109 protein-coding genes and 1 pseudogene (2 of these 110 running past the window's edge) are annotated in these 114,636 nt (G+C 57.6%); 62 read left to right on the top strand and 48 right to left on the bottom strand.

Annotated features, from left to right (window positions below; all coding sequences use genetic code 11):
• From E5180_RS12755 to E5180_RS12740, 4 genes are all read right to left on the bottom strand, one after another.
• On the bottom strand, positions 1–309 hold the 5' portion of the coding sequence (locus tag E5180_RS12755) for an aminotransferase class I/II-fold pyridoxal phosphate-dependent enzyme (RefSeq protein ID WP_138924709.1). 2,430 nt of this gene lie to the left of the window's left edge; only the first 309 of its 2,739 coding nucleotides appear in the window; its start codon is at positions 307–309; its stop codon lies off the left edge, out of view.
• A gap of 83 nt (positions 310–392) precedes the next feature.
• Positions 393–1,487, bottom strand: coding sequence for a carbon-nitrogen hydrolase family protein (locus E5180_RS12750; protein WP_138924708.1), 1,095 nt, complete (start codon positions 1,485–1,487; stop codon positions 393–395).
• Positions 1,488–1,654: 167 nt separating this feature from the next.
• Positions 1,655–4,423: a TRAP transporter permease gene (locus E5180_RS12745; RefSeq protein ID WP_138924707.1), complete on the bottom strand. Its 2,769-nt coding sequence runs from the start codon at positions 4,421–4,423 to the stop codon at positions 1,655–1,657.
• A gap of 123 nt (positions 4,424–4,546) precedes the next feature.
• Positions 4,547–5,506, bottom strand: a complete 960-nt coding sequence (locus E5180_RS12740; RefSeq protein WP_138924706.1) for a TAXI family TRAP transporter solute-binding subunit — start codon at positions 5,504–5,506, stop codon at positions 4,547–4,549.
• 450 nt (positions 5,507–5,956) lie between these two features.
• Between E5180_RS12740 and E5180_RS12735 the strand changes: the two genes are divergently transcribed.
• Positions 5,957–7,573 carry an FMN-binding glutamate synthase family protein gene (locus E5180_RS12735; RefSeq protein WP_138924705.1) on the top strand — a complete coding sequence of 539 codons (1,617 nt, stop codon included), beginning with the start codon at positions 5,957–5,959 and terminating at the stop codon, positions 7,571–7,573.
• A 70-nt stretch (positions 7,574–7,643) separates the two neighbouring features.
• On the opposite strand, the gene gabT is transcribed toward E5180_RS12735, so the two are convergent.
• Positions 7,644–8,963 carry a 4-aminobutyrate--2-oxoglutarate transaminase gene (gene gabT, locus E5180_RS12730; protein WP_441351451.1) on the bottom strand — a complete coding sequence of 440 codons (1,320 nt, stop codon included), beginning with the start codon at positions 8,961–8,963 and terminating at the stop codon, positions 7,644–7,646.
• 253 nt (positions 8,964–9,216) lie between these two features.
• On the opposite strand from gabT, the gene E5180_RS12725 reads away from it, so the two are divergent.
• On the top strand, positions 9,217–9,768 hold the full coding sequence (locus E5180_RS12725) for a cupin domain-containing protein (RefSeq protein ID WP_138924703.1): 552 nt from the start codon (positions 9,217–9,219) through the stop codon (positions 9,766–9,768).
• A 488-nt stretch (positions 9,769–10,256) separates the two neighbouring features.
• Here E5180_RS12725 and E5180_RS12720 read toward each other — a convergent pair whose 3' ends face one another.
• The 3 genes from E5180_RS12720 to E5180_RS12710 are packed head-to-tail and all read right to left on the bottom strand — an operon-like array spanning position 10,257 to position 12,690.
• Entirely contained in the window at positions 10,257–11,927 is a 1,671-nt protein-coding gene (locus E5180_RS12720) for a sensor histidine kinase (protein WP_254700479.1), read from the bottom strand.
• Between the two features lie 53 nt (positions 11,928–11,980).
• Complete coding sequence (locus tag E5180_RS12715) at positions 11,981–12,538, bottom strand: RNA polymerase sigma factor (RefSeq protein ID WP_093732132.1); 558 nt, start codon at positions 12,536–12,538, stop codon at positions 11,981–11,983.
• Entirely contained in the window at positions 12,535–12,690 is a 156-nt protein-coding gene (locus E5180_RS12710; protein WP_093732133.1) for a NepR family anti-sigma factor, read from the bottom strand. The genes E5180_RS12715 and E5180_RS12710 overlap by 4 nt, the downstream gene beginning before the upstream one ends.
• Before the next feature lie 108 nt (positions 12,691–12,798).
• Between E5180_RS12710 and E5180_RS12705 the strand changes: the two genes are divergently transcribed.
• From E5180_RS12705 to E5180_RS12695, 3 genes are all read left to right on the top strand, one after another.
• Positions 12,799–13,608 carry a response regulator gene (locus E5180_RS12705; protein WP_138924701.1) on the top strand — a complete coding sequence of 270 codons (810 nt, stop codon included), beginning with the start codon at positions 12,799–12,801 and terminating at the stop codon, positions 13,606–13,608.
• Positions 13,609–13,752: 144 nt separating this feature from the next.
• Positions 13,753–14,055 (top strand): DUF883 family protein, encoded by a 303-nt coding sequence (locus E5180_RS12700; protein WP_254700478.1) that lies wholly within the window; start codon positions 13,753–13,755, stop codon positions 14,053–14,055.
• A gap of 11 nt (positions 14,056–14,066) precedes the next feature.
• Entirely contained in the window at positions 14,067–14,432 is a 366-nt protein-coding gene (locus E5180_RS12695; RefSeq protein WP_254700477.1) for a hypothetical protein, read from the top strand.
• Here E5180_RS12695 and E5180_RS12690 read toward each other — a convergent pair.
• Entirely contained in the window at positions 14,395–14,751 is a 357-nt protein-coding gene (locus E5180_RS12690; RefSeq protein ID WP_138924698.1) for a hypothetical protein, read from the bottom strand. The genes E5180_RS12695 and E5180_RS12690 overlap by 38 nt on opposite strands.
• Before the next feature lie 83 nt (positions 14,752–14,834).
• Here E5180_RS12690 and E5180_RS12685 point away from each other — a divergent pair, with 83 nt between their 5' ends.
• Positions 14,835–15,563, top strand: a complete 729-nt coding sequence (locus E5180_RS12685; RefSeq protein ID WP_138924697.1) for a Crp/Fnr family transcriptional regulator — start codon at positions 14,835–14,837, stop codon at positions 15,561–15,563.
• Positions 15,564–15,566: 3 nt separating this feature from the next.
• Here E5180_RS12685 and E5180_RS12680 read toward each other — a convergent pair whose 3' ends face one another.
• Together E5180_RS12680 and E5180_RS12675 are read right to left on the bottom strand one after the other, a co-directional pair.
• On the bottom strand, positions 15,567–16,493 hold the full coding sequence (locus E5180_RS12680) for a YihY/virulence factor BrkB family protein (protein ID WP_254700476.1): 927 nt from the start codon (positions 16,491–16,493) through the stop codon (positions 15,567–15,569).
• Between the two features lie 54 nt (positions 16,494–16,547).
• Positions 16,548–17,399 (bottom strand): formate/nitrite transporter family protein, encoded by an 852-nt coding sequence (locus E5180_RS12675; protein WP_138924696.1) that lies wholly within the window; start codon positions 17,397–17,399, stop codon positions 16,548–16,550.
• A gap of 120 nt (positions 17,400–17,519) precedes the next feature.
• On the opposite strand from E5180_RS12675, the gene E5180_RS12670 reads away from it, so the two are divergent.
• Together E5180_RS12670 and E5180_RS12665 are read left to right on the top strand one after the other, a co-directional pair.
• Complete coding sequence (locus tag E5180_RS12670) at positions 17,520–18,770, top strand: aminotransferase class V-fold PLP-dependent enzyme (RefSeq protein WP_138924695.1); 1,251 nt, start codon at positions 17,520–17,522, stop codon at positions 18,768–18,770.
• Between the two features lie 100 nt (positions 18,771–18,870).
• Complete coding sequence (locus E5180_RS12665; RefSeq protein WP_138924694.1) at positions 18,871–20,151, top strand: acetylornithine deacetylase/succinyl-diaminopimelate desuccinylase family protein; 1,281 nt, start codon at positions 18,871–18,873, stop codon at positions 20,149–20,151.
• A gap of 15 nt (positions 20,152–20,166) precedes the next feature.
• Here E5180_RS12665 and E5180_RS12660 read toward each other — a convergent pair whose 3' ends face one another.
• The gene (locus E5180_RS12660; protein ID WP_138924693.1) at positions 20,167–21,438 is read right to left on the bottom strand and encodes an Hsp70 family protein; all 1,272 of its coding nucleotides are present in this window, start codon (positions 21,436–21,438) and stop codon (positions 20,167–20,169) included.
• 143 nt (positions 21,439–21,581) lie between these two features.
• On the opposite strand from E5180_RS12660, the gene E5180_RS12655 reads away from it, so the two are divergent.
• On the top strand, positions 21,582–23,060 hold the full coding sequence (locus E5180_RS12655) for an ABC transporter substrate-binding protein (protein WP_138924692.1): 1,479 nt from the start codon (positions 21,582–21,584) through the stop codon (positions 23,058–23,060).
• 75 nt (positions 23,061–23,135) lie between these two features.
• Here E5180_RS12655 and E5180_RS12650 read toward each other — a convergent pair whose 3' ends face one another.
• Complete coding sequence (locus tag E5180_RS12650; RefSeq protein ID WP_254700475.1) at positions 23,136–24,998, bottom strand: type I secretion system permease/ATPase; 1,863 nt, start codon at positions 24,996–24,998, stop codon at positions 23,136–23,138.
• Between the two features lie 30 nt (positions 24,999–25,028).
• Complete coding sequence (locus tag E5180_RS12645) at positions 25,029–26,231, bottom strand: O-antigen ligase family protein (protein WP_254700474.1); 1,203 nt, start codon at positions 26,229–26,231, stop codon at positions 25,029–25,031.
• Between the two features lie 338 nt (positions 26,232–26,569).
• Here E5180_RS12645 and E5180_RS12640 point away from each other — a divergent pair, with 338 nt between their 5' ends.
• Positions 26,570–28,588, top strand: a complete 2,019-nt coding sequence (locus E5180_RS12640; RefSeq protein WP_254700473.1) for a hypothetical protein — start codon at positions 26,570–26,572, stop codon at positions 28,586–28,588.
• Here the strand turns inward: E5180_RS12640 and E5180_RS12635 are convergent.
• From E5180_RS12635 to E5180_RS12615, 5 genes are all read right to left on the bottom strand, one after another.
• Positions 28,475–29,506, bottom strand: a complete 1,032-nt coding sequence (locus E5180_RS12635) for an acyltransferase family protein (protein WP_368074012.1) — start codon at positions 29,504–29,506, stop codon at positions 28,475–28,477. The two genes, E5180_RS12640 and E5180_RS12635, sit on opposite strands and share 114 nt — an antisense overlap.
• Before the next feature lie 156 nt (positions 29,507–29,662).
• Positions 29,663–31,120 carry an oligosaccharide flippase family protein gene (locus E5180_RS12630; protein WP_138924689.1) on the bottom strand — a complete coding sequence of 486 codons (1,458 nt, stop codon included), beginning with the start codon at positions 31,118–31,120 and terminating at the stop codon, positions 29,663–29,665.
• A 28-nt stretch (positions 31,121–31,148) separates the two neighbouring features.
• Positions 31,149–32,069, bottom strand: a complete 921-nt coding sequence (locus E5180_RS12625; RefSeq protein ID WP_138924688.1) for a glycosyltransferase family 2 protein — start codon at positions 32,067–32,069, stop codon at positions 31,149–31,151.
• 51 nt (positions 32,070–32,120) lie between these two features.
• Positions 32,121–33,434, bottom strand: coding sequence for an HlyD family type I secretion periplasmic adaptor subunit (locus tag E5180_RS12620; protein ID WP_138924687.1), 1,314 nt, complete (start codon positions 33,432–33,434; stop codon positions 32,121–32,123).
• Between the two features lie 622 nt (positions 33,435–34,056).
• The gene (locus tag E5180_RS12615) at positions 34,057–34,500 is read right to left on the bottom strand and encodes a hypothetical protein (protein WP_138924686.1); all 444 of its coding nucleotides are present in this window, start codon (positions 34,498–34,500) and stop codon (positions 34,057–34,059) included.
• 172 nt (positions 34,501–34,672) lie between these two features.
• On the opposite strand from E5180_RS12615, the gene E5180_RS12610 reads away from it, so the two are divergent.
• The 4 genes from E5180_RS12610 to E5180_RS12595 all read left to right on the top strand — a co-directional run bounded on the left by E5180_RS12610 (position 34,673) and on the right by E5180_RS12595 (position 39,079).
• A complete protein-coding gene (locus tag E5180_RS12610; protein ID WP_138924685.1) occupies positions 34,673–35,620 on the top strand; it encodes an ABC transporter permease in 948 nt (315 codons plus the stop codon).
• Positions 35,617–36,432, top strand: a complete 816-nt coding sequence (locus tag E5180_RS12605; RefSeq protein WP_138924684.1) for an ABC transporter permease — start codon at positions 35,617–35,619, stop codon at positions 36,430–36,432. The genes E5180_RS12610 and E5180_RS12605 overlap by 4 nt, the downstream gene beginning before the upstream one ends.
• Positions 36,429–38,015, top strand: a complete 1,587-nt coding sequence (locus E5180_RS12600) for an ABC transporter ATP-binding protein (RefSeq protein WP_138924683.1) — start codon at positions 36,429–36,431, stop codon at positions 38,013–38,015. Before E5180_RS12605 ends, E5180_RS12600 begins: the two co-directional genes overlap by 4 nt.
• Positions 38,016–38,083: 68 nt before the next feature.
• On the top strand, positions 38,084–39,079 hold the full coding sequence (locus tag E5180_RS12595; RefSeq protein WP_138924682.1) for a P1 family peptidase: 996 nt from the start codon (positions 38,084–38,086) through the stop codon (positions 39,077–39,079).
• A gap of 63 nt (positions 39,080–39,142) precedes the next feature.
• On the opposite strand, the gene E5180_RS12590 is transcribed toward E5180_RS12595, so the two are convergent.
• From E5180_RS12590 to E5180_RS12575, 4 genes are all read right to left on the bottom strand, one after another.
• Positions 39,143–39,625, bottom strand: coding sequence for a c-type cytochrome (locus E5180_RS12590; protein ID WP_138924681.1), 483 nt, complete (start codon positions 39,623–39,625; stop codon positions 39,143–39,145).
• A gap of 92 nt (positions 39,626–39,717) precedes the next feature.
• Positions 39,718–40,422 carry a fumarylacetoacetate hydrolase family protein gene (locus tag E5180_RS12585; protein ID WP_138924680.1) on the bottom strand — a complete coding sequence of 235 codons (705 nt, stop codon included), beginning with the start codon at positions 40,420–40,422 and terminating at the stop codon, positions 39,718–39,720.
• 161 nt (positions 40,423–40,583) lie between these two features.
• Positions 40,584–42,095, bottom strand: a complete 1,512-nt coding sequence (locus tag E5180_RS12580) for a heme biosynthesis protein HemY (protein WP_138924679.1) — start codon at positions 42,093–42,095, stop codon at positions 40,584–40,586.
• Between the two features lie 12 nt (positions 42,096–42,107).
• The gene (locus E5180_RS12575; RefSeq protein WP_138924678.1) at positions 42,108–43,007 is read right to left on the bottom strand and encodes a COG4223 family protein; all 900 of its coding nucleotides are present in this window, start codon (positions 43,005–43,007) and stop codon (positions 42,108–42,110) included.
• Here E5180_RS12575 and E5180_RS12570 point away from each other — a divergent pair.
• The gene (locus E5180_RS12570) at positions 43,006–43,746 is read left to right on the top strand and encodes a hypothetical protein (RefSeq protein WP_138924677.1); all 741 of its coding nucleotides are present in this window, start codon (positions 43,006–43,008) and stop codon (positions 43,744–43,746) included. The genes E5180_RS12575 and E5180_RS12570 overlap by 2 nt on opposite strands.
• Here the strand turns inward: E5180_RS12570 and E5180_RS12565 are convergent.
• Positions 43,738–44,442: a uroporphyrinogen-III synthase gene (locus E5180_RS12565; protein ID WP_254700472.1), complete on the bottom strand. Its 705-nt coding sequence runs from the start codon at positions 44,440–44,442 to the stop codon at positions 43,738–43,740. The two genes, E5180_RS12570 and E5180_RS12565, sit on opposite strands and share 9 nt — an antisense overlap.
• Before the next feature lie 68 nt (positions 44,443–44,510).
• Between E5180_RS12565 and tsaD the strand changes: the two genes are divergently transcribed.
• The 4 genes from tsaD to E5180_RS12545 are packed head-to-tail and all read left to right on the top strand — an operon-like array spanning position 44,511 to position 47,251.
• Positions 44,511–45,608, top strand: coding sequence for a tRNA (adenosine(37)-N6)-threonylcarbamoyltransferase complex transferase subunit TsaD (gene tsaD / locus E5180_RS12560; RefSeq protein WP_138925214.1), 1,098 nt, complete (start codon positions 44,511–44,513; stop codon positions 45,606–45,608).
• Entirely contained in the window at positions 45,605–46,558 is a 954-nt protein-coding gene (locus tag E5180_RS12555) for an NAD(P)H-dependent glycerol-3-phosphate dehydrogenase (protein WP_138924675.1), read from the top strand. Before tsaD ends, E5180_RS12555 begins: the two co-directional genes overlap by 4 nt.
• Before the next feature lies 1 nt (position 46,559).
• Positions 46,560–46,832 (top strand): YciI family protein, encoded by a 273-nt coding sequence (locus tag E5180_RS12550; RefSeq protein ID WP_138924674.1) that lies wholly within the window; start codon positions 46,560–46,562, stop codon positions 46,830–46,832.
• Positions 46,832–47,251, top strand: coding sequence for an EVE domain-containing protein (locus E5180_RS12545; protein ID WP_138924673.1), 420 nt, complete (start codon positions 46,832–46,834; stop codon positions 47,249–47,251). Before E5180_RS12550 ends, E5180_RS12545 begins: the two co-directional genes overlap by 1 nt.
• A gap of 74 nt (positions 47,252–47,325) precedes the next feature.
• Here the strand turns inward: E5180_RS12545 and E5180_RS12540 are convergent, their stop codons facing one another.
• Positions 47,326–47,667: a DUF2853 family protein gene (locus E5180_RS12540; protein WP_138924672.1), complete on the bottom strand. Its 342-nt coding sequence runs from the start codon at positions 47,665–47,667 to the stop codon at positions 47,326–47,328.
• A gap of 249 nt (positions 47,668–47,916) precedes the next feature.
• On the opposite strand from E5180_RS12540, the gene E5180_RS12535 reads away from it, so the two are divergent.
• Entirely contained in the window at positions 47,917–48,594 is a 678-nt protein-coding gene (locus E5180_RS12535; protein ID WP_138924671.1) for a DUF1045 domain-containing protein, read from the top strand.
• Between the two features lie 63 nt (positions 48,595–48,657).
• On the opposite strand, the gene ahcY is transcribed toward E5180_RS12535, so the two are convergent.
• Both ahcY and E5180_RS12525 read right to left on the bottom strand, forming a co-directional pair.
• The gene (ahcY, locus tag E5180_RS12530) at positions 48,658–50,046 is read right to left on the bottom strand and encodes an adenosylhomocysteinase (protein ID WP_138924670.1); all 1,389 of its coding nucleotides are present in this window, start codon (positions 50,044–50,046) and stop codon (positions 48,658–48,660) included.
• 108 nt (positions 50,047–50,154) lie between these two features.
• Positions 50,155–50,457 carry an S-adenosyl-L-homocysteine hydrolase gene (locus tag E5180_RS12525; protein ID WP_138924669.1) on the bottom strand — a complete coding sequence of 101 codons (303 nt, stop codon included), beginning with the start codon at positions 50,455–50,457 and terminating at the stop codon, positions 50,155–50,157.
• Positions 50,458–50,528: 71 nt separating this feature from the next.
• On the opposite strand from E5180_RS12525, the gene E5180_RS12520 reads away from it, so the two are divergent.
• Positions 50,529–51,122 (top strand): HD domain-containing protein, encoded by a 594-nt coding sequence (locus E5180_RS12520; RefSeq protein ID WP_138924668.1) that lies wholly within the window; start codon positions 50,529–50,531, stop codon positions 51,120–51,122.
• Positions 51,122–51,607, top strand: coding sequence for a GNAT family N-acetyltransferase (locus E5180_RS12515; protein ID WP_138924667.1), 486 nt, complete (start codon positions 51,122–51,124; stop codon positions 51,605–51,607). Before E5180_RS12520 ends, E5180_RS12515 begins: the two co-directional genes overlap by 1 nt.
• Positions 51,608–51,611: 4 nt before the next feature.
• Here the strand turns inward: E5180_RS12515 and E5180_RS12510 are convergent, their stop codons facing one another.
• Both E5180_RS12510 and E5180_RS12505 read right to left on the bottom strand, forming a co-directional pair.
• Complete coding sequence (locus E5180_RS12510; protein ID WP_138924666.1) at positions 51,612–52,166, bottom strand: ActR/PrrA/RegA family redox response regulator transcription factor; 555 nt, start codon at positions 52,164–52,166, stop codon at positions 51,612–51,614.
• Between the two features lie 75 nt (positions 52,167–52,241).
• The gene (locus tag E5180_RS12505; protein WP_138924665.1) at positions 52,242–52,868 is read right to left on the bottom strand and encodes an SCO family protein; all 627 of its coding nucleotides are present in this window, start codon (positions 52,866–52,868) and stop codon (positions 52,242–52,244) included.
• Between the two features lie 93 nt (positions 52,869–52,961).
• Here E5180_RS12505 and regB point away from each other — a divergent pair, with 93 nt between their 5' ends.
• The 8 genes from regB to trxA all read left to right on the top strand — a co-directional run bounded on the left by regB (position 52,962) and on the right by trxA (position 64,875).
• Complete coding sequence (gene regB / locus E5180_RS12500; protein WP_138924664.1) at positions 52,962–54,362, top strand: sensor histidine kinase RegB; 1,401 nt, start codon at positions 52,962–52,964, stop codon at positions 54,360–54,362.
• Positions 54,363–54,484: 122 nt separating this feature from the next.
• The gene (locus E5180_RS12495; protein WP_138924663.1) at positions 54,485–55,996 is read left to right on the top strand and encodes a PAS-domain containing protein; all 1,512 of its coding nucleotides are present in this window, start codon (positions 54,485–54,487) and stop codon (positions 55,994–55,996) included.
• A gap of 50 nt (positions 55,997–56,046) precedes the next feature.
• A complete protein-coding gene (gene tsaE / locus E5180_RS12490; RefSeq protein WP_138924662.1) occupies positions 56,047–56,517 on the top strand; it encodes a tRNA (adenosine(37)-N6)-threonylcarbamoyltransferase complex ATPase subunit type 1 TsaE in 471 nt (156 codons plus the stop codon).
• Positions 56,505–57,518, top strand: a complete 1,014-nt coding sequence (locus tag E5180_RS12485) for an aminoglycoside phosphotransferase family protein (protein ID WP_138924661.1) — start codon at positions 56,505–56,507, stop codon at positions 57,516–57,518. Before tsaE ends, E5180_RS12485 begins: the two co-directional genes overlap by 13 nt.
• On the top strand, positions 57,494–58,186 hold the full coding sequence (locus E5180_RS12480) for a nucleotidyltransferase family protein (RefSeq protein WP_138924658.1): 693 nt from the start codon (positions 57,494–57,496) through the stop codon (positions 58,184–58,186). Before E5180_RS12485 ends, E5180_RS12480 begins: the two co-directional genes overlap by 25 nt.
• A complete protein-coding gene (addB, locus tag E5180_RS12475; protein ID WP_138924657.1) occupies positions 58,179–61,142 on the top strand; it encodes a double-strand break repair protein AddB in 2,964 nt (987 codons plus the stop codon). Before E5180_RS12480 ends, addB begins: the two co-directional genes overlap by 8 nt.
• A complete protein-coding gene (gene addA, locus E5180_RS12470) occupies positions 61,139–64,516 on the top strand; it encodes a double-strand break repair helicase AddA (protein WP_138924656.1) in 3,378 nt (1,125 codons plus the stop codon). Before addB ends, addA begins: the two co-directional genes overlap by 4 nt.
• A gap of 38 nt (positions 64,517–64,554) precedes the next feature.
• Positions 64,555–64,875, top strand: coding sequence for a thioredoxin (trxA, locus tag E5180_RS12465; protein WP_093732802.1), 321 nt, complete (start codon positions 64,555–64,557; stop codon positions 64,873–64,875).
• Between the two features lie 36 nt (positions 64,876–64,911).
• Here trxA and E5180_RS12460 read toward each other — a convergent pair whose 3' ends face one another.
• Entirely contained in the window at positions 64,912–65,838 is a 927-nt protein-coding gene (locus E5180_RS12460) for a phosphotransferase (protein WP_254700471.1), read from the bottom strand.
• A gap of 113 nt (positions 65,839–65,951) precedes the next feature.
• Here E5180_RS12460 and hslV point away from each other — a divergent pair, with 113 nt between their 5' ends.
• From hslV to E5180_RS12445, 3 genes are read left to right on the top strand one after another with little or no spacing between them, the layout of a single operon-like run.
• Entirely contained in the window at positions 65,952–66,509 is a 558-nt protein-coding gene (gene hslV / locus E5180_RS12455; RefSeq protein ID WP_138924654.1) for an ATP-dependent protease subunit HslV, read from the top strand.
• Positions 66,506–67,813 (top strand): ATP-dependent protease ATPase subunit HslU, encoded by a 1,308-nt coding sequence (gene hslU / locus E5180_RS12450; protein ID WP_138924653.1) that lies wholly within the window; start codon positions 66,506–66,508, stop codon positions 67,811–67,813. The genes hslV and hslU overlap by 4 nt, the downstream gene beginning before the upstream one ends.
• Positions 67,814–67,851: 38 nt before the next feature.
• The gene (locus E5180_RS12445) at positions 67,852–69,072 is read left to right on the top strand and encodes an MFS transporter (protein ID WP_138924652.1); all 1,221 of its coding nucleotides are present in this window, start codon (positions 67,852–67,854) and stop codon (positions 69,070–69,072) included.
• A 6-nt stretch (positions 69,073–69,078) separates the two neighbouring features.
• Here the strand turns inward: E5180_RS12445 and E5180_RS12440 are convergent, their stop codons facing one another.
• Genes E5180_RS12440 through E5180_RS12430 form a run of 3 tightly spaced genes read right to left on the bottom strand, consistent with a single transcriptional unit; the run spans position 69,079 to position 71,368 of the window.
• On the bottom strand, positions 69,079–69,678 hold the full coding sequence (locus tag E5180_RS12440; protein WP_138924651.1) for a Smr/MutS family protein: 600 nt from the start codon (positions 69,676–69,678) through the stop codon (positions 69,079–69,081).
• A complete protein-coding gene (gene mltA, locus E5180_RS12435) occupies positions 69,675–70,670 on the bottom strand; it encodes a murein transglycosylase A (RefSeq protein WP_138924650.1) in 996 nt (331 codons plus the stop codon). Before mltA ends, E5180_RS12440 begins: the two co-directional genes overlap by 4 nt.
• A 38-nt stretch (positions 70,671–70,708) precedes the next feature.
• Positions 70,709–71,368: a Tim44/TimA family putative adaptor protein gene (locus E5180_RS12430; protein ID WP_138924649.1), complete on the bottom strand. Its 660-nt coding sequence runs from the start codon at positions 71,366–71,368 to the stop codon at positions 70,709–70,711.
• 102 nt (positions 71,369–71,470) lie between these two features.
• Here E5180_RS12430 and E5180_RS12425 point away from each other — a divergent pair, with 102 nt between their 5' ends.
• On the top strand, positions 71,471–71,965 hold the full coding sequence (locus E5180_RS12425) for an FxsA family protein (RefSeq protein ID WP_138924647.1): 495 nt from the start codon (positions 71,471–71,473) through the stop codon (positions 71,963–71,965).
• Positions 71,966–72,026: 61 nt separating this feature from the next.
• Complete coding sequence (gene secB / locus E5180_RS12420) at positions 72,027–72,518, top strand: protein-export chaperone SecB (RefSeq protein WP_138924646.1); 492 nt, start codon at positions 72,027–72,029, stop codon at positions 72,516–72,518.
• Here the strand turns inward: secB and dnaQ are convergent.
• From dnaQ to E5180_RS12400, 4 genes are read right to left on the bottom strand one after another with little or no spacing between them, the layout of a single operon-like run.
• Entirely contained in the window at positions 72,515–73,201 is a 687-nt protein-coding gene (gene dnaQ, locus E5180_RS12415) for a DNA polymerase III subunit epsilon (protein WP_138924645.1), read from the bottom strand. The genes secB and dnaQ overlap by 4 nt on opposite strands.
• Positions 73,194–73,784, bottom strand: coding sequence for a dephospho-CoA kinase (gene coaE, locus E5180_RS12410; RefSeq protein WP_138924644.1), 591 nt, complete (start codon positions 73,782–73,784; stop codon positions 73,194–73,196). Before coaE ends, dnaQ begins: the two co-directional genes overlap by 8 nt.
• A complete protein-coding gene (locus E5180_RS12405; RefSeq protein WP_138924642.1) occupies positions 73,784–74,617 on the bottom strand; it encodes a shikimate dehydrogenase in 834 nt (277 codons plus the stop codon). The genes coaE and E5180_RS12405 overlap by 1 nt, the downstream gene beginning before the upstream one ends.
• Positions 74,614–75,213: a Maf family protein gene (locus tag E5180_RS12400; protein ID WP_138924641.1), complete on the bottom strand. Its 600-nt coding sequence runs from the start codon at positions 75,211–75,213 to the stop codon at positions 74,614–74,616. Before E5180_RS12400 ends, E5180_RS12405 begins: the two co-directional genes overlap by 4 nt.
• 404 nt (positions 75,214–75,617) lie before the next feature.
• On the opposite strand from E5180_RS12400, the gene E5180_RS12395 reads away from it, so the two are divergent.
• From E5180_RS12395 to E5180_RS12365, 7 genes are all read left to right on the top strand, one after another.
• A complete protein-coding gene (locus tag E5180_RS12395; protein WP_138924640.1) occupies positions 75,618–76,067 on the top strand; it encodes a CopD family protein in 450 nt (149 codons plus the stop codon).
• A gap of 123 nt (positions 76,068–76,190) precedes the next feature.
• The gene (rho, locus tag E5180_RS12390; protein ID WP_138924639.1) at positions 76,191–77,462 is read left to right on the top strand and encodes a transcription termination factor Rho; all 1,272 of its coding nucleotides are present in this window, start codon (positions 76,191–76,193) and stop codon (positions 77,460–77,462) included.
• A gap of 30 nt (positions 77,463–77,492) precedes the next feature.
• On the top strand, positions 77,493–78,779 hold the full coding sequence (gene mnmE / locus E5180_RS12385; protein ID WP_138924638.1) for a tRNA uridine-5-carboxymethylaminomethyl(34) synthesis GTPase MnmE: 1,287 nt from the start codon (positions 77,493–77,495) through the stop codon (positions 78,777–78,779).
• A 15-nt stretch (positions 78,780–78,794) separates the two neighbouring features.
• Positions 78,795–80,657 carry a tRNA uridine-5-carboxymethylaminomethyl(34) synthesis enzyme MnmG gene (gene mnmG / locus E5180_RS12380; RefSeq protein WP_138924637.1) on the top strand — a complete coding sequence of 621 codons (1,863 nt, stop codon included), beginning with the start codon at positions 78,795–78,797 and terminating at the stop codon, positions 80,655–80,657.
• Positions 80,657–81,262: a 16S rRNA (guanine(527)-N(7))-methyltransferase RsmG gene (rsmG, locus tag E5180_RS12375; RefSeq protein ID WP_138924635.1), complete on the top strand. Its 606-nt coding sequence runs from the start codon at positions 80,657–80,659 to the stop codon at positions 81,260–81,262. Before mnmG ends, rsmG begins: the two co-directional genes overlap by 1 nt.
• Positions 81,255–82,055: a ParA family protein gene (locus E5180_RS12370; RefSeq protein ID WP_138924633.1), complete on the top strand. Its 801-nt coding sequence runs from the start codon at positions 81,255–81,257 to the stop codon at positions 82,053–82,055. Before rsmG ends, E5180_RS12370 begins: the two co-directional genes overlap by 8 nt.
• A 15-nt stretch (positions 82,056–82,070) precedes the next feature.
• Positions 82,071–82,958, top strand: a complete 888-nt coding sequence (locus E5180_RS12365; RefSeq protein ID WP_138924632.1) for a ParB/RepB/Spo0J family partition protein — start codon at positions 82,071–82,073, stop codon at positions 82,956–82,958.
• On the opposite strand, the gene hemW is transcribed toward E5180_RS12365, so the two are convergent.
• Genes hemW through rph form a run of 3 tightly spaced genes read right to left on the bottom strand, consistent with a single transcriptional unit; the run spans position 82,955 to position 85,426 of the window.
• A complete protein-coding gene (gene hemW, locus E5180_RS12360) occupies positions 82,955–84,112 on the bottom strand; it encodes a radical SAM family heme chaperone HemW (RefSeq protein WP_138924631.1) in 1,158 nt (385 codons plus the stop codon). The two genes, E5180_RS12365 and hemW, sit on opposite strands and share 4 nt — an antisense overlap.
• Positions 84,105–84,716 carry an RdgB/HAM1 family non-canonical purine NTP pyrophosphatase gene (gene rdgB / locus E5180_RS12355; protein ID WP_138924630.1) on the bottom strand — a complete coding sequence of 204 codons (612 nt, stop codon included), beginning with the start codon at positions 84,714–84,716 and terminating at the stop codon, positions 84,105–84,107. The genes hemW and rdgB overlap by 8 nt, the downstream gene beginning before the upstream one ends.
• Complete coding sequence (gene rph / locus E5180_RS12350) at positions 84,713–85,426, bottom strand: ribonuclease PH (RefSeq protein WP_138924629.1); 714 nt, start codon at positions 85,424–85,426, stop codon at positions 84,713–84,715. Before rph ends, rdgB begins: the two co-directional genes overlap by 4 nt.
• A 130-nt stretch (positions 85,427–85,556) precedes the next feature.
• Between rph and hrcA the strand changes: the two genes are divergently transcribed.
• The gene (gene hrcA, locus E5180_RS12345; RefSeq protein WP_138924627.1) at positions 85,557–86,591 is read left to right on the top strand and encodes a heat-inducible transcriptional repressor HrcA; all 1,035 of its coding nucleotides are present in this window, start codon (positions 85,557–85,559) and stop codon (positions 86,589–86,591) included.
• A 9-nt stretch (positions 86,592–86,600) separates the two neighbouring features.
• Complete coding sequence (locus tag E5180_RS12340; protein ID WP_138924625.1) at positions 86,601–87,164, top strand: nucleotide exchange factor GrpE; 564 nt, start codon at positions 86,601–86,603, stop codon at positions 87,162–87,164.
• A gap of 62 nt (positions 87,165–87,226) precedes the next feature.
• On the opposite strand, the gene mutS is transcribed toward E5180_RS12340, so the two are convergent.
• Positions 87,227–89,848, bottom strand: a complete 2,622-nt coding sequence (gene mutS / locus E5180_RS12335) for a DNA mismatch repair protein MutS (RefSeq protein WP_138925213.1) — start codon at positions 89,846–89,848, stop codon at positions 87,227–87,229.
• Between the two features lie 202 nt (positions 89,849–90,050).
• Here mutS and E5180_RS12330 point away from each other — a divergent pair, with 202 nt between their 5' ends.
• Positions 90,051–92,309: an NADP-dependent malic enzyme gene (locus tag E5180_RS12330; protein ID WP_138924624.1), complete on the top strand. Its 2,259-nt coding sequence runs from the start codon at positions 90,051–90,053 to the stop codon at positions 92,307–92,309.
• Positions 92,306–93,184, top strand: a complete 879-nt coding sequence (locus E5180_RS12325) for a ribokinase (protein ID WP_138924623.1) — start codon at positions 92,306–92,308, stop codon at positions 93,182–93,184. Before E5180_RS12330 ends, E5180_RS12325 begins: the two co-directional genes overlap by 4 nt.
• Positions 93,185–93,211: 27 nt before the next feature.
• Here E5180_RS12325 and msrA read toward each other — a convergent pair whose 3' ends face one another.
• Positions 93,212–93,877 (bottom strand): peptide-methionine (S)-S-oxide reductase MsrA, encoded by a 666-nt coding sequence (gene msrA / locus E5180_RS12320; protein ID WP_138924622.1) that lies wholly within the window; start codon positions 93,875–93,877, stop codon positions 93,212–93,214.
• A gap of 151 nt (positions 93,878–94,028) precedes the next feature.
• Here msrA and E5180_RS12315 point away from each other — a divergent pair, with 151 nt between their 5' ends.
• From E5180_RS12315 to E5180_RS12305, 3 genes are all read left to right on the top strand, one after another.
• Complete coding sequence (locus E5180_RS12315; RefSeq protein WP_138924621.1) at positions 94,029–94,937, top strand: D-amino acid aminotransferase; 909 nt, start codon at positions 94,029–94,031, stop codon at positions 94,935–94,937.
• The gene (locus tag E5180_RS12310) at positions 94,937–95,629 is read left to right on the top strand and encodes an HAD family hydrolase (protein ID WP_138924620.1); all 693 of its coding nucleotides are present in this window, start codon (positions 94,937–94,939) and stop codon (positions 95,627–95,629) included. The genes E5180_RS12315 and E5180_RS12310 overlap by 1 nt, the downstream gene beginning before the upstream one ends.
• A 90-nt stretch (positions 95,630–95,719) precedes the next feature.
• Positions 95,720–96,133, top strand: coding sequence for a DUF7282 domain-containing protein (locus tag E5180_RS12305; protein WP_093732771.1), 414 nt, complete (start codon positions 95,720–95,722; stop codon positions 96,131–96,133).
• Positions 96,134–96,193: 60 nt separating this feature from the next.
• Here the strand turns inward: E5180_RS12305 and E5180_RS12300 are convergent, their stop codons facing one another.
• Positions 96,194–97,414, bottom strand: coding sequence for an argininosuccinate synthase (locus E5180_RS12300; RefSeq protein WP_138924619.1), 1,221 nt, complete (start codon positions 97,412–97,414; stop codon positions 96,194–96,196).
• A 125-nt stretch (positions 97,415–97,539) separates the two neighbouring features.
• Here E5180_RS12300 and ilvA point away from each other — a divergent pair, with 125 nt between their 5' ends.
• Positions 97,540–98,772 (top strand): threonine ammonia-lyase IlvA, encoded by a 1,233-nt coding sequence (ilvA, locus tag E5180_RS12295; protein WP_138925212.1) that lies wholly within the window; start codon positions 97,540–97,542, stop codon positions 98,770–98,772.
• Here the strand turns inward: ilvA and E5180_RS12290 are convergent.
• Positions 98,735–99,100, bottom strand: coding sequence for an Hpt domain-containing protein (locus E5180_RS12290; protein ID WP_138924618.1), 366 nt, complete (start codon positions 99,098–99,100; stop codon positions 98,735–98,737). The two genes, ilvA and E5180_RS12290, sit on opposite strands and share 38 nt — an antisense overlap.
• Before the next feature lie 276 nt (positions 99,101–99,376).
• Here E5180_RS12290 and E5180_RS12285 point away from each other — a divergent pair.
• Positions 99,377–100,621: pseudogene (locus tag E5180_RS12285) on the top strand (SpoIIE family protein phosphatase); the annotation flags it as partial.
• Positions 100,622–100,635: 14 nt separating this feature from the next.
• On the opposite strand, the gene E5180_RS12280 reads toward E5180_RS12285, so the two are convergent.
• Complete coding sequence (locus tag E5180_RS12280; RefSeq protein ID WP_138924617.1) at positions 100,636–101,082, bottom strand: NUDIX domain-containing protein; 447 nt, start codon at positions 101,080–101,082, stop codon at positions 100,636–100,638.
• A gap of 78 nt (positions 101,083–101,160) precedes the next feature.
• Here E5180_RS12280 and hslO point away from each other — a divergent pair, with 78 nt between their 5' ends.
• The 8 genes from hslO (at position 101,161) to E5180_RS12240 (ending at position 110,295) form a co-directional block, all read left to right on the top strand.
• Positions 101,161–102,147 (top strand): Hsp33 family molecular chaperone HslO, encoded by a 987-nt coding sequence (hslO, locus tag E5180_RS12275; RefSeq protein WP_138924616.1) that lies wholly within the window; start codon positions 101,161–101,163, stop codon positions 102,145–102,147.
• A complete protein-coding gene (locus E5180_RS12270; protein WP_138924615.1) occupies positions 102,137–102,733 on the top strand; it encodes a CoA pyrophosphatase in 597 nt (198 codons plus the stop codon). Before hslO ends, E5180_RS12270 begins: the two co-directional genes overlap by 11 nt.
• Positions 102,712–103,896: a CCA tRNA nucleotidyltransferase gene (locus E5180_RS12265; protein ID WP_138924614.1), complete on the top strand. Its 1,185-nt coding sequence runs from the start codon at positions 102,712–102,714 to the stop codon at positions 103,894–103,896. Before E5180_RS12270 ends, E5180_RS12265 begins: the two co-directional genes overlap by 22 nt.
• A 69-nt stretch (positions 103,897–103,965) precedes the next feature.
• The gene (locus E5180_RS12260) at positions 103,966–105,807 is read left to right on the top strand and encodes an ABC transporter ATP-binding protein (RefSeq protein WP_138924613.1); all 1,842 of its coding nucleotides are present in this window, start codon (positions 103,966–103,968) and stop codon (positions 105,805–105,807) included.
• Positions 105,807–107,633 carry an ABC transporter ATP-binding protein gene (locus E5180_RS12255; RefSeq protein ID WP_138924612.1) on the top strand — a complete coding sequence of 609 codons (1,827 nt, stop codon included), beginning with the start codon at positions 105,807–105,809 and terminating at the stop codon, positions 107,631–107,633. The genes E5180_RS12260 and E5180_RS12255 overlap by 1 nt, the downstream gene beginning before the upstream one ends.
• A 38-nt stretch (positions 107,634–107,671) precedes the next feature.
• Positions 107,672–108,910, top strand: coding sequence for a class I SAM-dependent RNA methyltransferase (locus tag E5180_RS12250; RefSeq protein ID WP_138924611.1), 1,239 nt, complete (start codon positions 107,672–107,674; stop codon positions 108,908–108,910).
• A 27-nt stretch (positions 108,911–108,937) separates the two neighbouring features.
• Entirely contained in the window at positions 108,938–109,711 is a 774-nt protein-coding gene (locus E5180_RS12245) for an ion transporter (RefSeq protein WP_138924610.1), read from the top strand.
• Positions 109,712–109,797: 86 nt separating this feature from the next.
• Complete coding sequence (locus E5180_RS12240) at positions 109,798–110,295, top strand: L,D-transpeptidase family protein (protein WP_093732759.1); 498 nt, start codon at positions 109,798–109,800, stop codon at positions 110,293–110,295.
• A 32-nt stretch (positions 110,296–110,327) separates the two neighbouring features.
• Here the strand turns inward: E5180_RS12240 and E5180_RS12235 are convergent, their stop codons facing one another.
• A complete protein-coding gene (locus E5180_RS12235) occupies positions 110,328–110,837 on the bottom strand; it encodes a CAP domain-containing protein (RefSeq protein WP_138924609.1) in 510 nt (169 codons plus the stop codon).
• Positions 110,838–111,008: 171 nt separating this feature from the next.
• Here E5180_RS12235 and E5180_RS12230 point away from each other — a divergent pair, with 171 nt between their 5' ends.
• Together E5180_RS12230 and E5180_RS12225 are read left to right on the top strand one after the other, a co-directional pair.
• The gene (locus tag E5180_RS12230; protein WP_093732757.1) at positions 111,009–111,614 is read left to right on the top strand and encodes a L,D-transpeptidase; all 606 of its coding nucleotides are present in this window, start codon (positions 111,009–111,011) and stop codon (positions 111,612–111,614) included.
• A gap of 140 nt (positions 111,615–111,754) precedes the next feature.
• Positions 111,755–111,937, top strand: a complete 183-nt coding sequence (locus E5180_RS12225) for a hypothetical protein (protein ID WP_138924608.1) — start codon at positions 111,755–111,757, stop codon at positions 111,935–111,937.
• A 155-nt stretch (positions 111,938–112,092) separates the two neighbouring features.
• On the opposite strand, the gene hemH is transcribed toward E5180_RS12225, so the two are convergent.
• Entirely contained in the window at positions 112,093–113,139 is a 1,047-nt protein-coding gene (gene hemH, locus E5180_RS12220) for a ferrochelatase (RefSeq protein WP_138924607.1), read from the bottom strand.
• 52 nt (positions 113,140–113,191) lie between these two features.
• Entirely contained in the window at positions 113,192–114,010 is an 819-nt protein-coding gene (locus E5180_RS12215) for an SAM-dependent methyltransferase (protein WP_138924606.1), read from the bottom strand.
• Between the two features lie 17 nt (positions 114,011–114,027).
• Here E5180_RS12215 and E5180_RS12210 point away from each other — a divergent pair, with 17 nt between their 5' ends.
• Positions 114,028–114,636, top strand: the 5' portion of a protein-coding gene (locus E5180_RS12210) for a ComF family protein (protein WP_138924605.1). 120 nt of this gene lie beyond the right edge of the window; 609 of the gene's 729 nt are visible here — the first part of the coding sequence; it begins with the start codon at positions 114,028–114,030; the stop codon falls past the right edge of the window.

The raw sequence follows: 114,636 nt of genomic DNA, 5'->3' as shown, positions 1-114,636 counted from the left end.
CGGGATGGTGCGACGGCGATAGGCCCCCGTTGTCAGCGCCCGCGTGATGCGGTTCACGGCAAAGGACATATCGCCAACGCTGTTGTTGTTCAGCATCCGCTGCAGGTGTTCGAACGCTGCCATGCCCGGAAAGGCCCAATAGGGTTCGATCAGCGACAGTGATTCAAACAGCGTTGCGCATTTGGCGCGCAGGGTGTCGGTTTCTTTCGCTGTGGTGGCGCGGGTGAGCCCGCTTGCTGCTTCACGCAGCGCGCTCCATCGGTCGGACCGCAACTGAATTGCCGACGAATAGTCGTTCATAGAATGCATCAATCGTACTCCGCTTTGGGCGGTCGACTGCTGCATCCCGATGTCCGGCACTTTTGAAAAGCACCGGACCTGAGTGCCGCAGCCTAGCCGCTAGATGTCGGCCCGCTGCCCGGTAGATCACCGAGCTTTGCGGGTGGGTTTGGTGTCGCTGCAGCCGGAGCTACAGGCGGTGCGATAGTGGCAGTCCCCGCCGTAGGATTTGGCAGCGGTTCGGGGGCAAAGCCCGGTTGAACCGCAGGTATTGTTGTTTCATGCCCCTTGAACGCAGGCGCATCGGGCACGCGCTGTGCGGGCACATCAACGTGCAGACCGGCGCGGGTCCCCTGATGCGGCACCTCAAGCGGGCCAAGTGTGTTCAGATAGGCGTCCGTCCCGCTGGAGCGGTCATAGATCGAGAAATCGGTAGACCGGTCGCGGAAGGATTTAAGCACCTGCCCCAGACCTTTCATGCCGGTTTCGCGCTGACGGCGCACCATCGACAGGTCGACTTCGATCGGGAACATGTCTTCTTGACCGGCGGACTGGTGCAGCACCATCGACGTGGGATCAACGACCAGCGATTTACCGACGCCACCCGCGCCCAAACCGTTGACGGCAAAGACATAACACTGGAACTGCGCCGCGGTCGCACGGGCAATCGCCAGCTCTGCATCGCGGTCGGTGGTGCCGGTCAGAACCGGTGTCAGCAACACTTCGACGCCTTGGCTGGTCAGCTGGCGCGTGGTTTCGGGGAACCACATGTCATAGCAGATCGACAGCCCGAAACGCCCGACCTCTGGCACGTCAAAGACGCAGAATTCAGTGCCCGCCGCGATGCCGGATTCATAAGGCCGGAACGGGAACATTTTGGCGTAACGGCGGATGATCTCGCCCTCGGGGTTGATCACCACGGCGGTGTTGTACACGCGCCCGTCCTCGGGATTTTTGAGGAACATGGAGCCGGGGATCAGCCAGACACGGTGCTTGCGTGCAGCAGCCTGAAACACCTCAAGCGTTTCATTTTCGGGGGGCAATGCAAACTGGTCAAGCGGGCCAAAAGGCGCCAGCTCGGAAAACAGGACCATCTGGGTCCATGGAAAACGCGCCATCAGGATGTCCAGTCGCTGGATCATGCCATCAACGTTGGACTCCAGCGCGTTGACGTACATCTGTACGCCTGCAATCGCAAAAGGTGTCATAACTTGTCACTCCGTCCAAATGGGCGGAAGGGGCCGGAAATACTCCGCCCATACGCCCAAGGTGACGAGTCCATACCCCCATTGTTGGGAATATTAAACACGTGACGTGATGGTGACCCCACCGGCATTTGCATGGCCTCTATGCGTAACCTGCACAAACTAATTTTCTACACCACCGCTTCTTTGCGCGCCGCACGCGCTGTGCGACCCCGTTGCAGCACGACCACGAGGGCCAGCAGTAACAGCGCGGGGATGAACATCCAATATTTACTTGGGGTTGGGACGGGTTTCAGAACACGCAGCACCTCTTGATCCCAATCGAGACCGGCAGCTTGCGCGGCTGAACCATAGAGCACATCGTCGATGAACATCTTATCGTCCTCGACACGGGTGATCACGCCCGCTGCCTCCAGCCGTTCCTCGCCGGTGGTGCCTTCGCTGATTGGCAACAAGGCGACAAAGTCGATCGGATCGCCCAAATCATTGATACCGGCCACCCGTAGACGCAGGTCTTCGCCCAATGGGGTATCGGCGGCGGCCTGAACGATCGCGGCTGGTGCCTCTTCGGTATAGGGCGGAAAGACCATATCCATCCAGAAACCGGGCCGGAACAGGGTGAAGGCAATCAGCAGCAGGGCAATCGTCTCGTAGAAACGGTTGCGGGCCATAAACCACCCTTGGGTCGCTGCCGCGAACAGCAGCATCGCAATGGTCGCGACAATGAAGACAAAGATGCCCTGCACCACCGTCACATCGATCAACAGAAGTTCGGTGTTGAAGATGAACAGGAATGGCAGCGCCGCAGTCCGCAAGCTGTAAAAGAACGCAACGACACCTGTCTTGATCGGGTCCCCACCGGACACGGCGGCGGCGGCAAAGCTGGCAAGACCCACGGGCGGTGTCACGTCAGCCATGATGCCGAAGTAGAACACAAAGAGATGCACCGCGATCAGCGGCACGATCAAGCCGTTCTGCTGGCCAAGCGTCACGATAACGGGCGCAAGCAGGGCCGATACAACGATATAGTTCGCCGTTGTCGGCAACCCCATCCCAAGGATCAGCGACAGGATCGCGGTCAGGAACAGGATCGCAAGGATATTACCGCCCGAAAGCACCTCGACCACATCTGCCAGCGCAGAGCCAACGCCGGTCTGGCTCACGACACCTACGATCACGCCGGCGGTCGCCGTAGCGATACCGATGCCGATCATATTGCGCGCACCCACGACCAACCCATCGATCAAATCACGGATACCCGCGACCACATCATTGGCGAACTGGCTTTCACCACGGAACAACGCCATCAGCGGACGCTGTGTCACGAGGATAAAGACCATATAGGTCGTGGCCCAGAATGCCGACAGTCCCGGCGACAGGCGATCCACCATCAGCGCCCAAACCAGCACGACGATGGGCAGGATAAAGTGCAAACCCGACCGCACCGTGGGCCCCGGTAAGGGCAGACGCGTGACGGGTTCATTCGGATCATCCAGCACCAGCGGCTCTTCTTTCGAACCGATATACAGCAGACCGGCATAGACCGCCGTTAGCAGCGCAAAGATGATATAGCCCGCAGTGTCGGGGAAGGCCGGGCGCAGCCAACCCATGCCATAATAGACACCAAAGCTCAGCGCGCAGATACAGGCGATGATAAAGGCAGACACCAGCAGACGTTGCACAATCGGCTTGGGCGTATAGGGGCGTTCAAGCCCGACCATACCGGCCTTCAAGGCTTCGAGGTGCACGATATAGACCAGCGCGATGTAGGATATCACGGCAGGCAAAAAGGCGTGTTTGACCACGTCGAAATAGGGAATGCCTACATATTCAACCATCAAGAAGGCCGCAGCGCCCATCACGGGCGGCATGATCTGCCCGTTGACCGACGATGCCACCTCTACCGCGCCGGCTTTTTCAGAGCTGAATCCCACCTTTTTCATCAACGGAATGGTAAATGTCCCCGTGGTCACCACGTTCGCGATGGAGGACCCCGAAATCAGACCCGTCATCGCAGAGGACACCACGGCAGCCTTTGCCGGCCCGCCCTTCATGTGGCCCATCAGGCTGAACGCAACCTGGATGAAATAGTTACCGGCACCGGCCTTATCCAGCAGGGCGCCGAACAGCACAAAGAGGAAGACGAACGAGGTAGAAACCCCAAGCGCGATCCCGAACACGCCTTCGGTGGTGATCCACTGGTGGTTCACGATCTCTGACAGGGAGTTCCCCTTGTGCGCGATGATATCGGGCATCATCTGCCCCAGCACATTGTACACAAGGAAAACCGAGGCGACGATCATCAACGCAGGCCCGAGTGCGCGGCGCGTTGCTTCAAGCAGGATCATAATGCCGATCACAAAGACGACCGTATCCTGCATGTTCGGTGCCCCCACGCGGCCCGAGATTTCGCGGTAATAGACAAACAAATATAGGGCCGACGCCGCACCGACCAGCGCCAAGGCCCATTCCCACAGCGGGATACGATCCTTGGGCGACCCAAGCACAACGGTTGCGACAATGGCGATGGCGACCAGCGGAATCCACCACGTCGGCGTGCCGTCTTTGGCCGCAACCATAAACAGATAGGCCAGCATCACCGGCACAAGAATGCCAAGCCCCAGCTGCACCTTTGTGCGCGCTGCAGGGAAGGCCGCGATGCCAAGGAAAATAGCAAAAGCCAGATGGATCGAGCGTGCCTCGGTGTCGTTAAAGACGCCCCAGCCGAAAATAAAAGGAAGAGGGGATGCGATCCACAGTTGGAAAAGCGACCATGCCAGCGCAGTTAGAGCAAGAAAAACACCAACGCTGCCGGTCGCAGACCTGCCGCCCGTATCCGAAGACGCGACAAGTTCGTCGAGGTCGCTCTGGCTCAGCCCGGCTTTGCCGGCGGCTTCAGCTTCCACTGCGGCGGCTTGGTGTTGGTCATTTTGTGACATCTTCGTCCCCTTGGTGGCCCCGTATCAGGACAGGTGCACGTTTATTGTCTTACTGCTGCGGTCGTTGCCGCAGGGTACGAACGCGAGGTCTCCCCCGCGTTCGAAAATGGTCAAACGTTAGGCTTATTCAATCCAGCCACGCTCTTTGTAGTACTTCGCCGCACCGTCGTGCAGTGGCGCAGACAGGCCGTCTTTGATCATATCTGCTTCTTTGAGGTTCTCAAACGCGGGGTGCAGCTTTTTGAAGCGGTCAAAGTTGTCGAACACGGCTTTGACAACTTCGTACACGACCTCGTCATCCACATCGGAAGATGTCACAAAAGTCGCTTTCACGCCGAATGTTTTCACATCCGCATCGGTGCCTTTGTACATGCCACCGGGGATGGTGGAGTAGGCGTAGAAGGGGTTATCGGCGACCAGCTTGTCGATCGCTTCGCCTTCAACCGGCACCAGCTTGGCGTCTACGGTGGATACGGCTTCCTGGATCGACCCGTTGGGGTGGCCCACGGTATAGATGATCGCGTCGACCTTGTTATCGCCCAAAGCAGCAGCTTGTTCGGCTGGCTTCAGCTCGGATGCGAGCGCGAAATCATCCAGGGTCCAGCCTTTGGCGTCCAGAACGACTTCCATTGTGGCGCGCTGACCGGAACCGGGGTTGCCAATGTTGACACGTTTGCCTTTCAGGTCGTCAAAGCTTTCGATGCCGGAGTCAGCACGCGCGATCACGTTGAAGGGCTCGGCGTGGACAGAGAATACCGCCCGCTCTTTGTCGAACTTGTCGCCTTCGAACTGCGAAGACCCGTTGTACGCGTGGAACTGCCAGTCGGACTGGGCGACACCCATGTCCATGTCACCCGCCTTGATGGCGTTGATGTTGGCGATGGAACCACCGGTGGACGGGGCGGTACATTTCAGGCCGGTCTTGGCGCTGTCACGGTTTACCAAGCGGCAGATCGACTGACCCACAACAAAGTATACCCCGGTCTGGCCGCCGGTCCCGATAGTGATGAATTTTTCCTGCGCGGTGGCTGCGGTACCCGCGACCAGTGCAGAGGCGATGGCGATGGACTTGAAAATCGTCATTTGAAGTCTCCCAACTTAGTTGTCTGAACACACGTCATTGATGCGTATGCTCTCCGTGATGGTTGAAATGAGCGCAGATATTCCGAAGCAAAACAAGCGGATTTATTCCGTTTCCTCCCCGAAAACATGCTCTGACCCTATATGTTTCGCGTGATAAAACTGTGGTTTATTTTCACTATGCGGTACAAAAAGGCCACCGTCATTTAACGGACGCAGGGCAGAAATAACAATGCGTTAGTCCTGTAATCAACTGATTTTTCATAGCTAATTCTATATGCCCATTCCTATATCAGACAATGATAGCGCGGATTGGCGAAATATCAAAACTGCGCGCCGCCAGTAGGGACGAACATCCGACTGGGTTGCGCAGTACATTGAGGTTTATCGTGCTATATACCCTCCGAAAAAGGTGCATTTGACCTTCGCCATTCCAGCAGGAGCCTCCTCCCTATGAAAGCACTACAGTCCCTCGGCCGCTTTGGCCCTTTTGCGCTAATCTCTGCGCTTTTCGTTCTGTTCGCGGCACTTTCAGCGCTGTGGTCATTATGGATGATCCTACCGGCAGTGATCTTGGGCACCCTCATGGCGATGGGGATTTACGATCTGATCCAAACCAAACATTCGATCCTGCGCAACTATCCTGTTCTGGGTCACATGCGGTTCTTCTTTGAAGGCATCCGCCCGGAAATCAGGCAGTACCTGATTGAATCCGATCAGGACGAAGAACCCTTCAGCCGCGATGACCGGTCGTTGGTCTACCAACGCGCCAAGGGCGTTGAAGACGCGCGACCGTTCGGGACGCGGATGCGGGTCTATGATGCCGGATATTCATGGGTCACCCACTCGGTGCAGCCTGTGCATATCACCGATACGGATTTTCGCGTGACCATCGGCAACAAGGATTGCAAGAAAGCCTACGATGCGTCGATCTATAACATCTCGGCCATGAGCTTTGGGTCACTGTCGGCCAATGCGATCAGTGCGCTGAACAAAGGGGCCAAGATGGGCCAGTTCGCCCATGACACCGGCGAAGGCGGGATCAGCCGGTATCACCGCGAGGGCGGCGGCGATCTGATCTATGAAATCGGGTCGGGCTATTTTGGGTGCCGCACAGAAGGTGGTCAGTTTGACCCCGATAAGTTCAAAGAACAGGCCGCCAGTGACCAGATCAAGATGATCGAGCTCAAGCTTAGCCAAGGGGCCAAACCGGGCCACGGGGGGATGCTGCCCGCGTCAAAGATCAGCGCCGAGATCGCGGCAGCCCGGGGGATTCCCATTGGGCACGACTGCATCTCGCCCGCAGCCCACTCTGCCTTCACCTCGCCCGTGCAGATGATGGAGTTTCTAGGCAAGCTGCGCGATCTGTCAGGCGGCAAACCCGTCGGGTTCAAGCTGTGCATCGGACACCAGCGCGAATTCATGTGTATGGTCAAGGCGATGCTGGAGACCGGGATCGTGCCCGACTTTATCGTCGTGGATGGGACCGAAGGCGGCACCGGCGCCGCCCCGTTGGAGTTTGCCAACCACGTCGGCATGCCGATGGTCGAGGGGCTGACCTTTGTGCACAATACTTTGCGCGGTGCCGGTATCCGCGATCAGGTGAAACTGGGGGCAGCGGGCAAAGTTGTGTCGGCCTTTGATATTTCGCGGGCGCTGGCCTTGGGCGCGGATTGGTGCAACTCGGCCCGTGGGTTCATGTTTGCGGTGGGTTGCATTCAGGCGCAGGCGTGCCACACCAATCAGTGCCCCGTTGGCGTCGCGACCCAAGATCCCACGCGGCAACGCGCGCTGGATGTGGACGACAAAAGCCAGCGTGTCGCGCGGTTCCACCGCAATACGCTGATGGCCTTGGGCGAGATGGCCGGTGCCGCCGGTCTGGAAAGCCCCAGCAATTTCCTGCCCCGCCATATGATGATGCGGCAAAGCGATAACAGCATGGTGCAGGGGGATCAGGTCTATGGCTACCTGCCCGAAGGCTATTTGCTGGACGATCAATCACCCGATTATAACGGCAACAAAACCCGTTGGGCACGGGCACAGGCCGACAGCTTTGTGCCCTTCGACTAATGACAGCCAAGGTCAGAAACACAAAAGGCGCGCAGGTATCCCGGCGCGCCTTTCATTAAATCGGGACAGTTTACTTTGCGTCTTCGGCAACCGCAGCAACGACGGAGGCTTCGAAAATCTCGAGCCCCTCTTCGATGATCGCATCGGACGCGGTCAGCGGCACCATAACACGCACGGCGTTGCCCTGCATGCCACAGCTTAGCAGCAACAGGCCCCGCTTGAGCGCATGCGCAATGACACGTTTGGTAAAGTCGCCATCGGGTGCTGCGGTGTCAAAGTCGGTCACAAATTCGACTGCAACCATCGCACCCAAACCACGGATATCCCACATGCGGAACGGCGCGGAGCGTGCACCGATCTCGGCAAAGCGCGCCTTGAGGTGTTCACCCATATCCAAGGAACGCTGCAACAGGCCCTCTTCCTCGATCGCCTCAATCGCGGCAAGCGCTGCGGCACAGGCGACGGGGTTGCCGCCATAGGTGCCCCCCAGACCGCCAGGGATCATCGCGTCCATAACATCGGCGCGGCCAATAACACCGGCCAAAGGATAACCGCCCGCCATGGATTTCGCGACGGTGATCAGGTCAGGCTCTACGCCGGAGTGTTCAATCGCGAACCATTTGCCAGTCCGACCAAAGCCTGCCTGAACCTCGTCTGCAATCAGCATAATGCCGTGCTGGTCACAGATCTCGCGGAGCTGGCGCATCATGTCGAAAGGCACTGGGGTATAGCCACCCTCGCCCAGAACGGGTTCGATGATGATCGCGGCCACACGTTCGGGCTGCGCATCGGTCAGGAACAGGTTTTTCAGACCGGTGATCGCGTCCTCAACGGTGATCCCGTCACGGGCTGATGGGAAGGGCGCGCGGAAGATATCCGACGGGAAGGGGCCCACATCTTTTTTGTATGGGGAAATTTTACCGGTCATCCCCAGCGTCAACAGCGTGCGCCCGTGATAGCCGCCGGTAAAGGCGATCACACCGGGGCGGCCTGTCGCGGCGCGCGCGATCTTAACGGCGTTTTCCACCGCTTCGGCACCGGTTGTGACCAGCAGGGTTTTCTTGGGTGTATCCCCAGGGGCCAGCGCGTTCAGCTTTTCCGCCAGATCGATATAGGGCCCATAAGGCACGACCTGAAAGCTGGTGTGCGTGTACTGGTCTTCTTGCGCCTTTGCCGCGGCGATCACCTTGGGGTGACGGTGGCCGGTGTTCAGCACACCAATGCCGCCGACGAAATCGATATAGCGGTTGCCCTCTACGTCCCAGAGCTCTGCGTTCTCGGCGTATTTCGCATAGATCGGCGCGGCCGACGCGACACCACGTGGGACGGCAAGGTCACGGCGTGCAACCAGCTGTGCATTGGTTTCGACAGATACATTTGCATCAAGCATGTCGGGCACGACGCTGCTTTTTGCCGGTTTCTTTGCAGCGGCATTGCGCGGCTGTTTTTTGACAGTGCTAGGCATATACAAATCCTCTTGTTGAAACGCGACCTGCGTTTAAAATCCTATTATTGCGTTTAATTTAATTGTCAATATAGATCTACCGTAGCGAAATTGACTTAAAGTTTCTGCGCAAAAATTAGCCTGTGATCGCACCATGATACGGGTTATGCAGCAGATAGAAATAATCCGGGGACCGGACGTGGATATAGGTCAAAGACTAAGATCGATAAGAGAAGACCGCGGCCTGTCTCAGCGCGAACTGGCGACCAAGGCGGGGCTGACCAACGGCACCATCTCCCTCATTGAAAAGAACAAGACAAGCCCTTCGGTTGCGTCTTTGAAAAGCTTGCTGGACGCGATCCCGATCAGCATGGCGGAATTCTTTTCGACGTTGGAAGACACCCAGACCCCCAAGGTGTTCTACCGCGAGAACGAATTTACCAAAGTGTCCCCGACCAGCGACGGTCAGGTTTCGCTTCGGCAGCTTGGAAACGCCGAACAGCATTCGCTACAGGTGTTGCACGAAACCTACCCCCCCGGTGCAGATACGGGGCCCGAACTTTTGGTGCACGAAGGCGAAGAAGCCGGCGTTGTCATATCGGGGGAGATCGAGGTCACGGTAGATGGTGCTGTGGCTGTTCTGAGCCCTGGCGATGGCTACCTGTTTGACAGCCGGCTGCCGCACCGTTTCAGAAACATCGGCGACGTTCTATGCATCGTCGTAAGTGCATGTACGCCGCCGAGTTTTTGAATTCGTTATTTGTGGAAGTGCGGATGACCCGCACTGAACCGTTGATTATCGTTCGTCGTCGCGCCGGATAGGGCGATGCAAAGACGATCTTTGGCGCTTTTTCTCTTCGCTGCCGCGCTGCGTGGTCAGCGAAACGATAGCGATTGCGGCCAAAGCGAGAATCAAAAATGATGCGATAAACAAGTCTGTCGTCATTGATGCCTCCTGTACGCTTGTGTGGCTCTTTCAGGAGAGTAACAGTCGGGCGGCCCCAAGGTTCCAGCCTTGGAACCCCCTAAATGCTGCACCGCAGAGCATGGGCTATAATCTGCTGCGACCAAGAATGTCGCCTGACATAGACATAAAGAGCTACAACCGACGCGAAATCGGTAAAATGCCCCTGAATCCCGATAGTTGCGTCAGAAGAGCACCTGATAGCTGACCGGCACCAGATACATCCGCGACATAGCAAAAAAAATTAGATTATTTTCGGTTTACGCCACGGCACCTTAGTAGTCGTAAACTTCTTTCGCTTGCAGGGGGACGTGGAATTCTACCCGAAGAACATAGAGGGCGTCGTCCTCTGTAATCTCTACCTGCCCGTTCAACTGCCGCGAAAACGCGTTTATCAAACGAGAACCGAGCCCTGTGCCGGCTTCGACTTCGCCCTTGCCGAGGGTGTTCTTGACCAACAGCAGCGCCATTTCCGGTTGGGTGTGGGACAGGCTCACTTCAATCTGCCCCGAGCCGTTCGCGTCGGCAGCGACGTATTTCAGCGCGTTTGTAATCGCCTCTGACACCAGCAACGTCAAAGGGGCTGCGTCATCAGGGTCCAATTGCACGGGTTCGTAGTTCTGTATCACTTTCACGGCGGAGCCCGAAGGCAACCCAACGCTAAGCAGCTGGTTCACGATCTCATGCAACAGTGCGCCCCCGTCGACGCGGGACAGGTTATCGTTTTGATACAGGCTTTTGTGCACGGTCGCGAGGCTAAGGATCCGGTCTTGAAGGCGCTGCAACACGCGCTTTGAATCGGGCGTGGCAGCCTGACGGATCTGCATGTTCATGATCGACGAGATCAGCTGAAGATTGTTCTTCACCCGGTGGTGGACTTCTTTCAGCAAGATATTCTTTTGTCGCAGGTTGTCTTCGAGCGCGGCCTCATCCCGTAAAATAGATTCCGCCATGCCTACGAAAGCATTTTCCATATTCACGATTTCGGTTGGAACGACACCGCCGAGCGTCGTCCGCGGCAGAGTTCGGTTCAGCGCGAAATGGTGCATTTGTCGGCCAAGTTTGCGAATATGTTTGATTGCCAGGCGGTTCAGCGCCCAAAACGCGACGATAAGGCTGGCCAGCCACATCGCGATCGGAAGCACAAAGCTTAACCGGGTCATTGCGCCAGCTTTCAGCATGGGGGAATTCTTGGGCCAAACGCTCATGGCATAACCGACACCAGACACGATCGGCAGCACCGCGTATACGCGCTCCTCACCAGCTTGGTTGGTCTCGTGGAAGACCCGGCCAGACTTGCCCGCATACCATTTCAACGCGGCAAATGAGGGCAATTCTTTTTGCGTGGCGGCCAGCTCGCCTTTTGTCGTCAGAATATCGCCCTGCGCATTGAAAGTCAGCATGGCGATCGGGTGCGCCGATTGCTCGGTTACGGGAGCCTCATCGAAATTTTTAAGCGGAACGGACAGGTTGATGAATCCGATTAACTCATCATCCACCTTCAACGGATTTGTGAGGATCATCACCGGCTCGGAGCTTTGCGCCGGATTGGCAGTAACATTCGCCATCCGGGTTTTGAATTGGGTCATCTTTTGAAAGACTTCCCGGTCCGACACATTGCCTGAGACCCCGGTTGAAACGCAGTCCATGCTCCCGTCGGGCGTAATGAAGCTCACGACGGTATAAAGCTCGGATAGTTCTTGGTATTCGCGCAGAAAGGCACTGCACGACACGTCGTCGGATTTAATCAGATTGACCACGGACGCCAAAGCGGCGGCCGCCCCAAAGGCCTCTCTGATCGTGCCATTTTCCAACGTCGAAGCCTGCTCTGTTATCGCAAGCAAGGAAAGCTCTGCGTTTTCAAGGCTTTGATCGGATATCTCGCGGGTTTGTACGACAGCAATCAGACCAATTGGCAACAGGGCGAGCGATAGGAAAAGCAGCACGCGAAACGCGAGGCCACGAAAAATATTCGTTGATAGGAACCCCGACGTCATCGTCAGAAGGAAGAAACTTTGGATGCAGAAATTACAGACATTGTCGCATCATCCGTCATTTCGAGGCTCTCGTCGTCACGCAACCCCATCAACTCTGCAAGGCGCGCACGCGCACGGTTGGTTCGGCTTTTGATTGTACCTACTGCCACGCCACACATATCTGCCGCTTCCTCGTAAGAGAAGCCGGAAGCACCAACAAGCAACAGAGCTTCGCGCTGTTCGTCTTTCAACAGACCCAAGGCCTTGCGGAAGTCGGTCATTTGCATATGCCCGTCGTGCGCCGGCTTTTCGGCTAGGCTTTCGGTGAACACACCATCAACATCCGCGACTTCACGGTTGGCTTTGCGACGCGACGAATAATAAGTGTTCCGCAAAATAGTGAAGAGCCACGCACGCATATTCGTGCCGACTTCAAACTTCTCGATATTCGTCCAGGCTTTGACCAAAGTGTCCTGAACCATGTCGTCGGCGATCGCACCGTTGCGTGTCAGGCTAATGGCAAAGGCGCGCATGGCTGGCAAATGCTCTACCAGTTGATCGCGCGGATCAGCGGCGCTCATCCCTTTTTACCAACTGTTTTATCCTGCTCTTTCAACTGATTAAGCAGGTCCTTGAATTTATCTGGAACACCTTCTTCCATCGTTTCATCGTAAACGCGGCGAAGATTTTCATCGATAAAGCGCTCACGCTCGTCGTTTTGGCCTGATTGCATCAACAAGTTTCCTGCCTTCTCTAAATACTATATATATACATATGACACGGAACCAAACTTAACGTTAGGGGGTTTGGTTCCAGAAATATTTTAAAAGGACGACAATAAATGACGGATGTCACCGAAACACCAAGTGTCAGCGATGCGTTGGGTGAATGCCTTCCTTACCTGCGTCGCTACGCGCGCGCTCTTACCGGTAGTCAAAACAGCGGCGATGCTTTTGCAGCCGCGTCGCTCGAAGCGATCTTGACGGATCGTTCGGTTCTGGATGGTGTCGATACGCGTACGGGTGTTTTTCGGGTGTTGTACGGCATTTGGGCCAGTGCCGGTGCACCTGTTGAAGAAGGCGAAAGCGGTCTGCGGGCCAAAGCGCAAAAACACCTCGCCAAGCTGACCAACCACAGCCGCGAAGCGTTGCTGCTTCACACGATTGAAGGGTTTTCGTTCAAAGAGGTCGGTCAAATCATCGGCGTTGAAGAAACCGAAGCCAGCCAGCTGGTGCAGATTGCGCGTCGCGAGATGGCCGATAGCGTAACCGGTTCGGTCATGATTATCGAAGACGAGGCAATTATCGCGATGGATATCGAATCCATCGTTGCCGAGATGGGTCACCGAGTCACTGGTGTTGCACGCACCCGTGAAGAGGCCGTGAAGCTGGGCAAAGCCGACGTGCCGGACCTGATCCTCGCCGACATTCAATTGGCCGACAACTCCTCCGGTATCGATGCAGTTAACGACCTGCTGCGCGACCTGGGCAACCGTCCGGTTATCTTCATCACAGCCTTTCCCGAACGCCTGCTGACCGGCGACAAGCCCGAGCCCGCGTTCCTGATCTCGAAACCATATACTGTGGATCAGGTTGTTTCTGCTGTTTCGCAGGCGATGTTCTTCTCTTCGACAGAGACGCTGAACAGCTAAGCTAAATATTACCATCGTACAAAAGGCCACGGGTTCCACCGTGGCCTTTTTTTATCCGCGATGTGCCACGTGAAACACATTGCGTCGGAACTTATACCCACAGGACGCGTTTGGTTGGTGAACACATGAATATTGGAGATCACCATGGCCAAGGACGTAACCAACACAAAAGCTCTGTCTGTCGATGACATTTCAATTCAGCTGAGCGTCTTGAAAGACGACATTGCGTCTCTGACAAGCACGATGGCAGATCTAACCAAAGCCAAAAGCGCCGAGGCCGCCTCAACGGCGAAATCCACCGCTCAGGATATAGCAAACTCCGGTCGCGATAAGGCACTAGAAGCCCAAAAAACCGCCGAAGACTTCGTACGCACTCAACCCACTGCCGCCCTGGGCATCGCTGCTGGTGTCGGGTTCATCGCCGGTCTGTTCGCGACACGTCGCTGATGTTCGAATATGTGACAGATAGGGTTGCCCTCAAGGCGACCCGAACTGCGCAAACCGCAGCGATTGGTTTCGGCGCAATGCTCTGCCTTATTGTAGGTGGGGCATTTCTTGCAGTTGCCTTTTGGCTGTTTCTGCTGACGTTCACATCGGCTTTGGTGGCGTGCCTGATTTTGGGTAGCTTGTTCTTTGGGCTCGGCTTTGTCCTGATCGCCGCCCTGTCGATCCGTGCCCGCGCAATTCGGCTTCAAAAACGCGAAGCGGCCTTGCGTGCACAAGCAATGCAACAGGCCCAAGCTACTGGCGGCGTTGGCGGAATTGCTGCGATCATTATGGCTTTCGTCAACGGACTAAACGCAGGGAAGCAAGCGCGTCACTGACGCCTTGCATCATGGTTTCATTGGTGAAAGGCCGGTCGACGACAGAAAAGACATACTGCTCGGGGAGAGCCAGACCTTGGCCGTATAAAACATAGGCAACGTTGGATTTGGGCAGATCGTAGGCAAAAAGTTCTGCCAAATCGTTCTTCGTGCCAGATATAAGCGCGACCGCTTGGGCAGAACAGCTATGCAGGTCCTGTACAAATGCCGTCAGGCTCTCGGACACAAACAGAGCAGTGCAGCCGCATGCCTGTTCAAGGATATCGACCACATCCGCCCGAACAATCGGGTCTTTATCAAAGACGAAAAAAGGAATCACAACGCGCCTTTCTGTTGACGCAAGTGTAGCAAGTTTTGTCCGGCATCGCGTTAAACTATGACATACGAGTTAGGAATTTTTTAATGGGTATCGATTGTCGTTATTGTCCGCTTCACAAAAAAGACGCCTTTGTCACGATGACACGGGAAGAGCTCGAATTCATGAAGAAATTCAAGGTTGGCGAGCTATCCGTCGATCCCGGCACCACAATCCTGATGCAAGGATCAAACTCCCCCCAACTCTATACCGTGCTTTCGGGCATGGGGATTCGCCATAGGTCGCTGGACAATGGCGAACGACAAGTCATCAATTTCGTTTTCCCGGGTGATTTCCTTGGGCTACAGGCCGGTATGCTGGGCGAAATGGGGCATAGCATTGATGCGCGCACCCATATGCGTATGTGTGTGTTCAATCGATCCGACTTCTGGACCTTTTTCCGCAGTAACCCCAATCGCGCCTTCGACATCACGTGGCTCGCTGCAATCGAGGAACATTTCCTCGGCGAGACGCTGGCCACTGTCGGTCAACGCACCGCCTTGCAGGCCGTGTCATGGGCGATGCTCAAGTTCTTTGAACGCGGTATAGGACTGGGTATGGTCACCAACAATACGATGCCCCTTCCCTTTACACAGCGCGATCTGGCGGATGCTTTGGGCCTGTCGCTGGTCCACACCAATAAAACCCTTGCAAAGCTGCGTGATCAGCAGCTTGCGTCGTGGTCCGACCAGGTGTTGCAGGTTAACGATCTGGACAGGCTCGCAGAGGTGGCCGAGACGGAACGAAGCAAACCGACCAAACGTCCGTTGATGTAGCAGTTATTCCTCTGAAAAACCGACCAGATTATCCGCAACATACGCGCCCCGGTTCCCCCGCGGCCGATCAGGCCCGATGGTGCTGTCAGGACGTGTGCGCAGTTCGACCTGTGCGTTCCACGAGGCCCCCATCAACACCAGAAAACTGCTGATCCACAGCCAGACCAGCATGGCGATGACAGCCCCGATGGACCCATAGACCTGATTATAATTCCCAAAGTTCGCCACGTAATAGCTGAATGCGATCGACACGACGGCCCATGAAAATACCGCAAAGACAGCACCCCATGTAAGCCAGCCGATCCGCGCGGCGCGACGGTTCGGTCCAAATCGATAGAGCACGCCCACACCGGCCAACAAAACTAGGATTGCGATGCTCCATCGGATGACCTCTGCCACGAAATAACCGAACACGCCCATCGGGATAAACGACAGGACGATCGGCGCAATCACCACCGTCACAAGTGCAATCAATCCGACCAGCACTAAGGTAGCAGTCAGCGTAAGCGCGCGGAAATAATGCCGTGCGGCGTTCCTGTTTCGCTCACTATAGACGCTGTTCAAACCGATCATCATCGCGCCAACGCCCGCTCGCGCCGACCACATCGCCACCAGAACAGAGACAGCACCCGCCCAGCCGAGCTTGCCAGTGCTGGTCGTCACCAAAGAAACGACCTGATCGTTCAAAATATCATAGACATCATTCGGCAGAAGGCCACGCATGTCCTCTAGCTGGGCAATTACAACGACCGGGTCCGAAATCAGGCTGAGGATCGTGACCAACGCCGCAATCGCCGGAAACAGCGACAGCATCGCATAAAACGCCACCCCCGCAGCGATCAGCGATACGTTTTTATCGGCGATATCAACCAGCGCTGCCTTCAACGCGTCCCAGTACAGCTTGAAGATGCCCACTGATTTTTCTGCCAAAAGCCCTGATCCTTGTCTCCTGCAGCCGCTACAGCTACCGCATCAATTATTCGCCTACTTGTTTTCTTCTACCTCATCGCGCACTTGACCCCAAGCGACGAGCGTAAAGATGATCGTTCCTCCGACGATGTTGCCCGCAAGCACCGGTAGGAAAAACTCGAACACCGCTGCAAACAAGCCAAGCTGACCGTCCAGGATCATCACCGCCATCTCAACCGACCCCGCAACAATATGCGCAAAGTCCCCTGCTGCGATGAGCCAAGTGAATACCAGGATCAGGAAAAAAGACGTCTCATCCGCCTGCGGCATCATCCAAACGATGAGCGCCACAATCACCCCCGCCGGTATAGCCCGCCAGAACCCCTGATAGGCCCCCATGCTGGTTGCGTGATGCGACAGGTCAAGTATCGACGACAGCACATCGGGCGAGATGGCCGGCGTCCACAGAAACAGCATCGCGGCGGCAAATGCGCCCACCACATTCGCCGTCAGTACGACCCCCCACAGACGGAACATGCACATCAGCGAATGCCAAGTCTTGGCCCGCATGATTGGCAAAACGGTGGTAATGGTGTTTTCAGTAAACAACTGCATCCGGCCCATGATCACGGCCAGAAATCCCAGCGAATAGCCCAGATTTTCGATCAGAAACCGGTGCGGCGTGTCGGGCAGATAGGTGCGAAACACCGCCTCGCCCAAAACCGACAGGCTGATCATGATACCAGCGGCGATCCCCGACCAGATCAAAGACCGCTTGCTGCGCGCCAGCTCTTCCTCGCCCTCGCGGCGGATAACCTCGTAAATCAGCTTGGGCGACAGGGCCGTCGCTTCGCTCACAGATTTCTCTTCGGCCTGCGCATCTTGCGATTTCTTGCGCGAAACCCTGCGTTGAATAAGAGGGGCCATGTCTACGCTCCTGAAAAAGGCTAAGGAATAGGGCCGAGGCCTTAAAATACCATTGTTATCCAGCCTCAAACTAGCGCAGAAACTGCATAAGCACACAAAGTAACGTAGCGGAGCGCTAGAATGTTCACCGATAATCCCAAACTCATGACAGCAATCCGCGACAGCTTTGCCCATGTAGACAACTGCCCGTTTCAGGGTCCGCGCGTGTTTTTCGAAAACGCTGGCGGCGCGCTAACGCTGAAATCTGTCGTCGATACTTCTGGCAAATTCGCGGCGATCCCTGACAACCAAGGCCGCGATAATCCGGCATCCCATGCGCTGGTCGATGTTATCAAAAAGGCTCGCGCCGACATGGCGCTGTTCTTTAACGCGCCCGACGGCCAGTTCTTTGTTGGCGAAAGCGGGACCGAGCTGTCGTTCCGGCTGATCCGCACCGCGGTCATGGGCAGCGCAGAAGGGGCCGTCATCGGGTCCACCGTCGAACACCCCGCCTCGCGCAGCGCCGCGCAACACTGGGCCGATGTCGCGGGCAAACCCTATATCAGCGTACCCCATGACAACGCCACCGGGCAGGTCACGCCCGACGCCTACGCCGCGTTGATGTCACCCGAGGTGCGCGTCGCTACGATTTTGCACACCTCGCCAGTTACAGGAATTGCCAACGATGTGGCGGGCATCAGCGCCGCGATCCGCGCCGTCTCTCCCGACGCCTTTATCTTTGTTGATGGCATCCAGCACGCCAGCCACGGCCATATCGACATCGCCAGCTACGACATCGACGGCTATGTGATCTCGCCCTACAAACTGTTCTCGCGCCACGGCTATGGCATCGCATGGGCCTCCGATCGCCTATCCGCGCTGCCGATTGAAACACTGGCAAACGGTCCCGCTGGCAACTGGGAAATGGGTACCCGAGACACGGGGGCCTATGCGACATTTTCGGATGTGGTGCGTTATTTTGACTGGCTGGGGACGCAAGTATCCGACGCCAGCGATCCGCGCGCACGTATCGAAGCCGCCGCGGCTGCAATCCACGCGCATGAACATCAGCTTACCAACGCGCTGATGTTCGGTACAGGCAACCTTGCCGGTCTTGCTGATCTCGCGGGTGTCACCATCCTTGGCGGAACAGACAACCCCGACCGCGAGGGGTTGGTATCGTTCACGCTCGACACGCTGCCCGCTGCGGATATCGTGTCAAAGCTCAACGCCCAAGGGATCCGGACCCACGTGCGCAAGGCCGATCACTATTCTGGCAACATCCTAACCCCGCTGGGGCTGGATGCTGCGGTACGCGTGTCTCTGTGCCATTACAATTCGATGGACGAAGTCCGCGCCCTGCTCACCGCGATGAAGGACATCGCTGCATAAACGCCCGGTCGCGGCTTCATTTTGCAAAATAAACTCAAATCCGACAGGAGAACAGCAAACTCTGCTTGCCATATATGAACGACCGTTCAAACATGGCGTCATGACAAGCACACTCTCTACCGCCATTATCGCCAAGCGTGACGACCTGATCGCTCTGACCCAAGATTTGATCCGCATCCCGACGCTGAACCCGCCGGGGCAGGACTATCGTTTGATCTGCGAATACCTCGATACCCGTCTGCGCAAGCACGGGTTCGAGACGCAGCTGATCCGCGCCTTTGGCACCCCCGGCGACAGCGAGAAATACCCCCGCTGGAACATCATCGCCCGTCGCGAAGGACGCAGGGCCGGCGAATGCGTGCATTTTAACAGCCATACCGACGTGGTCGAGGTGGGCGCTGGTTGGACGTTCGACCCATTCGGGGCGGAAATCTCGGATGGCAAGATCTATGGCCGAGGCACCTGCGATATGAAGGGTGGGCTGGCGGCCTCAATTATCGCGGCGGAAGCCTTTATCGAACAACATCCCGACTTTAGCGGGGCCATCGAAATCTCTGGCACGGCGGATGAGGAATCCGGCGGCTATGGTGGCGTCGCCTATCTGGCAGAACACGGGCATTTCAACCCCGACCGCGTGCAGCATGTGATCATCCCCGAGCCGTTGCAAAAAGACCGTATCTGTCTGGGTCACCGCGGCGGCTGGTGGGCCGAGATCGAAACCAAGGGCGAAATCGCCCACGGCTCGATGCCGTTTCTAGGCGACTGCGCCGTGCGCCACATGGGCGCGGTGCTGTCCGAGTTCGAAAACAAGCTTTTCCCCGCCATGGCCGCCCGCCACACCGATATGCCCGTGGTGCCCGAAGGGGCGCGTAGTTCGACGATGAACATAAATTCTATCCACGGCGGGCAAAAGGAAAACGATGCGGACTTTGACGGGCTACCGGCGCATTGCGTCCCCGACAGCTGCCGCATCACCATCGACCGGCGGTTTCTGCTGGAAGAGCCACTGGATCAGGTGCGCGGCGAAGTGCGTGCGCTGCTGGAAGGGCTACGCGAAACACGGGTCGATTTTGACTATGAACTGACAGAGCTGAACTCTGTCCTGCCGTCGATGACCGACCGTGATGCCCCTGTCGTAAAGACCGTCGCCGACGCGATTGAAAGTATCATGGGCAAAGCGCCCGAATACGTCGCGTCTCCGGGATCATATGACCAGAAACACATCGACCGTATTGGCAAGCTCAAGAACTGCATCGCCTATGGCCCGGGCCTGCTGGAGCTGGCGCATAAACCTGACGAATACATCGGCATCGACGATATGGTCGACAGTGCCTGCGTTATGGGTGCCGCGCTAGAGACGCTCCTGCTCCCGAAAGAATAACGTCAGCCCGCGCCGTCACACGTCGGAAAATGCGTGTGGCGCTGCGATGGCTAGCCCGTCGACGATTGCTGTCATCGCAGCCCCTCGATGCACCTCGGCCTGAGGGAAGGCGTCGCGCATGGCGCGGTCGATGACCCCCATCAGGCTCGACCCGCCGACAAAGATCAGCTTGGTCACGGCGTCGGTCTTCACATCTGCCTGCGCCGCTAGATCGGTCGCCACCTGAGCAACCTCTGCCGACATTCCCGACAGGGTCGCCGCCATCATCGCCTGCGGCAACGGCACCGTCAGCCCGCGCTCAACAATCTTGAGGTCGATCTGTGGCAGGGCGCGGGCACCGGGATCATTGGCGGCAATTTTTCCAGCCTCGACGGCAAAGGCCATGTCGTGGCCAAGCTCGTCTTCCAAGACGCGAGCAAGCCGGTTTAACAGCTTCGGCTCTACCGCGTATTTCACCAGATCCTCGACCGCGCGGCGTTGTTCGCGGGTATAAAGGAACGGGATTTTCTGCCACGTCGCCAGATCGGCAAATACGGCATGCGGAGCCGCGTGGGTTTCATCACCGAACACATGCTTGATCTGGCCGCCCATCCCCAGATGCGGCATCACGTGCTGAAGGCTCAGTTCGCGATCAAAATCTGTACCGCCGATCCGAACGCCTTTGCTCGCAAGAATATGAATGCCGACGTCACCTTGCTGCCGGAAAAGGGTAAAGTCAGAGGTACCGCCGCCAATATCGACGATCAGCCCCAGATCGCCAGGCGCTAACACAGCGCGGTTGGCCAGTGCTGCCGCCTCTGGTTCGGGCATAAAACGGACGTCTTTGAATCCGGCTTGGGTATAGCATTCGGTCAGATCCACCAACGCCTGCGCATCCCGCGCGGGATCGGCGCTATGGAACATCACGGGCCGCCCGGACAGCGCCCGATCAAAACTCTGGCCCGTCGCGCTCTCTGCTTTTGCTTTCAACTCCGCTAGAAAGCTCGCCACAATGGCGATGAAATCCATGCGCTTGCCCAACAAAACACGGCTTTCCCGCATCAAGGGCGTCCCCAGCAGACTTTTGAGCGCGCGCATATACCGCCCGTCCTCGCCGCCGATCAGCGCCTTTTGGGCGCCGCGCCCGTAAATGATACGCTTTTCCTCATTATCGAAAAACAGCGCGGTCGGCAGCGTGTTCTGCCCCGCCTCGACGTTGATTAGGTGCGGCACGCCGTCTATCGCATAGCCGGCGGCAGAGTTCGACGTCCCGAAATCAATACCCAAAGTGGTAGATATCGTAGCCATGGTGCGCCCCTGCAAAACCTCAAAAAACGGCGCATAAACCGCAGACAGGCAAGGCACAACCGATAATCGTTTAGCGAACCCGACGCTGGTCAAACCTGACAGAACTGGTTAACATTTTTTATTATTTCTAACAGGAGGCGTTCATGGCCCATCTTCGCAAACTTATCATAGGCACCTGCGCTGCCGCGCTGATGGCCAGTGGCGTCGCTGCGAAAAGCGATATCACCGTCGCGATGCAGCTAGAACCACCGCATCTGGACCCGACCAGCGCTGCGGCGGGGGCTATTGATTCTGTGCTTTATTCCAACGTTTTCGAAGGCTTGACGCGGTTTATGGGGGACGGATCGATCGTACCCGGACTTGCGCAATCTTGGGAAATCTCTGACGACGGCCTAACCTATACGTTCAAGTTGCAAAGCGGTGTGACCTTTCACGACGGCACGACGATGGACGCCGCCGACGTTAAATTTTCACTTGATCGGATCAATGCCGAAGACAGCGCAAATGCACAAAAAGCGCTGTTCGCCGCGATTTCCGAGGTGACCATCGTCGACCCCTCCACCGTTGAGATCAAACTGTCAGAGCCGGATGGAAACCTGTTGTTCAACCTCGCATGGGGCGACGCGGTGATTGTGGCTCCCGAAAGCATCGACAACATCAAACAGCTGCCCATCGGGACCGGCGCGTTCAAATTCACCAGCTGGACCCAGGGCGACAATATCCGCATTGAAAAGAACCCGAATTATTGGGGGACACCGGCTGCGCTGGACATGGCCACGTTCAAATTCATCTCTGACCCGACCGCCGCATTCGCGTCGATGATGGCGGAAGATGTCGACGTTTTCGTCAGCTTCCCCGCGCCTGAAAACCTGCCGCAGTTCGAAGCGGACCCCCGGTTTCAAGTGCTTGTCGGCTCATCCGAGGGCGAGACAATTCTGGCGATGAACAACAAACAGCCTCCGTTTGATAATCCGAAGGTCCGCGAAGCGGTAGCGCACGCCATTGACCGACAAGCCATCATCGACGGGGCAATGTTCGGATATGGCACGCCCATCGGCACACATTTCGCGCCCCACAATCCAGCCTACGTCGACCAAACCGCGCTGAGCATGTATGACGTCGACAAATCCAAAGCGCTACTGGCCGAAGCCGGCTTTGCCAATGGGTTTGAAACCACACTGGATCTGCCGCCCCCTTCGTATGCCCGCCGCGGCGGGGAAATCATCGCCGCGCAACTCGCCGAGGTCGGTATCACCGCCAAGATCAACAACGTAGAGTGGGCCCAGTGGCTGGAAACAGTGTTCAAGGGCAAGAATTTTGGTCTGACCATCGTTAGCCACACCGAGCCGATGGACATCGGCGTCTATGCCAACCCCGACTATTACTTTCAGTACGACAATCCCGACTTCCAAACGTTAATGGCCAAGTTGAACACAACGACAGACCCCGACATGCGCAACGATGTCCTGGGCGAGGCACAAACCATGATCTCTCAGGATTACGTCAACGGGTTCCTCTTCCAGCTTGCTTCGCTCTCTGTCGCTAAGGCGGGACTAACCGGGCTTTGGCGCAACGCACCGACACAGGCTGTCGATCTGACCGGAGTGGCCTGGACGGACTGATATAACAGCTAGGGTGTTCTAGGGAGCATTGGGCACAGCATGCGGTGCCCAATGCTCTACACCATGTGAAAAAGATCATCTATTCCCCACCTGTGCTGTTCCATTTCCGCGCGAGGGCAACGTCCGAACCTTAGCCGCAACCCGCGCCGGATATGGCTGCCCTAGGACTTCCTCTGTCGGGCCGAACCGTTTCATGCGCCCGTCAGATAGGATTAATACCTTATTCAAAGCCGAAATTGCGCAAGGCTGACGCGCTGTAATCACCACCGTGCAGCTTTTGTTCCGCATTTGGCGTGTGACGTCGTGCACGATCTCCTCGACATCAGGGCAGCGGCAAAGGGAGCGGCGAGGATCATCCAACACGATGAGCGCAGGGTCGTAAACTAAGGTCCGTGCCAAGCCGATTTTCTGTAGGTGCGCTTGGCTCAGAACCGATTGCTCCCCCCTCCCTAGGAATGTCGAATACCCGTCGGGGAGCGCCATAATTTCATCATGCACCCGCGCAAGCTTGGCCGCGCTGATAACCTGCGCATCTGTGGCTTCGGCGCGGAACCTCGAGATGTTGTCAAAGATCGTAGCCGGCAAAAGCTCTACCATCTCTGGCAGGTAGCCGATGGCAGGACCGATCTGGGAAGACGGCCAGAGGCTCAGTTTGACCGCATCAAAACGAACCTCACCGGCGGTCGGCTGCGAAATACCTACCAAGAGCTTCGCCAACGCGCTCTTCCCTGCGTCGAGGCCTCCCAGAATACACAGGCCATCCCCTGGTTGCAGGTCGAACGAGATGTCCTGTAGGCTATATTGTGAACCGTCCCCCCGCGGAGGGGCTGGTGTCTGAGAAACAGATGAAACCGATATGCGCCCTCTCGGCGCAGGGAGTTCAACCGTTTCGAGTGTCGGCGCATAGTGTTCAAAATAGGTATGTAGCTGTCGATGTGCGGCCCAACCGCCAGCGATTAGCCGCCAGCCACCGGTGATTTGGTCAATGGGTGCCAGCACGCGCCCCGCCAAGATGGATGCCGCCATAATCATTCCGGCGGAAATTTTTCCCTGAATTACCAAAACAGCACCCACCGTGAGGATCGCCGATTGCAACATCAGGCGAAACGTTTTGCTGAAGGCTGCCAATGCATCAGGGGCAGAATGCAACCGTTGGTGCCAAACCAGGCTGCTGCGCTGCAGTCCAAGCCAATATGCCGCAAGATCATCTTGCATACGCATGGCGCGCAAGGGCTCGGCCAGTCGGCGGCTTTGATACGACATATCAGTGAGAATATTGTCTTGAGCGACAGAGGCGATACCTGTCCTACGCGTCAACCAGCGGCCGAACACCACCATACCACAGGCCAACGCAGCCGCCGCGAGGACCATTGTCCCCAACCATGGATGGATGAGATACAGCGCCATCAGGAATATCGGTACAAACGGCATATCACACACACTCACGAATGCGGGGCTGGACAACAGTCGCCTGAGGTGAACCAATTGCTGCAGAGGCGGCTGCTCCCCTCCCTCGTGCGCGCGGCTATGATTTTGAACGCTGATCCAATCACTAAAGCATGCAGCCCCAAGCGTCATATCCAAGCGCACTGAAATGCGCGCCAAAAGCCGTTGCCTCGTGAGATCAAATAGACCCAGAAAACAGTATATAAGCAGCACTATCCCGAATAATCCAAGCAGGGTCACAATAGACCCGCTAGGCAAAACACGGTCGTATATCTGGATCATATAGATAGACCCAGTCAGCATCAAAAGGTTGACCAATCCACTGATCGCAACGAGCAGCCCGATCCCACCTGCCTGAGCCTTTAAGGCGATATCATAGATATTCTGCGTGGGCACGTTACCTATAACCCCCAATACAAATCGGTCATTTTTGGCCGGCAATTGTTCGCGACCCTGTATCAGAGCTAAAGAAATCTCCTTACTAAACTGCAAAAATCGGCGACCGCAAAACGTCTTGTTAGGTCAAATTGGATATTCATCGTGCGGCGAGGTAGGTGCCTCGTCCAACATCCAAAGGCCCGCCCCGAATACGAAAAAGACGAAACCGTAGATGGCACCCCAAATATGCACCGTCGTCAGTGATAGGCTTAGGCCAACGAAGCATAAAACCCAGCCACATCGCATCTGTCGCAATGTTGGGTCCCCCTGAAAATTTTTACGGCCAACCCGCCAAAGTGCGAGCCCATAGCCGACGGACAGAAAAACAAACGCTGGCAGCCCAAAACGCATTGCGATGAAAAGCCAAAAATTGTCGATACTTGTGGTGTGCATCCAGATCGGTTTAAGCCAATCATGCAGCCCGATCCCTGTCATCGGCGCACTCCAAATGTTGACCATGCCCCATTGAAAAATCGCCGATCTCCAATAGGCACTTTGAGCCGAAAATGTGGCGTAGCTCATGAAAACTTGGATCGGTGTGCGGTTAGAGAGCAGATCAACGAGAATGTAGAGGGCCACCACACCGACCGATAGCACAAGCCACTTTTGCGCGAGTCTTCGACACAAGAAGCCCCATAATATCAGACCTATCTGCACGAGAGCGGCGAGAAGTGCGCCGCTGGAAAGAGACAGAAAGCAACTGGCGCAGATCACTGCCAGTATCATCACCCGCAACCCAAAACTGTGCTGCCGCGCCAGACCGACAAAATATAGCGACGTGGCAATGGTGCAAAACAATCCCCAATGAATGGGATGCTCGAAAGCGAGCTGAACGCGCTCCAATCCCATCCGGCGATCGATCGAAAGGTCAGGCGGCGTAGACAGACCTGTCATTTGCCAAAGCTGGATCGGAACCGAGGTGCCGTTTTGGGATTCGATCACTGCGAGGGGAAAGCAGAGCACAATCAACGTCGTCAGAATTTTTATTAAGGCGGCAAAACTATGTCTGTCTCGGACATAGGCACGTCCGATTAAGTACCCCCCTAGAAACTCAACCCCGATGGACCCTGCGTTTTCCGTCGCTAGCATGGGATTATTAATCATCAGGGAGAGCCCCACCCACAAAAAATGTAGCAGGAACAAAATATCCGTTAGTTGGATGCGCCCGAAATGCCCACAAAACAAACGCACAGCAAGCGGTACGATGACGCAAGCCAGAAGGATTCTGGTGCCGGTTAGATAGACCGATCCGATGCTGAACCCCGCGGGCAGCAGCAGCAAAAGCATATACACAAGCACTACCATTGAGACAGGAGGGCTTCGGCGCATCAGGCGTCGTTTTGCCGCGCAGCACGGTACGGGCGTATATCGGTATTCTAAGTCCAAATCATAGCTGTCCTCTCACAAGCAGAATCGACGTTTTAGCGACCGTGGAGGCTAAACTTTAATATTACGTAAAAATTAAACGTGCCCCCGCCTGCTTGGTGCCAAAAGCAACACTATGGCATCGCTGATATACGTCACAGCTTGAGCAAACTGATCGCAAGAGGCTGGCTATGCAAATGACACTCGGTGTGGGGATGAGATTGGGGCAAACTGGGACAGGGTCGCATGCCCTAAACTCTTTGCCCGCTGCAGAAATTTTGGCTGATGGCTGGCAGGCGCTACAGAGCGACATGTCGGATTATTCGAACGCGCTTGAACCACAAGGATTATTGGTTTCTCGCCCGGGATTTGACCGGTTCGCCATGCCCACCGTAGTTGAAACAACAGTCTATCTCACCGGCCGGGTCAGGCAGCCCTATCCTGATCAATCAAATTTTACGGACAACTCGGTCGCTTGTTCAGAATTTGTTTACGCCGGCGATAGTATTAAAGGTGCATCTAATCACAGCATGCGGCCAGCGCCCCAGCCAATTGCGATGTGGTTGAACCATGATCGCGAACGCGTCGTCAGCGCTGCACATGAGCTACGTATCGCCATTGCGCACGCCCATGCCCGGGACGGGCAGCCTGTCGCTGCCGTTAAGTTTATCGTGAAAGATGCCGTTGGGAATGAGGTGACCCAGCTAGCAACAACGCAAAGCAGTTTGAAGTTTGAGGCGTCAGGTCTGCACATCCCGCATTTTGCGGCCACTGTTGACCTATCCAGCCTTGCTCAGGGGGGGCTGCTGACGGTGGACGCCACTATCTATCCTTGGGTGGGGGATGCCTTTACACTTTCAACAGGCACCGATCCCTATCCGTCCCCGAACCTAACGACACTACGCCTGCTGAATGACACGAACGGAGGATATGGAACCTTTTATGCACTGGTAAACTCGGCAACGGGCGATGACGCCACGGGTCAGGCGGCGACAGCTCGGGCAGATGCCGCGACATCGCCCTTTGCGACCATCCTTGCAGCGGCCGGGGCGATAAAAAACCTGAATGCTGCGTACCACGGTCGGGTAGATGACGCCGGCGGCGGTGTTATTCTGTTGGCCGAAGGGGTCCATAGGCTTACCCCTTTCAAAACCGCGGGTCACTCGGTCGATATCCCTTTGTGCGTTGAGGCTTCTGATCCTGCCAAACGTGATACCACGGTCCTGACGGATAATGGCGTCAATCGGTTCAACGGGATTCCAACGCGGCTTAGGTTGCGTGACCTAACTTTGCGAAAGGGCGGGCCGAACTCCGTCTTTCTAGACAGCGGAGCGGCGTCGGCTGAAAATCTGTTGATCGCGGAAAATTGCGTTTGGGATGCGAATGGAATGGGAAGTTATGGGGCTTGGGTCTATCGCGTCGGACGTTTTGTGCAAATCAACTGCACAGTCTACGAAGGAAATGACCCCCGTCAGGGAAACTCTTTTTCGACAGAGGCAATCATGGTCAACGCGATCGGCTGCAAGGGCTGCGCCGGCACCATTACGTATAATGCAGTAGGCTGTTGTGACCTTGACGAATTTACGCTTCGTGCGCCGGTCGGCGACCGGCCTGCGATGGTTGGGACCTTCCTAGGTTGGAATAAGTTTAGCAACGGCAGCGCAACAAACGCTATTGTCGCCATAAGCACCGAAATCGGCCAACGCGGTTTTGCATTCGTCGGGAATATAATCGAAAGCTGGGGCACGTCTACCAATGCCGCGTTGAAGCTGAATGCAGATAGCGATGAAAATCCAGTGCAGAATATTGTCTTTCACAACAATACCATCGCGGGAGAACGCGCAAATTTGCTGTATCTGGATGGTGCGGTGAACGTCCCTAAGTCGGGCTCCTTCCGTAATAATTTATTTCACCGCATAAACATAAAAAGCGACGTATTTTCCGCTCGCGCATCAAACATCGGAAACTGGCCCGCACGGTACAAGGTCGGGTGGGCGAACAATGTGGCAATCGCCGGATCAAGCAATGAACCCGGGTATGGCGCGTCATCATGGTTGGGGGAGTTCCCTTCGGTTCGGGAGGTTGCTCATATCGCAACACCTTGGGCCAATGATCGCTCTCACAGTGGGGACAATACCGGCGGGGGCAAATACGCGCCCGCTGCGTCATCTTCGCTCCCCAAGATTGCGCCTGAAAACATGCCCTATGCGAGCGATCTGTTTGGCAACACGCCGGTGGCCGAAGGCGCCTTTATCGGAGCTGTGTTTTCTACCGCCTGAGCTGCGGGCCGCGCTGACCGCCTTTCGGCCAAAGGTCAGCGCGGGGCCTTCGACCAAATGCCAGGATAGAATGGCGCAGATCAAGGTTAACGGGAGCGCCATGGCTATGTTTGCACCCGGCGTCATGTCGCCCCACAGCCATACGGTAAAACCCTGTAGGGGCATCGCGTAAACATATATGCCGTATGAATAATCGCCGACTTTATTGAATATAAGCAGAGGGGGAACCGTGCAGTAGCCGGCCCAGAGACTGCTGTAGGTCACAGTTAATGCCAACATCGGAAAAGCAAGAACTGTGCCTTGTGTGGCCCATGCGAGCCCAATTGATGCGAGTACGATCGGCCACCACAAGAAGATATGTGCGCGCCAGATCCAGCATGCTGCGCCAATCACAAAAGGGAACGAAAGCAACTGCGTCTGCTGTATCCGCGGATGGACGAACTCTTGGAGCGATGGCATGGCGACCCAGCTTAGAAGGTAAAGCACCGCCAGCCCCGCCATCACAGACTTTCGCTGCAGTACCCCCGCGAGGCCAATCAGCAGGATCAACGCATAGCAGGCGACCTCATGCGCAAGGGTCCAGATGGACCCTTCAACGGCAGGGTAAGGGTTGTCGCAAAACACGCCAGGCAACGTGTACTGTGGCTTGAAAATTAGGATATTTTGGACAACGAACCGCGCCGTATCCGGGTGGGAAAAGTAGCTTGCGAGGTCAAGCGTGCTGACCAGCGGGCCGATGATTAACGCAACGAACAGGATCGATACAGCCAACCCCGGCAAAAGACGGGACGCGCGTGCCAAAATGAAGGAAAAAGCAGATGCCTGCCGTACATAGCTGCCCCCGATAAAGAAGCCGGAAAGGCCAAAGAATACAAAAACCGCGAGCTCCCCCAGTGAGTACCCAAGCGCGTTTCTCAACGGTTCTACCGTACCCCGCCCAAGGGCGAGCGGCCACGCATGAGAGACCAGCACCGCCCCTGCCGCGAGAAAGCGGATCAGGTTAAAATGGTTATCGCGCCCGACGGCAAGGTCGGACAATCTTGGCCGTTTGATGCTTGCCGTCATGAGAATGGGTTAAGAATTTTTCGACCACAGCCTGACATGCAGACCGTTATTATTGCCCAAACAACCCGGGACCGCAGGAGGCTCCATCCCATCATCTATTCCTTTTCTAGGTAAAATTTTGCGTATCCCGATCAACGCCATTGCCATCCACGCGATCAGCATTGTGAAGCCCGCAATCCGGTAGCCAGGAGGATCGTCATGCGTAAGAACCGCCCAAATCAGCGTCCCAGCCAACCAGATCAATGGTGCCCAGAGCGGGCGCAGCGGCACATGTTGCACCCGATTCATCCATAGCAGCGCAATCACCATCCCAGCGCCTTCGCCCAGCGCCGCGATTTGCACCACGCGGACCAAGCTTGCGACCTGTATGACGATCCATGCGGCAAGGGGCAGAAACGCGATACGCAAAAGATCGGTCATCAGCTCGGTTTTGCGAAACCCCTTGCCCAGCGCCACAATCGCGCAACCGCCTTTGACAACCCGTAGGGCCTGCGCCACCGACAGAAGTGTGAGCAGCGGTAGGGCCGCGCGGTATGTGTCGTCCAATACGTACTGCACGAATGGCGCACCAAGCAGGCTGACCAACGCCACCATCACGCCCGCAAGTACGATATGGCCGCGGAGTGTGTTAACCGCGCACGCCGCAAACGCATTGGGCCCGCCACAAGCCGTCAGGCGCGGCAGGAAAAAGCTCATCGTGCTGCGCATCAGGACCAGCGACGGCACCAGCGTCAGGGATACCGCCATGGAGAAAAGGGCCAATGGCTCTAGCCCCAAAAACCGGCCGACGATGGCACGTTCTCCGTTGAACACCAGAAACATCACTGCGCCGCTGGCCATTAGGGGCCACCCGAACTGCAAACTGTGCAGCGTGATCGCGAGGTTGAGCCGCAGCCGGTAGGGGCGCTTTGCGACAGCATGGGACACGAGGGAGCCCAGCGCCATATGAACCAAAAGCGCACCGAGCATGATCCGGAAATCATCGAAAAGAACCGCCAGCGGCACAACCGCAATCAGCGACCCAAGCGGGGGGGCCAGAGCGATCCATACTGCTGCGCGATGTTTGTGCTGGCGGGTCTGGCGGTAAACATCAAGGTGCACCCCCCCCTGCATCAGTGGCACCACTGCCAACAGTTGAAACGCCCAGACCAGATGCGAAAGCCCGAAGGCATCGGCCATAGGAGAGGCGAGCACCAAGAGCACCACCGCCCCGAACACACCACGCATCATCGCCACACCGTGCAGAGCGCTGTGATAGTTTGGGTCATCCCCATGTGGCGAGTTTACAATTTGTTGCTGGAATCCGAGCGCGGTCAGCATCTCTATCAATGTCAGTGAGAGAACAAGGCTCGCGCCGATGCCGAAATTCTCTAGGTTGATGAGGTGCGAGATAAGCACCGTTCGCAGTAGTAAAATTCCGGCAGCGCAGGCGTTACCCGACAGAAGAAAGCTGAAGGCGCGGATCATTGCCCCTCGCGTCGGACTTGGGGGAACGTCACGGCAGGTCAAAACGGTTCCACCGTTGCAACAGCCGGTTCGGGTCGTTTCCATACAGCAGATGCAACATGCGCTTGGCGCGATATAGTCGAACAGAGGCTAGACCGATGAACGCCATCACCCGATTACGCCTACCGTTGATCCGGGCGCTGGTAAAAATCTGCGGCACGGCACCAAGAGGCGAGGCGATGAGCAGCAGAGACTTAGCCGCCCACCAGATCTTGTCCCTGTGCCGGCTGCATCGCACCCAATCATGGGCAAGCTGTCGGTCCCATTTCGCTTGCAACCCTGAAGCCGTGTGGGGCGGATGATGGACAATCAACTCGGGCGCAAAAGCCATGCGATGCCCCGCGGCTGTGGCACGCTGCCCCCAGTCGCGATCCTCGGCAAAGCGCAGCCCCTTGAACGGCCCGACTGCGTGAAACACCTTGCGATGCACGATCAGATTCCCTGTCCCCGTAAACCCCTGACGCGCGATGTAGTGGTCCATTCGGTAGGCAAAGATTACTTGGTAGGCTGTCGTGGCGTCCATCTTGTAGCCCGCCCCACACGCGATGCGAACATCCCCGCCGAGGATCGTATCGGGGTCCCGCTGCAGGCGTTGCGCGGCGCGCTCTAGCCAGTGGGGGTCGGGCTGGCAATCTGCGTCCAAAAAGGCAAGAACCGCACCCTGCGCCCGTGCCGCGCCAAGATTACGGGCAGGGCCGGGGCCGGGGATCGTCTGCTTGATCAGGGATACCCATGGGTAATCGTTAACAATCTCTTTCGGCGATCGGACAGAGCCATTGTCGACGACGATCACCTCGGCCGGTTCAATCGTGCCCCCCGCAAGCGCAGCGAGGCAGCGTGCAAGGGCATCGGGTTGGTTTAGATGTGGAATCACAACAGTGATGCTGGGCAAGGCGGGCGCGGTGTTCATCCCCCTTTAAGAACGGAAGAAAGTAAAGATTTCGCTAAGGCTGGTGGGGGATCAGCCGCGAAACCCACGCCGGAGCTGGCTGCTGATAGGTTCGGCCAGATAGCTGAGCACGGTTCGGTCACCTGTTTTCAAGAATGCTTCGATCGGCATGCCGGGTACCAGACGGGCAGAGGCGGGCAGCCGGCTAAGCTCGGTGCTAGGGATTTCGAGGCTGACCCGGTAGAAACTTTCGCCGGTGTTCGGATCAATCACCACCTTCGGAGAGATACCCCGCACGGTACCGGTCAAGCGCGGCGTCGTGTGCGGATCAAACGCAGAAAGCACAATGGTGGCGGACTGGTCATAGCGCACCAGATTGATAGAGCGCGGATCGACACGCACCTCGAATTCGAACATCTCGCGTTGCGGCACAATATCCATCAAGGTTGCGCCTGCTGCCACGACCCCCCCGACCGTTGTCGCGCGAAGCTCATGTACCATCCCATCTGCAGGCGCGCGAATGACGATACGGTCCATTTGTGCCTGGCGGGTGATGGTGGCCAGGACAAGCTGTTGTACTGCGGCGTTCACTTCGCGCAGTTCAAGCGCAACCTCTTCCTGAAAGCGACGGTCCGCTTGCAGGCTTTCAAGTTTGAGCGTCCCGCGCTGATGGATCAATTGGGCGAGCTCTGCCCGACGGGCGGCCAGATCACCGCGCAATCCCGCCTGAGAGGACTGCAACTGTGACAGCCGCACCTGCGGTGCCAACCCTTTTGCAACCAAGACCGACAGGCTGGCCAACTCATCGGTAAGGATCGCAAGCTGCTGTTCTGAAGCAAGAATCTGCCCGTTGATGCCAGTGACCTGCATGTCGACAGCGTCAAGATTGTTGGCGATACGATCAAGCATACCAGCACGCATCTGGGCGCGCGCTTTAAATATCGCGCCCTGCCCTGCGCGCGATTGGGCCATATCTAGCGGGCGAATGTTACCGGGCAACTCTATCGTGTCGAACCCCGGCACAGCGCTGCCATCACGCTCTGCTTCGAGCCGGGCACGCAGCCCGATCGCATCGGCGAGGCGGGCGCGGGCCATGCGCAGATCGATTTGCAAGGCAGCCGCGTCAAACCGCACGAGCACCTGACCCGCCTTTACGATATCGCCGCTCTGAACCGCCAGTTCTGCCAGCACGCCGCCATCGACCGTCTGGATCACCTTGGGTTTGCCTGCCACATCAATCTGACCCGTCGCAATCACTGCCCCCGCAATCTGCGTCGTCGCGGCCCACCCTCCGAGCACCCCCACCAAGCAGAAGATTGCCGCAGTCACGCCGGCGGTTAGGTGCCAAAGGCCCGTCTTGGGAGAGTTAGTTTCAGGATGTTGCATGGTAGGCTCCTTGTGGTGACAGGCCCAACGTGGATGTCGAGGCTGTCCTACATCATGGGCTGCGACTTAGGGCCCGACGGCGGCGTACTTGCGGCGGGAATGTGACGGCAGATGTGCGGTCAGAGGTTCGGGCAAAAGGAAGGAGTAGCAGCGATTTGGCTTAGCATAGCCATGAAGTTCGCCCGTTTTCGTGTAGAATTTATATGCAAAATATAATATTTTCAAATAGTTATTCGATTTCTCGCCGGGACCATGTCAGCAAGGCAGACCAGCCTTGCCCGGCAGGATGTTGCCCTATTCTTTGTCCAATCCGGTCATATCGCCAAGCACCGCGCATTTTAGGCGAATTTTAGGCGTTAGGCTCGGCACGTACGCTCGCGGCGCGGTTCGGTATCATTGTTGCCTATTTCGGTTTAATCCACGCCTCATGGACGCATTGCTCCATATCTATCCAAGACCTCCCTCGGTTCACTTGCTCGCCAGAACCCCGACACGGTCGGCATCGATACCACGCGTGAGCAAACCCGCAGCTCGGCCTAAGGCCTGATATACGTATGCCAGACACGCAAAAGGCGGGCGCATCACTGCACCCGCCTTGGAAAATACCCTAAGGGGCTATGTTTTATTTGTCGCCTGGCAGACCAGCAGCGGCTTCGCCGACTGTTGCGTCAAGGTTCTGGTTACATACAACCAAGAAGCTTTCCATCGCGGCTTCGTCCATTGGCTCAGCCGTCATGTTGGATTCGGCGGTGTTGCCACCGGTTGCTGCGTTAGCCGAGTTTTCATCAACGATTGAGTCTTTCTCAGCTTCGTCATCTGTTGCTTCGGCAGCCGTTACGGTTGTTGTTGTGTCTTCGTCACGCTCGCTACCACCGATCGAGCCGCCGTTGTCACCATCGTCGATCTCTGCGATCGCGGCCGATGCCACCATCATTTGATCGTCTTTCGACAGTTCATTGAATTCAGCGCAGGTCATCAGAGGGCTGGCGTGTGCTGCTGCGAAGGCCGGGGCGGATACTGTACCCATAAGGGCAGCGATGGCGAGTGTTTTAAATGTATTGGTCATTGATAAGCTCCTAATTTCTCGTTTCTGGTTGACTAACCCCGTGAAGCGCGAATTGGTTCCGTAGTTGGAGATCCAATCGCTTCACCAAAAAGAGAGCGCGCGGTAACCCGTTCGCCTTAAAAAGGTTTTTCTGCGCTGGACGCTGTTGATTTGCACGCCTACCTTCGGCCTCATGATCCGGTATCTGCTCAAACGTTTGCTCTCGCTTTGTATCAGCCTGGCTGTTGCATCGCTGGTGATCTTTACCGTTATCGAAATTGCCCCCGGTGATCCGGCCTCCTTTATGCTGGGGATGAACGCACAGCCTGAAACCCTTGCCGCGCTGCGCAGTGAGCTTGGGCTCGATGTATCGAAACCGGCACGCTATCTTGCGTGGGTCGGTGGGCTGCTGCAGGGAGATTTCGGCACCTCCTACACCTACCGCACCCCGGTCTCCGACATGATTGCCGCGCGACTTTGGGTATCCCTGCCGCTGGCGCTCTATGCACTTGGGCTGTCGACGCTGATCGCGTTTCCAGCGGGTATCTATGCGGCGGCGCGGCGCGGCAAAGCAGGCGATGTCGGTGTCATGGGAGCCACGCAGCTGGGTGTCGCGGTGCCGAATTTCTGGTTCGCGATGATCCTCGTGCTGATCTTTGCGATCAATCTGCGCTGGTTTTCCGCCGGTGGCTTTATTGGCTGGGATCAGGGCGTGCTGACGGGGCTGCATGGGCTGACCCTGCCCGCCATCGCACTCGCCCTCCCCCAAGCTGCAATTCTAGCGCGGGTCATGCGGTCTGCACTGCTTGATGTCTTGGGCGAAGATTACATGCGCACCGCCCGCGCCAAGGGGCTGAGCGAACGGCAGGCGCTGTGGCGTCACGGGTTGCGCAATGCGCTGATCCCGGTGCTGACGATCATCGGCCTGCAATTCTCGTTTTTGCTGGCGGGGTCGATCATCATTGAACAAGTGTTCTATCTGCCGGGGCTCGGACGGCTGGTGTTTCAATCTATCTCGGCGCGGGATCTGATCGTGGTTGAATCTGTGGTCATGCTGCTCGTGTTTTCGGTCATTCTGGTGAACTTCCTAGTGGACCTGGCCTATGCCGCCGTTGATCCTCGTCTTAGGGCGCGCGCATGAATCGGAACCTGATCCTTGGCGCGCTGCTTACATCCGTCTTTCTGTTGTCGGCAGTTGTGTCCTTTGTCTGGACGCCGTTTTCGCACACGGGGATGGATATCCCGAACAAACTGCAAGGGGTGGGCGGGGCGCACCTTCTGGGGACCGATCACTTTGGCCGCGATATCCTAAGCATGATTATGGTCGGGGCGCGCACCTCTATCGCGGTGGCGCTGGTGGCTGTGGGGATCGGAATGGGGCTTGGCGTGCCGCTTGGCCTTTGGGCGGCGGCCAAACGCGGGTCACTGGTGGATGAAATCATCATGCGCGGGAATGATCTGGTCTTTGCCTTCCCCTCGTTGGTGATCGCAATCCTGATCACGGCGATCTTCGGGGCCAGCGCGATCAATGCCATCATCGCCATCGGTATTTTCAACATCCCCGTCTTTGCCCGCATCACCCGCGGTGCCGCGCTCAGTCTGTGGGAGCGTGAGTTCATTCTCGCCGCGCGGGTCGCTGGCAAATCCGCGGCGCGGATCTCGGTCGAACATATCCTGCCCAATGTCACAAATCTGCTGATCGTGCAGGGCACGATCCAGTTCAGCCTTGGTATTCTGGCCGAGGCAGGGCTGTCCTATGTCGGGCTTGGTGCGCAACCGCCGACACCTTCCTGGGGCCGCATGCTGGCCGACGCGCAAACCATGGTCAGCATCGCGCCGCATATGGCGCTGGTGCCCGGCTTTGCGATTATCCTGACGGTGCTGGGGCTGAACCTGATGGGCGACGGGCTGCGCGATGCACTGGACCCACGGCTGCGGGTGACCCGTAAATGACCTTGCTGAGTATCACCAACCTGTCGCTGGCGATCCACCGGTTCGACATCCTGCATGATGTCACCCTGTCCGTCGATGCTGGAGAGATCGTGGCCGTGACCGGCGAAAGCGGCTCCGGCAAATCCATGACCGCCCTTGCCGCCATGCAGTTGCTGCCCAAAGGCACCCTTGCGCGCGGCCATATCATGCTGGGCGACCAAGACCTGCTGACCCTGCCTGAGCCCGAGCTGTGCGCAATCCGCGGCAATGACATCGGCATGGTGTTTCAGGAACCGATGACCGCGCTAAACCCCGTGCAGACCATCGGACATCAGGTCGCCGAAACCATTCGCATCCATGACAAAACCGTGTCTCGCCAAGCCGCAGCCAAGCGGGCGGCCGAAACGCTGGAAAGGGTCGGCCTGCCCAACGATCGCTTTCCGCTGGCCCGCTACCCCCACGAGCTATCCGGCGGGCAAAGACAACGGGTGGTCATCGCCATGGCCATCGCGCTGCGCCCCCGTCTGCTGATTGCAGATGAACCAACCACCGCGCTGGATGTAACGACGCAGGCGCAGATCCTTGATCTACTGAAATCACTGGCGCGGGACGACGGTATGGGGCTGTTGATGATCACCCATGATCTGGCTGTGGTAGCTGATATGGCGGATCGGATCGTCGTGATGCGTAAAGGCGAGATCGTCGAACAGGGTGCCACGCAGACCTTGCTGCAAACCATGCGCCACCCCTATACGCGGATGCTTTTTACCGCCTCGAACCACAGCGTGACGCTGCCGCCAGCCCCGGCGCCGCACCCCCTGCTGAGCGTGCAAAACGTCTGCCGCGACTACGCGCTGCCACGCAAGACGCTGTTCGGCAAACCGGGGCGTTTCCGCGCGGTGGATGATGTTTCATTTACGCTGCAACGGGGCGAACGTCTGGGCCTCGTGGGCGAAAGCGGATGCGGTAAATCGACCCTGACAAGGGCGCTTTTGGGTCTAGAGCCCGTGCAATCGGGCAGCATCACACTCGACGGCACTGCGGTCTATAGCGGCACCAAACCCAACCTTGATGTGCGCCGCAAGATGCAGGTGGTGTTTCAAGACCCGTTCGGTAGCTTCAACCCGCGCCACCGTGTCGACCGGCTGATCACCGAACCTTTCCACCTGCTGCCAGCCCCCCCAAGCGGCAGCGCCCGAACCGACGCCATCGCCGATGCATTGACCGCCGTGGGCCTGTCCCCCGATGATGCGACCAAATATATCCATGAATTCTCGGGCGGCCAGCGCCAGCGGATCGCCATTGCCCGTGCGTTGATTATCCGCCCTGACCTGATCCTCTTTGACGAAGCGGTCAGCGCTCTGGACGTTTCTGTGCGGGCGCAAATTCTTGATCTGCTGGCAGAGCTGTGCAGCGCCTATGACCTGACTTACCTGTTCATTTCCCATGACCTGTCTGTGGTGCGCACGATCACGGATCGCGTGCTGGTGATGAAATCCGGCCAGATCGTCGAACAAGGTGCCACCGCCGATGTTTTCGACCACCCTCAGCACCCCTACACTCAAAAACTCCTCGCCGCCGCGCCACGTTTGCCGGACCTGTGATGCCCCAGCTTCATTTTGCCAAATAAACTCCCCGCGGCGCGTCCCGCACCAACCAAAGGCACAGCGTTATGAAACCCGGACCGAGAAATCTCATCACCGATGTGCCCGGCCTGCGTGTGGGCAACGCGCAGGATGACACGCTGAAATCAGGCACGACGGTGCTTCTGGCGGATGCGCCTTTTACCGCGTCAGTGCATGTGATGGGCGGTGCCCCCGGCACGCGCGAGACGGATTTGCTCGCCCCTGATAAATCTGTTGCGGCGGTGGATGCGCTGGTGTTGTCGGGGGGCTCTGCCTACGGGCTGGATGCCTGTTCGGGCGTGGTCGACGCGCTGCGCGCTGCGGGGCGCGGGTTCCGGCTGGGCGACGCCACGATCCCGCTGGTGCCGGGGGCGATTCTGTTTGACCTGCTCAACGGCGGCGACAAGACGTGGGAACATAACCCCTACCGCGCCTTGGGGCGTGCGGCCTATGACGCCGCGACCGAGGACTTCAACCTTGGCACCATTGGTGCCGGCACCGGTGCGCTGAGTGCGATGGTCAAGGGCGGGCTTGGATCAGCTTCGCTAGAGTTACCCGATGGCACGATAGTGGGCGCGCTGGTCGCGGCCAATCCGGTGGGCGCGGTTACCACGCCCGGCGACAAGTATTTCTATGCCGCCCCCTTTGAGGTGAATGGCGAATTTGGCGGTAGGGGCACGGACCCTGCAACGGGGCTTGGGATGACGATGGAGAGCCGCAAGATGGCTTCGATGTCGCCGCGTGAAAATACCACCATCGCGATTGTTGCCACAAATGCGACTCTAACAAAGGCACAATGCCAACGCATATCTGTTGCCGCCCATGACGGGATCGGGCGTGCGACGGTGCCTGCCCACACGCCTTATGACGGTGATCTTGTCTTTGGCCTAAGCACGGCGGCACATGAGGTCGCCGAGAGCATCCTGCCGTTGATCGGCCATGCCGCGTCGCTGTGCCTGGCGCGGGCCATTGCGCGAGCAGCCTATTTTGCCACGCCAGCAGCGGGCGATCTGTTGCCCTGCTGGTCGGACCTCAACAGCTGATACGCATAAAAAAACCCGCGTCTCCATTTGGAAACGCGGGCCTTTTACGCGGGTTAGAGCCGCTTATTCAGTTTTCTCGGCCTCGGCATCCTTGGCCATTGGCGCATCTGCTTCTGCTTCTGCTTCGGGCGAGAAAGTTGCGAGATAGGCCGCGACGTCTTCGCCGCCTTTGCGCATTCTGAACGACATTTTCGAACGCGCCTTTTTGTCATCCAGCGTGGTGCGCAGGAAGTCGGTCGGATTGACTAGATATTCGGCCATGTTGGCCTCGTCCCAGATCAGGCCTGCTTCGCCGGCAGCGACCAAATCATCACCATAGCGATAGTCTTCGACGGTGCCCGCCTGCTTGCTGATGATCCCGAAAAGGTTCGGACCGACCTTGCCGCCCCGCTGGATCGTCTCGCCTGCGTCGTCGACGATCATGTGGCAGGCTTTGCATTTGCCGAACTGCTTTTCGCCGGCTTCGACGTCGCCCATGCTGTGGCTGTCTGCCAGTGCCGGACCCGCGATCACGGTGGCGAGTAGTGCGCTATAAAGATATTTCATTGCGATTTCCCATATTCATTCATCATCGTTTAACCTAGCTCAGGCTCCCATATGTCAACGGGGGCCTGTTTTCGCGGGGCGATGTTGGGGTTTCAGGCGCGTGGGCCTATCGTGACCTCAAGCGTCGCGATCCCGTCCACACCGCCGGTCACGACATCCCCTTCGACAAGGGCCGCAACGCCGGCAGGTGTGCCCGTCATGATGATATCACCCGGTGCAAGCGACATGGAATGCGACAAGATCGCCACGTGTTCGCGCACCGACCAGATCAGATCTGCCAGATCGGCGTCCTGCCGTACCGTCCCGTTCACAGCCAGCCAGATGCGTCCCTGTTCAATCGATGGCACATCGGCGATGGGTTTCAGCGGCGCAATCGGGGCGGAGTTGTCGAACGCTTTGCCCCAATCCCATGGGCGCCCTGCTTTCTTTGCCTCGGCCTGCAGATCGCGGCGTGTCAGGTCGATCCCGACAGAGGCCCCCCAGACGTGATCCATCACGTCTTCCTCGGCGATGTTGCGCCCGCCTTTGCCAATGGCGATCACCAGTTCAATCTCGTGGTGCAGATCCTCTGTCTGGGGCGGGTAGGGGATCGTGCAGGGCGCATCCAGCGCGGCGTCGGCAGGTTTGGTGAAAAAGAACGGTGCCTCGCGGGTCGGATCGTTGCCCATCTCGCGGGCATGCGCCTCGTAGTTGCGGCCTACGCAAAAAATCCGGCGAATGGGAAAGCGGGCGTCTGTGCCCTGCACCGCCAGACTGGCCTGAGGGGCAGGGAGAAATACGAAATCATCAGCGGGCATGGTGCATATCCTTTGGTTTATCGTGTTACTGCCCTGCATACGCCCCTGCGCAGGCGCCGTCACCAGATAAGACACCAAAACGCCCGGTAGGGCCTGTCACCACGCAAAAGGCCGACACTCAATGTGCCGGCCTTTGTCAGAATTGCCATGACGCCAATGCGCTATTTTTCGGGTTGCACGACTGGTTCTTCAGCCGGATCAACCGCGCCTGCTGGCGCATCGTCGATCAGCTCTGCATCCTCGATATCGGCGCGTGTGGCGACGGCTGGCTTTGCATCGGCACCGGAGTTGTCCTCCAGCGCGCCCACAATCAGTGGCAGCATCTGCACGCCGCCGGGCATCGCGACTTCGGACATGGGCGGCGTTTTCCACGCCAGCGTATCGAAGCTGTGGCAGTTTTCGCAGATCGGTTTCCAGTTTGCGTGAATGTGGTGGCAGTTGTCACAGATCCATTGCGGGCCGCGCGACACCGTCAGTGCCCGTGCCAGCCAGCCTTTGACGACTGTGTCCGACGCGCCTTCGCCCCGTTCGATGGCGGCCATCAGGGTGACCGAGCGGGCCGTCGGATCGGTTTCGACGAGATCGCCCAAAGACCGGCGCGCCTGCGGGAAATCCTCGGCGGCGATGTTCAGCTCTGCCAGCAGCATCTTAGTTTCAGGATGGTCCGGCTGCACGCGTGTAAGCGCGGTAAAGCGTTTCAGCCGCTCTTTCGGCGTTTCATCCGGCTGGATCGCGGCGAAAGCACCGGCAATATCGGGATGCGGCTGCACGCTCCATGCCTTTTTCAGCACGCGGGCCGCGTATTTCGGTTTGCCCTGATCGATGTACCCATGCGCGGCCATCACGGCCGCAGGGATCAGATCGGGTGACAGACGGTTCGCTTCGATCGAGGCTTCGCGTGCTTCGATGCTGTTGCCTTCGGCGATGATGTCTTTCGCTTCGGACAGGGCAAGCACGGCGTCTCGACGCTTGTGGACATCACGCGGCATCTGACCGTTCTTGAGCTTGGTGTTCAGCGTTTGACGTGCGCCGGCCCAGTCTTCCTTCTCTGCTTGGAGCTTAAGCAGTACATCGCCGGTTTCCGCATGCTTCGGTTTGATGGCAAAGGCTTTCTCGGCCAGTTTCAACGCTGTCTCGGTGTCGCCTTCGGCCAGTTTTTGCTTCATGATGCCGCGCACACCGACGAAACGGGTGCGTTCGTTGGTCACCAGCTTGCGATAGGTTTCTTCCGCCTTGCGGTGGTCACCTGCCAGTTCAGCAGCTTGCGCAATCAGCAAGTTTGTCAGGTCAGGACGTTCAAGATATTTGTCTGCCTTTGCGGCCTTGGCCATTGCCAAACGCCCTTCGCCACTGGCCAGCGCCATCAACCCTTCGGACAGGGCCTCGTATCCCTTGCGTTCGCGGTTGCGGTCGAAATAACGCGACAGCGCCGTTTCGTCCCCGTTCAAGAAATGCCAAACCGCAACGAGCAGCGCAAAAATCTTGAGCAAGATCCAAACGGCGACAACCAGCAGCACCACCGCGATCACGGATTGCAGCGGGCCAAAGTTGTATTCGGTGCCCATCACAGTCACTTGCAACCCGCCCGAGCTTTCCAGCAGGAACGATGCGCCCCAAGTGATGGCGGCAATCACCGCAACGAACACAACGATCTTAATCAGTGACCAAAGCATAAATCAGGTTCCTCAGTTCGCCGTCAGGCGTTGTGTCAATGTCTGTACAGCGTCTTGGGCATCCTGCCGCGCTTGCGCATCGGCGAGCCAATCGGACATGGGGTCCTGGGCCTCTGGCGGCAGGGCTTTCACCTCGGCCAGCGCCTCGTCTAGGCGCCCGTCGCGAATGGCAGCTTCGGCACGGGACAGAATGGCATCAGCGTCGTCCCCGTCACGGGGTGCTACCGACCGCGCGCCCAACTGTTGTTTAAAGAAGCCACCAATACCGCCGCCGTCTGCCTCTGGGGTCGCGGCACGTGCCGCTGCAAGCGTCGCGCGGGCCACATCGGGAAAGCGGTCTTGTAGGTTGGCACCCGTGACAACACCCGTCGCGGCGTTATCTGCAAGCGCGGCGGGAATGTCCTGAATACCATTTTCCTGAAGCGCTGCGATCTCGGCTTCAAACGGTTGGCCTGTGGTAACAGCCGATACGATCCGTCCCAAAGCAGACTGCAACGTCGCAGCCTGTGCGGCCTGCGCGGTCGCTTCTTCAACACTAAGCGCGTTGTCCAGCAAACGTTCGATTTCGTCGCGCTGCGTCTCGACCGAGGATTTCAGCGCGGCCAGTTCCTGTTCAAAGCCCGAGGTATCGACGGGGGCTGCTGCCTCTGCCGCAGGACGATTTCCAAGCGCTTCAACACGTGTCGCCAAATCAGCGACCTGCGCTTGAACCTCTTGCAGGGCTGCGTCATCGGCGGGCGCTGCGACGGGGCCGGCTTCTTCCAGCGCCTTGATCCGGGCCTCTTGCGTGGCGAGCGTATCTGTCAGGGTAGATTGCGTGGTATCTGCGGGGCGCAGGCCAGCTTGTTCCAGTACATCATATTCCGCCACGGCAAAGCCGATCCCGCCGGCGATGACCCCGCCAAAGAGCATGGGCCAAAAGACACCGCCACGCTTTTCAGGCTCTGCCTTGTGGGACGCGGGCGGCGGCGTCTTGGTCGTCTCAGCAGGTTTCACTGTCGCAGCGCTGGAGGGGGTTGCAGGTTTTGCGCTCTCGGGCTTTGACGCGGGTGTCGCCGGTTTGGTTGCTGCTGTGTCCGGTTTCACGTTTTTCAGATCGGGTTTTGTATCACTTGGCGTCGTTTCGGATCTGGTAGAGCTTGTGGCACTGGACGCTGCAGCGGTGGCCGAGGGTGCCTTGGCGGGTGTGTCGCTCGCTTTTGTTGTCGCGGGGGGGGGTGTGGTCACATCCTTGGTGGGTGTTGTTTTTGCAGAGGTCGACGGTGTGTCGTCAGGCATCGCTGTCACGCCCGCCGCCTTGCCCGTCGATGTATCCTTAGCCGTATTAGCTGTCGCCGTTTTATCAGGCGTCGTTTTATCAGGCGTCGCCGCGCTGGCCGGCGATGGTTTGACCGCGGGCTTGGGTTTGGCTGTCGAAGATGTCGACGTGGATGCCGTCGTCTTCGCCGCGGCGGGTGATCCGGTTTTTTTGGCAGTCGTCTTCGGCTTGGCGGCGGCAGCAGACGCCCGCGATGTCGAAGATGTCTTCGGGGTGTCGTCACCTGAATTTGGTGTTTTCGCTTTCGCCACGCTTAAAAACCTTTCCGATTCTGACCTGATATCAGACGTATTCATGAACCTTAGACGGCATATAGGCCGACCTTCAAGCTAACCTGTTCCAATCCACCGCAGTTTCAAGCGTAAAACGCAGTGACGTGGCAGTTGGTTCAGCTGCGACCAGCAATTGTCGAACCTCCCTGGGCCCCAACGCCTCGGCCACTGCATCGCTGAGGGCTATGATGATCGCATTCGCCATATCGGGCACCTGATCGGCAAATTGGGCTGCGGTGCGCGGGGAAAATAACGGCACGATGGCCGGAGCCCCGCCCACCAGTGCAGCTTGCGCGGCATCGGTCAGCTGCACCGCCTTTTGATCATACAGCACCGCAACATGCGTCGGCAGACCGGCCCGCGTCAGCTTATCGGCAACATCCCCGCGTTGGTGGGTGCCGCGCAGGTGCAGCAGCGGCGTCGCGGGGCCGTGTTGAACCAGCATGGGTACCAACCGCGCTGCATCCGGGGCGTGAAATTGCACCCGCCATCCGCGTGCTGTGGCGGCCTCTGCCGTGATCTCGCCCACACAATAGGCCGTGACCCCGTCCCCATCAGGCCCATGCATCACGCCATTGGCCGAGGTGAAAATCACCCCACCGACCCCGTCAAGGTCAACAGGCGTATCAACCGGTTCGATCTGCAGCAAAGGACTGACCACCAGCGTTACCCGGGGCAGCAGCTTGGGCGACAGGCTTTGCGCAAAGCGGGTGCAGGCCAAGCTAGGGCGGGTCAGGATCAACGCCGGTTTTGTCATCTTTCGGTATGGCCCCAAGGATTGTTCCACATGCCCCAAGGTGTTACTTGCCCCCTGTCACCCTTGCAATGGAAACAGCCATGTTACTTCTTGGATTGGAAAGCAGCTGCGACGATACCGCCGCCGCGCTGGTACGCCAGATGCCGGGTCAGCGCGCTCGGGTGTTGTCGTCTGTCGTGGTGGGGCAAACCGAATTGCATGCCTCTTTTGGCGGTGTCGTCCCCGAGATCGCAGCACGAGCCCATGCGGAAAAATTGGACCTTTGCGTGGAAAGGGCGCTGGCCGAGGCCGATCTGTCTTTGGCAGATGTTGACGGTTTTGCCGTGACGGCGGGGCCGGGGCTGATTGGCGGCGTGCTGTCGGGGGTGATGTGCGCCAAGGGGCTGTCGGCGGCGACGGGCAAACCGCTGTACGGGGTGAACCATCTGGCCGGCCATGCGCTGACGCCACGGCTGACCGATGATGTGCCCTATCCCTATTTGATGCTGCTGGTATCGGGCGGGCATTGCCAGTTTCTGCTAGTGCATGGGCCGGACCGGTTTGAACGACTGGGTGGCACCATCGACGACGCACCGGGCGAAGCCTTTGACAAAGTTGCACGCCTGATCTCGCTGCCGCAACCGGGCGGGCCTGCGATTGAACAGGCTGCCAAGGCGGGGGACCCCAAACGCTTTGCCCTGCCGCGCCCCCTGCTGGACCGGCCCGATTGCGATATGTCATTCTCGGGGCTGAAAACCGCCGTGCTGCGCACCCGCGACAAGGTCATTGAACAAAAGGGCGGGTTGAGCGTTCAGGATCAGGCCGATCTGGCCGCAGGGTTCCAAGCGGCTGTATCCGACGTGCTGGCCGAAAAGACCCGCCGCGCGTTGCGGAAATATCTGGATCACGCGCCTGACGTGCGGACCCTGTGCGTTGCGGGTGGTGTCGCTGCGAACAAGGCAATAGGCCACGGATTAGAGACTGTTTCACGTGAATTAGACTGCGCCTTTATCGCGCCGCCGCTGTCATTATGTACGGATAACGCCGCCATGATAGCCTTTGCCGCGATTGAACAAAGCCAGCTGCGCGGCCCCGATGATCTGACCCTGTCGGCCCGACCGCGCTGGCCGCTGGACACAAGCCAGCCCGCCATGTTGGGCAGTGGCAAAAAAGGAGCGAAAGCATGAGCATTGCTGTTCTTGGCGCAGGCGCCTTTGGCACCGCGTTGGCGATTTCTTTGGCTGGAAAGGGCGCGGTGACCCTGTGGGCAAGGGATGCGCAAGGCATGGGGCAAAGCCGAGAGAACACCGCCCGCCTGCCCGGTTGCCCGCTGCCCGAGGGGCTGTTCGTCACCGAGGATCTGGCAGAAGCCGCCAAGGCCCAGACCTTGCTGGCGGCGGTGCCGATGCAAAAGCTGCGTGGTTTTCTGACCGAGAACGCCACAGCGCTGGATGGCAAGATCATCGTCGCCTGCTGCAAGGGGATCGAACTGAACACCGGTCTAGGCCCTGTCGCCGTGATCCGCGAGGTGCTGCCGAATGCCACGGCTGCGATCCTCACCGGACCCAGCTTTGCCGCCGATATCGCAAGGGGGTTACCCACGGCGTTGACGATTGCCTGTGCCGACAAGCCTACCTGTGCGGCTCTACAACAGAGCCTAACAACGGCAAACCTGCGCCTTTATCGCACCTCTGACACTGTGGGTGCCGAACTGGGCGGGGCGCTCAAGAACGTCGTGGCGATCGCCTGCGGTGCCGCAATCGGGGCCGGTCTGGGCGAAAGCGCCCGCGCCGCCGTGATGACCCGCGGCTTTGCCGAGATGCAGCGGCTTGCCGCGCATCACCATGCCGATCCCGTGACGCTGGCGGGGCTTTCCGGCTTTGGCGATCTGACACTAACCTGTACATCGACCCAGTCGCGGAACTACCGTTTGGGGCTTGCCTTGGGCCGGGGGGAACCCTTTGACAGCGCCACCACCGTCGAAGGGGCGGCCACCGCGCGCGCCGTGGATACGCTGGCGCAAGACAACGGGCTGGACCTGCCGATCACCGCCGCCGTTGCAGGTCTGGTCGAGAACCGCTTAGATGTGGCAAGCGCGATGAAAGCGCTTTTGACCCGCCCCTTAAAGGAAGAATAACATGTTGGTTGCCCTTATTGCCAAAGACAAAGCTGGCGCGCTTTCCGTGCGTCAGGAAAACCGCCCCGCCCATGTCGACTATCTGAAATCCACTGGTTGCGTGGCCCAAGCCGGCCCGCTGCTGGATGATACCGGTGACATGATCGGGTCTTTGGTCATTCTGGATGTGGCAGATAAAGCCGCAGCACAGGAATGGGCCGACAATGACCCCTATGCCAAAGCAGGGCTGTTCGCCGATGTGCAGCTGATCCCTTGGAACCGGGTGATCGGGTAGTGGCCTACTGGCTGTTCAAATCCGAACCCTCGGCCTGGGGCTGGCAAGATCAGGTCGCCAAAGGCGCGGCGGGCGAGGAATGGGACGGCGTGCGCAACTATCAGGCGCGTAACTTTATGCGAGAGATGGCGGTCGGCGATCTGGGGTTCTTTTACCATTCGCAAGGGGAACGCGCGATTGTCGGCATTGTCGAAGTCTGTGCCGCAGCACATCAGGACAGTTCGACCCAGGATGCGCGGTGGGAATGTGTTGATATCAAAGCCCTGCGCCCGTTTGAGACACCTGTGACACTGGACGATATCAAGGCCGATGGCCGGTTCGACGATATGCCCTTGGTTAAAAGCCCGCGCCTGTCAGTGCAACCTGTCACGCCGGAACAATGGACCGCGATCTGCGCTATGGGGAACACCCAAAGCTAGACCCTATCAAGGGATTTCGACATGAAAAACGCCCGCTTGGCAAAGCGGGCGTTTCATATTCAATTCACTAGAACTTACCCGTAAACGGATTCTTTGCCGAAGTGTTTGGTCAGCATATAATAGACCACTGCGCGGTATTTGTTCCGCTCGGACTTACCGTAGGTTTCGACGGCCTTATGGATTGCATCCATCAGGTCAGGGCTGTCAGAGAGGCCGAGCTTTTTCATCAGAAAGTTGGCTTTTACCAGTTCAAGCTCGCTTTCTTGCGACGCGGCGATGGTTTGGGCGTCGGCGTTATAGATCGACGGACCGCAGCCGATGGTCACCTTTGTCAGCAGGCCCATGTCCGGCGTCATGCCGCATTTCGTTTTCAGATCGTCAGCGTATTTTTCGATCCATTCGTCTCTCTTGCCCATAGGGTGTCTCCAACCGTTGATGTGACCGGTAGCTCCGGCCTTGGGTCAAAGCCTAGAGCGGTTTTGGCGCGTTCGAAAGAAATTTTTCCCGCAACACTGGTCCTGCGCCGTTTCCGGCACAACCAGTGCGCCCGCAGCTTAGCTGTTCAGGGGCATTCAAAAACCCTACCGAAAATCGGGTGCCCCCTAACTTTAAGGTGTCATACTGCGCTGTTAGACGCATAGGTTAAGCGAGTGGAGGGACCGAGAATGTTCAAGCGATATGCCATCTATTATACGCCGCGCCCGGGGGATTTTGCCCAGCGGGGTGCAGCGTGGTTGGGCTGGGACCTGCAGGCTGGGATACCTGTCGAGCATCCCGCCATTGACGATCTGGACATTGCCAAACTGACCGACCGGCCACGAAAATACGGGCTGCACGGCACAGTCAAAGCCCCGTTTGAGCTGACAAAGGCGTCGACCGAAGCGCAGCTCGCCGAGGGCGTTGCGACCTTTTGCAAAGGTCAGGCACCGGTACAGCTTGACGGGTTGGCGCTGTCGCAGATCGGGCGGTTTCTGGCGCTGGTGCCGCAGGGGGATACCACCGCGCTTGGCAGTCTTGCGGCCACGGCCAATGTCGTGCTGGATGCGTTCCGTGCCCCTTTGTCCGAGGCAGAGTTGACCCGCAAGAACGCGCCCTACCTCACCGACCAGCAGCGGATTTACCTTAAAAACTACGGATACCCGCATATTATGGAGTATTTCCGGTTTCACATCACCCTTACGGGCCCGCTAGCGCCCGATCAAATTACGCCCGTCAAAACGGCTCTGCAGCACTATTTAGGGACAGATATTCCCGCCCCCTTTGTCATCGACAGCCTGACCCTATGTGGTGAGGATTCCGATGGGCGTTTCCACGAAATTGAACGCGTTGCCCTTGGGGGATGACAAATGAAAAACGCCGCCTGAACAACTGTTCAGACGGCGTTTTATCAGACGAATTACGCCGGTTTAGTAGCGGTAGTGTTCCGGCTTGAACGGGCCTTCGGGTGTGACGCCGATATAGGCGGCTTGTTCGCTGCTCAATTGGGTCAGCTTCACACCGATACGATCAAGGTGCAGACGCGCGACTTTCTCGTCCAGATGCTTGGGCAGGATATAGACCTGGTTTTCGTATTTACCGGTGTTTTCCCACAGTTCGATCTGCGCCAACACCTGGTTGGTGAACGAGGCGGACATGACGAACGATGGATGACCCGTGGCATTGCCAAGGTTCAATAGGCGCCCTTCGGAGAGCAGGATCAGACGATTGCCCGAAGGCATCTCGATCATGTCGACCTGTTCTTTGATGTTGGTCCACTTGTGGTTCTTCAGCGCGGCGACCTGAATTTCGTTATCAAAGTGGCCGATGTTGCCGACGATCGCCATGTCCTTCATCTCGCGCATGTGCTCGATGCGGATCACGTCTTTGTTGCCGGTGGTGGTGATAAAGATATCGGCGGTGTCGAGCACGTCTTCCAGCAGGATCACCTCGAACCCGTCCATTGCGGCTTGCAGCGCGCAAATCGGGTCGGCTTCGGTCACTTTCACACGGGCACCGGCACCGGCCAGCGATGCGGCAGAACCTTTGCCAACGTCGCCATAGCCACAAACAACGGCAACCTTACCGGCCATCATCACGTCGGTGGCACGGCGGATGCCATCGACCAGCGATTCACGGCAGCCGTATTTATTGTCGAACTTCGACTTGGTGACACTGTCGTTCACGTTGATCGCGGGGAAGGGCAGCTGGCCTTGCTTCACCAGATCGTACAGACGGTGCACGCCTGTGGTGGTTTCCTCAGACACGCCTTTGATCTGGTCGCGCATTTTGGTGAACCAGCCGGGGGATTGCGCCATCCGCTTTTTGATCTGTGCCTTAATCGCGATTTCTTCTTCCGACGTCGGGACAGAGATCACGTCTTCGCCGGCTTCGGCACGGGCACCCAGCAGGATGTAAAGCGTAGCGTCGCCACCATCGTCGAGAATCAGGTTCGGGCCTTCGGGGAACTGGAAGGATTTATCCAGATAGTCCCAGTGCTCCTCCAGCGACTGACCCTTAATCGCGAACACGGGCGTGCCGCCTTCGGCGATGGCCGCAGCGGCGTGGTCTTGGGTAGAGAAGATATTGCAGGACGCCCAGCGCACATCGGCACCAAGCACGACCAGCGTTTCGATCAGCACGGCGGTCTGGATCGTCATGTGCAGCGAGCCCACGATGCGTGAACCGGACAGCGGTTTGCTTTCGCCATATTCGGCACGCAGCGCCATCAGGCCGGGCATTTCGGTTTCCGCAATATCAAGTTCTTTGCGGCCAAAGGCGGCAAGGCTTATGTCTTTAACGATGTAATCGTTGGCCATCGGGGGCATCCCTTTTCAAAAGATCGGCAATGTTTCTATATTTGAAAAGGGCCGTAGCACTTTGGGGGAGTGATCTCAACGGTGGTGGTTCGCCGTCACACGAAACGGTTACTCTGCCGAGGCGACGACCATTTGATCAGTATTCATCCCCGCCATCCAGTTTTGACCCTGTGCGGTCACGCACGCCATCCCGTTCGACAGGGTTCTCACGGCAGACCATGTACCAGTATTGTCCGACGCCCAGATTTGAACGGCGCTGTCATCCTGTCCTTCGACCGGTGTTTCGCCGTACCAGTCCACCAGTGACGCCTTGAGCTCTTGCGCGGGCATACAGACATCGTTGGCCAACGCTGGCGCGGCAACAGTCCCGAGGCCAAGGGCGATTGTGAGAGCGGAAATTACAGGTTTCATGATCTTCTCCTTCGTGGGAAGAACACAATGAACCCGCAAATGTTCCACGTGAAAAAAGGCAGAACAACACAATGGCGCAGCAATCGCGTGCATGGCAACGCATGTTATCCGGTCGCAGGCTTGATCTGCTGGACCCGACGCCGGTCGATATAGAGATCGAAGATATCGCGCACGGGCTAGCCTTTGTGGCGCGTTGGAATGGTCAGACGCGGGGGGATTTTGCCTATTCTGTGGCTGAACATGCGCTTCTGGTCGAAACCCTTTTCGGGCGGATGAACCCCAAGGCGCCGGCGAAATGGCGATTGGCCGCCTTGCTGCATGATGCGCCGGAATATGTGATCGGGGATATGATCTCTCCGGTGAAAGCCGCGGTCGGCCCGGAATACGGTGCGCTGGATGACCGGTTGATGGCGGCGATCCACATCCGCTTTGGTCTGCCCGCAGCGCTACCCAAATCGGTCAAGCAGCAGATCAAACGCGCCGATAAGGTCAGCGCCTGGATGGAGGCGACGCAGATCGCCGGATTTTCCGAAACCGAAGCGTCCAAGCTTTTTGGCCGGCCCAAACCCGAGGTGATGGAGGGGCTGTCCATCGTGCTGCGCCCGCCGGTAGAGACGCGCAATGATTTCACCGCGCGCCACCTAGATTTACTCGGCGCGCTGTGATGGTCAAGGTCCGCCCCCCTATCGCGCTAGATGCGTCCAACATGGCGCAGCTGTTAAACGAGATTATCACCATTGGCGGCACCATCGCGATGACGCGCCCTGTCACCGGTAAGGATCTGACCGAGTGGATCGCCGCCAACGCCAACCAAAGCGCATGGCATGTGGCGCTGGATGACCAAGAGAACGTCGTCGGTTTTCAATGGATCAGCCCGCACCCTAACCTGCCACCCGAGGCCTGCGATATCGCGAGCTTTGTGCAGGTCGGTCGCACCGGTCTTGGCGTCGGGTCCGCGCTGTTTGATGCCACGGCACAGGCGGCGGAACAGCTGGGCTATGTCTGGATCAACGCCACAATCCGCGCCGACAACGACGGCGGGCTGACCTATTACCAAAGCCGCGGATTTCGCGACTGGCACTTTGACCAAGGTGTCACACTTGCGTCTGGTCAGATCGTGGACAAGATCAGCAAACGGTACGACGTCTAGCGCCCTATTGCGGTGACCGCTTTGCCAGAATGCGCTGCAAGGTCCGGCGGTGCATGTTCAACCGACGCGCCGTTTCGGACACGTTCCTGTCGCACAGTTCATAGACGCGCTGGATATGTTCCCACCGCACGCGATCCGCGCTCATGGGGTTTTCCGGTGGCGGCGGCAAGTCATCGCCCGTGGCCAGCAGCGCATTGACGATGTCAGTCGCATCAGCCGGTTTTGACAGATAATCCGTCGCGCCGATTTTGACCGCGGCAACGGCGGTGGCGATGGCCCCGTATCCCGTCAGCACCACAACCCGCGCATCGGGGCGTTTGTCGCGCAATACCTCGACCACATCCAACCCATTGCCGTCCTGCAACCGCAGATCAACCACCGCATAGGCCGTGGGCCGTGCTGTGGCGATCGCAACGCCAGCGGCGACAGAGCCCGCGGTCTCTACCTCGAAACCACGTTTTTCCATCGCTTTGGCCAAACGGCGCAGAAACGGTTCGTCGTCGTCCACCAGAAGGAGGGACCGATCCTCGCCTAGGTCGAGCGTATTTTCCTGAACCATATCATGCTCCGCTGGTTGAATGTTGTACCCGACTTTATCCAGATATGTGGCGCGAGCATAGGGAGGTCAAATTTTCTACTGGTTGTCCACAAAACACGCGACCTTGTCGGCCAACTGCTCTGGCGGGACATCGCGGCGAAAGAAGTCGACGAAACCGTCCTCGGGCATCACCAGATAGCTAAAGGTCGAGTGATCCACGAGATAGTTTTCGTCTTCGGCCTCATGCGCCTTGTAGTAGGTCCGGTAGGCGTCGCTCGCGGCTTTGACTTGCGCGGGCGATCCGGTCAGGCCGATCATCTTGGGGTGCATGTTGGCCGCAAAATCCCCAACAACTTCAGGGGTATCGCGGCCAGGATCGACAGAAATGAACACAGGCGTTACCGAAATACCGCGCGTTTCCAGTTCATCTACGGCGCGGGCGTTGCGGTCTACGTCCAGCGGGCAAACGTCAGGGCAGAAGGTATAACCAAAGTAAACGAGGCTGGGTTCGGTGATCACATCCGTGTCCGTTACTGTCTGGCCTTGCGCATTCACCAGCTCAAACGGCCCGCCCAATTCGGCACCCCCGGCCACGGCAGAGTTCCTGCACTGCGCGTATTTGTCGCTGTCGCTATCGGACCGGTAGACGAGCATCAAGGATACCGCCAGAAAGGCCAGCACGACCAGCACCGCACCAATTGCCATTACTCTTCTCATATTCATTCTCCTGCGCGGTTAGGCGCTCTTGATCCCGGTCGGACACAGACCTACGCTTTCCCTCTATCAACGCAATCGACATTTTGAAAAGGTGCGCCGATGACGCAGGCCGCTGACATTCCCGTGGGGAGAGGCTTGGGCAAGGGTGCCCGCGCCAACTGGATCAGGCTACGCACCATGATTGTGCTGCGATGGGTGGCGATTGCGGGGCAGCTGACGGCGATCACCGTGGCGCAGCGCATCTTTGGCCTGCAGTTGGAACTGGGGCTATGTTACTTTGCCATCGGTGTATCGGTACTCGGGAACCTGATCGCCATTCTGGTCTTTCCCGAAAACAAACGTCTGTCTGAATACGAAAACCTGCTGATGGTGCTGTTCGATCTGGTGCAGCTGGCGTTTCTGCTGTTCCTGACGGGCGGGCTGCATAACCCGTTCTCGCTGCTGTTGTTGGGGCCTGTGACCATTTCTGCCACGGCGCTAAGCCTGCGTTCGACCATTGTGCTGTGCGGTACAGCGATTGTGCTGGCGACGCTGCTGGCGCTGTACCACTTGCCACTGATCACGCAAAACGGCGGGCGACTGGAACTGCCAAGCATCTTTATCTTTGGCATCTGGATTGCGCTGGTGATCGCGATTTTGTTCTCTACCGCGTATTCCCGACGCGTTACGACGGAAATCCATTCGATGGCCGACGCCTTGGCCGCGACGCAAATGGCGCTGGCGCGGGAACAAAAGCTGACCGACCTTGGCGGCGTCGTGGCTGCTGCCGCACATGAACTGGGGACGCCGCTTGCCACGATCAAGCTTGCCAGCGGCGAGCTTTGGAACGAGCTGCAAGACCAGCCTGAACTGGCCGAAGACGCGGCCTTGATCCGCGATCAAGCGGACCGATGCCGCGATATTTTGCGTAATATGGGGCGTGCAGGCAAAGACGATCTACATCTGCGTCAGGCCCCGTTCATGACCGTTCTGGAAGAAGCTGCCGAACCGCACCGTATGCGCGGCAAGACATTTACCTTTACCCTTGGCCCTGATGCGGGTGATGCCGCCGACCAGCCCGCGATCCTGCGCCGACCAGAGATTATCCACGGGCTGCGCAACCTAATGCAGAACGCGGTCGATTTTGCGGCAACGACAGTCTGGGTCGAAGCCAACTGGACCGATACCGTGATCTCAATCCGGATTTTCGACGATGGTGCCGGTTTCCCGCCAGATATCCTTGGCCGTATCGGAGACCCGTTCATGCGGCGGCGGCGGTCTGACCCGAACGCTGCGCAGCGGCCCGAATATGAGGGCATGGGGCTGGGGCTGTTCATCGCCAAAACGCTGCTGGAACGATCTGGCGCAGAGCTGCGCTTTGCCAATGGGCCCGAAACCGCACCGCGCACCGAAACGCACGTCGGGGCTGTGGTCAAAGTGACCTGGCCGCGGGCGAAGATCGACGCCGACCACGGGGACACGCCGCGCGCTACGGGGGAAAATACACAGTTTTCGTGGTAAACCTTACGCGAATAGACGGTTAGCGCCCCCTCGGACAAAACCCGCCGATCTCTGGGTCGGTTAATAAACCGTTAACTCTTTGGCGCTTAATTTAGCGGAACCCTAAGGAAATGAGTCTCGTCGTGGCTTCCACATTTGACATCGCGCTTGTGATAATGGCCATTCTACCCAGTGGCTACGTCGCCTATCTTTGGCTGAATAGCCCTGAACGCCGGGACAAACCCGTCCTTCAGGGCGAGCCAGAGCTGTCTTATCTGTTCGACCACGGTGTGTTGCAGCATGCCTCTAGCGCGGCGCAACAGTTCTGCCCGCTAGAAGCAGGGCACCATGAATGGCCCGATTTACATCACAATATCTTGCCGCGTTTCGGGCTGTTCCCGGACAAGCCCCCTTCAACCGGCGAAGGCCAGATGATTGTCGCGGCCACCGATCCCAAAATTCAGACATTGCTGCGGATCAATTGGGACAAACACCTGTGCCGTGTCGTTGTGCTGGATCCCAAAGACGTCGGCGTCGACCTGCGCTCAGAGGCAGAGGTCACGCTGTCGCGGGTGCGCTCTCAAGTTTCTGTGCCGCTTTGGCACACCGATCAACACCACCGTTTGCTGTGGTACAATGATGCCTACCACGCGCTCTTTAAGGTATGTCACCCTACGCTGGCCATCGAAAGCCGACCGCTGTTCCCTGCGGACTTCAGCAATGCGACCCACCGGCTTGCGCTGCGCGATCAGACCACCGGCGCGAAAAACTGGTATGCCGTGACCCATAGCCAGTCACGCACCACCAATTGTTACCAAGCGACATGCATCACGCCCCTGATCCGCGCCGAAGAAGCACAGCGCAACTTTGTCCAGACCCTGACCAAGACCTTTGCCCAGCTGTCGATCGGGCTCGCTATTTTTGATCGCAAAAACCAGCTTGTCCTGTTTAATCCGGCCCTCATCGACCTGACCGGCCTTGGGGCGCAGTTCCTGAGTGCCCGCCCCGAGATCCAGACATTTTTTGACAAACTGCGCGAGACACGCAAAATTCCCGAACCCAAAAACTATGCGTCATGGCGCAATACCATATCCGAATTGATAAGCGCTGCGCATGATGGCCGTTACGAAGAAATCTGGTCGCTGGAGTCCGGTCAGACGTTTCGGGTCAAGGGGCGCCCCCATCCCGACGGAGCCACAGCCTTTCTGATCGAAGACATCAGCGCGCAGGTCACCCAAACCCGCAGCTTCAAGGCCGAACTGGAACAGGGCCAAGCCATGCTGGACACCTTGGATGACGCCATCGGCGTATTCTCATCCTCGGGGGTTTTGACGTTTTCGAACAGAGCCTACCAAGAGCTCTGGAAGGTCGAACCGGACGCTGCCTTTGCCGACATCACCATCCATGATGCTATTCAGGTCTGGAAACGGCGGTCGGCGCCCAATCTGCCGTGGGAGCAGATACAGGGCTTTGTGGAAAACAGGGAGGATCGCCTGAATTGGAGCATGCCGCTGTATCTTGTCGATGGGACCGAGCTGACCTGCCTGATCTCACCGATCCTTGACGGGGCCACGCTGATCCGGTTTCACCAGCGGAAAAAACATCCCGCAGAGATCGAAAATTCTGACGCCGTGAAGTCGCCACAAGACGCCTGATCCCCGCTTTCGCCTTGCGGCGCACCACCGCGGACAAGTATCCTTGCCGCATGGCATCACACGCACTTGATCTTACGCTGCAGGACGCAGACCAAACCGCCCGCTTGGCCGTGACGCTAGGGCGCGTGCTGACAGCAGGCGATGTTGTTTTATTGACCGGCGACGTCGGCGCAGGCAAAACGCATTTCGCCCGCGCATTGATCCAGTCCTTGCTCGACGTGCCCGAAGACGTTCCCTCGCCCACATTTACGCTGGTGCAGACCTATGACACCCGCGATGCCGCGATCTGGCATGCGGATCTCTATCGGCTGACCTCCGTCTACGAGATCGAAGAGCTGGGGCTGACCGATGCCTTCAGCGATGCCATCTGCCTTGTGGAATGGCCCGACCGGCTGGGCGATGTGCGCCCCGAAGATGCGCTGGACCTGACCCTGACTGTCACTGGTGATGACACACGGCGGCTGTCTGCCACGTGGAACGACGATAAATGGCACGAAAAGCTGGGGGCATGGCGCAAATGACCGACCGTATAACCGCCATCCAGAGCTTCCTTGCCGATGCGGGATGGGCGCAGGCGCAGCGTGATCTGCTGGCCGGCGACGCGTCGAACCGCCGGTATGACCGTTTGACAAAGCCCGACGGCAACACCGCTGTGCTGATGGACGCCCCCGCCGAAAAAGGCGAAGACGTGCGCCCGTTCATCCGCATCGCCAACTGGCTGCGCACACAAGGTGCCAGCGCGCCCGAGGTATATGCCGAAGATATCGATAATGGTTTTCTGCTGATCGAGGATCTGGGCGATGACCTGTTCGCACGTTTGATGATCCAGACGCCCGCGATGACGCATGCGCTGTATACCTCTGCGACAGATTGCCTGCTGCACCTGCACAAGGCACCGCCCCCCGATCTGCCGCTTTGTGATGCGGACTGGCTGACAGGCGCGGCGCAAATGGTGTTCGACTGGTACGCCCCCGACAGCGACGCCGCGGCAGAGTTTAACGCATTGTTCACCCCATTGGCGCTGGTATTGGACAGCGCTCCCCGCGTGATCATCCTGCGCGACTATCACGCTGAAAACCTGTTGTGGCTTCCCGAACGTTCCAGTTCTGCCCGCGTCGGGCTGCTGGATTTCCAGGATGCACTGCAAGGCCATCCCGCCTATGATCTGGTGTCGATCCTGCAAGACGCGCGGCGCGACGTTGCCTCAGCCGTCGAGGCCGAGATGATCGCGCATTACATCCAGCACAGCGGGCAGGACGGCACAGCGTTCCGCAGCGCCTATGCTCTGCTTGGGCTACAACGAAACCTGCGGATTTTGGGGATATTTGCGCGGCTGTGTCTGCGCGATGGCAAAGCGCACTATGTCGATTTCATCCCCCGCGTTTGGGAATATGTGCAGCGCAACCTTGATGATCCGGCGCTTGAACCGCTGGCCAAGGTGCTGCACGCCGCGCTCCCCACGCCGACCCCCGATTTTCTAGAGGATTTGAAAGCCAGATGCGCAACGCCCCCAAAGCCGTAATGATGTTTGCCGCCGGGTTTGGCACGCGGATGCAGCATTTGACCAAAGACCAGCCCAAGCCGATGATCCCCGTCGCGGGGCGCGCCCTGATCGACCATGCGTTAGATCTGGCGCGCGGTATCGCGCCGGAACGCATTGTCGTGAACCTGCACTATAAACCCGACGCGCTGCTACAGCACCTTGCAGGGCGCGATGTGCAAACGATCGTGGAACAGCCTGATATTCTGGAAACCGGCGGCGGGCTGCGCAATGCGCTGCCACTGCTGGGCAACAGGCCCGTCTTTACCATGAACACCGATGCGATCTGGGCCGGCCCCAACCCGCTGTCGTTGCTGGCGGATGCATGGGACCCTGCCAAGATGGACGCACTGCTGATGGGCGTGCCCGTGGCGCAAGCTGTGGGTCACGCCGGTGACGGCGACTTTACGATGGATGCCGACGGTCAGCTGAAACGAGGGCCGGGTGTCGTCTATGGCGGAGTCCAGATCATCAAAACCGACCTGTTAGAGACGATTTCAGAGCGTGCCTTCTCGCTTAACCTCTTGTGGGACGTGATGCTGGACCGTGGGCGCATGTACGGGCTGGCATACCCCGGGCGCTGGTGCGATGTGGGCCACCCCGGTGGGATCACCCTTGCCGAAGATATGCTGGACGCCGCCGATGTTTGAACCGCAAGACGACCCGCGCGTTTTCGGGCTGGCCCCCGGTGTCGACTTTCCCAAGGAACTGGTGGGCGGGTTGCTTTCGCGGCTATTAGGGCAGCCCGCCCACGCCATCGGGCGCATCGATCTGGTGGTGAACACCCGCCGGATGCAACGCCGCTTGCGCGAAATTTTCGATGCCGGTCCGGCCAGCCTGCTGCCGCGCATCCACCTGATCGACAACCTTGACACCCTAGGGACCGGCGTTGATCTGCCGCGGCCTGGTCCGGCTCTACGCCGCCGGTTAGAGCTGATTACACTGGTGTCGAAACTGCTGGATCAAGCACCCGAGCTTGCCCCACGGGCGTCGCTTTATGACCTTTCGGATAGCCTAGCGCAGTTGATCGATGAAATGCAGGGCGAAGGCGTGCCAGTCGAGGCGGTAACCGAGCTGGATGTCAGCGACCAGTCTGGCCACTGGGAACGCGCGAAACAATTCCTTGATATTGCGCACCGTTATCTGGGCGAAAGCGTTACCCGTCCTGATCCGCGCGCGCGGCAAAGGCAGGTTGCGTTGCGGCTGATTGCGGACTGGCAAGAAAACCCGCCACAGCATCCGGTGATTGTCGCCGGCTCTACCGGATCACGGGGAACCTCGGCACTGTTAATGGAAGCAGTGGCAAAGCTGCCCCAAGGTGCGCTGGTGCTACCGGGTTTCTGTTTCGACATGCCACAGGCGGTCTGGACCGATCTGGGCGAGGATCAGGAAAAGATCGCGCAGGATCACCCGCAATACCGGTTCCGCGATCTGCTGTGCCGGCTTGAAATGTCGCACAGCAAGATCGAGGCTTGGACCGACACGCCGCCCCCCTCTGCCGCGCGTAACGCTTTGGTGTCGCTGTCATTGCGCCCTGCCCCTGTCACCCACGTCTGGCTGACCGAAGGGCCGAAACTGCCCGATCTGCACGAAGCCACCGAAGGGTTAACCCTGATTCAGGCCCCCACCCCGCGTGCCGAAGCGCTGGCCATTGCGCTGCGCTTGCGTCAAGCGGTGGCAGACGGCAAAACCGCCGCGCTGATCACCCCCGACCGGATGCTGTCGCGTCAGGTCACCTCGGCGTTGGACCGCTGGAATATCCTGCCCGACGACAGCGCGGGCTTGCCGCTGCACCTGTCTCCTCCGGGTCGTTTTTTGCGTCACGTGGGCGATCTGTTCCTGCGTAAGCTCGATTCAGAGGCCTTGTTAACCTTGCTGAAGCACCCGCTGACCCATAGTGGCGGGGATCGCAACATCCACCAGCTCAACACCCAGCGGCTTGAACTGCAACTGCGCCGCGACGGGCTGCCCTACCCCGATGCAGATGGGGTTTTGAGACTGGCGCGCAAGACGGTATCGCGGTCGAAAGATCCTGCGCAGATGGACGTTTGGGCCGATTGGGTCGGCACTCACCTGACCGATTGTGAACTAACAGGCGACCGGCCTCTGGAAGAATGGGTCGCCCTGCATATGGCGCTGGCCGATGCCATCGCCGACGGTGCCGCGCCAAGCCAGCCCAACGGATTGTGGCAGCACCACGCGGGCGAAGAGGCGGCAAAGGTGATGAACGACCTTGCCGAAAATGCGCCCTATGGCGGCGAAATGTCGGCGTCGGATTACACCGATTTGGTCGGCGCGCTGCTGCAACAGGGCGAAATCCGCGACCGCGACGCGCCGCATCCAAACGTCATGATCTGGGGCACGCTAGAGGCCCGCGTGCAGGGCGCCGATCTGGTGATCCTTGGCGGGCTCAACGACGGCGTCTGGCCCGAAGCGCCGCCGCCGGACCCTTGGCTGAATCGCCAGATGCGCCTGAAGGCCGGATTGCTGTTGCCTGAACGGCGGATCGGCCTGTCTGCGCATGACTATCAACAATCCATCGCCGCGCCCGAGGTCTGTTTGACCCGCGCGATCCGGTCGGACGAGGCGGAAACCGTGCCCTCGCGCTGGCTGAACCGTCTAGGCAACCTGCTGAACGGTCTGCCCGCACAGGGTGGTGATGCGGCGTGGAAGGCGATGGTCAGACGCGGCGATCATTGGCTGGATCAGGCGCGCGCTTTGGAAACCGTCGACCGTGTGACACCCACGCCGCGCCCGTCACCGCGCCCGCCCCGTGCCGCGCGTCCCCACGCGTTGTCGGTGACAGAGATCAAACGTCTGATCCGCGACCCTTATGCGATCTACGCCAAACACAGCCTCAAACTGCGCGCGCTGAACCCGCTGGTGCAGTCGCCCGACGCCCCTGTCCGTGGCATCATTGTGCACGAAATCATGGAACGTTTCATCAAATCGGTGACAGCAGACCCCGCGCTTTTGACGAAATCGCACTTGCTAGAGACGGCAAAAACCGTGTTAGAGACCGAAGCCCCCTGGCCTGCCGCCCGTGTCATGTGGCTGACCAAGATCGAACGCATCGCCGATTGGTTCATCGAGAACGAGACGCAGCGACAAAGCTATTCCACCCCTGCCGCGTTTGAAAAAGCCGCCAAAGGCAGCCATAGTTTCGCAGATCTGGGCTTTACCCTCACCGGCTATGCTGACCGGATCGACCGGACGGAAGATGGCGATATTTTGATCTATGACTACAAGACCGGCACACCACCTAGCGTGGCTGAACAGAAAGCTTTTGATAAGCAGTTGCTGCTAGAGGCCGCCATGGTCGAGGAAGGCGGGTTCAAGGAAATCGGCCCTGCCCCCGTCGCCCAAGCCGCCTATATCGGGTTGGGCAGCAAGCCGGTAGAACGCCCTGCGCCTCTGGAAGACGAACCACCGGCAGAGGTTCTGGCCAAGCTGCACGCGCTGATCACCAGCTATCTGTCTGATGAACAAGGCTTTACCTCACGCCGGATGGTGAAGACCACGGATTTTGAGGGCGATTATGACCAGTTGGCGCGGTTTGGAGAATGGGATGCCACGACCGAACCTTCGCCGGAGGATTTGACATGACCGCCCCCTTTGACGACGCAACCCGCGCCCAGATCGACGCGGCGCGGCCTGATGCTTCGACCTGGTTGGGGGCGAATGCGGGGTCGGGCAAGACCCGCGTGCTGACCGACCGCGTGGCGCGGCTGTTGCTGAACGGGGTTGAGCCGCAGCATATCCTGTGTCTGACCTATACCAAAGCCGCCGCGTCCGAGATGCAGAACCGGCTGTTCAAACGGCTGGGCGCATGGGCGATGCTGACAGATACCGACCTGCGCCATTCGCTGTCTGAACTGGGCGTCGAGGACGGTTTTAGCCCTGAAAAGCTGCGCATGGCCCGCACGCTGTTTGCCCGCGCGATCGAAACCCCGGGCGGGCTGAAGATCCAGACCATTCACTCGTTTTGTGCGTCTCTATTACGGTGCTTTCCGCTAGAGGCAGGGGTAAGCCCGCAGTTCACCGAGATCGAAGACCGCGCCGCCGATCTGTTGCGGGCCGAGATTGTCGATACCATGGCCGAGGGTCACGATGCCGCCCTGATCACCACGCTGGCGCGGATGTACACGGGCGAGGATTTCAGCAAGCTCACCCGCAGTATCGTCGGCCAACGCGAAGGTTTTGCCGATGTATTGTCGTGGGAAGATGTGCTGGCGCTGTTCGACCACCCCGCCGATCTGACCGAAGAAAAAATCACGGCTTCGGTGTTTCTGGGGTCAGAGGCGATGATCCTTGAACAGATGATCCCGCCGATGCGGGCCAAGGGTGGGCTGGACGGGAAGGCTGCGGAAAAGCTTGCCACGATCCAGACGATGGACATCACCGCCCTGCCCGTTCTGGAAGACGTGATGCTGACTGGTGCGGGCGCCAAGGAACCCTTTACCGCCAAGGTCGGCACCCTGCCCACCAAACCGACCCAAAAGCTGCTGTTTGATCTGATGCCGCAGGTCGATGATCTGATGCGACGGGTCGAAGATGCCCGGGACGCGCGGCTGGCACTGCGAGCTGCGCAGAAGACCCATGTGCTGCACCAATTTGCGCAGCGGTTCCTCGAGATTTATGCCCGCGAGAAACAAAAACGCGGCTGGCTGGATTTTGATGATCTTATCCTCAAGGCACGGGCGTTGCTGACCAATCCGGCGGTTGCGGCATGGGTGCTTTACCGGATCGACGGTGGCATTGATCATATTCTGGTGGATGAAGCGCAGGACACCAGCCCGCGCCAATGGGATGTGATCGAACGGCTGGCCGATGAGTTCTATAGCGGCGACGGTGCCCGCGAAGAAGAAGACCGCACGCTGTTTGTCGTCGGTGATAAAAAGCAGTCGATCTATTCCTTTCAGGGCGCCGACCCGCGTGAATTCGACCACAAACAGGACCTGTTCGAGCAAAAAATCACCCAAGCCGGCCAGACCTTCCAGCGGCGCAGCCTTGAGTATTCGTTCCGATCGTCCTCGGCGATCCTGCAACTGGTAGATACGACGCTGGCCCCCCATACCGACGCAGGGTTTCAGGCAGACGCCGCGCATAAAGCGTTCAAATCCGCCCTGCCCGGCCGTGTCGATCTATGGCCCGTGGTCGAGAAGACAGACGAGGCCGATGACCGTGAATGGTCCGATCCGGTGGATCAGAAATCTGCGCATCACCATGCGGTCGTTCTGGCCGACCAGGTCGCGTCCCAGATCAAGGAACTGATCGAGGGCGACCATTATTTGCCCGTCGATACCGACACCCCGGGTGCCTTTGCCCGACGGCGCATCCGTGCGGGCGATTTCCTGATCCTTGTGCAACGCCGCAGCGATCTGTTTTCAGAAATCATTCGCGCCTGCAAGACCGCCGGTGTCCCTATTGCGGGGGCCGACCGGCTCAAGGTCGGGGCCGAACTGGCGGTCAAGGATCTGGCGGCGCTGCTGTCGTTTCTTGCCACGCCCGAGGATAGCCTGTCGCTGGCGACGGCGCTGAAATCGCCTCTGTTTGGCTGGACAGAGCAGATGTTGTTCACCCTGTCCCACTACCGCAAGGAAGATCACCTGTGGCAGGCGTTGCGCAGCAGCGACGCATATCCTGAAACCGTCGCGATCTTGCGGGATTTGCGGGCGCAGGTCGATTTCCTGCGGCCCTATGACCTGATTGAACGCATCCTCACCCGCCACGACGGGCGCCGCAAGCTGCTGGCGCGGCTGGGATCAGAGGCGGAAGACGGGATCAACGCCATGCTCTCGCAGGCGCTGTCGTATGAGCGCGGCGCGATCCCGAGCCTCACCGGTTTTCTGGTGTGGATGCAGACCGACGACCTCGAGATCAAGCGCCAGATTGATAACGCGTCAGATCAGGTGCGCGTGATGACCGTGCACGGGGCCAAGGGGCTTGAGGCACCGATCGTGATCCTGCCGGATACCGGCAAGCGCCCGTTGGTGATCCGCGACGAAATTATCAAAATCGACGACACGCCTGTGTGGAAACTGTCCGAAGGTGACATGCCGGCCGCGATGCGCGGTGCGCTGGACGACCGCAAAGCGCGCGAAATGGCGGAACGGCTGCGGCTGCTTTACGTGGCGATGACGCGCGCCGAAAAATGGCTGATCGTCGCGGCAGCGGGTGACCTGCCCAAAGATGGCAATAGCTGGTATCAGATGGTCGGCGCTGCCATGGGTCAGGCCGGTGCAAAACCGGTAGGCAGCTCGGGCGGAATGCGCTTTGAACATGGCGACTGGGATGCGCTGCCGGTGATTGATACTGCATCAAAAACCGACATTAATCCTCTATTAGAGCCTATTTTCAGCACGCCCCTCACCAATATCCCCGAGCGTGCCAAGACGATGGCCCCTTCAGACCTGGGTGGTGCCAAAGCGCTTCCCGGTGACGATGGCCAGTCAGAGGCAGAGGCGAAGTCATACGGCAATCTGGTCCATAAGATGCTGGAAACACTGCCGATGATGCAAAGCGACCGGTGGAACGGCGTGCTGCAAACCTTGGCCCAAGGGTATGATGATGTGACAGCTCAGGCTGCCTTGAAAGAGGCGATTGCCGTGCTCGATACGCCCGCCATTACGCATGTCTTTGGCAAGGATGCATTGGCCGAGGTCCCGATTACTGCGCCGTTGGGCAGCGCGCGCCTGCATGGCACAATCGACCGGCTGCTCGTATCCGATACGGATGTGTTGCTGGTGGATTATAAAACCAACCGCGTGGTGCCAGACACGCCGGATCGCTGTCCCGAAGGGATTCTGCGCCAGATGGGTGCCTATGCCGCAGCACTGGCGCAGGTGTTTCCCGACCACCGTATTCGCACTGCGATCTTGTGGACGCGTACTGCTGCGCTGATGGAACTGCCCGATGCACTGATCACAAACGCCCTATCGCGGGTGCGCGATCTTGACGGGACGCATGGGGCTACATAGGTTCCCATTCTAACCAACCCCCGTGCAGGAGCAGCAAAATGGCAACCGTCGCAGTCACAGACGCAACATTCGACGCAGAAGTTAAGAATTCCGATATCCCCGTCGTGGTGGATTTCTGGGCTGAATGGTGCGGCCCCTGTAAGCAAATCGGCCCCGCGCTGGAGGAACTCTCCGCCGAGATGGATGGCAAGGTAAAGATCGTCAAAGTCAACGTAGACGAAAACCCCAACAGCCCCGCCCAGATGGGTGTGCGTGGCATCCCTGCCCTGTTCATCTTCAAGAACGGTGAAGTCGTATCAAACCTGGCCGGCGCCCGCCCAAAGGCGGCACTGCAAGGCTGGATCGAAGAGTCGATTTAAGCTACCGCACCCGTAGCAAGCACATTATTTGGCGCGTCAGGCAAAAGCTTGGCGCGCTATTTTTTTAATCCGCTCGAACCGCATCACATTGGCGAGCGAGGCATGTTCCTGAATGCGGTTCCAGTCGGTTAAAATCTGCACCCGCGTTAGGAATTGCACCGTGGGATCATCGGGCGGCACAAGGGTGTATCCTTGGAAAAATGCCTCCCATGCGGCGGGGGGTACGGCGTATCGCTTGGGCAACGCGTCGAGGTCTCCGACCATCTGGGTGTAGCTTTGCAGCAGTCGCGCGATGTCATATCCCACAGGCGATGGCGTGGTCGCTGAAAAGTCGAATGCTGCAGTTTCATCCACTGACATCACCAGATTAAGCCCGTTCAGATCACCATGTTTGGCCGCGATGCTGCCCGCGTGCCCTTGGGCCTGCGGTGCATAATCGGCAATACGGTCCACATAAGCCGCAAAGCGCTGCTTGCCATTGATGCGACGCTGGCCGCTTTCGATACGCGCCACCAACCGCTGCAGGTGATTGACCATGAAGTGCGGCTGGAACGGGCGTGTGCCCTGCACCGTGGCCCCGTGGTACGCCGCCAGCCAGCCACCGGCACGGCGCAGCAAGGGCGCGTGATCTTCTGTCTGGCGACACAGGTCCAGAAACGTGTCCCCCTTGGCAAAGCGCATCAGATAGGCCTGCGCCTCGTGATCCGCCGCCAATATCTGCGGCACCGTATAGGCGGGTATCGCATCCAGCGCGTCACAGGCCGCCTGATGCGCCGCGAGCATCTTGGTGAACCGGTCGGTATCCGCAGGACGTGTGACATATTTCAACACCACAGCAGCACCATCGCGCCCGTCATACCGCTGCACGATCTGGCGTTGTTTCTGATCGTCCTTGATCCACTCCGCGCCACAGACGTAGGTTTCTGCCGCGAGACCCGCTTTTCCGGCCAATCTGCCAAACATTTGAAAAGCCTCGACTTTAAGGGCGTCTACCGGGGGCATTCAAATCCTTTCCGGACAATAGCCTTGCGAAACAGCGGCGGGGTTTTCATATAGGTTTGAACTATGGAGGCTACATGTCAAAGCAAGAATTCCCCGGCTGGCACGGGACCACCATCATCGGTGTGAAGAAAGACGGCGAAGTCGTGATCGCGGGCGACGGTCAGGTCAGCCTTGGCCAGACCGTCATCAAAGGGACCGCGCGCAAGGTGCGCCGTCTCAGCCCCGGTGGGTTTGACGTTGTCGCGGGCTTTGCCGGTTCTACCGCAGATGCTTTCACGCTGCTGGAACGGCTTGAAGCCAAGCTGGAGGCGACGCCGGGTCAATTGGCGCGGGCCAGTGTCGAGCTTGCCAAGGACTGGCGCACCGATAAATACCTGCAAAAGCTCGAAGCGATGCTGATTGTGACGGACGGGCGAGAACTGCTCGTGATCACAGGCGCGGGCGACGTGCTGGAACCCGAACACAGCGTCGCGGCCATCGGGTCGGGCGGGAATTATGCACTGGCCGCCGCGCGCGGCATGATGGACAGCGACCGCGACGCCGAAACCATCGCCCGCGACGCGATGAAGATCGCGTCTGACATCTGCGTTTATACCAATGGCAACCTCACGGTGGAGAAAATCTCACAATGACCGATCTTACCCCCCGCGAAATCGTATCCGAACTTGATCGTTTTATCATCGGCCAGAACGACGCCAAACGAGCCGTGGCCGTGGCCCTGCGCAACCGCTGGCGCCGCAAGCAGTTGGGCGATGACCTGCGCGACGAAGTATACCCCAAGAACATCCTGATGATCGGGCCCACCGGCGTCGGTAAAACCGAAATCAGCCGCCGGCTGGCAAAACTGGCGCGGGCGCCGTTCCTCAAGGTGGAAGCTACAAAGTTCACCGAAGTCGGCTATGTCGGGCGCGATGTAGAACAGATTATCCGCGACCTGATCGATAGTGCCATTGTGATGATCCGCGAACACATGCGCGAAGACGTGAAGGTCAGCGCCCATAAAGCCGCGGAGGAACGCGTGGTGGACGCGATTGCCGGAAAAGATGCCCGCGAAGGCACCCGCGACATGTTCCGCAAAAAGCTGAAATCGGGCGAGCTGGACGACACGATGATCGAGCTTGAAGTCGCCGACACCTCTAGCCCGTTTCCCACCATGGATATCCCCGGGCAACCCGGCGGTGGCATGGGGATGATGAACATCGGAGACCTGTTTGGCAAAGCCATGGGCGGTCGCACGGTCAAGAAGCGTCTTTCGGTGTCCGAAAGTTACGAGGTGCTGATCAGCGAAGAGGCCGACAAGCTGCTGGATGACGAAACCGTCAACCGCGCGGCAATCGAGTCTGTGGAGCAGAACGGCATCGTATTTCTGGACGAGATCGACAAGGTCTGCGCCCGCTCTGACGCGCGCGGCGGTGATGTATCGCGCGAAGGCGTGCAGCGCGATTTGCTGCCGCTGATCGAGGGTACCACCGTGTCGACGAAATACGGTCCGGTGAAAACTGACCATATCCTGTTTATCGCCTCGGGTGCCTTCCACATTGCCAAACCGTCGGACCTGTTGCCCGAATTGCAGGGTCGTTTGCCCATCCGGGTTGAACTGCGTGCGCTGACCGAAGATGACTTTGTTCGTATTCTGACCGAAACCGATAACGCGCTGACGCTGCAATATACCGCGCTGATGGGCACCGAAGAAGTCGAGGTCAGTTTTACTGACGAAGGCATCAGGGCACTGGCCAAGATTGCGGCCGATGTGAACCAATCCATCGAAAACATCGGGGCACGGCGCCTGTACACCGTGATGGAGCGCGTCTTTGAAGAGCTGTCGTTCAGTGCGCCGGATCGCACCGGCGAAAAGATCACCGTCGACGGCGATTTCGTTGAAAAGAATCTGGGCGAGCTGACGCGATCCACCGATCTGTCGCGCTACGTTCTTTAGGTCTTTTCAATCTGCCATGCGCCTGAGAAGGATGGCGCATGGCATACTTCAGATTTATCCGCGCCAATTGGGTGTTCTTGTTGGCGGGTTTCCTGCTGACATTCACGTCGGCCTATGGGCAAACCTATTTCATCTCGCTTTTCGCAGGCGAGATTAAGGGCAGCTTTGGCCTGTCTGATGGGCAATGGGGCGGCATTTACACGATCGGCACCACGCTATCGGCGATCACGATGGTCTGGGCCGGTGTGCTTACTGACAGGTTTCGGGTACGCCGTTTGTCGTTCTGGGTGATGGTCGCGTTGGCGGGGGCCTGTCTGGCGATGGCTGCCGTGCCGAACTGGATCGCGCTGATCTTTGTCATCTATGCGCTGCGGTTGACGGGTCAGGGGATGATGTCCCAGCTGAGTGCCGTTGCCATGGTCCGCTGGTTCGAGGCCGCGCGCGGCAAGGCCTTGTCCCTGTCGTCGATGGGGTTTGCAGCGGGTCAGGCGATCTTGCCCGTTGTATTCGTAGCCCTTTTTGCCAGTTTCCACTGGCGCAGCCTATGGGTGCTGGCGGCCGTGCTGGTGGTGATCACCATGCCTGTCATGCTACTATTGCTGCAGCAGGAACGGACGCCGCAATCCATGGCGCAAAGCACGCAATCGGCGGGGATGGACGGCCAACACTGGACACGGTTGCAGATGTTCCGGCACGGATTGTTCTGGCTGATGATCCCCTTGGTCATCGGGCCTGCCGCGTGGGGCACGGCGTTATTCTTTCAACAGGTCCACCTGACAGAGGTGAAGGGCTGGACGCTGGTCAGCTTTGTCGCGCTGATGCCGCTTTATACCGTGACATCCGTGATTTCGACCTTTGTGTCGGGCTGGGCCATTGACCGGTTCGGCGTGACGCGGGTGACACCCTTGCAGATGGTGCCCTTTGCCGTGGCGTTCGCGGTGCTGGCCTTTGCCGATACCATTGCAATGGCGGGTGTGGGGTTGATGATCTTTGGCGTGGGGCAGGGCATGCAGGCGACCGCGACCTCTGTGTTCTGGGCCGAATTCTATGGCACACGCTATATCGGATCGATCAAGGCCGTGGGGGCCGCGCTGATGGTCTTTGGATCGGCCATTGGGCCGGGTGTCACGGGGCTTTTCATTGATCTGGGCGTCGATTTTCCGCAGCAAATGATCCCGATCGCGATTTATTATGTCATTGCAGCGATCATGGCGACCGCCGGTGTGCTGCTGTATCGCAAGCGGCTGGTGACCCCCTAGGGATCGTTACCGGTGGCGCCGCAGGTAAACGTAGTAGGCGCCGCCACCGCCGTGGCTGATATGCGCCTGACTGACCTGAAGCACCGCAGACGACAGCGGCGGCATCGACAGCCATTGCGGCACCTGATGGCGCAGCACGCCGTGGCGCACGGGGATAGGGCCGCCTTCGTCGCGCATCTTGCCCTTGCCGGTGATCACCAACACAAGGCGCCGCCCTTTGGCATGAGACCCGAGGATGAATTTGGTCAGGGCAGGATGGGCGCGGTCCAGCGTCATGCCGTGCAGGTCGATCCGGCCTTCGGGACGCATCTTGCCGCGCTTGAGCTTGCCGAAGGCTTTTGAATCCATCTGAACCGGCGACTGGCGCATTTGTTCAGGCAACGAAGGCACCAGATCATGGGTGTTGCGCCGTGGTTTGGGATTGGGCTTGCCCAGCAGGACAGAGGTCGTCTTGCGAATCTGCGGCGGCGTCGGGCCAGGGCCCTTAAGTGCAGCGGCGCCGTCGATTTCGGCACGGAACAGCTTGTCGACGTCCAGCTTTTCTGTCCGCTCTGCCACCTTTTTCCAAAGGGAAAGATCATCCTTGTTCAAGCGTTTTCGGGTCATAGCAGTGGCTCCGGCAGGAGAGCGTAAGCCCGCTGGATCGGCATCAATACCATCATTCGCCCAGGGTCTCGCAGCTTTCCGGCGGCACGGCCCGCCTCGTCACCGGTGCCAAAGAACACATCCGCCCGCTGAGCGCCCTTGATCGCCGAACCGGTGTCCTGCGCGATCATCAAGCGGTGCATCGGTTCACTGCCCTGTTTTTCGATCCAGACAGGCGCCCCGAGCGGTACAAATTTCGGGTCAACGGCGATGGTGCGCAGGGTTGTCACGGAGCGGTTCATCGCGCCAAGCGGCCCTTGGTCGGCGGGCACCTGACTGACCTCGCGAAAGAACACATAGGACGGATTGTGGTACAGCAGTTCGCGCCCGTCTTCGGGGTTGCGCCGGACCCAGTTCTTGATCACCTCGGCGCTGACCTGATGCGGATCATAGACGCCACGGCGCACCAGTTCGACGCCGATCGACCGGTACGGGTGGCCGTTCGCACCACGATAGCCTACGCGCCGATAGCTGCCGTCGGGCAACCTGATCCGACCAGACCCCTGAATTTGCAGAAAGAAAAGCTCTACCGGGTCGTCAACATAGGCGATTTCAAGGCCGCGCCCCTTCATCACATCAGTGTCCAGAATATCACGGCGCGGCAGCCATGGGTTATTCTCTTTTGCCTCTGGCGGCATAGCATAAACCGGATAGCGATAGCGGTCAGACGGGTAGAGATCGCCATCAAGTTCGGGTTCGAAATAGCCGGTGAACATCGCCTCGGCGCCGTCTTCGATCAACACGGGCCGGAACAGCAGTTCAAAGAACTGGCGCGGGTCGGGATCGGACTTGGCATAGGCGCAGATGTTGCGCCAATCCACGCTCTTCATATCGCCGCAGGTGTTTACAAAGGTGCGCAACGCTGCGGCATGGTCGTCGGTTTCCCAGCCGTCAAGCTGGTCATACGACAGGATGCTATAGGACACATCGGTCGCAGAAGCGGGCGGAGCCATCAGGCCCGCCCACAGAAATGCACCCGCACAGGCACTTTTTAACCGTCTGTAGAAACAAGCAGCCAATTTGGATCATCCGAGCCCATGACACGAGCAAACACCCATGTGTCTTTTTGACGATTGACCGCTGTCGCGCTGCCTTCGACGATTTCACCGTCGCGGTCTTTCACGACCGACGTCAGCTCGGCAACGAAACGGATCGTCAGCTCCGCCTCGTTGGTGGTTTTGTCCATCGTGGCGCTCTCAAGCTCCATCTCGCGGATGCCGACGAAATGGCTTTCCACGGTCAGGCCCTGATCTTCGCGTGCGGCGACGCCTTCAACAAAGCTTTCGTATATCTCTTCCGACAGGAAGGGTTTGATGTCGTCGAGGTTGCCATGCTCGTAGCCCATCACAATCATCTCATAAGCACCGCGGGCACCGCCCAGAAAATCGCTGACGCCAAAGGATGGCTCAATGCGTTTCATCTCGGCCAGGGCGAGCGCTGTGTCGGACCCTTCGGGCGCGTGATCGGTGATATCCAGATCGGGGCCGCCTTCGATCACTTCGAATGCGGGGCCGGTGGGGCGTTCAGGCTTCTCGCTGACCTCGGCCGGTTTTTCGAAACCAGTGCGCGTGCCAAGCACATTTTTGAGGCGCAGGATCAGGAACACGGCAATAGCGGCCAGTACCAGAAGCTGTATCATGGGCGAATTCATAGGTACCTCGTGCTAAGAAACATGGAAACGTCGGTCTAGTGCCCCTATGTAGGGTGTGAACAGGGCCAAGTCCACTCTGGCCCATAGGAAAGGACGCCTGCCATGTGGCTGTTTTTAGCTTTTATTGCCGTACCGCTGATAGAAATAACGTTGTTCATTCAAGTGGGTGGGGCGATTGGCCTCGGCTGGACCCTGGCGATTGTTGTGTCGACAGCGATTATCGGTACCTATCTGATGCGCGCACAGGGGGCGCTAGCACTTGGCCAGATCAAATCATCCCTGTCCGAAGTCCGCGATCCGACCGAACCGCTGGTGCATGGCGCAATGATCCTGTTTGCCGGTGCCTTGCTGCTGACCCCGGGTTTTTTCACTGATGCTATCGGCTTTGCCCTTTTGATACCGGGCGTGCGCACGGCTGCCTTCAAAGCGGTCCGGAGCAAGGTTAGCGTATCTGGTGTTCACATGGGCGGCACCACCGGGCCCCGACAGCCGCAGCCCCATCGTCCGATGCAGGGCGACGTCATCGACGGCGAATATCACGAGCTGTCAGAGCAGGACCGCGGGCCCAAGCGCCCGTCTGGCTGGACAGACCATTGAGCGCGGCCAAGCGATCTGATAAGCCCGACGAAATGAGTTTTTAGTCTTAAGGAGCCTTTAAATGGCTGAAGAAGAAGCAACACAACCGACCCAAGCTGCACAGCCGCAAATGCGCATACTGGGTCAGTTCATCCGCGATATGTCGTTTGAAAACATCATGGCACAAAAGGGCGCGCCAACGGATGTGCAGCCAGACGTGCAGGTTCAGGTCAATCTGGATGCGAAAAAGCGGTCTGCTGACAATCAGTATGAATCCGCGATCAAGCTCAAGGTGACATCAAAGGCCAAAGGCGGCGACGCAACGCTGTTCTTGCTTGAAATCGACTATGTCGGGATTTTCCACGTCGAGAGCGTGCCAGAAGATCAGATGCACCCGTTCCTGCTGATCGAATGCCCGCGCATGATCTTCCCGTTTCTGCGCCGTGTTGTCAGCGATGTGACCCGTGACGGTGGCTTCCCGCCGCTGAACCTCGAAAACATCGACTTTGTCGCGCTGTATCGCAACGAAATCGCGCGCCGTCAGTCAGAGAATACGCAAAAAGCAGACGCCTAAAGCGTCTTCCACACAGCGCTGTCGCCCAGTTTATCGACAAATTCGGTATGGGCGGCAGTCTCTTGCGGGGTAATCCGCGAGGGCAGGGGCGTCGGGCGCGGTTTGGGCGCCCAGTCGGGGGTGGTATCACCTTCTTTGCGCTCTGGCTTGGTCGACAGACCAAAATCAGGCTGCCGCCCGCCAATCAGTTCAAGATACACCTCCGCGAGAATTTCACTATCAAGCAAAGCCCCGTGCAACGTACGCGACGCGTTGTCGATGCCGAAACGACGGCACAGCGCATCCAGCGACGCCGGTGAGCCAGGAAAGCGTTTGCGTGCGATGGCCAGCGTATCCAGCGCCTGTTCCCACGGGATCTGGGGCAGGCCCATCCACTTGAGTTCAGCATTCAGGAATTTGATGTCAAAAGCCGCGTTGTGGATCACCAGCTTTGAATCGCCGATAAAATCCAGAAATTCCCGCCCGATCTGCGCAAATTTGGGTTTGTCGCGCAGGAAATCATCCCCCAGCCCGTGCACCTCGAATGCCTCGGCGGGCATGCTGCGTTCGGGATTGATATACTGGTGATACGTATTGCCGGTCGCCACGTGGCCCATCAATTCAACCGCGCCGATTTCTACGATCCTATCGCCGCTTTGAGGGTCGAATCCGGTGGTTTCCGTATCCAGCACGATCTCACGCATGGGAAAGCTTTCCTTTGATATTGTCGATGACGGCCTGCACCTGCGCACGGGCGTGGGGCAGGGTGTCTGTTTCAATCACATAGTCGGCCAAGGCGCATTTTTCATCGTTTGGCATCTGTTTCGCACGGATGTTTTCGAACTGTTCCAACGTCATTGTGCCGCGTTCCATCACCCGATTTTGCTGGATTTCCGCCGAAACAGTGACGCATGCAACCGCATCCATGCGTTTGTTACCGCCGGTTTCAAAAATCAACGGAATATCAAGCACGACAATCTCTGCCTTGGTATCGGCCAGAAAGGCCGCGCGGTCTTCGCCAACCAACGGATGCACAATGGCTTCGATCTTTTTCAACACGGTCGGGTCCGCATCAATCAGGTTTTTCAGCGCGGGTCGTGACACTTCGCCCGCGACGACGGCATCGGGCAACTCCTTTTGAAAGGCAGAAACTGCGGCGCCGCCCTGGGCATAAAGGCGATGTACCGCGGCATCGGCGTCCCAAACGGCACATCCCAGTTCAGCGAACATTTTTGCGGTGGTCGATTTCCCCATACCGATCGACCCGGTCAGACCCAGTAGAAACATCAGCGCAACGCCGCCAAGCGTGTTTCGTGGTCCACTGTGGGGCGCGTGCCGAACCATCGTTCGAACCCCGGCACAGCCTGATGCAAAAGCATGCCTAAGCCGTCAACAGTGACACATCCTGCCGCTTCTGCCGCTTCCAAAAGGCTTGTCTTTAGCGGTGCATACACGAGATCCGTAACGACCGTATCTGCGCGCAGCCCGTTCAGCGGCACGCGCAGCTCTGGTTTGCCAATCATCCCAAGCGACGTGGTGTTCACCACCAATGCAGCGTGGCCCACCATCATGCCCATCTGCGACCAATCATAGACGGTAACACGGTTTCCAAATACCGACCGCAGGCGTTCAGCCCGCTCTCGGGTGCGGTTGGAGAGCATGATTTCAGGGACACCTGCATCCAGCAACGACCAAATCACGGCCCGCGCAGCGCCACCAGCGCCAAACACGCATGCGGGGCCAGACGACGGCACCCAATCCGGCGCACCGGCTTTCAGGTTTTCGATAAACCCGTAGCCATCCGTATTGTCGCCCTGGATTTTGCCATCGGCGCGAAAGGTGATCGTATTCACCGCACCAATCATCGCCGCACGGTCCGTAATGATGTCCGCGATCTCGATCACGGCTTCCTTATGGGGGATCGTGACATTGGCCCCGACAAACCCCATTTTCGGCATCGCCTCAAGCGTTTGGCGCACATTTTCGGGTTCGACGTGTAGCGGGATATAGGCGCCTTGCAGGCCAAGCGTTTTCAGCCAATGCCCGTGTATCTGCGGGGATTTCGAATGGGCAATCGGTGACCCGATCACACCTGCTAGCGGTATTTTGGCCAGGCTCATGCGGATAGATCCCCCCGTAGCGTCAAATAATTCAACAGTTCAAGCAAAGGTAACCCTAGGACATTAAAGTAATCCCCTTCAATGCCGGTGAACAGCCTGACGCCTTCTTCCTCCAGCTTATAGGCACCGACCGCGTGCTGGATACTGTCCCAGTTTCGCGCAACGTAGTCTTCTATATAGTCGTCCGAAGCATCGCGCATCCGCAACCGGACCTGACCCACGTGGCGCCAGATCGGTTTGCCGTCTTCGACGATAACCGCAGCTGACAACAAACTATGGCGATCACCCCGCAGGGATTTCAGCTGCGCAATCGCTTCGTCGGGCGTTGCGGGTTTCGACAGCAGCGTACCGCGATGGTCGAGCACCTGATCGCAGCCCAGTACCAACGCACCGGGGGTCTTGTCGCTGACCTTGCGGGCTTTCATCTCTGCCAGTGTATCGGCGATGTCGCGTGGGGGCGCCTGCTCTGCCAGCAGGGCCATCTTAATCATTTGTTCATCAATTCGCGCGACGCTCACCTCGTGAGGGACGCAAGCCTGTTGCAGCAACTGTGACCGGATCGACGAGCCGGAGGCGAGGATGAGACGTTGGGGCATGTGGATAAACCTGTGTGCGACGCTAGGAAGTTCTTAGGGATTTTTCCCCCGAATGGCGAGGGTCCGCAAAACCGTCGGGAAAACCCTTGCCCTCCAGCCGGAATTTCACGTTTTATACGGGCAGGCATAAGGATAAATCCGAAATCCCCTGAACGGAGTTAATCCCAAGCTTATCCACAGACCTACACAGGTTATCCCCCGATTTTTTTTCGAATAACCCACTGAAAATATTAATTTTAATTTGACATCCCGTGACTTATCACTGTCGGTGGATTTACGAAGTACACAGGTGGATAAATCGAGGTACAAAACAGTAATCCACAGAAAATGGTCTCCCTACTTACATCATCATCTTTCTTCTTTTCTTATTTATATTAGTAAGAAGACCCAAACCGGAGTCTGACATGACCGACCTGCTTGCCATCGCCTACCCTTGGGTAAAATCGCTTCATATCATTTCGGTCATTTCGTGGATGGCAGCGCTGTTCTATCTGCCGCGCCTTCTCGTGCATCATACGGAGCAGGTAGGCCAAAGCGGCCCGACCCATGACCTTTTCAAAATGATGGAGTTCAAGCTCGCCACAGTCATCATGCGTCCTGCGATGATCGGCACGTGGATCTTTGGGCTGGCGCTGGTTCTGACGCCCGGCATCGTTGATTGGGCCGCTGTCTGGCCGTGGACGAAGGGCGCCAGCGTGTTTGCGATGACGGGCTTTCACGGGTGGCTTGTCGGGCGTGTGCGGGCCTTTGCAGCCGGTGAGAACAGCCTAAGCGGTAAACGTTACCGGATCATGAACGAAGTACCGACGCTGCTGATGATCATCATAGTGTTCTCGGTTGTCGTGAAATTCTAAGTTGATTGACGAAACCGGCCAATCTGAGTATGTGTTTGCTGCACCCCGTCCGGGGTTTGTATTAATCTGCCCATTTTTATGACACGACCCGCCCGTATTCCGGGACCGGAACAGGATATTTCCATGACAACCGAAACACTTAACCTTGCCGATCTAAAGGCGCAGACGCCCAAGAATCTTTTGGCGATGGCCGAAGAGCTTGAGATCGAAAACGCATCCACGATGCGTAAAGGCGAGATGATGTTCCAGATTCTGCGCGAACGCGCGGATGAAGGGTGGGAAATCTCTGGCGATGGTGTGCTGGAAGTGTTGCAGGACGGCTTCGGTTTCCTCCGCTCGCCCGAGGCAAACTACCTGCCGGGCCCCGATGATATCTACGTTTCGCCCGAGATGATCCGCCAGCACTCGCTGCGCACGGGGGACACGATCGAAGGATTGATCAAGGCGCCGGATGATACCGAACGCTACTTTGCGCTGACCGAAGTGACCAAGATCAACTTTGAGGAGCCCGAAAAGGCCCGCCACAAGGTTGCTTTTGAAAACCTGACGCCGCTTTACCCAGACGAACGTCTCACGATGGAAGTCGATGATCCAACGATCAAGGACCGCTCGGCACGTATTATCGATCTGGTATCGCCCATCGGTAAAGGCCAGCGCTGTTTGATCGTGGCACCGCCACGGACTGGTAAAACCGTTTTGCTGCAAAATATCGCCAATTCGATCGAAAAGAACCACCCTGAGTGCTATTTGATCGTTTTGCTGATCGATGAACGCCCCGAAGAAGTCACTGATATGCAGCGTAGTGTCAAAGGGGAGGTCGTCTCCTCGACCTTCGACGAGCCTGCGACCCGTCACGTTGCCGTGTCCGAAATGGTTATCGAAAAGGCAAAACGTCTGGTTGAACACAAGCGCGACGTCGTAATTTTGCTGGATTCGATCACCCGTTTGGGCCGCGCCTTTAACACTGTGGTACCATCGTCCGGTAAGGTTCTGACCGGTGGTGTTGATGCGAACGCGCTGCAACGTCCGAAGCGTTTCTTTGGTGCCGCGCGTAATATCGAAGAGGGCGGGTCGCTGACCATTATCGCGACCGCACTGATCGATACCGGCAGCCGCATGGACGAAGTCATCTTTGAAGAATTCAAAGGGACCGGTAACTCCGAAATCGTGCTGGATCGCAAGATCGCAGACAAACGCGTCTTCCCTGCGATGGATATCCTCAAGTCCGGCACGCGGAAAGAAGATCTGTTGGTCGATAAAATCGATCTGCAAAAGACATTTGTCTTGCGTCGTATTCTGAACCCAATGGGTACCACGGATGCAATCGAATTCCTGATCGGGAAATTGAAGCAAACGAAGACAAATTCCGATTTCTTCGACTCGATGAACAGCTAAATATTCACTTAATTCAGTGGGTTAAATGATATGGATACGATATTCGCCCAAGCCACAGCGCAGGGGCGGGCCGGTGTTTGCGTCATTCGTATCTCGGGCCCGCAGGCTTTTTTAATCGCAAATACCATCGCATTGCCCCTGCCAGTAGTGCGCCAAGCCGCGGTTCGCGCGGTCAGCGACGCCGAGGGGCAAATCCTTGATCGCGCGTTGGTTCTCACGTTTAAGGGGCCTAACAGTTTTACCGGCGAAGACACGGTAGAGTTGCACCTACACGGCAGTATTGCGGTAGTGCGGGCTGTGCTACGATTACTCTCCGGCTTCGACAACGCTCGCCTCGCGGAACCTGGCGAATTTACGCGTCGAGCGATGGAGAACGGTAAGCTTGATCTCACCCAGGTCGAAGGCTTGGGGGATTTGATCGAGGCGGAGACTGAGGTTCAGCGCAAGCAAGCGTTACGCGTTCTGTCCGGTCACTTGGGCCAGAAAGTTGACATCTGGCGCGAAAAACTAATACGCGCCGCTGCTCTGCTCGAAGTAACCATCGATTTCGCTGACGAGGATGTCCCGGTGGACGTTTCGCCGGAAGTGACTGCGCTTCTTACTGCGGTGAATGCCGACATTTCAAAAGAACTCGCAGGTACACACACCGCCGAACGGATCAGAACCGGATTTGAGGTCGCTATTATCGGACGACCGAATGCTGGTAAGTCGACTTTACTGAATGCTCTGGCGGGACGCGATGCTGCGATCACCTCGGCTGTTGCGGGCACGACGCGTGATATCATCGAGGTCCGGATGGATCTAGGCGGATTACCTGTCACACTCCTTGATACTGCCGGTCTACGAGAGGGCGCCGACGAGGTTGAAGCGATCGGAATTGACCGCGCTAAACATAGAGCTCAACAGGCAGACCTACGGGTCTTTTTGGTTGAGCAAGGCGAGGAGCTTCCTGTTTCTCTTATCCCCGATGATATTATCTTGCGTCCGAAGGCCGATCTTTTAGACGACCCAAAGGGGGCAATATCAGGTGTCACCGGGCAGGGCGTAAAGCAACTCGTTGATAGAATTCAAGAAATTCTAAGTGTTCGGAGCTTGAACGCCGGATTGGCCACGCATGAGCGTCATCGCGTTGCATTGCAGAAATCTGCCGAAGGTCTGGCATCTGCGATGTTGGTACTGGATCATGGGCCTGATCAATATGATATAGCGTCAGAAGAACTGCGCCATTCGATTCGTGCGCTTGAGGCGTTGGTTGGTCGGATTGACGTGGAAAATCTGCTAGATGTAATCTTCTCGAGCTTTTGCTTGGGTAAATAGATTGGAAAGTTTCACGTGAAACATTTTGATGTCATTGTTATTGGTGGTGGGCATGCCGGCGCCGAGGCTGCGCATGCGTCGGCACGTTTAGGTGCAAGTACCGCTTTGATAACAATGTCGCGCGATGGAATCGGCATGATGTCCTGTAACCCTGCAATCGGCGGATTGGGAAAAGGGCACCTTGTGCGCGAAATTGACGCGATGGACGGCGTGATGGGCCGAGTTGCGGATAAGGCCGGCATTCAGTTTCGTCTTCTTAATCGTCGCAAGGGCCCAGCCGTACAGGGACCGCGCGCCCAAGCAGATCGCGCCATATATCGTCGCGAAATGCTTTCAGAGACCGAACAGCAAGCCAATCTTGAGATTATTGAGGGTGAAGTCACCGACTTTATCGTTACAAACGGGAGCGTAGGCGGAGCTGTACTGTCCGATGGATTGAAAATTTCTGCGGCGGCGGTTGTTCTGACCACTGGCACGTTCCTTCGCGGCGTTATTCATATCGGTGATGTGTCACGCTCTGGTGGCCGAATGGGCGATAAGGCCTCCGTTGATCTCGCAAAACGTATCGATTCATTTGACCTGCCACTTGGGCGTTTGAAGACAGGAACGCCACCGCGGCTAGATGGTCGGACCATTGACTGGGAGAAGCTTGAATCCCAGCCAGGGGATGCCGAGCCTGTGCTTTTTTCGTTCCTGTCTAAAGCGACATCAGCGCCCCAGATTGCTTGCGGCATCACCCATACGAATGAGAAAACGCACGACATTATTCGCAGCAACCTCGCGCGTTCCGCGATGTATGGCGGTCATATAGATGGTGTTGGCCCGCGCTATTGCCCCTCAATCGAGGATAAGGTCGTAAGGTTTGCCGATAAAACCTCTCATCAGGTGTTTCTAGAGCCTGAGGGCGCTGACGACCACACCATTTATCCGAACGGTATTTCTACATCTTTACCCGAAGATGTGCAGCTTGAGTACGTACGTTCTATGGTTGGATTAGAGCGGGTTGAGATTATCCAGCCTGGTTATGCGATTGAATACGACTACGTAGACCCTCGGGCCCTTGACCTGACGCTCGCCGTGCGAAGCGTGCCGGGCCTTTTCTTGGCGGGTCAGATTAACGGAACGACCGGTTATGAAGAGGCTGCTGCGCAAGGATTGGTCGCTGGGTTGAACGCCGGGCTACTGGCTCAGGGCAAGGAGGCAATTACCTTTAGCCGGTCGGAATGCTACATCGGCGTGATGGTTGATGACCTTACAACGCGAGGTGTAACCGAGCCCTATCGGATGTTTACATCGCGAGCCGAATTCCGCCTTTCGCTTCGCGCGGATAATGCAGACCAGAGATTGACGCCGATTGCTATGGCATTGGGTGTCGCCGGTGCGGAGCGGATCGAGAGCTTTGAGACTAAGATGGCCAAAATCGAAGACGCCATGGAGATACTTACCAAGTCTGCTTACGCCTCTAAGACCATTGAGTCTGCTGGGATTAAGGTTAGCCAAGACGGGTCCAAGCGAACCGGCTTTGAGCTTCTGGCGTTCCCAGATGTGACGTTCGAACACCTCATTAAGATTAGCCCTGAGCTTGAGATTATCGAGCCCCAAATTCGGCGACAGGTCGAACGCGACGCACTGTACGCACATTACATTGTGCGGCAGAAGAGGGATATAGACCTTCTACAGAAGGACGAAGCACATGTTATTCCTGTTGAATTTGATTATAGCTCGATAGATGGGTTGTCTAATGAACTGAAATCGAAACTGTCGCTTTCCCGGCCCGGAAACCTTTCACAGGCGGCCCGGATTGATGGCATGACTCCATCTGCGCTAACACTGCTACTATCACATCTAAAACGTGACAGCCGAAAGAAGTCAGCATAATGATCGGATCAGATGGCGATGTTTCACGTGAAACATTGAATAAGCTTCAGCATTTTGCGGGTCTCGTAGAAAAGTGGACAGTGAAGATCAATCTCGTTTCCAAGGCAAGCGTGTCCGAGCTTTGGGATCGGCATATTCAAGATTCTATTCAGCTTTACGCCCACGCACCAAATGCAGCCCATTGGGTCGATTTGGGAAGTGGCGGCGGGTTCCCGGCAATAATACTAGCCTTGATGGCAGAGCAAGAGGGACGGGATACTAGGTTCACCCTGGTTGAAAGCGATCAGAGAAAGTGTGTATTTCTGCGCACGGCAATTCGTGAGCTTAGTCTCAGCGCGTCGGTGGTAAATGACCGGATTGAATCAATCGAGCCGCTATCGGCAGATGTGCTTAGCGCACGAGCTCTCGCTGATCTATCTACCCTAATGGGATTTGCCAGCCTTCATATGAGCCCATCTGGAACTGCGCTCTTTCCGAAAGGCGAAAATTGGCGCGAGGAGCATAACGCGGCGAATTTGAAGTGGGCCTATACCTACGAGGCGATCCCGAGTAAGACGAACAGCTCAGCTGCAATCCTTAAGATCAAGGAAATCAATCATGTCTGACCTGTCTAGGCCATCAGGACCAAAGATTATTGCGATTGCGAACCAGAAAGGCGGCGTGGGAAAAACCACAACGACGATAAATTTGGCTGCCGCATTGGTCGAGCAAAAGCAACGCGTTCTCGTGATCGACCTTGATCCGCAGGGGAATGCCTCAACGGGTTTGGGTATCGAACTCGATGATAGAGAGTTTACAACATACGAACTGCTGCTCGAAGATATCGATTTGGACCAAGTTATCATGTCAACCGAGACGGAGGGCCTGCACATCGTTGCTGCGACGGTCGATCTCAGTTCGGCTGATATGGAGCTAATCTCTAACGAAAAGCGAAGCTTTCTATTGCATGACGCATTGCGTCAAACCCAAATGGACAGCTACGCCTTTGACTATATCTTAATCGACTGCCCCCCATCGTTGAACCTGTTGACGGTGAACGCGATGATCGCGGCGCATTCAGTTCTGGTACCACTGCAAAGCGAATTTTTTGCTTTGGAAGGGCTCTCGCAGCTTATGCTTACAATCCGAGAGGTCAGGCAGAACGGTAATAAAGATCTTCGGATCGAGGGGGTTCTTCTGACGATGTATGATCGGCGAAATAATCTGTCTCAACAGGTTGAGCAGGACGCCCGAAGTAATCTGGGTGAACTGGTATATAGGACTGTCATCCCGCGGAATGTCCGCGTCAGCGAGGCACCAAGCTACGCGATGCCGGTTCTTAGCTATGATAGCGGATCGAAAGGTGCCAAAGCGTATCGCGATCTCGCGCGAGAAGTACTGGCGAATAGTGTTATATAAATAAGGGGTCAGGCAATGGCAGATAGAGACAAACGACGCGGTTTGGGTCGCGGATTGTCGGCTTTGATGGCAGATGTAGCGGAGACACAAACGGTGGCATCAGAAGGCGCAGCGGAACAGTATGTTCCGATCGAAAAAATCTCTCCTAACCCGGAGCAGCCGCGCAAGCGATTTGATCCACAGGATCTGGAGGATCTTGCGAATTCGATCCGAGAAAAAGGGGTCATCCAGCCGCTGATCGTGCGCCGCCGCGAGGACGGAACATTCGAGATCGTTGCTGGCGAACGGCGCTGGCGTGCGTCGCAAATGGCACAGCTGCACCAGCTGCCGATCATTGTCCGCGAATTTACCGACGTCGAAGTTCTTGAAGTCGCGATTATCGAAAACATTCAGCGCGCGGACCTCAACTCGATCGAAGAGGCTGCAGGTTATCGCCAGCTGATGGATCGTTTCGGGCACACGCAGGAAAAAATGGCCGAAGCCCTGGGTAAAAGCCGAAGCCATATTGCGAACTTACTGCGGCTTTTGAACCTGCCTGAAAATGTGCTGGAATTGGTGCGGCAGGGTGATCTGACGGCTGGACACGCACGGACCTTGGTTCCGTCAAAGAACCCCGAAAAGCTTGCGAAGCAGATTATTGCGGGCGGCTTGTCGGTACGGGCTGCCGAAGCTTTGATTAAGAAAGAGCATCAGGCAGAAAATGGTGGTGTCGAAAAACGCACCGCTCGACCGACTGGTGAGAAAGATGCAGACACCCGCGCACTTGAAGGCGATCTTTCGGCAAATCTGGGCCTGAAAGTAACGCTGAACCATAAACCCGGGCAGGAAGCCGGCCAGATGGTACTGCATTACACGACCATGGATGAGCTGGACGAACTCTGCCAACGTTTGTCGGCTTCTTAATCGGACAATAGCTCGGCCAGGATAGCGTTCAGCACCATAAAACCCTGATGAGTGACAAAAAGCTGATCATGAACCCTAGAAATCATCCCGATGTCCTGCATCTGGGTGATTTTTTTTGTCGATAGGGGGGCACCCGCAAGGGCCTCGTAACGTCGAAGGTCAACACCTTCTTTCAAGCGTAGGCCCATCATCAGAAACTCGCTGCCTTGATCCTCGGTGGTAAGCAGCTCGCGGGGTTTTTCTGTGGCCCCACTTACGCTCGCGTCGAGCCAGCGTTTGGGGTTGCTGAAGCATTCGGTCGCAAATCGATTGCCATTCTGGGTCAAACGTCCATGCGCCCCGGGGCCGATACCCAGATAATCGCCGTACCGCCAGTAGATGAGGTTATGCCGCGATTGGGCGCCGTCGCGCGCATGGTTAGACACCTCGTAAGATGGCATGCCCATCTCTCCGCAGATGTCTTGGGTTGCTGCATACATATCGGCACCAAGGTCATCAGTGGGAAGCCCGCGAAGCTTTCCGATCGCGTAGCGATCCCCAAAGGCGGTGCCTTGTTCGATCGTCAATTGGTACAAAGACATATGGTCTATCGCGAGGGATAGGGCCTGCTTCAGTTCGGCCTGCCAGTCGACCAAAGTCTGGTTCTGACGCCCATAGATAAGATCAAAGCTGACGCGGTCGAATGTCGTGCGGGCAATATCGAACGCTGCCAGTCCCTCTGCGATGGTATGAATTCGCCCAAGCCGTTTCAGGTCAGCGTCGTTCAGCGCCTGTATCCCCATTGAAATACGGTTAACGCCGGCCTGCCGGAAAGCGGCGAAGCGATCGGCCTCGACCGAGCCTGGGTTCGCTTCAAGGGTAATTTCCAAGTCATTAGCTGTTGGCCAAAGGCGCCGAATTGCGGCAATGACGTCCGCGACGACATCAGGGTCCATCAAGCTTGGGGTGCCGCCGCCGAAAAAGACAGCGTTCAACACACGTCCTTGGGTTTCGGCTGCGCCGCGTTCCAGCTCTGACAGGTAGGCGTCACGCCAAGCGCGTTGGTCGATTGAGCGACTAACATGGCTGTTAAAGTCACAATAGGGGCATTTAGCCTCGCAAAAAGGCCAATGGATATAAAGGCCAAAGCCGCCCTGACGCCAATCCTCAATCAAAGCAGGCAGAAATCAGTTTGGCGAAAGCATCCGCACGGTGGCTGATTGCGTTTTTCGCGTCGGCGGACATTTCGCCGAAGGTTTGGTTGTGCCCATCGGGTTGGAACATCGGATCGTAGCCATGACCGATTTCGCCACGGATTGGCCAAACGAGGGAACCGTTAACCCGACCTTCGAAAATCTCTTCGTGGCCGTCTGGCCAGACCAACACCAATGTCGCGCAGAACCGAGCACGACGGGGATGGGGGGCGTTTGCCTCTTCCAACAGGTTATGGGTCTTGGTCATTGCCATGACGAAATCACGCCCGTTCGGCGTTTCGGACCAGTCGGCAGTGTAGACACCGGGGGCACCGTCCAGCGCTTCGACCTCTATGCCGGAATCATCCGCAAGGGCAGGGAGGCCTGTTGCCTCGACTGCCGCACGTGCTTTGATGCGGGCATTGCCGATAAAAGTGCTTTCGGTTTCTTCAGGTTCGCCCAGGTTCATCTCGGCGGCACCTTTGACAGAGACGCCGAAGGGGGCGAAAAGCTCTGTCATTTCTTGCAGTTTGCCCGCGTTGTGGGTGGCGACCAAAATCTGGTCGCCAGTAAATTTGCGGGTCATGCGGTGGCTGCCTTTTGCATCTCAACCAGCTCTGCCACGCCCTTTTCAGCGAGGTCCATCAGCTGGTTCATCTGGTCGCGTGAATAGGTAGAGCCTTCGGCGCTCATCTGGATCTCGATCAGTTTGCCAGTGCCGGTCATGATAAAGTTACCGTCAACGCCCGCTTCGGAATCCTCGGGGTAGTCGAGGTCGAGCACGGGCTGTCCCGCGTAAATACCACAGCTGATCGCCGCGACCGGATCAACCAGCGGGTCGCTGATGACATCGCCGGCCTTCATGAGTTTGTTTACCGCGAGCTTCAATGCGACCCAACCGCCAGTGATAGACGCACAACGTGTGCCACCGTCGGCCTGCAGCACGTCGCAGTCGATGGTGATCTGGCGTTCGCCCAAGGCACTGCGATCCACACCGGCGCGCAGGGCACGACCGATAAGACGCTGAATTTCAACGGTGCGCCCGCCTTGTTTGCCCATCGCGGCCTCGCGGCGCATACGGGTGTTGGTGGCGCGCGGCAGCATGCCGTATTCGGCGGTGACCCAACCCAGACCGGAGCCTTTGATAAACGGCGGCACGCGGTCTTCGATCGTTGCTGTACACAGCACGTGGGTGTCGCCCATCTTGATCAGGGCCGATCCTTCGGCGTGTTTGGTAAAGCCGGTTTCAATCGACACGGCACGCAATTCATCAAGTTTCCGACCAGAGGGGCGCATAGGTAATTCCTTTTCCATTTGCCTTTGGGGATAACTCTGCGTTGCGGCGCGATGCAACCCCGATTGACGTTTGCCCCCTGACGCACATACTTCTGCCTATATGGACAAAGCACCAACAGTTTTAGAAGAAATGAATGATCGCTCGCGTGAAGTTTTCCGCCGCGTGGTCGAAGGCTATCTGGCCAATGGGGACCCTGTGGGGTCGCGCACGCTGACCCGTGATTTCAGCGAAAAGGTCAGCGCAGCCACCATTCGCAATGTGATGCAGGATCTTGAATATATGGGCCTGCTTGGCAGCCCCCATGTCAGCGCGGGCCGTATCCCGACGCAGATGGGCCTGCGGATGTTCGTTGATGGCATGATCGAGATTGGCGACCCGACAGAAACCGACCGCGAAAAGATTGATGCGACCGTTGGCAACAACAACGCCGATGTCGGCGGTATCCTTGATCGCGTGGGGTCGGCATTGTCCGGCGTGACACAAGGCGCCTCGCTCGTGCTGACGCCAAAGCACGAGGCGCCGATCAAGCATATCGAATTCGTTTCACTGTCTCACGACAGGGCGCTGGTCGTTCTGGTGTTTTCGGACGGTCACGTGGAAAACCGCTTGTTCACCCCCCCGCCGGGCCAGACCCCCAGCAGCATGCGCGAGGCCGCGAATTTCCTGAACGCGCTGGTCGAGGGGAAGACCATCTCGGAATTGCAGCGCACCATCGCGCATGAGATCAGCCAGCGGCGCCAGCAGATCGACATTCTGGCGCAGCAACTTGTCGAAAGCGGGCTGGCCTTGTGGCAGGGTGAGGGCGAGACACCCGAGCGATTGATCGTGCGGGGGCGGTCGAATCTGATCAACGCCGAAGGCGAGGCAGAGAACGTCGAATTGATCCGCCAGCTGTTTGACGACCTTGAACGCAAGCGGGACATCGCCGAATTCCTCGAATTGGCCGATGCGGGCGACGGTGTGCGCATTTTTATTGGTTCTGAGAATAAACTTTTTTCACTTTCGGGTTCCTCTCTGGTGGTTTCCCCTTATATGAACGCTGATCGTAAGGTGATCGGGGCGGTCGGAGTGATCGGCCCCACGCGCCTGAATTATGGACGTATCGTGCCGATTGTGAATTACACGGCGCAGCTGGTTGGAAAGCTGATTTCGAACCGCAGCTAGAGGTGAATTATGGCAGAGCCGAAAGAGAACGAATTTCTGGATGATATCGATGACGCAGAGGCCGAGGCCTATGCTGATGAGATGGCCGAAATTGACGACGAAGCGCTGGAACTGGACGAATTGCGTGCCGAACGCGACCAGTTTAAAGACCGCTTTATGCGCGCCTTGGCCGACGCAGAGAACGCGCGCAAACGGTCTGATAAAGACCGTCGCGAGGCCGAGAACTATGGCGGGTCAAAGCTGGCCCGCGACATGTTGCCGGTTTACGACAACATGAAACGCGCATTGGAAGCCGCCACGGAAGAGCAGCGCACCATATCTGGTCCGTTGCTGGAAGGCATCGAGCTGACGATGCGTGAATTGCTGAGCGTGTTCAAAAAGCACGGCATGGAAGTTATTGCACCTGAAGTGGGCGAAAAATTTGATCCTCAGCATCACCAAGCGATGTTCGAGGCCCCCGTGCCTGGTACCAAAGCAGGCGATATCATTCAGGTAGCCGCGGAAGGTTTCATGTTGCACGACCGTTTGCTGCGTCCGGCGCAGGTTGGCGTATCCTCTACCCCCGCAGGGTAAACGCCCGGGATAGAGCGGCCCTTCGGGGAGGATTTAAATCCATTTGGAAATGAGGGAGGCGGTCAGTTTTTGGCCGCCTCTTTTAGTTTGTACATCCATTCGAGTGCTTCACGTGGAGAGAGCTCATCGGGAATGATGTCTGCCAGCGTCTCTTCCAGCTTTGAGGTCTGTTTCGGTTGCGGCGCGGGTGTAGGCGCCACGGCGAACAGCGGCAGGTCGTCAATCAAAGTCTTCTGGGTTGCGCCGCCTTCGCGTTCGCCTTTTTCCAACGCTTCAAGCACGACGCGGGCGCGGGCAATGACGGAGGCAGGCAATCCGGCAAGCTGCGCAACCTGCACGCCATAAGACCGATCGGCAGCGCCCTTTTTGACTTCGTGCAGGAAGATAACCTCGCCATCCCACTCCTTGACTGCGACGGTGGCATTATCGACCCCGTCCAATTTGTTCGAAAGGGCGGTCATCTCGTGGTAGTGCGTGGCAAAGAGCGCACGCGAACGGTTGATGTCATGCAGATGTTCCAGCGTGGCCCAAGCGATGGACAGGCCGTCATAGGTCGCGGTGCCGCGCCCGATCTCATCCAGGATCACCAGCGCACGATCGTCCGCCTGATTGAGGATCGCGGCGGTTTCGACCATTTCGACCATAAACGTGGAACGCCCCCGTGCCAGATCGTCAGAGGCGCCTACGCGGCTGAAAATCTGGCTGATCAGGCCGATATGGGCGCTGGCGGCAGGCACATAGCTGCCCATCTGGGCCATCAAAGCGATGATCGCGTTCTGCCGCAGGAAGGTCGATTTACCCGCCATGTTGGGGCCGGTCAGCAGCCAAATGTTCGCGTTGTCACCATCGGCCGACAGGGTGCAATCGTTGGCAATAAACGGGCTGCCCGATTGCTGGGCCAAAGCACGTTCCACTACGGGGTGACGGCCACCCTGAATGTCGAAGGCACGTGAATTATCGACGCGGGGTTTCACCCAGTTCTGAGACTGTGCAAGCTCGGCCAGTCCAGCAGCCAGATCAATTTCTGCCAGTCCGGCCGATGCCACGCCGATGGGGCCTGAGTGGTCCAGAATGGCACGTTTCAGCGTTTCATAGAGCCGCTTTTCGATCTCTAACGCATGGTTGCCCGCGTTAAGGATCTTGGTCTCCATTTCAGAGAGCTCCACGGTTGTGAAACGGACCTGATTGGCCGTGGTTTGACGGTGGATAAAAGTATCCGTCAGCGGCGCCGACAGCATCTTTTCGGCATGGGTCGCTGTGACCTCGGCAAAATAGCCAAGCACATTGTTGTGTTTGATCTTGAGCGTAGAGATACCGGTGAGCGTGACGAAATCCTGTTGCATCTGCGCAATGACACTGCGGCCTTCGTCGCGCAGGGTGCGCACTTCGTCGAGCTCGCTGTTGTATCCGGGCGCGATAAACCCGCCATCGCGGGCGAGCAGGGGCGGCTCTGCGATCAAGGCTTCGTCCAGCAGGTCGATCAGGTCGTCATGGCCGGAGAGCCCTTTGGCGGCTTGGGCCAGCAGATCAGGTAGGGTGGCGGTTTGCATTTTTTCTGCCAATTGCCCTGCTTCGGTCAAGCCATTGCGGAGGGCTGCAAGGTCGCGGGGGCCACCACGATCAAGCGACAGGCGCGACAGGGCGCGGTCCAGATCAGGCACATTGCGCAGGTGCTGGCGGATATCGCTACGGATGGTCGGCGTATCATAGGCAAAGGAAATGGCGTCCAGACGGGCTTGAATCGTCTCTAACACACGCGAAGGCGACGAAATGCGCCGTTCGAGCAGACGCGCACCACCTGCCGTTACAGTCTTGTCCATCACCGACAGCAGCGTGCCCGAACGACCACCCGTCAACGCGTGGGTCAGTTCAAGGTTGCGCCTTGTGGCGGCGTCGATCTGCACGCTGCGTGCCTCTGCTTCTTTTTGCGGCGGGCGGAGCAGGGGCAGTTTGCCTTTTTGCGTGATCTCAAGGTAGTCGATGATCGCGCCCATGGCGGAGATATCGGCGCGTTCAAAGCTGCCGAACGCATCCAGAGACCCGATACCGAACAGATCGCAGACCCTTTTTTCGGCCCCGCTGCTATCAAAGGCGGAACGGGCGATTGGAGTAAGTGCGATATCAAAATCTGACACTAAATCGCGTAAATCGGCCTCTTTCGCTTCTGACACGATCAGCTCTGACGGGGCCAGACGTGCCAGTTCGGGGCCGAGACGCGACAGGGTCAGGGGCATCACGTGAAACGCGCCGGTAGAGATATCAACCCACGCCAATGCATGGCCGTCGCGTACCTCTGCAAAAGCTGCAAGATAGTTGTGGCGCCGCGCTTCGAGCAGGGATTCTTCGGTCAAAGTACCGGGGGTGACCAGCCGCACGACATCGCGTTTGACCACCGACTTATAGCCGCGTTTTTTTGCCTCTGCCGGGCTTTCCATCTGTTCGCAGACCGCGACGCGAAACCCCTTGCGGATCAGCGTTAGCAAATATCCTTCGGCGGCATGTACCGGAACGCCACACATGGGGATATCTTCGCCGCCGTGCTTGCCGCGTTTGGTCAGGGCAATGTCCAGCGCCTCTGCTGCCGCGACGGCATCGTCAAAGAACATCTCGTAGAAGTCGCCCATACGGTAGAACAGCAGCGCTTCGGCGTACTGGGATTTGAGCTCTAGATATTGCGCCATCATTGGCGTGATTTTTTCTTCGGTCACTCTGCGCCCCCGGTTCGTGTTAACGCTGTGTACAAAACCGCGCCCCCAGACGAAAGGGCGGACCGACCACTGCGCGCACGGGGTCGCCGCGACGTCGCCCAAAGCGTGAGCGCCATCATGATTGTGTGAAGGGGCGATCGGCGATATCAAGCGAGAAACCAAGAGGAAAGCCGTTCCAGTGAACAAAAACCGTATTACGTCAGAAGAGGCGCTAGCCTTTCACCTTGAACCCACACCCGGCAAGTTCGAGATCACCGCGACCGTCCCTATGACGACCCAGCGAGATCTGAGCCTTGCCTATTCCCCCGGTGTCGCCGTCCCGTGCGAGGCCATCGCCGAGAACCCCGAACTGGCGTATGACTATACCAACAAGGGCAATTTGGTCGCGGTGATTTCTAACGGGACGGCGGTTCTAGGGTTGGGTAACCTTGGTGCGCTGGCGTCAAAGCCGGTGATGGAAGGCAAATCGGTGCTGTTCAAACGCTTCGCCGACGTGAACTCCATCGACATTGAACTGGATACCGAAGACCCCGAAGCGTTTATCAATGCGGTCAAGCTGATGGGCCCGACGTTCGGCGGGATAAACCTTGAGGATATCAAGGCGCCTGAGTGTTTCATCATCGAGCAGCGCCTGAAAGAAGAGATGGACATCCCCGTCTTTCATGATGACCAACACGGAACGGCGGTAATCTGTGCCGCGGGGCTGCTGAATGCCTTGCGCATTTCGGGCAAAAAGATCGAAGACGTGCAGATCGTTTTGAACGGCGCCGGCGCGGCGGGGATCGCCTGTCTTGAGCTTCTCAAGGCGATGGGGGCCAAGCATAACAACTGCATTATGTGCGACACTAAAGGCGTGATCTATCAAGGTCGTACCGAAGGCATGAACCAGTGGAAATCGGCCCACGCCGCGCAGACTGATCTGCGGACCCTGGAAGAGGCGATGAAGAACGCGGATGTGTTCCTTGGCGTGTCGGTCAAGGGCGCTGTGACGCCCGCGATGGTTGCCAGCATGGCCGATAATCCGGTGATCTTTGCGATGGCAAACCCCGATCCCGAAATCACCCCCGAAGAAGCACACGAAGTCCGCGCCGACGCGATTGTCGCCACAGGCCGCAGTGACTACCCCAATCAGGTGAATAACGTGTTGGGCTTTCCCTATCTGTTCCGCGGGGCGCTCGATATTCATGCCCGCGCCATCAACGACGAGATGAAGATCGCCTGCGCCCACGCGCTGGCCGATCTTGCGCGCGAGGATGTGCCGGACGAAGTGGCGCTCGCCTATGGCAAGAACCTCACCTTTGGTCGCGATTACATTATCCCGACGCCGTTTGACCCGCGATTGATCCACCGTATTCCGCCGGCCGTTGCACGTGCAGGGATGAATACCGGTGCCGCGCGGCGCCCGATCATCGATATGGACGCCTACGAGCTGAGCCTGAAGTCGCGCATGGACCCGACGGCGAATATCCTGCGGGGGATCAATGCCCGTGCCCGCGCCAATCAGGCGCGGATGATCTTTGCCGAGGGCGATGACCCCAAGGTCTTGCGCGCGGCGGTCATGTACCAACGCTCCGGTCTGGGCAAGGCACTGGTGGTCGGGCGGCTTGACGACGTCAAGGCCAAGCTGACCGCCGCAGGAATGGAGGATGCACACCGCGAGCTCGAGATCGTGAACGCGGCCAATACCCAGTATCTGGATACATATAAGTCATATCTTTACAACAGGTTGCAGCGCAAAGGGTCGGACAGCAAAGACATACACCGTCTTGCAGCACGAGATCGTCACGTGTTCGCCGCATTGATGCTGGCACATGGGCATGGCGACGGTCTGGTGACCGGTGCGACCCGTAAATCTGCGCATGTGCTTGAACGGCTGAACCACGTGTTCGACGCCAACGCCCAACATGGCGCCGTCGGCATTACCGCGTTGCTGCACAAGGGGCGGATCGTATTTATCGGCGATACGCTGGTGCACGAATGGCCAAACGAAGAGGATCTGGCCAACATTGCCGAAAAAGGGGCTAAGGTCGCGCGTCACATGGGGCTTGAGCCTCGGGTTGCTTTCGTCAGCTTCTCTACCTTCGGCTATCCGGTTTCCGAGCGGGCGGAAAAGATGCAGCGCGCCCCCGATGTGCTGGACGCCCGCGGCGTTGATTTCGAATACGAAGGCGAGATGACCGTTGATGTCGCGCTGAACGCCGAGAGCCAGAAGAACTATCCGTTCTCGCGTTTGACGGGGCCTGCGAATATTCTGGTGGTCCCCGCGCGACATTCCGCGAGCATTTCTGTGAAACTGATGCAGGAAATGGCGGGCGCCACTGTGATCGGGCCGATTTTGACCGGTTTGGACAAATCGATCCAGATTTGTTCGACGACATCCACGGCGAACGACATTTTGAACATGGCCATTCTAGCAGCCTGTAAGGTCGGCGAATGATCTGGAACCTCGGCTCTATCAACGCAGATAACTTCTACTATCTGCGGCATTTGCCTGCGCCGGGGGAAACAATTGCCGCGCATGATTTCCGGCAGGGTTTGGGCGGGAAGGGGGCCAATATGTCGGTCGCCGCCGCCCGTGCCGGCACGCGCGTCACGCATATCGGCGCCGTGGGGCCGGATGGCAAATGGGCCGTGGAACGACTGCTGGAATATGGTGTTGAGACGCAGCATATCAGCGTGATCGATACGGCCACCGGCCATGCGAATATCTGTGTCGCGGATGATGGTGAAAACGCTATCGTTTTGTTTTCAGGGGCCAATCACGAAATCACCACCCAGATGATCGGTGCCGCTTTGTCCGAGGCGTCGCCGGGTGATTTTCTGCTCATGCAAAACGAAACATTGGGCCAACGCTTTGCCGCGCGCACTGCGCATACGCTGGGATTGCGCGTGGCCTATGCCGCCGCACCCTTCGATGCGGAGATCGTGGCGGAGGTATTGCCCGACATCGATCTCCTTGTGCTAAACGAAGTCGAAGCTGCCGCGCTTGGGAAAGCCGTTGGCACCAGCATCGACGCCCTGCCGATCGACGATATTATCGTAACCTTGGGCGCCGAGGGCTGCAAATGGGTCTCTAAACAGGCAAAATCAGTGATGAATTTCCCTGCCTATCCTGTGATTGCCGTCGATACGACGGGCGCAGGCGACACGTTTACCGGTTATCTCATAGCCGCATTGGATCGCAAACTTTCAATGCAAGATGCGATTATACTGGCGATGCAGGCGGGTGCGTTGATGGTGACGCGTCAGGGAACGGCCGACGTGATCCCGGACCTCAAAGACATTCAGGACCACGGTTTCGACGGTGATTGAACCCAACGATTAACGCTGGGTTAATACTTATTTTACGAACGGAGCAGCACTACCCCAAAGCTGTTTCACGCGCTGGTCGCGCCCGCAGCCGTTACGATAGCGTTTATATGCGACGGACTTTTTCACACCCAACCCGACGCTGGTAAAGGCAAGGCGTTCATCGCTTTTGTAATAGTCCTGATGATAGGCATCGGCGGGATAGAACGCAGTTTTTCCCAAGATCGGGGTGACCACGGTTTTCCCTAAAGCGGCCTGAGCCTGTGATTTTGCGTTCTCTGCAGCGGCTTTCTGGCCGGCACCATCCGCAAAGATCGCAGTGCGATAACTGTCGCCGCGGTCGCAGAACTGCCCACCGGCATCGGTCGGATCGACCGAGCGGAAGAACATTGCCAGCAATTGGTCGGCAGAAACAACCGCAGGATCATACTGGATCTGCGCCGCTTCATAGTGGCCCGTTCCGCCCGCGACGACCTGCTTGTACGTCGGGTTCTTCACATTTCCGCCCGCGAAACCGGATACAACTTCCTTGACGCCCTTCACGGCTTCGAAATCGGATTCGACGCACCAAAAGCAGCCTCCAGCAACCAAAAGCGTCTCTGTTCCGGCGGCTTTTGCGGTTGTCGCCTGTGCCGCGAGGCCCAGACCGATGGCGGCGCTCAGCACGATCAGGCGCATATTTGTGGCAATACTCATGAATACTCTCCATCATTTTTTCAAACCGTGACGCTATTAGCGCCGCGAGGCAACTCAGGTGCCCGTGATGTCACGCCCTAGTGATGTAGGTTTCACCCTTGGCCCCGTGGCATGAAGTTCTTAGCGTCAACCGCAAAGAAGGAGCAATTTGATGCAAGATCACGTCACCACGCACCAAGCCCAAGAAGATGCCCGTAACGAAGACATCTTGATCTATTTAAACGGCCGGATTGTCCCCAGGGCGCAGGCGGTTGTCAGCGTCTATGACAGCGGTTTCATGTTGGGTGACGGAATCTGGGAAGGGCTGAGGCTTTATGATGGTACATGGGCCTTCCTAAGCGATCATTTCGACCGCCTGCTCGAAGCCGCAAAAGCCATTGATCTGGACATCGGGATGACACGTGAGCAGCTCGTTTCCGCATTGTTAGAGACCCAAAGTGCAAATGGAATGACCACAGACGCCCACGCGCGATTGATGATCACCCGTGGCCCTAAAACGCGGCCGTTCCAGCACCCGTCGCTGTCGCAATCCGGCCCCACAATCGCGATCATAATGGAGCATTCCCGGCCCAATATGCCGCGCCCGATCCGGCTTGCTACCGTGCCCCATATGCGGGGGCTGCCGATGACCCAGGACCCGAAACTGAATAGTCATTCAAAATTGAATTGTATCCTTGCTTGTATTGCCGCGGAAAAAGCGGGTGCCGACGAGGGTTTGATGCTGGATATTAACGGGTTCGTGAATACAACAAACGCCTGTAATTTTTTCATCGTCCGCAAGGGGGAGGTTTGGACCAGCACTGGCGACTACTGCATGAATGGGATCACCCGTCAGAAAGTGATCAATCTGTGTCGCGCCAACGACATCCCCTGTTTCGAGCGGAACTATTCGCTTGTCGACACCTATGGTGCCGACGAGGCATTCTTGACGGGCACCTTCGGCGCGCAAACCCCCGTCGCGATGATCGATGGTCGCCAGATCGGCGACGGCGAAATGGGGCCTGTGACCAAAAAACTACGCGAATTGTACAAGGCCCTCATCGCAAAGGAATGTGCCTGATGCGTATCGCAATGTGGTCCGGCCCGCGTAATCTAAGCACGGCGATGATGTATAGTTTCGGCAATCGCGCTGATTTCACCGCGATGGATGAGCCGTTCTATGCACCCTATCTTAAACAAACCGGCATTAACCATCCGATGCACCAAGAAATCATCGCGCACCATGAATGTGACCCTGCCAAAGTCGCGGCGCAGTGCGCGCTCGCCGGCACCCCACACCGCTATATGAAGCATATGCCGCATCACATGATTGACAGCTTTCCGATGGATTGGGCCAAAGGCTGTGTCCATGTCCATCTGATACGCCATCCTGCGCACGTAATTGCCAGCTATACTGCAAAGCGAGAAGCACCGAATTTTAACGATATCGGCTATGGTCAACAAACCGCGCTTTTCGATCAAATTGGCGGAATGGTGATTGATTCAGCAGATATCAGGGCGAATCCGGAACAGATGCTGCGCAAACTTTGCAGCGCAATCGACCTGCGTTTCGATCCCGCTATGCTGTCTTGGGCCGCCGGTCCCCGCGCAGAAGACGGGATCTGGGCAGCGCATTGGTACGGTGCCGTTCATAAAAGCACCGGGTTCGCCGGGGCCGAAGGGCCTCTGCCTACGCTCACCGGTGAGGCGGAAACGCTGTGCGCGCAGGCAATGCCCCATTACCAAAAGCTTTATGATCAAAGACTTAGGTGAGTAATGGCTAGAAAAAGGCGGAGTATCGAAACTAAATCTCGGTGGTTGGCGTGTCTATCAGACAAGTTCAACACAACCAGGAGATTTAACATGAAGATGTTTGCAGCAACCGCACTGTCCCTCACGCTCGTCGCGGGCACGGCTTTCGCCGCAGCCCACAGCAACGCTATGGTAGAAGCGATGGATCAAGATGTGTCCAACGGCGTCGTCAGCGCCGATAAAGTGATGGCATCGGAAAACGGTTGGATGGTCGTGCACCGCACCGATGCAGAGATGAAGCCGGGCCCGGTCGTCGGCTACGCACCCTTGCGTGCCGGTGAGAACATCGACGTCAGCGCCATTCTGCAAGAAGACGTTAAATCCGGCGATATGCTGATGCTTATGGTCCACTCAGAAGAGGGCGGCATGAAAACCGGTGGCTTCGAATACACTTTGGGCGCAAAGGAAGACGGCCCTATCAAACCTGATGGTAAATTGGTGATGACGGTCATCACGGCCGAATAAACCGTTCAAAATTAAAGAAAAGGCCCGGAGAGATTATGCTCTGTCCGGGCCTTTTTTATCTTAACCTTTGAGGCGTTTGTCACGTGCCGCCAAAAGCTTGAGTCGAAGCGCGTTCAACTGAATGAAGCCCGCAGCGTCTTTTTGATCATAGGCACCAGCGTCATCTTCGAAGGTGACATGCGCTTCGGAATATAGCGAATGCTCCGACCAGCGGCCAACCGTGCGGACATGGCCTTTGTACAATTTCAATCTAACTGTACCGGTCACATGTGTCTGGGAGGCATCAATCGCGGCTTGCAGCATGGTGCGTTCGGGGCTGTACCAAAAACCATTATAGATCAGCTCTGCATAACGCGGCATCAGCTCGTCTTTTAGGTGCATCGCGCCGCGGTCGAGGGTAATCGATTCGATGCCGCGGTGTGCTTCGAGCAGCAATGTCCCGCCGGGGGTCTCATAGATCCCACGGGACTTCATACCGACAAAGCGCCCCTCAACAAGATCAAGGCGGCCGCAGCCGTGCTTGCCGCCAAGTTCGTTCAATTTAGCCAAAAGTGTCGCTGGCGACATGTTTTCGCCATTGATGCTGACCGCATCGCCACCTTCAAAACCAACTTCGACATATTCGGGCGTGTCGGGTGCCTGCTCTGGCGAAACCGTACGCTGATAAACATATTCGGGTGCGTCCACGGCCGGATCTTCCAGCACTTTTCCTTCGGAGGACGTGTGAAGGAGATTTGCATCCACACTAAAGGGTGCTTCGCCACGTTTGTCTTTTGCCACGGGGATCTGATGTTTTTCAGCAAATTCGATCAATTTCGTCCGGCTGGTCAGATCCCACTCACGCCAAGGCGCGATTACTTTGATGTCAGGGTTCAAGGCATAGGCAGCCAATTCGAAACGGACCTGATCATTGCCCTTGCCCGTCGCACCATGCGCAACCGCATCGGCTCCGGTTTCGGCGGCAATTTCAACCAAGCGTTTAGAAATCAACGGCCGAGCGATCGAGGTGCCCAACAGGTAAAGCCCTTCGTAGACGGCATTGGCGCGAAACATCGGGAAGACGAAATCGCGCACGAATTCTTCGCGGACATCTTCGACATAGATTTCCGACGCGCCCATCATTTCGGCTTTGGCGCGGGCAGGCTCAAGTTCTTCGCCTTGGCCGAGATCAGCGGTAAAGGTCACCACTTCGCAGCCGTATTCGGTTTGCAGCCATTTTAGGATAATCGAGGTATCAAGCCCACCAGAATAGGCGAGCACAACTTTTTTGGGCGCGGACATGATGTTTCCTTTTCGGTTTGCACCGCGAAGTATCTGTTTTCCATGGTATGAGCAAGATTGAAGGCTGCGTTGACCGCACCGGCGCGGGATCGTATCGAAAGGTATCCAACGCAAAGGTCAATGAAATGACGGATCTGTTCAAAACTGCGGCTCGCAGCGCTACGCTATCGATGCGCGAGGTGTTTCCCGCCACCCCATTGATGCGCAACGAACATTTGTCCGAAAAATATGACGCGGATATTTGGTTGAAGCGAGAAGACCTAAGCCCGGTCCGATCATATAAGCTGCGCGGCGCGTTCAACGCGATGCGCAAGGTGATCCCCGAACAGTCGGTTTTTGTTTGTGCAAGCGCAGGAAATCATGCCCAAGGTGTTGCATTTATGTGCAGTCATTTTGGTGTGAAGGGCGTTATATTTATGCCCGTAACGACCCCTCAGCAGAAGATCCAGAAAACAAAAATCTTTGGCGGGCTTCAGGTGGAGGTGCGGCTGGTTGGGGACTATTTTGATAAAACCCTGCAAGCGGCGCAGCAATATTGCACGGAAGAGGGCGCTCATTTTCTGTCTCCTTTCGATGATGAAGATGTCATCGAGGGGCAAGCCTCTGTTGCGGTTGAAATAGAAAAGCAGTTGGGCCGTGTTCCGGACCACATCATGCTGCCCGTCGGTGGCGGCGGATTGTCGTCGGGGATCTACAGCTATTTTCAAGATACATGTCGATATAGCTTCGTTGAACCTAAAGGTGCGCCTAGTTTAGCTCGGGCATTGGTGGCTGGAGCTCCTGTTGATGTATCTCCTATCAATAGTTTTGTTGACGGTGCCGCTGTGGCAAAGATTGGTGAGCGTAATTTTAAGCGATTGCGTACTGTGCCGGTTGAGAGCGTGATCCACCTGGCCGAAGATCGCATCTGCGTCACGATCATTGAAATGTTGAACGTCGAAGGCATCGTCCTTGAGCCTGCCGGAGCTCTTTCAATTGAAGCCTTGGGTGAGGTTTCTGAACAGATAAAGGGCAAGACCGTCGTCTGTGTCGCATCAGGCGGGAACTTTGATTTTGAACGTCTCCCTGAGGTAAAGGAACGGGCTCAGCGCTATTCTGGGGTTAAGAAATACTTCATCCTGCGGATGCCGCAGCGGCCCGGTGCGCTGAAGGAGTTTCTGGGCATTCTAGGGCCTGACGATGACATTTGCCGTTTCGAATATCTGAAAAAATCAGCACGTAATTTCGGGTCAGTCCTTATCGGGATCGAAACGCGCAGTTCCGATAGCTTCGCTCCTTTCTTGTCACAGCTTAAGGCAGCCGGGTTCACCTATACCGACATCACGAATGATGAAACTTTGGCGCAGTTTGTGCTATAGCGCGGGATTTTGACCCACAGCTTGTCAGAAACTGCAGCTTGGATTTCTCGTAGATGGTAAAAAGGTCCTCTATAACGGGCTGCATCGATTCGCCTAACGCGAGTTCTTTTTCCGCGCGCAGGCAATGTTCCGAAAACTCGATAAAACCTAAGCTCAGCGCACTTCCTTTAACGAAATGAAGAGTGTCTCGAATGGTTTTAGTAGCCCTGCTGTCCCGAAGTTTGCTTTTTGCTTCTTCTACCTCCAAAAAAAATACCACGATAATTTCTTCGAATGCGCTGGGGCCAACAGCTTCTTTCAGCACAGAGATTTGCTCCCAATCGATCAACGATTCGCCTCCTTTTCTGCGGTCACCCTGACGCGAAAACCTTAACAAATAGTTCCGTCTGCTTATCTGATCGTAGCGATCAATCTTTTAGCGCTGGCCGCTGCGTCTGATGAATGAATGCCTTGGAACCGAGGAAGGCCCCATCGCAGGGACTATCGTCCGTCTGCGCGAGGCGCGGTATCAATGGCTTCGTCACGGATAATATTAGACAGGATTCACGGTATCTTAATCCGACATCCCATAGGCTTCCGATAAGAGATATCGAAAGCCTTTGAGATGCTGTCGCAGACAACCGAAAAAACACAGATACTACCTGAATCAGCGCGGTTTCGCGCGGTCAAAACTGTCATGGTCGTGGACGACAGCGCACTACAACGGTGCATTTTAACGGCGACCTTGACGCGATGGGGGTTCACCGTCCAAGAGGCGGCATCGGCAGTGGACGCGCTAAAAATGTGCCGAAATCGTCTGCCAGATTTGGTCATCAGCGATTGGATTATGCCCGGGATGTCGGGGCTACAGTTCTGCCGTGCGTTCCGTGAACTCTCTACGGGGCGCTACGGATATTTCATTCTACTGACCGCAAAATCCGATAAATCAGAGGTGGTCAGGGGGCTCGATAGCGGCGCGGATGATTTCGTTAGCAAGCCGGTTAACGTGGACGAATTGCGCGCTCGCATCATGGCGGGCGAAAGAATTCTGACAATGCAACGCGAACTGTCATCGAAGAATCGCGTCATCAGTGAAGCGCTGTCTGCACTGCAGGTGGTACATAGCGCGCTTGATCGTGATCTTGATGAGGCGCGGAAATTTCAGGAATCCCTGCTGCAGGATCCGCTGCACGACTTTAACGAGGGAACGATTTCCTTGATGCTGCGATCAAGTGGTCACGTGGGTGGCGACTTGGTGGGGTATTTCGCCGCCGGCCGCAGCTTGGGGGTATATGGGTTGGATGTATCTGGGCACGGTGTCAGCTCCGCTCTGATGGCGGCGCGGCTTGCCGGAACCTTCTCTGCTGTCGCGCCGGACCATAACATTGCTTTGACGCGTCAACCGAACGGGATGTACAGGATGCGGTCGCCCGATCGAGTGGTGGCAGACCTGAACAGGTTGGTCCTCACTGATATGGAGACGGAGCAATACTTTACGATCTTTTTAGCCAAAATTGACCTTGATACCGGTTATATTCAAGCGACGCAGGCCGGACACCCTCATCCATATATACAAAGAAAAAATGGTGTTTTGGTACAGTTGGGGCAGGGGGGGCTGCCTGTCGGCCTGATACCTGATGCGCATTATGACACGACGGTTGCACAGCTAGAACCAGGCGATCGATTTATCATTTTATCCGATGGTGTAACGGAGTGCCCTAACGCATCGGGGCAAATGCTGGACGACGACGGGGTGGCCCGCGTTCTGCATGACCTATATTCCGTTCGAGGCGCGCAATTTTTCGACGCGCTTTCCACCCATCTGGAGGAATATGCGGGCGGTGTAGATTTCCCGGATGATGTGTCGGGAATTTGCTTCGATTATCAGGGTCGCATCGCCAAAAATCGATCAAGGAAATACCTGTCTCCGTCGTTCCCTAGCACAGAAATGGCTTCTTCCCCCGACATAACAACGGTGGCGTGGTCCGGCTCGATCGGCTGGGCAACCTGATGGACTGGATGGGCGACATATACGTGGCAGATTTTCTCGGCCCACATATCATACTCGGGCATATATGCGAACCGTCGGAACGCCCCCAATCGCCGGGGGCGGGCGATGGTCCACCCGATTTCCTCCATCACCTCGCGGTGGAGCGTTTGAAGCGGCGATTCACCAGGGTCAATTCCACCGCCAGGAAGTTGAACATCGACCTCGGGGCGCAACTGGGCAGTCAACAAAAACCGTCCCTTAAGGGGCAAGATCGCATAGACACCGGGTCGAGATCGATATGTTTTGCCGGGCACGGGCGGCTTCCCTACACGTCGCATCATTTGACACCCCCTTTTCGCACGGGTTGTTGCGCTTATATAGACGCGGTATGCCAACCGTCTGCCGGTAAGGAAAGTCAAATGACCCAAGGAAACAAAATCGCGTGGGACGATACCGTTCTACCCTTTCAACTCGATGCCTCTGACATCCGGGGGCGTGTCGCCCGTCTGGATGGCGTGCTGGAAGGGATCTTGCGTCAGCACGATTATCCCGAAAAGGTCGAAGCACTGGTCGCGGAAATGGCCTTGCTTACGGCGTTGATCGGCCAGACGATCAAACTGCGATGGAAACTGCAACTGCAGGTTCAGTCGAACGGGCCGGTGCGGATGATTGCAACGGACTATTATGGTCCGACCGACGATGGCGAACCTGCGCGTATCCGTGCTTACGCCAGTTATGATGCTGACCGGATCACCGATGGGCCGGCGTTTGATCAGGTCGGCGAGGGATATTTCGCCGTTATGATCGATCAAGGGAACGGTATGACACCCTATCAGGGGATTACGCCGCTTACTGGAAAATCCCTCTCCGAATGTGCAGAGGCGTATTTCGCGCAGTCCGAGCAGCTGCCAACCCGGTTCGAGTTGAGCTTTGGCAAATCCACAACGCCTGGTCAGGATGAACATTGGCGTGCTGGCGGTGTTATGCTGCAACATATGCCCAAAGCGTCGCCCTTTGCCGCGCAGGGCGAAGGCAGCGGTGACGTGCTTCTTGCCTCTGACCTCGTTGACGGCGAAGAGGGCGATAACTGGCGCCGTGTGAATGTGCTGCTGGATACAGTAGACGAGCTTGAACTGATCGGGCCAAGTCTGCCACCGACCGACTTGCTGAAACGCCTGTTTCACGAGGAAGTGCCGCGGGTATTCGACGCGCAGGCTGTTCGATTTGGCTGCACCTGCTCGGAAGATCGGGTTCGGCAAAGCCTGTCTATCTATTCAGCGGGCGATATTAAAACGATGACAACTGACGACGGTCGGGTCACCGCAGATTGTCAGTTCTGTGGCGCGCATTACGATCTGGACCCGAAAACTGTCGGGTTCGAGGCTGAAGATAACAGTGGCAGCTGATCAACTTGCCCATTTTCGGACGGCGTTGGCGCAAACTGGTGTCACGTCGTCTGATTTTGACCTGAATAAAGAGACGGTGCTGCCGGCCAATCGCACCTTGCGTCCTGCCGGCGTGCTGGCCCCGATTATCGAGCGTAATGGCCGTTTTGACCTTATCCTGACCAAGCGGTCCTCGGCTCTAAAGCACCATCCAGGACAAATTTCCTTTCCCGGTGGCAAACAGGATGGTGACGATGCTGACGTGGTGGCGGCAGCGTTGCGTGAGGCGCGAGAAGAGATCGGTTTGCCGTCGCATCTGGTTGAGGTGTTGGGCACGTTGCCCGCGCATGAAACAGTGACCAACTTTCTAGTGACCCCAGTAATCGCCTTTGTGAAAGAAGATTTCAAAATCGTCGCTGAACCGGGTGAAGTTGAGGAAGTCTTTACCGTTCCGTTGGATCATGTGCTGAACGCTGACAATTATGTGGTTCAATCACGACGATGGCAGGGGCAACGACGGTATTATTACACTGTTCCTTACGGTCCCTATTACATTTGGGGGGCAACCGCGCGTATGTTACGGGCATGGACCGAACGTATGATGTGACCCTTCCCGCGAGCACCCGCTGGCTTGTTGACCCTGACGCCCAAGCTGTGTGCGATGCGGTGAAGGATGGGGGGCATGTGATCTATTTCGTTGGCGGCTGTGTGCGCAATGCGCTGCTGGGCGTGGCCGACAGCGATGTCGATATGTCGACCAACGCATTGCCGGAAAGGGTGATGGCGCTCGCGGCGCGCGCTGGGCTCAAAGCCGTGCCGACGGGGGTGGAACATGGAACGGTCACTGTGGTCAGTGGCGGCAAAGGGTTCGAGGTAACGACCTTCCGCCGCGATGTGGAAACGGATGGCCGGCGCGCCGTGGTAGCGTTCTCTGACAGTATCATTGACGACGCGTTGCGCCGCGATTTCACCATGAATGCTCTTTATGCGGACGCGCAGGGTCGGGTCATTGATCCGCTTGAAAGTCTGCCTGATCTGCGGGCGCGACGGGTGCGATTTATCGAGGATGCGGCGCAACGTATTCGCGAGGATTACCTGCGCACATTGCGATATTTCCGGTTTTGCGCGTGGTATGCCGACTCGGCAGAGGGGTTTAGTCCAGATGCTTTGGCCGCGATTGCAGCGCATACGGATGGCCTGGAAAGCCTGTCGGCCGAACGTATCGGGGCGGAACTTGCGAAACTATTGGCCGCGCCGGATCCTGCGCCTTCGGTGGCAGCGATGCGCCAAACCGGTGTGTTGGGGGTTGTCCTGCCCGGCAGCGACGATCGCTGGCTTGCGATGGTCGTGCATTTTGAACATCTTTTGCAGCTGGCTCCTGATTGGCGCACGCGTTTGGCAGCGCTTGGCGGCGAAGACGTGGACCAACGGTTACGGCTGAGCAAGGCAGATGCGAAATACCTTCATCGGTTAAGGGAGGCCGCCTTCGGGGCCGAGACCGTCGCCGCGATTGCCTATCTTGATGGCGGGGATATCGCGCGCGCGGTCGTTATCCTGCGGGCCTGCCTTTCTGACACGCCGCCCGATCCCGCCGTTCTTGAGGGGATCTTTCAAGCGGAAAAGGCTGTGTTTCCCGTGAAAGCCGCTGATTTGATGCCGCGATATCGGGGCCCTGAATTGGGGAAACGGTTGGCCGGGTTAAAAGCGCTTTGGATTGCTTCGGGGTTCGCAGCAACTCGGGAAAGCTTGCTGGATGCGCCAGAAAGCTAATGCGCCCTGTGGCCATTCTGAAGCGGCTCTTTCTATAGTGGCGGCGAACGCACGGCCTACAGGTGAAATATGTTTCGATTTTTCGAAAATCTTGTCGATCCCTACGCAGATTACGCCGAACAAGACACGCCACCCACAAGGCTGTGGCCCTTTTTCCGAAGCTACAGTGGGCCGTTCAAAACTGTATTCTGGGTGACAGGCGTATTGTCGATTGTGGTCGCCGCGATCGAGATCGGTCTAATCTACTATATGGGTCGCCTCGTCGATCTGATGGATAGCAGCCCCGCCGAGGTGTGGCGTAGCTATGGGGCGGAGTTTATCGTCGTGGCGTTGCTGATCCTAATCGCGCGCCCTGCTGTCCAAGCCGCGCATGTGTTGCTGTTGAACAATGCCGTGTTGCCGAACTACGGCACACTGTTCCGCTGGCGCGGGCATCGGCAAGTGTTGCGGCAATCGGTCGGCTGGTTTGAAGACGACTTTGCCGGACGCATTGCCAACCGCATCATGCAAACGCCTCCCGCCGCGGGAGAGGTCGTGTTTCAGGTGTTCGACGCGATTTCCTTTGCGCTTGCCTATCTGATTGGCGCGGCGATCCTGTTAACCACATCGGACTGGCAGCTGTTGATCCCGTTGGTGGCGTGGTTCGCGCTTTATGCGCTGCTTACCCGATGGACGATAAAACGTGTCGCGGTCGCCTCGCAAGCGGCGTCGGATGCGCGGTCCGAGGTGACGGGCCGTGTGGTCGACAGCTATAGCAACATCCATTCGGTCAAGATGTTCGCCCATCATGACCGCGAAATTGAATATGCCAAAGGGGCCATCGAGAAGGCGCGCGTCACTTTCCAAAAGGAAATGCGGATATTCACCATCATGGATATCTGTCTGGTCAGCTTGAACGGTTTGTTAATCGTTGGGGTCGTAGGGTGGGCGTTCTACCTGTGGTCCACGGGCAATGCGACCGTGGGTGTGGTGACGGCGGCGACGGCGCTGACGCTTCGGCTGAATTCTATGACCGCGTGGATCATGTGGGCACTTTCGACATTTTTTCAGCAGCTTGGCGTGGTTGCAGAGGGGCTTGAAACGATTGCGCAGCCGATCACACTGGTGGACGAACACGACGCGCAGCCGTTGGTATTGACCGATGGCTGCGTGGAAATGCGATGCCTGACCCATCACTATGGGCGCGGGTCAGGCGGGTTGGATCACATCGATATCACAGTGCGGCCGGGCGAAAAGATTGGCCTGATTGGGCGGTCGGGCGCGGGTAAATCGACCTTGGTTAAGCTGCTGTTGCGCTTTTACGATCCTGAAGGCGGCCGTATTCTGATTGATGGGCAGGATATCACGACCGTTCGTCAGGACAGTCTGCGGCAAGCAATCGGAATGGTGCAGCAGGACAATGCTTTGTTGCACCGGTCGATCCGCGAGAACATCCTTTATGGACGCCCCTCCGCTACCGAAGCAGAGGTGATCGCCGCCGCAAAACAGGCCCAGGCCCATGATTTCATTCAGGATTTAAACGATCAAGGGGGCCGGTCAGGATATGATGCACAGGTCGGGGAGCGGGGTGTGAAACTGTCTGGCGGACAGCGGCAACGTATCGCTTTGGCGCGTGTTATCTTGAAGAACGCGCCGATTCTTTTGCTGGACGAAGCCACAAGCGCGCTGGACAGCGAGGTAGAGGCCACAATCCAGAAGACGCTTTATGGCATGATGGAAGGCAAGACCGTGATCGCCATCGCGCATCGCCTATCCACCATCGCCGAGATGGACCGCATTTTGGTGATGGACGGGGGGCGTATTGTCGAAGAAGGCACCCACGAGGTGCTTTTGACCAAGGGCGGGCTATATTCAGATCTCTGGAACCGGCAATCCGGCGGGTTCCTACGCACAGAAGAGCCGACATCGTAATGCCGTTCAAATGGATCGACCCGTTTTCCCCCGCCGACACCGCGCCGCCGCGCCGTCTGGCGGCTTTCTTTCGTTGGGCTTTAAAGGGCAGCGGTGCCGCGCTTTGTGTGGCGGGGGTGCTCTCCATCTGCGCTGGCGTGATCGAGGTCATGGCCGCATTGGTCCTTGGCTGGGTTGTTGACGCAGCACTTGCGGCAGAGGCGGGGGCCGTTTTTGCGGACCATACGGGGCTGCTGTTGGCGGGACTGGCGTTCTTTTTGCTGCTGCGTCCGGCGCTGTTTGGCGTCAGTTCGTATATGCAGTCGATCGTCGTGGCACCCAATGTGTTCAACCTCGTGCTATCACGGTTGCATCGCTACACGCTGGGACAAGCGGTCACGTTCTTCGACAATGATTTCGCGGGCCGGATTTCCCAAAAGGAAATGCAGACCAGCCGTGCGCTGACCGATGTTGTGACCGAGGTGCTGCACACGGTGCTGTTCGCGGCGGCGTCCTTTATCGGGGCGGTGATGCTTTTGGGGACGGTGGACTGGCGTATCGCTGCTGGTTTGGTGTTGTGGATGGTGGGGTATGTCTTTTTGATCCGCCATTTCATGCCTCGGGTGCGCAAATTTTCAAAGGCGCGGGCAGGCGCGCGCGCGATGGTGACGGGGCAGGTGGTCGATACGATCACCAATATCAAGACCGTGAAACTGTTCGCCCATGCCGACCACGAAGACCGCGCCGCCTTAGGCGCGATGCGCAAATTTCTGGACACGAGCCTCGATTTTGGGCGGGTTAGTGTGTCTTTCCGGTTCTGGCTGATGGCGATTGCAGGGGTTCTGCCGGTGCTGCTGGTGGGCGGCGCGCTATGGTATTGGTCACTTGGGTTGGTGACGGCGGGTGATATCGCTGCAACGGGGGCGGTGTCGCTGCGGCTGGCGCAAATGACCGGCTGGGTCAGTTTTACGCTCATGGCGCTTTATGCGAATATGGGCGAGGTCGAGGACGGTATGCGCACCCTCGCGGCCCCGCAGCAGCTGCGTGATGCGGATGGCGCCGCGGATCTGGATGTTCACGAAGGGGCGATCCAGTTTGATGGGCTGCGCTTTACCTATGGCCGCGACACAGGCGGCATCGAAGATCTGAACCTGTCGATCAAGCCGGGCGAAAAATTGGGGATTGTAGGGGCCTCTGGCGCAGGTAAATCGACCTTGGTTTCCCTTCTGTTACGGCTCTATCCTGCGGAACAGGGTCACATTTTGATCGACGGGCAGGATGTGAGCCAAGTGACCAAGCAAAGCTTGCGGCGTCAGATCGGGATGGTCACGCAGGAAACCGCTATGTTCAACCGGTCGGCGTTCGACAACATACGCTACGGTAAGCCCGATGCGACCCAAGCCGAGGTGATCGCCGCCGCCCGCAAAGCCGAAGCGCATGCGTTCATCGAAAGTATGCAGGACCACACGGGCCGCAGCGGCTATGACGCGCATTTGGGCGAACGTGGTGTGAAGCTGTCGGGCGGGCAACGTCAACGCATCGCGCTGGCACGGGCGATCCTGAAAGACGCACCAATCCTGATATTGGATGAGGCAACCAGCGCGCTTGATAGCGAGGTCGAAGCATCAATCCAAAGCGCACTGACCCGGGTGATGAAGGGCAAGACCGTGATGGCCATCGCGCACCGCCTTTCAACCCTGACCGAGATGGACCGCATCGCTGTAATGGACGCTGGCCGCATCGTAGAGATAGGCACCCACGAGGCGTTGCTGGCCAAAGACGGGCTTTATGCACGGTACTGGCAGCGGCAGTCAGGTGGGTTTTTGGATATGAAGGCCGCAGAATAAGGCTTTTGCTGCGCACGGCTTCGCGGTAAGCCCTGCGCATGACAGAATATACAATCCAGCGACTTGGCCACCTGGGCGACGGCATTGCGTCCGGCCCTTTATTTGCACCGATGACCCTGCCGGGCGAGGTGGTCACAGGCACGCCTGACGGGCAGACCCTGACCGATATTCGTATCGTCAGACCGTCTGAAAACCGGGTCGCGCCCCCGTGCCGTCACTTCAAGGCCTGTGGCGGATGTCAGTTGCAGCATGCATCAGATGATTTCGTTGCGGAATTCAAGCTGGGCGTGGTCAAAGCGTCGCTGGATGCTCATGGGATAGAGACTGTTTTCAAGCCTCTCCAGACCTCGCCAGCGCAATCGCGCCGTCGTGCGACCTTTGCAGCGAAGCGTACCAAAAAGGGTGCGATGGCCGGTTTCCACGGGCGCGGGTCCGATGTCGTGATCGAAATTCCAGGGTGTCAGTTGTTGGACCCTGCCGTATTGGGCGCACTGCCAATTGCCGAAAAGCTGGCCGTGATCGGGACCAGCCGCAAGGCACCACTGGCCGTGACAGTGACCGCATCGCGAGGCGGGCTCGATATCTCGGTCCAGAACGGCAAGGAGCTTGACGGCCCGCTGCGGCAAGAGCTGGCGCATTTGTGTGACATTCTGGGGCTGGCGCGGCTGACCTGGGACGGAGACGTGATCGCCATGCGCACGCCGCCGGTACAGCGGTTCGGCGCGGCCAAGGTGACGCCCCCGCCCGGCGCGTTCCTGCAAGCCACCCCCCATGGCGAGGCCGCATTGATCACTGCTGTGCGCGAGGCTGTTGGCGATGCGCGCCACGTGATCGATCTTTTTGCGGGATCTGGGACGTTCAGTCTGCCCTTGGCTGATCGTGCAGAGGTACATGCGGTCGAGGGTGACGCCGCCATGACCGCGGCGCTGGACCACGGGTGGCGCATGTCGACCGGCCTAAAGCCCGTCACGCACGAGACCCGAGACCTGTTCCGCCGTCCCTTGCTGCCCGATGAACTGGCCAAGACCGACGCGGTCGTAATCGACCCGCCACGTGCCGGCGCAGAGGCGCAGATTGCCGAGATCGTCAAAGCGATGCCGCCAGTTCTGGCTTATGTTTCGTGCAACCCGGTCACCTTTGCGCGGGATGCCGCTGTGCTGATTGCCGCCGGTTATACGTTGAATTGGGTGCAAGTCGTTGATCAATTCCGCTGGTCATCCCATGTGGAGCTGGCAGCGCAATTCACTGCGCCGGAAGTACAACGCAAGCGCAAATAACGCACAGCTAAGGTGGGCAGGACAAACATGCGGGAACGTCTGGGAAGATGGGTCGAAGGACGGGCCGTCAGCAATTTCATCATCGGTGTCATTGTGTTCAACGCCGCCCTGCTGGGCATGGAAACCGCGCCTTCGTTGATGGAAAAATATGGCGCGGTAATCCTGTTTCTCGACCGCGTATGTCTGTTCATTTTCGTCGCTGAAATCACTCTCAAGATCTTTGCGCGCGGGATCGGGTTCTTTCGCAACGGTTGGAATGTATTCGACTTTACCGTCGTTGCCATCGCGCTGGTGCCTGCCGTGCAAGGCCTGTCGGTACTGCGCGCATTGCGTATTTTGCGGGTGTTGCGCGTGCTATCCGTCGCCCCCCGTCTGCGCCGCGTCGTCGAAGGTTTCATCACCGCGCTGCCCGGCATGGGCTCGGTCTTTTTGCTGATGACTATTATCTTTTATATCGGTTCGGTGATCGCGACCAAGCTGTTCAGCACTCACTTTCCTGAATGGTTCGGATCGCTGCCCGCCAGCGCCTATAGCCTGTTCCAGATCATGACGCTGGAAAGCTGGTCGATGGGCATCGTGCGGCCCGTGATGGAAGTGTACCCTTATGCGTGGGTGTTTTTCGTGCCGTTTATTCTGGTCACGACCTTTGCCGTGGTGAACTTGCTGGTCGGTCTGATTGTGAACTCGATGCAGGATGCGCATAACGAAGAAGAAACCGTGCGCACCGATGCCTACCGGCTTGAGGTGATGGAGAAGCTGGAAGCGATCGAAAAGCGGCTGGCAGAGACCACCCGCCAGTAACGGCTTTTTGACCGCATCGATATTTGCTACATGGTAGGGCATCCACATAAGGGCCGAAAAGGCCACGGGAACGAGGCATTGTGAACATGAAACGCAGAAATCTGATTCTGGGTGGCACCGCGCTTGTGGCGCTTGGGGCCTGCAGCAGCAGTAAATTTAAACGGTACAACGGGCCACAGGTCACCTATGTGATCGTCAACAAAGGCGACCGACGGATGTACCTGATGCACCACGATAAGGTGTTGGAATCATATGATATCAAACTGGGATTCGCACCCGTAGGCCATAAGGTCTATGAGGGGGACGGCCGTACGCCCGAAGGAATCTATCGGATCGACCGGCGCAATCCGAACAGTCGGTTCCACCTATCGATCGGGATCGATTACCCCAACGAGATGGACCGGGCGCGCGCCAATGAGATGGGTAAAAGCCCCGGTGGCGATATCTTTATCCACGGTCAAAAGACTGCCAAGGACAAGAATCGCACGGATTGGACGTGGGGATGTATCTCTGTCACTAATGACGAGATGGAGGATATCTACGCGATGGTCGGCAATAATACACCCATCGCGCTGAACCCCTGAGTAGTCAGAACTTTAGAAAGTGACCGTGATGGTCACTTTCCCATCACCATCGTCCACCAGATCTTGCCGTTTTCTTCCTGGTGCCAGGAAAAGCCCATGTTCAAAGCGTCTTTGGACATGACGATTCGGCGGGTATCTGGTTGTTCCATCCAGGCGGCGAGGGTTTCCAGCTCTGTCTCGTAGGTCTCCGAGATGACTTCGCCGACCAACGCACCGGTATAGCCCACGCGCTGAATACGATCGACGGGCGACGACCCGTCCGACCCAAAGTGCCACGGGCGGTTTTGCACGGCCATATCGCGCGCATGGGTTGCTGCGGCGGCGTTAAGCTGTGCGTTCAGTTGCACCTGCGAAAGACCCGAAGCACCGCGCAGCGCGTTTACGGAATCCAGCATGCGGAACTGCAATTTGCCGGTGTCATTGCGGCCGATCTTGTACACGGATGGGGCCGCGCGGCCGTCAGATGCCATGGTTTGCGGCGCAGGGGTACAAGCCGCCAGCGCCACGGTCAGGAAAATAAGGATTGAAAACAGACGGATCATGGCGCAACTCCACGCGATTGGTTTTGTTGTGCCATACAGCGTGATGCGTTGCAGATCAAACGCACATGAGCGTGAGCGCGCCTGTTAACGCTTGTTTGATTTGAAACTGCGACTTTCAAGCCATATACGACAATATTATACTAGGTTGTAACTACCTTCAGGAGACATTTGATGTCTGATAAGAAATTTACCCTTTCGTCACGCCGTGCCTTCCTTGCAGGAAGCGCCGCGATGCTCGCAACACCTGCCTTGGCCCAAAGCAGTGTGAACGGCGACGCGACGACCGAGACGGAGCGTGACCTGACCGAAAGCGTGCGCCGCAACACCTCTAGCTTCCGCACGCTGGATTGGCAGCCCTATTTCACCAACACCAAGAACGGCGCCATTCTGGTCGATATCGACAGCCGCGCCGTGCATTACTGGTCCGAAGACCAGTCGATCTACAAGCTGTACCCCTCTAGCGTGCCGCTGACCGAAGAGCTGACCCGCCGTGGTCGTACCAGCGTTATCCAAAAGGTTGTCGGCCCTACATGGCGCCCCACACCGTCGATGCTGGAACGTAACCCGGAATGGCCTGCGGTCATCGGGCCGGGCCCTGACAACCCCTTGGGCACCCATGCGCTGTACCTCAGCTGGACGTATTATCGTATCCATGGGACGCATGACACACGCAAGATCGGCCGTCGTTCGTCGAATGGCTGTGTCGGCCTGTACAATGAACATATCGCTGAACTTTTCGGCATGGCAAACGTAGGCACCCAAGTGTTGCTTATTTGACAACTTTTTAGCGATTGTGGTGCTGAAATGCTGAATCCGTGTTTGCAATTCCCCGCTGATGCTGTTTAGAAAGTTTTACGAGGTAAGTCTTGGGCGCGTGCTATCACCCTGTGAAGTACGCCTTTTCTGGAGGTTATGTTATGAAGAAACTTGTTCTCGCCGCTGCTTTGACAGCTGCCGCATCGACAGCATTCGCTGGTTCGCTCGCAGAGCCAATCATCGAAGCACCCGTAATCGTTGAAGAGTCCACCTCTTCTTCCTCGGGCATCCTGATCCCCCTGCTGCTGCTGGCCGTTGTAGCTGCTGCAGTTGCTTCCGACTAATTTAGTCGAAGTTTCAGTTAGAAAAGGCGGTGTTTTACACCGCCTTTTTTTATGCCTGATGGCCAACGCCAGATGGCATACGGACAAAAGAAAAGCGCCTGTAGCAACAGGCGCTTTCTTTGTTTCCAGACCCGGGCTTGACGGGGCCGGGTGGATCAGTCGATCCAGCCCTGTAGGTTTTCCTCGATCACATTCGACAGCGCCTTGATGTGCAGAGCGTCGTCATTGAGGCAGGGGATATAGTGAAACTCCTCGCCGCCCGCATGTTCAAAGCTTTCCTTGATCTCTTCGTTGATCTCTTCGAGCGTTTCGATGCAATCGGCTGAAAAGGCCGGGGCGCAGACGGCGATCTTTTTGTTGCCGGCTTCGGCCTGCCGCGCGACCTCTTCCACGGTATAGGGCTGTAGCCATTCTTCGGGGCCGAACTTCGACTGGAAGGTGGTCATGATCTGCGTGTCATCCCAGCCCAGCCGTTCTTTCAACAGGCGCGTCGTTTTCTGACACTGGCAGTGATAGGGGTCGCCCTCCATCAGATAGCGCAGCGGGACACCGTGGTAGGAGCACAATAGCTTGTCGGGCTTTGTCTCCATCTTGGCGTAGGCCTTCTCGATCGAGGTGGCGAGCGCTTTGATATAGTCGGGGCGGTCGAAATAGGGCTGAACCGTACGCGCGGCGGGCTGCCATTTCTCTTTGCCTAACGCCGCGAAAAACGCATCATTTGCGGTAGCCGATGTGGCACCGGCGTAGTGCGGATAAAGCGGAAAGAACAAGATCTTCTGACAGCCCGCAGCGGTCATCGCAGCGACCTTGGACTGGGTCGACGGGTTGCCGTAGCGCATGCAAAAATCGACCATAACTGCGTCACCATACCGCGCCTGCATCGCCTCTTTTATCTTCGCGGTTTGCTGTTTGGTGATGGTCATCAGCGGGCTTTCCCCCGCCTCGTGGTTCCAGATCGACTTGTAGGCGGCACCGCTGGTGAACGGGCGTTTCGACAAAATCACCAGCTGAAGCAACGGTTGCCATTTCCACGGGCTATAGTCGATCACGCGGCGATCAGACAGAAATTCCGATAGATAACGGCGCATTGACCAGTAATCGTAGTTGTCTGGCGTGCCGAGGTTGGCCAGCAAGATGCCCACCTTGGCGGAGGGAACGGCGGGGTGGTCAGGTTGGGCATTGGCTGGGCGCAGCTGCGTCATCTGGCATTCCTTTTCTGCATTTATCGCTGAGATAAACGGTTTGGGTCGGGCGTCAATCGCGCAGCGGCGTTTCGGCCGTGGCCAGCGCATCCGCCAACCGATGCTGCGCAGAGCCGGGTCGCAAGGGTTTTGGCTGGCTGTCCGCCGGTGCCCATCCTGCCAGAAACACCAGCTCAAACGTCGCTTTGATGCGCCCCTCTGGGGTCGCATAGTGGTCTCGGTAAAGCTGCCCCGCGGCCTCAAAAATCGCGCGGCCACTGGGGCGGCGCAACCGGCTGTCCATCGCGTTGGCCTCGCCCATGGCGCGCAGGTCGCGCATCAGGTGCCAAATGTCGGTATATTCAACGGTCAACGTCACGGAATCGGCCACCGGCAGGGCAAGTCCCGCGCGTTGCAGCAGCCCGCCGATGTCGCGCAGTTCGGCCATGGGGGCGATGCGCGGCGACAGGCCGCCGGTGATCGCGGCTTCGGCTTGCCCCAGACAGGCGCGCAGTTCGTGCAGGGTTTGCCCACCAAACCCGACGCTGAGGAACAGCCCGTCCGGTTGCAGTGCACGGCGCGACTGGATGATCTGCCCCACCGGATCATTCGCCCAATGCATCCCCATGGCATGTACCACCAGATCATGCGCGCCTTGGATCAGCGCCAGCGTGTCCGTATCGCTGACCAGCGTCGCATTCGGGTGCAATGCGCCCCAGACCTGCGGAAAACCTGTGACAATCGCCGCAGATTTAAAGCTTCTGTTAACCAAAGCCAGCCGATCATCGACTTCTTCAAAGGCGGCACGGTGCAGAAACAGGGCGTCATCTGTGGCGCGGCTGCGGTGGCGGGTCAGGGCCGCGCGATCTGTCAGGGTGTGTGAAGCGTTCATGAAAGGATACTAAGGTCATGCGAGGCCAGTTACAAACCGCAGTTGCGTTGATTTACCCGCCGTCCTGTCTGGCGTGCGGCGCACCTGTGGACGGGGATGGCGGGCTATGCGGCCCGTGCTGGCGCGATACGGCGTTTATTGACGGCGTTGTCTGTGAGACCTGCGGTGTGCCATTGCTGGGCGACGGTGCCGACGGGGATGCTTTATGCGACGCCTGTCTGGCCCATCCGCCTTTGTGGGATCATGGGCGGGCGGCGCTGCTATACCGCGAGACGGGGCGCCGTCTGGTTCTGGCGCTCAAGCATGGCGACCGTCAGGACATCGCCAAACCCGCAGGCCGCTGGATGGCACGCGTGATTGCGCCGTTCGTCACGCCCACGACGCTGGTCATACCGGTGCCGCTACATTGGTCGCGGCTGTGGAAACGGCGGTTCAACCAGTCGGCCCTGCTCGCCAAGGCGATTGCCCGCGAGCGGGGGCTCGGGTGGTGCCCCGATGCGCTGCGCAGGGTCAGGCGTACGCAATCGCTGGATGGCAAAGGGCGGGGCGAACGCTTTGCCCATCTGGACGGTGCGATCACGGCCCACCCGCGCCGCGCCCACTTAATGGCGGGGCGGCCTGTGCTG

Origin of the sequence: Sulfitobacter sp. BSw21498 (assembly GCF_006064855.1) — a bacterium.
In the GTDB taxonomy this organism is placed as follows: Bacteria; Pseudomonadota; Alphaproteobacteria; order Rhodobacterales; family Rhodobacteraceae; genus Sulfitobacter.
This window is presented reverse-complemented; position numbering and strand designations above follow the sequence as displayed.

What these genes read in the sequence shown, in the direction of transcription:
- E5180_RS12505 (WP_138924665.1), bottom strand. Translation starts at nt 52,868, where the DNA reads ATGAATATGAGAAGAGTAATGGCAATTGGTGCGGTGCTGGTCGTGCTG.
- mltA (WP_138924650.1), bottom strand. Translation starts at nt 70,670, where the DNA reads ATGGCTCCGCCCGCTTCTGCGACCGATGTGTCCTATAGCATCCTGTCG.
- tsaE (WP_138924662.1), top strand. Translation starts at nt 56,047, where the DNA reads ATGGCATCACACGCACTTGATCTTACGCTGCAGGACGCAGACCAAACC.
- hrcA (WP_138924627.1), top strand. Translation starts at nt 85,557, where the DNA reads ATGAATGATCGCTCGCGTGAAGTTTTCCGCCGCGTGGTCGAAGGCTAT.
- E5180_RS12710 (WP_093732133.1), bottom strand. Translation starts at nt 12,690, where the DNA reads ATGCAATCAGGCCAAAACGACGAGCGTGAGCGCTTTATCGATGAAAAT.
- E5180_RS12310 (WP_138924620.1), top strand. Translation starts at nt 94,937, where the DNA reads ATGCGTATCGCAATGTGGTCCGGCCCGCGTAATCTAAGCACGGCGATG.
- E5180_RS12580 (WP_138924679.1), bottom strand. Translation starts at nt 42,095, where the DNA reads ATGCTTTGGTCACTGATTAAGATCGTTGTGTTCGTTGCGGTGATTGCC.
- E5180_RS12250 (WP_138924611.1), top strand. Translation starts at nt 107,672, where the DNA reads ATGACAGAATATACAATCCAGCGACTTGGCCACCTGGGCGACGGCATT.
- dnaQ (WP_138924645.1), bottom strand. Translation starts at nt 73,201, where the DNA reads ATGCGTGAGATCGTGCTGGATACGGAAACCACCGGATTCGACCCTCAA.
- E5180_RS12655 (WP_138924692.1), top strand. Translation starts at nt 21,582, where the DNA reads ATGGCCCATCTTCGCAAACTTATCATAGGCACCTGCGCTGCCGCGCTG.
- E5180_RS12425 (WP_138924647.1), top strand. Translation starts at nt 71,471, where the DNA reads ATGTGGCTGTTTTTAGCTTTTATTGCCGTACCGCTGATAGAAATAACG.
- E5180_RS12615 (WP_138924686.1), bottom strand. Translation starts at nt 34,500, where the DNA reads ATGACCAATACATTTAAAACACTCGCCATCGCTGCCCTTATGGGTACA.
- E5180_RS12340 (WP_138924625.1), top strand. Translation starts at nt 86,601, where the DNA reads ATGGCAGAGCCGAAAGAGAACGAATTTCTGGATGATATCGATGACGCA.
- addB (WP_138924657.1), top strand. Translation starts at nt 58,179, where the DNA reads ATGTTTGAACCGCAAGACGACCCGCGCGTTTTCGGGCTGGCCCCCGGT.
- E5180_RS12675 (WP_138924696.1), bottom strand. Translation starts at nt 17,399, where the DNA reads ATGGCCCCTCTTATTCAACGCAGGGTTTCGCGCAAGAAATCGCAAGAT.
- E5180_RS12445 (WP_138924652.1), top strand. Translation starts at nt 67,852, where the DNA reads ATGGCATACTTCAGATTTATCCGCGCCAATTGGGTGTTCTTGTTGGCG.
- E5180_RS12620 (WP_138924687.1), bottom strand. Translation starts at nt 33,434, where the DNA reads ATGCAACATCCTGAAACTAACTCTCCCAAGACGGGCCTTTGGCACCTA.
- E5180_RS12605 (WP_138924684.1), top strand. Translation starts at nt 35,617, where the DNA reads ATGAATCGGAACCTGATCCTTGGCGCGCTGCTTACATCCGTCTTTCTG.
- E5180_RS12600 (WP_138924683.1), top strand. Translation starts at nt 36,429, where the DNA reads ATGACCTTGCTGAGTATCACCAACCTGTCGCTGGCGATCCACCGGTTC.
- hslO (WP_138924616.1), top strand. Translation starts at nt 101,161, where the DNA reads ATGACCCAAGGAAACAAAATCGCGTGGGACGATACCGTTCTACCCTTT.
- E5180_RS12260 (WP_138924613.1), top strand. Translation starts at nt 103,966, where the DNA reads ATGTTTCGATTTTTCGAAAATCTTGTCGATCCCTACGCAGATTACGCC.
- tsaD (WP_138925214.1), top strand. Translation starts at nt 44,511, where the DNA reads ATGGAAACAGCCATGTTACTTCTTGGATTGGAAAGCAGCTGCGACGAT.
- ahcY (WP_138924670.1), bottom strand. Translation starts at nt 50,046, where the DNA reads ATGGCCAACGATTACATCGTTAAAGACATAAGCCTTGCCGCCTTTGGC.
- E5180_RS12245 (WP_138924610.1), top strand. Translation starts at nt 108,938, where the DNA reads ATGCGGGAACGTCTGGGAAGATGGGTCGAAGGACGGGCCGTCAGCAAT.
- E5180_RS12315 (WP_138924621.1), top strand. Translation starts at nt 94,029, where the DNA reads ATGCAAGATCACGTCACCACGCACCAAGCCCAAGAAGATGCCCGTAAC.
- E5180_RS12585 (WP_138924680.1), bottom strand. Translation starts at nt 40,422, where the DNA reads ATGCCCGCTGATGATTTCGTATTTCTCCCTGCCCCTCAGGCCAGTCTG.
- E5180_RS12510 (WP_138924666.1), bottom strand. Translation starts at nt 52,166, where the DNA reads ATGGTTCAGGAAAATACGCTCGACCTAGGCGAGGATCGGTCCCTCCTT.
- E5180_RS12215 (WP_138924606.1), bottom strand. Translation starts at nt 114,010, where the DNA reads ATGAACGCTTCACACACCCTGACAGATCGCGCGGCCCTGACCCGCCAC.
- E5180_RS12370 (WP_138924633.1), top strand. Translation starts at nt 81,255, where the DNA reads ATGTCTGACCTGTCTAGGCCATCAGGACCAAAGATTATTGCGATTGCG.
- E5180_RS12430 (WP_138924649.1), bottom strand. Translation starts at nt 71,368, where the DNA reads ATGAATTCGCCCATGATACAGCTTCTGGTACTGGCCGCTATTGCCGTG.
- E5180_RS12700 (WP_254700478.1), top strand. Translation starts at nt 13,753, where the DNA reads ATGGCCAAGGACGTAACCAACACAAAAGCTCTGTCTGTCGATGACATT.
- E5180_RS12565 (WP_254700472.1), bottom strand. Translation starts at nt 44,442, where the DNA reads ATGACAAAACCGGCGTTGATCCTGACCCGCCCTAGCTTGGCCTGCACC.
- E5180_RS12570 (WP_138924677.1), top strand. Translation starts at nt 43,006, where the DNA reads ATGGGCCAAAAGACACCGCCACGCTTTTCAGGCTCTGCCTTGTGGGAC.
- E5180_RS12395 (WP_138924640.1), top strand. Translation starts at nt 75,618, where the DNA reads ATGACCGACCTGCTTGCCATCGCCTACCCTTGGGTAAAATCGCTTCAT.
- E5180_RS12300 (WP_138924619.1), bottom strand. Translation starts at nt 97,414, where the DNA reads ATGTCCGCGCCCAAAAAAGTTGTGCTCGCCTATTCTGGTGGGCTTGAT.
- E5180_RS12520 (WP_138924668.1), top strand. Translation starts at nt 50,529, where the DNA reads ATGGCGCAGCAATCGCGTGCATGGCAACGCATGTTATCCGGTCGCAGG.
- E5180_RS12440 (WP_138924651.1), bottom strand. Translation starts at nt 69,678, where the DNA reads ATGACCCGAAAACGCTTGAACAAGGATGATCTTTCCCTTTGGAAAAAG.
- E5180_RS12575 (WP_138924678.1), bottom strand. Translation starts at nt 43,007, where the DNA reads ATGCTCTTTGGCGGGGTCATCGCCGGCGGGATCGGCTTTGCCGTGGCG.
- E5180_RS12750 (WP_138924708.1), bottom strand. Translation starts at nt 1,487, where the DNA reads ATGACACCTTTTGCGATTGCAGGCGTACAGATGTACGTCAACGCGCTG.
- E5180_RS12645 (WP_254700474.1), bottom strand. Translation starts at nt 26,231, where the DNA reads ATGCTTTTGCTGCTGCTGCCCGCGGGGTTCAGCATCGGATCGGTCTAT.
- rdgB (WP_138924630.1), bottom strand. Translation starts at nt 84,716, where the DNA reads ATGACCCGCAAATTTACTGGCGACCAGATTTTGGTCGCCACCCACAAC.
- E5180_RS12625 (WP_138924688.1), bottom strand. Translation starts at nt 32,069, where the DNA reads ATGAACACCGCGCCCGCCTTGCCCAGCATCACTGTTGTGATTCCACAT.
- E5180_RS12515 (WP_138924667.1), top strand. Translation starts at nt 51,122, where the DNA reads ATGGTCAAGGTCCGCCCCCCTATCGCGCTAGATGCGTCCAACATGGCG.
- E5180_RS12400 (WP_138924641.1), bottom strand. Translation starts at nt 75,213, where the DNA reads ATGCCCCAACGTCTCATCCTCGCCTCCGGCTCGTCGATCCGGTCACAG.
- E5180_RS12550 (WP_138924674.1), top strand. Translation starts at nt 46,560, where the DNA reads ATGTTGGTTGCCCTTATTGCCAAAGACAAAGCTGGCGCGCTTTCCGTG.
- E5180_RS12745 (WP_138924707.1), bottom strand. Translation starts at nt 4,423, where the DNA reads ATGTCACAAAATGACCAACACCAAGCCGCCGCAGTGGAAGCTGAAGCC.
- hemH (WP_138924607.1), bottom strand. Translation starts at nt 113,139, where the DNA reads ATGACGCAGCTGCGCCCAGCCAATGCCCAACCTGACCACCCCGCCGTT.
- E5180_RS12240 (WP_093732759.1), top strand. Translation starts at nt 109,798, where the DNA reads ATGAAACGCAGAAATCTGATTCTGGGTGGCACCGCGCTTGTGGCGCTT.
- E5180_RS12610 (WP_138924685.1), top strand. Translation starts at nt 34,673, where the DNA reads ATGATCCGGTATCTGCTCAAACGTTTGCTCTCGCTTTGTATCAGCCTG.
- E5180_RS12405 (WP_138924642.1), bottom strand. Translation starts at nt 74,617, where the DNA reads ATGAGCCTGGCCAAAATACCGCTAGCAGGTGTGATCGGGTCACCGATT.
- rph (WP_138924629.1), bottom strand. Translation starts at nt 85,426, where the DNA reads ATGCGCCCCTCTGGTCGGAAACTTGATGAATTGCGTGCCGTGTCGATT.
- E5180_RS12670 (WP_138924695.1), top strand. Translation starts at nt 17,520, where the DNA reads ATGTTCACCGATAATCCCAAACTCATGACAGCAATCCGCGACAGCTTT.
- E5180_RS12540 (WP_138924672.1), bottom strand. Translation starts at nt 47,667, where the DNA reads ATGGGCAAGAGAGACGAATGGATCGAAAAATACGCTGACGATCTGAAA.
- E5180_RS12665 (WP_138924694.1), top strand. Translation starts at nt 18,871, where the DNA reads ATGACAAGCACACTCTCTACCGCCATTATCGCCAAGCGTGACGACCTG.
- E5180_RS12590 (WP_138924681.1), bottom strand. Translation starts at nt 39,625, where the DNA reads ATGAAATATCTTTATAGCGCACTACTCGCCACCGTGATCGCGGGTCCG.
- E5180_RS12555 (WP_138924675.1), top strand. Translation starts at nt 45,605, where the DNA reads ATGAGCATTGCTGTTCTTGGCGCAGGCGCCTTTGGCACCGCGTTGGCG.
- mnmE (WP_138924638.1), top strand. Translation starts at nt 77,493, where the DNA reads ATGGATACGATATTCGCCCAAGCCACAGCGCAGGGGCGGGCCGGTGTT.
- secB (WP_138924646.1), top strand. Translation starts at nt 72,027, where the DNA reads ATGGCTGAAGAAGAAGCAACACAACCGACCCAAGCTGCACAGCCGCAA.
- trxA (WP_093732802.1), top strand. Translation starts at nt 64,555, where the DNA reads ATGGCAACCGTCGCAGTCACAGACGCAACATTCGACGCAGAAGTTAAG.
- rsmG (WP_138924635.1), top strand. Translation starts at nt 80,657, where the DNA reads ATGATCGGATCAGATGGCGATGTTTCACGTGAAACATTGAATAAGCTT.
- ilvA (WP_138925212.1), top strand. Translation starts at nt 97,540, where the DNA reads ATGACGGATCTGTTCAAAACTGCGGCTCGCAGCGCTACGCTATCGATG.
- E5180_RS12705 (WP_138924701.1), top strand. Translation starts at nt 12,799, where the DNA reads ATGACGGATGTCACCGAAACACCAAGTGTCAGCGATGCGTTGGGTGAA.
- E5180_RS12740 (WP_138924706.1), bottom strand. Translation starts at nt 5,506, where the DNA reads ATGACGATTTTCAAGTCCATCGCCATCGCCTCTGCACTGGTCGCGGGT.
- E5180_RS12735 (WP_138924705.1), top strand. Translation starts at nt 5,957, where the DNA reads ATGAAAGCACTACAGTCCCTCGGCCGCTTTGGCCCTTTTGCGCTAATC.
- E5180_RS12480 (WP_138924658.1), top strand. Translation starts at nt 57,494, where the DNA reads ATGCGCAACGCCCCCAAAGCCGTAATGATGTTTGCCGCCGGGTTTGGC.
- E5180_RS12305 (WP_093732771.1), top strand. Translation starts at nt 95,720, where the DNA reads ATGAAGATGTTTGCAGCAACCGCACTGTCCCTCACGCTCGTCGCGGGC.
- E5180_RS12255 (WP_138924612.1), top strand. Translation starts at nt 105,807, where the DNA reads ATGCCGTTCAAATGGATCGACCCGTTTTCCCCCGCCGACACCGCGCCG.
- msrA (WP_138924622.1), bottom strand. Translation starts at nt 93,877, where the DNA reads ATGAGTATTGCCACAAATATGCGCCTGATCGTGCTGAGCGCCGCCATC.
- E5180_RS12325 (WP_138924623.1), top strand. Translation starts at nt 92,306, where the DNA reads ATGATCTGGAACCTCGGCTCTATCAACGCAGATAACTTCTACTATCTG.
- rho (WP_138924639.1), top strand. Translation starts at nt 76,191, where the DNA reads ATGACAACCGAAACACTTAACCTTGCCGATCTAAAGGCGCAGACGCCC.
- E5180_RS12365 (WP_138924632.1), top strand. Translation starts at nt 82,071, where the DNA reads ATGGCAGATAGAGACAAACGACGCGGTTTGGGTCGCGGATTGTCGGCT.
- mutS (WP_138925213.1), bottom strand. Translation starts at nt 89,848, where the DNA reads ATGATGGCGCAATATCTAGAGCTCAAATCCCAGTACGCCGAAGCGCTG.
- E5180_RS12235 (WP_138924609.1), bottom strand. Translation starts at nt 110,837, where the DNA reads ATGATCCGTCTGTTTTCAATCCTTATTTTCCTGACCGTGGCGCTGGCG.
- E5180_RS12715 (WP_093732132.1), bottom strand. Translation starts at nt 12,538, where the DNA reads ATGAGCGCCGCTGATCCGCGCGATCAACTGGTAGAGCATTTGCCAGCC.
- E5180_RS12595 (WP_138924682.1), top strand. Translation starts at nt 38,084, where the DNA reads ATGAAACCCGGACCGAGAAATCTCATCACCGATGTGCCCGGCCTGCGT.
- E5180_RS12230 (WP_093732757.1), top strand. Translation starts at nt 111,009, where the DNA reads ATGTCTGATAAGAAATTTACCCTTTCGTCACGCCGTGCCTTCCTTGCA.
- E5180_RS12280 (WP_138924617.1), bottom strand. Translation starts at nt 101,082, where the DNA reads ATGATGCGACGTGTAGGGAAGCCGCCCGTGCCCGGCAAAACATATCGA.
- coaE (WP_138924644.1), bottom strand. Translation starts at nt 73,784, where the DNA reads ATGTTTCTACTGGGTCTGACCGGGTCGATCGGTATGGGGAAATCGACC.
- regB (WP_138924664.1), top strand. Translation starts at nt 52,962, where the DNA reads ATGACGCAGGCCGCTGACATTCCCGTGGGGAGAGGCTTGGGCAAGGGT.
- E5180_RS12460 (WP_254700471.1), bottom strand. Translation starts at nt 65,838, where the DNA reads ATGTTTGGCAGATTGGCCGGAAAAGCGGGTCTCGCGGCAGAAACCTAC.
- E5180_RS12225 (WP_138924608.1), top strand. Translation starts at nt 111,755, where the DNA reads ATGAAGAAACTTGTTCTCGCCGCTGCTTTGACAGCTGCCGCATCGACA.
- E5180_RS12485 (WP_138924661.1), top strand. Translation starts at nt 56,505, where the DNA reads ATGGCGCAAATGACCGACCGTATAACCGCCATCCAGAGCTTCCTTGCC.
- hslU (WP_138924653.1), top strand. Translation starts at nt 66,506, where the DNA reads ATGACCGATCTTACCCCCCGCGAAATCGTATCCGAACTTGATCGTTTT.
- E5180_RS12265 (WP_138924614.1), top strand. Translation starts at nt 102,712, where the DNA reads ATGGACCGAACGTATGATGTGACCCTTCCCGCGAGCACCCGCTGGCTT.
- E5180_RS12660 (WP_138924693.1), bottom strand. Translation starts at nt 21,438, where the DNA reads ATGGCTACGATATCTACCACTTTGGGTATTGATTTCGGGACGTCGAAC.
- gabT (WP_441351451.1), bottom strand. Translation starts at nt 8,963, where the DNA reads ATGCTTGATGCAAATGTATCTGTCGAAACCAATGCACAGCTGGTTGCA.
- E5180_RS12525 (WP_138924669.1), bottom strand. Translation starts at nt 50,457, where the DNA reads ATGAAACCTGTAATTTCCGCTCTCACAATCGCCCTTGGCCTCGGGACT.
- E5180_RS12685 (WP_138924697.1), top strand. Translation starts at nt 14,835, where the DNA reads ATGGGTATCGATTGTCGTTATTGTCCGCTTCACAAAAAAGACGCCTTT.
- hslV (WP_138924654.1), top strand. Translation starts at nt 65,952, where the DNA reads ATGTCAAAGCAAGAATTCCCCGGCTGGCACGGGACCACCATCATCGGT.
- E5180_RS12630 (WP_138924689.1), bottom strand. Translation starts at nt 31,120, where the DNA reads ATGATCCGCGCCTTCAGCTTTCTTCTGTCGGGTAACGCCTGCGCTGCC.
- addA (WP_138924656.1), top strand. Translation starts at nt 61,139, where the DNA reads ATGACCGCCCCCTTTGACGACGCAACCCGCGCCCAGATCGACGCGGCG.
- E5180_RS12535 (WP_138924671.1), top strand. Translation starts at nt 47,917, where the DNA reads ATGTTCAAGCGATATGCCATCTATTATACGCCGCGCCCGGGGGATTTT.